This is a genomic window from Tetzosporium hominis (assembly GCF_002265435.1).
Lineage (GTDB): Bacteria > Bacillota > Bacilli > Bacillales_A > Planococcaceae > Chryseomicrobium > Chryseomicrobium hominis.
Map to the genome: position 1 here is coordinate 1 of NZ_NOKQ01000217.1, position 112677 is coordinate 112677.

132 protein-coding genes, 2 pseudogenes and 1 other annotated feature (1 of these 135 only partly in view) are annotated in these 112677 nt (G+C 43.4%); of the genes and pseudogenes, 89 read left to right on the forward strand and 45 right to left on the reverse strand.

The genetic code is table 11. The features are described 5' to 3' along the window. From CF394_RS08495 to CF394_RS15785, 4 genes and pseudogenes are all read right to left on the reverse strand, one after another. The coding region (locus CF394_RS08495; protein ID WP_133079815.1) for an IS110 family transposase at positions 1–450 on the reverse strand (450 nt) is incomplete at its 3' end. Between the two features lie 114 nt (positions 451–564). Further along, positions 565–735, reverse strand: a pseudogene (locus CF394_RS08500) (ABC transporter permease); the annotation flags it as partial. A 125-nt stretch (positions 736–860) separates the two neighbouring features. Further along, positions 861–2228, reverse strand: a complete 1368-nt coding sequence (locus CF394_RS08505) for a sensor histidine kinase (protein ID WP_094942958.1) — start codon at positions 2226–2228, stop codon at positions 861–863. Between the two features lie 15 nt (positions 2229–2243). Then, entirely contained in the window at positions 2244–2393 is a 150-nt protein-coding gene (locus CF394_RS15785) for a DUF2207 domain-containing protein (RefSeq protein WP_165767512.1), read from the reverse strand. Positions 2394–2614: 221 nt separating this feature from the next. On the opposite strand from CF394_RS15785, the gene CF394_RS08515 reads away from it, so the two are divergent. Further along, positions 2615–2989, forward strand: a complete 375-nt coding sequence (locus CF394_RS08515) for a hypothetical protein (RefSeq protein ID WP_133079816.1) — start codon at positions 2615–2617, stop codon at positions 2987–2989. A gap of 76 nt (positions 2990–3065) precedes the next feature. Continuing rightward, on the forward strand, positions 3066–3524 hold the full coding sequence (locus CF394_RS08520) for a hypothetical protein (RefSeq protein WP_094942962.1): 459 nt from the start codon (positions 3066–3068) through the stop codon (positions 3522–3524). Between the two features lie 81 nt (positions 3525–3605). On the opposite strand, the gene CF394_RS08525 is transcribed toward CF394_RS08520, so the two are convergent. Both CF394_RS08525 and CF394_RS08530 read right to left on the reverse strand, forming a co-directional pair. Then, positions 3606–4493: a helix-turn-helix domain-containing protein gene (locus CF394_RS08525; RefSeq protein WP_094942964.1), complete on the reverse strand. Its 888-nt coding sequence runs from the start codon at positions 4491–4493 to the stop codon at positions 3606–3608. Beyond that, positions 4478–5020, reverse strand: a complete 543-nt coding sequence (locus CF394_RS08530) for a sigma-70 family RNA polymerase sigma factor (protein WP_094942965.1) — start codon at positions 5018–5020, stop codon at positions 4478–4480. The genes CF394_RS08525 and CF394_RS08530 overlap by 16 nt, the downstream gene beginning before the upstream one ends. 180 nt (positions 5021–5200) lie before the next feature. On the opposite strand from CF394_RS08530, the gene CF394_RS08535 reads away from it, so the two are divergent. From CF394_RS08535 to CF394_RS08600, 14 genes and pseudogenes are all read left to right on the forward strand, one after another. After that, complete coding sequence (locus CF394_RS08535; RefSeq protein WP_094942967.1) at positions 5201–5656, forward strand: hypothetical protein; 456 nt, start codon at positions 5201–5203, stop codon at positions 5654–5656. 85 nt (positions 5657–5741) lie between these two features. After that, positions 5742–6218: a DMP19 family protein gene (locus CF394_RS08540; RefSeq protein ID WP_094942968.1), complete on the forward strand. Its 477-nt coding sequence runs from the start codon at positions 5742–5744 to the stop codon at positions 6216–6218. A 157-nt stretch (positions 6219–6375) separates the two neighbouring features. Further along, positions 6376–6699 (forward strand): YbjQ family protein, encoded by a 324-nt coding sequence (locus CF394_RS08545; RefSeq protein ID WP_094942970.1) that lies wholly within the window; start codon positions 6376–6378, stop codon positions 6697–6699. Next, positions 6699–6923: a hypothetical protein gene (locus CF394_RS08550; protein WP_094942971.1), complete on the forward strand. Its 225-nt coding sequence runs from the start codon at positions 6699–6701 to the stop codon at positions 6921–6923. Before CF394_RS08545 ends, CF394_RS08550 begins: the two co-directional genes overlap by 1 nt. A gap of 149 nt (positions 6924–7072) precedes the next feature. Then, the gene (locus CF394_RS16070; protein ID WP_094942973.1) at positions 7073–8299 is read left to right on the forward strand and encodes an HNH endonuclease; all 1227 of its coding nucleotides are present in this window, start codon (positions 7073–7075) and stop codon (positions 8297–8299) included. A gap of 78 nt (positions 8300–8377) precedes the next feature. Further along, positions 8378–9394 (forward strand): SIR2 family protein, encoded by a 1017-nt coding sequence (locus CF394_RS08560; protein ID WP_094942974.1) that lies wholly within the window; start codon positions 8378–8380, stop codon positions 9392–9394. 13 nt (positions 9395–9407) lie between these two features. Continuing rightward, on the forward strand, positions 9408–11162 hold the full coding sequence (locus CF394_RS08565; protein ID WP_094942976.1) for an ATP-binding protein: 1755 nt from the start codon (positions 9408–9410) through the stop codon (positions 11160–11162). A gap of 336 nt (positions 11163–11498) precedes the next feature. Continuing rightward, entirely contained in the window at positions 11499–13091 is a 1593-nt protein-coding gene (locus CF394_RS08570) for a type I restriction-modification system subunit M (RefSeq protein ID WP_094942977.1), read from the forward strand. Next, positions 13081–14268, forward strand: a complete 1188-nt coding sequence (locus CF394_RS16075; RefSeq protein ID WP_243370764.1) for a restriction endonuclease subunit S — start codon at positions 13081–13083, stop codon at positions 14266–14268. The genes CF394_RS08570 and CF394_RS16075 overlap by 11 nt, the downstream gene beginning before the upstream one ends. A 23-nt stretch (positions 14269–14291) precedes the next feature. Then, positions 14292–17468, forward strand: coding sequence for a type I restriction endonuclease subunit R (locus tag CF394_RS08580; RefSeq protein ID WP_094942979.1), 3177 nt, complete (start codon positions 14292–14294; stop codon positions 17466–17468). Positions 17469–17697: 229 nt separating this feature from the next. Further along, positions 17698–18006: a hypothetical protein gene (locus CF394_RS08585; RefSeq protein WP_094942980.1), complete on the forward strand. Its 309-nt coding sequence runs from the start codon at positions 17698–17700 to the stop codon at positions 18004–18006. Between the two features lie 174 nt (positions 18007–18180). Continuing rightward, positions 18181–18612 (forward strand): annotated as a pseudogene (locus CF394_RS16215) (SMI1/KNR4 family protein); the annotation flags it as partial. 532 nt (positions 18613–19144) lie between these two features. After that, complete coding sequence (locus CF394_RS08595) at positions 19145–19342, forward strand: hypothetical protein (RefSeq protein WP_094942983.1); 198 nt, start codon at positions 19145–19147, stop codon at positions 19340–19342. Continuing rightward, on the forward strand, positions 19343–19795 hold the full coding sequence (locus tag CF394_RS08600) for a hypothetical protein (RefSeq protein ID WP_094942985.1): 453 nt from the start codon (positions 19343–19345) through the stop codon (positions 19793–19795). It abuts the gene before it with no gap. A gap of 31 nt (positions 19796–19826) precedes the next feature. Here the strand turns inward: CF394_RS08600 and CF394_RS08605 are convergent, their stop codons facing one another. Beyond that, a complete protein-coding gene (locus CF394_RS08605; protein ID WP_094942986.1) occupies positions 19827–21071 on the reverse strand; it encodes a Fic family protein in 1245 nt (414 codons plus the stop codon). A 401-nt stretch (positions 21072–21472) separates the two neighbouring features. Next, positions 21473–21745, reverse strand: coding sequence for a ZinT/AdcA family metal-binding protein (locus tag CF394_RS16165; RefSeq protein ID WP_094942988.1), 273 nt, complete (start codon positions 21743–21745; stop codon positions 21473–21475). Positions 21746–21813: 68 nt separating this feature from the next. On the opposite strand from CF394_RS16165, the gene CF394_RS08615 reads away from it, so the two are divergent. Both CF394_RS08615 and CF394_RS08620 read left to right on the forward strand, forming a co-directional pair. Beyond that, positions 21814–22497, forward strand: a complete 684-nt coding sequence (locus CF394_RS08615; RefSeq protein ID WP_094942989.1) for a DsbA family protein — start codon at positions 21814–21816, stop codon at positions 22495–22497. 1 nt (position 22498) lies between these two features. Next, complete coding sequence (locus tag CF394_RS08620) at positions 22499–22936, forward strand: disulfide oxidoreductase (protein WP_094942991.1); 438 nt, start codon at positions 22499–22501, stop codon at positions 22934–22936. Between the two features lie 15 nt (positions 22937–22951). Here CF394_RS08620 and CF394_RS08625 read toward each other — a convergent pair whose 3' ends face one another. Next, positions 22952–23233 (reverse strand): hypothetical protein, encoded by a 282-nt coding sequence (locus tag CF394_RS08625; RefSeq protein ID WP_094942993.1) that lies wholly within the window; start codon positions 23231–23233, stop codon positions 22952–22954. 227 nt (positions 23234–23460) lie between these two features. Between CF394_RS08625 and CF394_RS08630 the strand changes: the two genes are divergently transcribed. Then, positions 23461–24108, forward strand: a complete 648-nt coding sequence (locus CF394_RS08630) for an NAD(P)H-binding protein (protein WP_094942994.1) — start codon at positions 23461–23463, stop codon at positions 24106–24108. On the opposite strand, the gene CF394_RS08635 is transcribed toward CF394_RS08630, so the two are convergent. Next, complete coding sequence (locus CF394_RS08635; protein ID WP_094942996.1) at positions 24105–24740, reverse strand: pentapeptide repeat-containing protein; 636 nt, start codon at positions 24738–24740, stop codon at positions 24105–24107. The genes CF394_RS08630 and CF394_RS08635 overlap by 4 nt on opposite strands. 458 nt (positions 24741–25198) lie before the next feature. Between CF394_RS08635 and CF394_RS08640 the strand changes: the two genes are divergently transcribed. Continuing rightward, a complete protein-coding gene (locus CF394_RS08640) occupies positions 25199–26134 on the forward strand; it encodes a ring-cleaving dioxygenase (RefSeq protein ID WP_094942997.1) in 936 nt (311 codons plus the stop codon). Positions 26135–26185: 51 nt separating this feature from the next. Here the strand turns inward: CF394_RS08640 and CF394_RS08645 are convergent, their stop codons facing one another. Next, positions 26186–26854 (reverse strand): GNAT family acetyltransferase, encoded by a 669-nt coding sequence (locus CF394_RS08645; protein WP_094942999.1) that lies wholly within the window; start codon positions 26852–26854, stop codon positions 26186–26188. Positions 26855–26878: 24 nt separating this feature from the next. Beyond that, a complete protein-coding gene (locus CF394_RS08650; protein ID WP_094943000.1) occupies positions 26879–27796 on the reverse strand; it encodes a carbon-nitrogen hydrolase family protein in 918 nt (305 codons plus the stop codon). A gap of 160 nt (positions 27797–27956) precedes the next feature. Here CF394_RS08650 and CF394_RS08655 point away from each other — a divergent pair, with 160 nt between their 5' ends. The 11 genes from CF394_RS08655 to CF394_RS08705 all read left to right on the forward strand — a co-directional run bounded on the left by CF394_RS08655 (position 27957) and on the right by CF394_RS08705 (position 33223). Next, positions 27957–28664: a DNA alkylation repair protein gene (locus CF394_RS08655; RefSeq protein ID WP_094943261.1), complete on the forward strand. Its 708-nt coding sequence runs from the start codon at positions 27957–27959 to the stop codon at positions 28662–28664. A gap of 10 nt (positions 28665–28674) precedes the next feature. After that, positions 28675–29637, forward strand: a complete 963-nt coding sequence (locus CF394_RS08660; protein ID WP_165767513.1) for a DUF1835 domain-containing protein — start codon at positions 28675–28677, stop codon at positions 29635–29637. An 86-nt stretch (positions 29638–29723) separates the two neighbouring features. Continuing rightward, entirely contained in the window at positions 29724–29927 is a 204-nt protein-coding gene (locus tag CF394_RS08665; RefSeq protein WP_094943004.1) for a zinc ribbon domain-containing protein, read from the forward strand. Positions 29928–29940: 13 nt separating this feature from the next. Next, positions 29941–30330, forward strand: a complete 390-nt coding sequence (locus CF394_RS08670) for a hypothetical protein (RefSeq protein WP_094943005.1) — start codon at positions 29941–29943, stop codon at positions 30328–30330. Further along, complete coding sequence (locus tag CF394_RS08675; protein ID WP_094943007.1) at positions 30327–30791, forward strand: hypothetical protein; 465 nt, start codon at positions 30327–30329, stop codon at positions 30789–30791. The genes CF394_RS08670 and CF394_RS08675 overlap by 4 nt, the downstream gene beginning before the upstream one ends. Then, positions 30791–31030, forward strand: a complete 240-nt coding sequence (locus CF394_RS08680; RefSeq protein WP_094943008.1) for a DUF3953 domain-containing protein — start codon at positions 30791–30793, stop codon at positions 31028–31030. Before CF394_RS08675 ends, CF394_RS08680 begins: the two co-directional genes overlap by 1 nt. 11 nt (positions 31031–31041) lie before the next feature. Beyond that, entirely contained in the window at positions 31042–31551 is a 510-nt protein-coding gene (locus CF394_RS08685; protein ID WP_094943010.1) for a GNAT family N-acetyltransferase, read from the forward strand. Between the two features lie 40 nt (positions 31552–31591). Continuing rightward, positions 31592–31885 (forward strand): DUF2087 domain-containing protein, encoded by a 294-nt coding sequence (locus tag CF394_RS08690; protein ID WP_094943011.1) that lies wholly within the window; start codon positions 31592–31594, stop codon positions 31883–31885. Positions 31886–32018: 133 nt separating this feature from the next. Then, positions 32019–32249 carry a hypothetical protein gene (locus tag CF394_RS08695; protein WP_094943013.1) on the forward strand — a complete coding sequence of 77 codons (231 nt, stop codon included), beginning with the start codon at positions 32019–32021 and terminating at the stop codon, positions 32247–32249. Positions 32250–32381: 132 nt separating this feature from the next. Then, positions 32382–32738 (forward strand): hypothetical protein, encoded by a 357-nt coding sequence (locus CF394_RS08700; RefSeq protein ID WP_094943014.1) that lies wholly within the window; start codon positions 32382–32384, stop codon positions 32736–32738. A gap of 146 nt (positions 32739–32884) precedes the next feature. Then, entirely contained in the window at positions 32885–33223 is a 339-nt protein-coding gene (locus CF394_RS08705) for a hypothetical protein (protein WP_094943016.1), read from the forward strand. Between the two features lie 13 nt (positions 33224–33236). On the opposite strand, the gene CF394_RS08710 is transcribed toward CF394_RS08705, so the two are convergent. Next, positions 33237–33599, reverse strand: a complete 363-nt coding sequence (locus CF394_RS08710) for a VOC family protein (protein WP_094943017.1) — start codon at positions 33597–33599, stop codon at positions 33237–33239. Between the two features lie 130 nt (positions 33600–33729). Between CF394_RS08710 and CF394_RS08715 the strand changes: the two genes are divergently transcribed. Genes CF394_RS08715 through CF394_RS08730 form a run of 4 tightly spaced genes read left to right on the forward strand, consistent with a single transcriptional unit; the run spans position 33730 to position 36531 of the window. Then, the gene (locus CF394_RS08715; protein ID WP_094943019.1) at positions 33730–34281 is read left to right on the forward strand and encodes a hypothetical protein; all 552 of its coding nucleotides are present in this window, start codon (positions 33730–33732) and stop codon (positions 34279–34281) included. Positions 34282–34303: 22 nt separating this feature from the next. Then, positions 34304–34714: a DUF4181 domain-containing protein gene (locus CF394_RS08720; RefSeq protein WP_165767514.1), complete on the forward strand. Its 411-nt coding sequence runs from the start codon at positions 34304–34306 to the stop codon at positions 34712–34714. 24 nt (positions 34715–34738) lie between these two features. Then, complete coding sequence (gene dsdA, locus CF394_RS08725) at positions 34739–36058, forward strand: D-serine ammonia-lyase (RefSeq protein WP_094943022.1); 1320 nt, start codon at positions 34739–34741, stop codon at positions 36056–36058. Further along, positions 36055–36531, forward strand: coding sequence for a VanZ family protein (locus tag CF394_RS08730; RefSeq protein ID WP_165767515.1), 477 nt, complete (start codon positions 36055–36057; stop codon positions 36529–36531). Before dsdA ends, CF394_RS08730 begins: the two co-directional genes overlap by 4 nt. Here the strand turns inward: CF394_RS08730 and CF394_RS15790 are convergent. Continuing rightward, the gene (locus tag CF394_RS15790; RefSeq protein WP_165767516.1) at positions 36513–36680 is read right to left on the reverse strand and encodes a hypothetical protein; all 168 of its coding nucleotides are present in this window, start codon (positions 36678–36680) and stop codon (positions 36513–36515) included. The two genes, CF394_RS08730 and CF394_RS15790, sit on opposite strands and share 19 nt — an antisense overlap. A 141-nt stretch (positions 36681–36821) precedes the next feature. On the opposite strand from CF394_RS15790, the gene CF394_RS08735 reads away from it, so the two are divergent. Further along, a complete protein-coding gene (locus CF394_RS08735; protein ID WP_094943025.1) occupies positions 36822–37205 on the forward strand; it encodes a DnaJ family domain-containing protein in 384 nt (127 codons plus the stop codon). Between the two features lie 41 nt (positions 37206–37246). Here CF394_RS08735 and CF394_RS08740 read toward each other — a convergent pair whose 3' ends face one another. Both CF394_RS08740 and CF394_RS08745 read right to left on the reverse strand, forming a co-directional pair. Further along, positions 37247–38548 carry a DUF4179 domain-containing protein gene (locus CF394_RS08740; RefSeq protein ID WP_094943026.1) on the reverse strand — a complete coding sequence of 434 codons (1302 nt, stop codon included), beginning with the start codon at positions 38546–38548 and terminating at the stop codon, positions 37247–37249. Continuing rightward, positions 38493–39053 carry a sigma-70 family RNA polymerase sigma factor gene (locus tag CF394_RS08745; protein ID WP_165767517.1) on the reverse strand — a complete coding sequence of 187 codons (561 nt, stop codon included), beginning with the start codon at positions 39051–39053 and terminating at the stop codon, positions 38493–38495. Before CF394_RS08745 ends, CF394_RS08740 begins: the two co-directional genes overlap by 56 nt. 124 nt (positions 39054–39177) lie before the next feature. On the opposite strand from CF394_RS08745, the gene CF394_RS08750 reads away from it, so the two are divergent. The 18 genes from CF394_RS08750 (at position 39178) to CF394_RS08835 (ending at position 49241) form a co-directional block, all read left to right on the forward strand. After that, positions 39178–39603 (forward strand): protein-tyrosine phosphatase family protein, encoded by a 426-nt coding sequence (locus CF394_RS08750; protein ID WP_094943029.1) that lies wholly within the window; start codon positions 39178–39180, stop codon positions 39601–39603. 364 nt (positions 39604–39967) lie between these two features. Beyond that, positions 39968–40411, forward strand: a complete 444-nt coding sequence (locus CF394_RS08755; protein ID WP_094943031.1) for a hypothetical protein — start codon at positions 39968–39970, stop codon at positions 40409–40411. Between the two features lie 31 nt (positions 40412–40442). Further along, positions 40443–41081: a FusB/FusC family EF-G-binding protein gene (locus tag CF394_RS08760; protein WP_165767518.1), complete on the forward strand. Its 639-nt coding sequence runs from the start codon at positions 40443–40445 to the stop codon at positions 41079–41081. A gap of 63 nt (positions 41082–41144) precedes the next feature. Beyond that, positions 41145–41357 (forward strand): hypothetical protein, encoded by a 213-nt coding sequence (locus CF394_RS08765; protein ID WP_094943034.1) that lies wholly within the window; start codon positions 41145–41147, stop codon positions 41355–41357. 14 nt (positions 41358–41371) lie between these two features. Continuing rightward, on the forward strand, positions 41372–41800 hold the full coding sequence (locus CF394_RS08770) for a hypothetical protein (RefSeq protein WP_094943035.1): 429 nt from the start codon (positions 41372–41374) through the stop codon (positions 41798–41800). A gap of 68 nt (positions 41801–41868) precedes the next feature. Beyond that, positions 41869–42657, forward strand: a complete 789-nt coding sequence (locus CF394_RS08775) for an HAD-IIA family hydrolase (RefSeq protein ID WP_094943037.1) — start codon at positions 41869–41871, stop codon at positions 42655–42657. Positions 42658–42664: 7 nt separating this feature from the next. Next, positions 42665–43066 (forward strand): thiol-disulfide oxidoreductase DCC family protein, encoded by a 402-nt coding sequence (locus CF394_RS08780; protein WP_094943038.1) that lies wholly within the window; start codon positions 42665–42667, stop codon positions 43064–43066. Between the two features lie 17 nt (positions 43067–43083). Beyond that, positions 43084–43485 carry an RDD family protein gene (locus CF394_RS08785; protein ID WP_094943040.1) on the forward strand — a complete coding sequence of 134 codons (402 nt, stop codon included), beginning with the start codon at positions 43084–43086 and terminating at the stop codon, positions 43483–43485. 106 nt (positions 43486–43591) lie between these two features. Further along, the gene (locus CF394_RS08790; RefSeq protein WP_094943041.1) at positions 43592–44164 is read left to right on the forward strand and encodes a sugar O-acetyltransferase; all 573 of its coding nucleotides are present in this window, start codon (positions 43592–43594) and stop codon (positions 44162–44164) included. Further along, the gene (locus tag CF394_RS08795; RefSeq protein WP_094943043.1) at positions 44157–44357 is read left to right on the forward strand and encodes a hypothetical protein; all 201 of its coding nucleotides are present in this window, start codon (positions 44157–44159) and stop codon (positions 44355–44357) included. Before CF394_RS08790 ends, CF394_RS08795 begins: the two co-directional genes overlap by 8 nt. Continuing rightward, positions 44354–44713, forward strand: a complete 360-nt coding sequence (locus CF394_RS08800; protein WP_094943044.1) for a hypothetical protein — start codon at positions 44354–44356, stop codon at positions 44711–44713. Before CF394_RS08795 ends, CF394_RS08800 begins: the two co-directional genes overlap by 4 nt. A 33-nt stretch (positions 44714–44746) precedes the next feature. Further along, the gene (locus CF394_RS08805) at positions 44747–45478 is read left to right on the forward strand and encodes an SDR family NAD(P)-dependent oxidoreductase (protein WP_094943046.1); all 732 of its coding nucleotides are present in this window, start codon (positions 44747–44749) and stop codon (positions 45476–45478) included. Positions 45479–45547: 69 nt separating this feature from the next. After that, positions 45548–46051 (forward strand): VanZ family protein, encoded by a 504-nt coding sequence (locus tag CF394_RS08810; protein WP_094943047.1) that lies wholly within the window; start codon positions 45548–45550, stop codon positions 46049–46051. Between the two features lie 65 nt (positions 46052–46116). After that, positions 46117–46320 (forward strand): hypothetical protein, encoded by a 204-nt coding sequence (locus tag CF394_RS08815; RefSeq protein ID WP_094943049.1) that lies wholly within the window; start codon positions 46117–46119, stop codon positions 46318–46320. Positions 46321–46357: 37 nt separating this feature from the next. Beyond that, complete coding sequence (locus tag CF394_RS08820) at positions 46358–47005, forward strand: SDR family oxidoreductase (RefSeq protein WP_094943050.1); 648 nt, start codon at positions 46358–46360, stop codon at positions 47003–47005. A gap of 86 nt (positions 47006–47091) precedes the next feature. Beyond that, positions 47092–47598 (forward strand): class I SAM-dependent methyltransferase, encoded by a 507-nt coding sequence (locus CF394_RS08825; RefSeq protein ID WP_094943052.1) that lies wholly within the window; start codon positions 47092–47094, stop codon positions 47596–47598. Further along, positions 47595–48950: a hypothetical protein gene (locus tag CF394_RS15950; RefSeq protein ID WP_207761700.1), complete on the forward strand. Its 1356-nt coding sequence runs from the start codon at positions 47595–47597 to the stop codon at positions 48948–48950. The genes CF394_RS08825 and CF394_RS15950 overlap by 4 nt, the downstream gene beginning before the upstream one ends. Positions 48951–49046: 96 nt before the next feature. Beyond that, complete coding sequence (locus tag CF394_RS08835) at positions 49047–49241, forward strand: hypothetical protein (protein WP_094943053.1); 195 nt, start codon at positions 49047–49049, stop codon at positions 49239–49241. Positions 49242–49283: 42 nt separating this feature from the next. Here CF394_RS08835 and nfsA read toward each other — a convergent pair whose 3' ends face one another. Further along, a complete protein-coding gene (gene nfsA / locus CF394_RS08840; RefSeq protein WP_094943055.1) occupies positions 49284–50015 on the reverse strand; it encodes an oxygen-insensitive NADPH nitroreductase in 732 nt (243 codons plus the stop codon). A gap of 91 nt (positions 50016–50106) precedes the next feature. After that, entirely contained in the window at positions 50107–51420 is a 1314-nt protein-coding gene (locus CF394_RS08845) for a short-chain fatty acid transporter (protein WP_094943056.1), read from the reverse strand. A gap of 161 nt (positions 51421–51581) precedes the next feature. Here CF394_RS08845 and CF394_RS08850 point away from each other — a divergent pair, with 161 nt between their 5' ends. From CF394_RS08850 to CF394_RS08870, 5 genes are all read left to right on the forward strand, one after another. Continuing rightward, the gene (locus tag CF394_RS08850) at positions 51582–52112 is read left to right on the forward strand and encodes an NfeD family membrane protein (RefSeq protein ID WP_094943058.1); all 531 of its coding nucleotides are present in this window, start codon (positions 51582–51584) and stop codon (positions 52110–52112) included. Between the two features lie 11 nt (positions 52113–52123). Then, the gene (gene floT, locus CF394_RS08855) at positions 52124–53692 is read left to right on the forward strand and encodes a flotillin lipid rafts scaffold protein FloT (protein WP_094943059.1); all 1569 of its coding nucleotides are present in this window, start codon (positions 52124–52126) and stop codon (positions 53690–53692) included. A gap of 384 nt (positions 53693–54076) precedes the next feature. Continuing rightward, positions 54077–54346, forward strand: a complete 270-nt coding sequence (locus CF394_RS08860) for a hypothetical protein (RefSeq protein ID WP_094943061.1) — start codon at positions 54077–54079, stop codon at positions 54344–54346. Positions 54347–54454: 108 nt separating this feature from the next. Then, positions 54455–55330, forward strand: a complete 876-nt coding sequence (locus tag CF394_RS08865; RefSeq protein ID WP_094943062.1) for a nuclease-related domain-containing protein — start codon at positions 54455–54457, stop codon at positions 55328–55330. A 394-nt stretch (positions 55331–55724) separates the two neighbouring features. Continuing rightward, entirely contained in the window at positions 55725–56183 is a 459-nt protein-coding gene (locus CF394_RS08870; RefSeq protein WP_094943064.1) for a hypothetical protein, read from the forward strand. 41 nt (positions 56184–56224) lie between these two features. On the opposite strand, the gene CF394_RS08875 is transcribed toward CF394_RS08870, so the two are convergent. After that, positions 56225–57757, reverse strand: coding sequence for an FAD-dependent oxidoreductase (locus tag CF394_RS08875; protein WP_094943065.1), 1533 nt, complete (start codon positions 57755–57757; stop codon positions 56225–56227). Positions 57758–57925: 168 nt separating this feature from the next. On the opposite strand from CF394_RS08875, the gene CF394_RS08880 reads away from it, so the two are divergent. From CF394_RS08880 to CF394_RS08895, 4 genes are all read left to right on the forward strand, one after another. After that, positions 57926–59377: a circularly permuted type 2 ATP-grasp protein gene (locus CF394_RS08880; RefSeq protein ID WP_094943067.1), complete on the forward strand. Its 1452-nt coding sequence runs from the start codon at positions 57926–57928 to the stop codon at positions 59375–59377. After that, a complete protein-coding gene (locus tag CF394_RS08885) occupies positions 59370–61259 on the forward strand; it encodes an alpha-E domain-containing protein (RefSeq protein ID WP_094943068.1) in 1890 nt (629 codons plus the stop codon). Before CF394_RS08880 ends, CF394_RS08885 begins: the two co-directional genes overlap by 8 nt. A gap of 230 nt (positions 61260–61489) precedes the next feature. Beyond that, positions 61490–62290: a 3D domain-containing protein gene (locus CF394_RS08890; protein ID WP_094943070.1), complete on the forward strand. Its 801-nt coding sequence runs from the start codon at positions 61490–61492 to the stop codon at positions 62288–62290. Positions 62291–62383: 93 nt separating this feature from the next. Then, a complete protein-coding gene (locus CF394_RS08895) occupies positions 62384–63802 on the forward strand; it encodes an MATE family efflux transporter (protein WP_094943071.1) in 1419 nt (472 codons plus the stop codon). Here the strand turns inward: CF394_RS08895 and CF394_RS08900 are convergent. Further along, positions 63796–64317: a hypothetical protein gene (locus CF394_RS08900; RefSeq protein ID WP_094943073.1), complete on the reverse strand. Its 522-nt coding sequence runs from the start codon at positions 64315–64317 to the stop codon at positions 63796–63798. The two genes, CF394_RS08895 and CF394_RS08900, sit on opposite strands and share 7 nt — an antisense overlap. Between CF394_RS08900 and CF394_RS08905 the strand changes: the two genes are divergently transcribed. Together CF394_RS08905 and CF394_RS08910 are read left to right on the forward strand one after the other, a co-directional pair. Next, positions 64304–64663, forward strand: a complete 360-nt coding sequence (locus tag CF394_RS08905; protein ID WP_094943074.1) for a hypothetical protein — start codon at positions 64304–64306, stop codon at positions 64661–64663. The genes CF394_RS08900 and CF394_RS08905 overlap by 14 nt on opposite strands. Positions 64664–64666: 3 nt before the next feature. After that, positions 64667–65317 carry a class F sortase gene (locus CF394_RS08910; RefSeq protein WP_094943076.1) on the forward strand — a complete coding sequence of 217 codons (651 nt, stop codon included), beginning with the start codon at positions 64667–64669 and terminating at the stop codon, positions 65315–65317. A 60-nt stretch (positions 65318–65377) separates the two neighbouring features. On the opposite strand, the gene trpA is transcribed toward CF394_RS08910, so the two are convergent. From trpA to trpE, 7 genes are read right to left on the reverse strand one after another with little or no spacing between them, the layout of a single operon-like run. Further along, on the reverse strand, positions 65378–66163 hold the full coding sequence (gene trpA / locus CF394_RS08915) for a tryptophan synthase subunit alpha (protein WP_094943077.1): 786 nt from the start codon (positions 66161–66163) through the stop codon (positions 65378–65380). Continuing rightward, positions 66163–67368, reverse strand: coding sequence for a tryptophan synthase subunit beta (gene trpB / locus CF394_RS08920; RefSeq protein WP_094943079.1), 1206 nt, complete (start codon positions 67366–67368; stop codon positions 66163–66165). Before trpB ends, trpA begins: the two co-directional genes overlap by 1 nt. Next, on the reverse strand, positions 67365–67976 hold the full coding sequence (locus CF394_RS08925) for a phosphoribosylanthranilate isomerase (RefSeq protein WP_094943080.1): 612 nt from the start codon (positions 67974–67976) through the stop codon (positions 67365–67367). Before CF394_RS08925 ends, trpB begins: the two co-directional genes overlap by 4 nt. Beyond that, positions 67963–68751, reverse strand: a complete 789-nt coding sequence (gene trpC / locus CF394_RS08930) for an indole-3-glycerol phosphate synthase TrpC (RefSeq protein ID WP_094943082.1) — start codon at positions 68749–68751, stop codon at positions 67963–67965. The genes CF394_RS08925 and trpC overlap by 14 nt, the downstream gene beginning before the upstream one ends. Further along, positions 68748–69761: an anthranilate phosphoribosyltransferase gene (trpD, locus tag CF394_RS08935; protein WP_094943083.1), complete on the reverse strand. Its 1014-nt coding sequence runs from the start codon at positions 69759–69761 to the stop codon at positions 68748–68750. The genes trpC and trpD overlap by 4 nt, the downstream gene beginning before the upstream one ends. Then, positions 69745–70320, reverse strand: a complete 576-nt coding sequence (locus CF394_RS08940) for an anthranilate synthase component II (RefSeq protein ID WP_094943085.1) — start codon at positions 70318–70320, stop codon at positions 69745–69747. Before CF394_RS08940 ends, trpD begins: the two co-directional genes overlap by 17 nt. After that, the gene (gene trpE, locus CF394_RS08945; RefSeq protein ID WP_094943086.1) at positions 70317–71672 is read right to left on the reverse strand and encodes an anthranilate synthase component I; all 1356 of its coding nucleotides are present in this window, start codon (positions 71670–71672) and stop codon (positions 70317–70319) included. Before trpE ends, CF394_RS08940 begins: the two co-directional genes overlap by 4 nt. A 61-nt stretch (positions 71673–71733) precedes the next feature. Then, positions 71734–71935: a binding site (T-box leader), on the reverse strand. A gap of 177 nt (positions 71936–72112) precedes the next feature. Here trpE and CF394_RS08955 point away from each other — a divergent pair. Continuing rightward, positions 72113–72535 (forward strand): ion channel, encoded by a 423-nt coding sequence (locus tag CF394_RS08955; protein ID WP_094943089.1) that lies wholly within the window; start codon positions 72113–72115, stop codon positions 72533–72535. Here the strand turns inward: CF394_RS08955 and CF394_RS08960 are convergent. Then, positions 72477–73277 carry an ABC transporter substrate-binding protein gene (locus tag CF394_RS08960; RefSeq protein ID WP_094943091.1) on the reverse strand — a complete coding sequence of 267 codons (801 nt, stop codon included), beginning with the start codon at positions 73275–73277 and terminating at the stop codon, positions 72477–72479. The two genes, CF394_RS08955 and CF394_RS08960, sit on opposite strands and share 59 nt — an antisense overlap. A gap of 150 nt (positions 73278–73427) precedes the next feature. Between CF394_RS08960 and CF394_RS08965 the strand changes: the two genes are divergently transcribed. Together CF394_RS08965 and CF394_RS08970 are read left to right on the forward strand one after the other, a co-directional pair. Beyond that, complete coding sequence (locus CF394_RS08965; protein ID WP_094943092.1) at positions 73428–73994, forward strand: GNAT family N-acetyltransferase; 567 nt, start codon at positions 73428–73430, stop codon at positions 73992–73994. Between the two features lie 112 nt (positions 73995–74106). After that, positions 74107–75090: a ring-cleaving dioxygenase gene (locus CF394_RS08970; RefSeq protein WP_094943094.1), complete on the forward strand. Its 984-nt coding sequence runs from the start codon at positions 74107–74109 to the stop codon at positions 75088–75090. Positions 75091–75287: 197 nt separating this feature from the next. On the opposite strand, the gene CF394_RS08975 is transcribed toward CF394_RS08970, so the two are convergent. The 6 genes from CF394_RS08975 to CF394_RS09000 all read right to left on the reverse strand — a co-directional run bounded on the left by CF394_RS08975 (position 75288) and on the right by CF394_RS09000 (position 80509). Then, entirely contained in the window at positions 75288–75743 is a 456-nt protein-coding gene (locus tag CF394_RS08975) for an antibiotic biosynthesis monooxygenase family protein (protein ID WP_094943095.1), read from the reverse strand. A gap of 15 nt (positions 75744–75758) precedes the next feature. Continuing rightward, positions 75759–76934 (reverse strand): aminotransferase class I/II-fold pyridoxal phosphate-dependent enzyme, encoded by a 1176-nt coding sequence (locus CF394_RS08980; protein WP_094943097.1) that lies wholly within the window; start codon positions 76932–76934, stop codon positions 75759–75761. Positions 76935–77012: 78 nt separating this feature from the next. After that, positions 77013–78314: a cryptochrome/photolyase family protein gene (locus CF394_RS08985; protein WP_165767520.1), complete on the reverse strand. Its 1302-nt coding sequence runs from the start codon at positions 78312–78314 to the stop codon at positions 77013–77015. Further along, positions 78307–79008, reverse strand: coding sequence for an ABC transporter ATP-binding protein (locus CF394_RS08990; protein WP_094943100.1), 702 nt, complete (start codon positions 79006–79008; stop codon positions 78307–78309). The genes CF394_RS08985 and CF394_RS08990 overlap by 8 nt, the downstream gene beginning before the upstream one ends. Before the next feature lie 4 nt (positions 79009–79012). After that, positions 79013–80077, reverse strand: a complete 1065-nt coding sequence (locus CF394_RS08995; RefSeq protein WP_094943101.1) for an ABC transporter permease — start codon at positions 80075–80077, stop codon at positions 79013–79015. Between the two features lie 3 nt (positions 80078–80080). Next, positions 80081–80509 (reverse strand): hypothetical protein, encoded by a 429-nt coding sequence (locus CF394_RS09000; RefSeq protein WP_094943103.1) that lies wholly within the window; start codon positions 80507–80509, stop codon positions 80081–80083. 102 nt (positions 80510–80611) lie between these two features. Here CF394_RS09000 and CF394_RS09005 point away from each other — a divergent pair, with 102 nt between their 5' ends. The 10 genes from CF394_RS09005 (at position 80612) to CF394_RS09050 (ending at position 93668) form a co-directional block, all read left to right on the forward strand. After that, entirely contained in the window at positions 80612–81508 is an 897-nt protein-coding gene (locus tag CF394_RS09005) for a MerR family transcriptional regulator (RefSeq protein WP_094943104.1), read from the forward strand. A 363-nt stretch (positions 81509–81871) separates the two neighbouring features. Next, positions 81872–82648 carry an enoyl-ACP reductase FabI gene (gene fabI, locus CF394_RS09010; protein WP_094943106.1) on the forward strand — a complete coding sequence of 259 codons (777 nt, stop codon included), beginning with the start codon at positions 81872–81874 and terminating at the stop codon, positions 82646–82648. A gap of 105 nt (positions 82649–82753) precedes the next feature. After that, entirely contained in the window at positions 82754–84787 is a 2034-nt protein-coding gene (locus tag CF394_RS09015; protein WP_094943107.1) for a catalase, read from the forward strand. Between the two features lie 322 nt (positions 84788–85109). Next, on the forward strand, positions 85110–86471 hold the full coding sequence (locus CF394_RS09020; protein WP_094943109.1) for an FAD-dependent oxidoreductase: 1362 nt from the start codon (positions 85110–85112) through the stop codon (positions 86469–86471). 80 nt (positions 86472–86551) lie between these two features. Then, a complete protein-coding gene (locus CF394_RS09025; RefSeq protein WP_094943110.1) occupies positions 86552–88243 on the forward strand; it encodes a glycoside hydrolase family 13 protein in 1692 nt (563 codons plus the stop codon). Next, positions 88240–89157, forward strand: a complete 918-nt coding sequence (locus CF394_RS09030) for an ROK family protein (RefSeq protein ID WP_094943112.1) — start codon at positions 88240–88242, stop codon at positions 89155–89157. Before CF394_RS09025 ends, CF394_RS09030 begins: the two co-directional genes overlap by 4 nt. Continuing rightward, the gene (locus CF394_RS09035) at positions 89154–90260 is read left to right on the forward strand and encodes an ABC transporter ATP-binding protein (protein WP_094943113.1); all 1107 of its coding nucleotides are present in this window, start codon (positions 89154–89156) and stop codon (positions 90258–90260) included. Before CF394_RS09030 ends, CF394_RS09035 begins: the two co-directional genes overlap by 4 nt. Positions 90261–90276: 16 nt before the next feature. Next, on the forward strand, positions 90277–91305 hold the full coding sequence (locus CF394_RS09040) for a LacI family DNA-binding transcriptional regulator (protein ID WP_094943115.1): 1029 nt from the start codon (positions 90277–90279) through the stop codon (positions 91303–91305). A gap of 18 nt (positions 91306–91323) precedes the next feature. After that, entirely contained in the window at positions 91324–92961 is a 1638-nt protein-coding gene (locus CF394_RS09045; protein WP_094943116.1) for a glycoside hydrolase family 13 protein, read from the forward strand. An 89-nt stretch (positions 92962–93050) separates the two neighbouring features. After that, a complete protein-coding gene (locus CF394_RS09050) occupies positions 93051–93668 on the forward strand; it encodes an NAD(P)-dependent oxidoreductase (protein ID WP_094943118.1) in 618 nt (205 codons plus the stop codon). A 37-nt stretch (positions 93669–93705) separates the two neighbouring features. Here CF394_RS09050 and CF394_RS09055 read toward each other — a convergent pair whose 3' ends face one another. Further along, the gene (locus CF394_RS09055) at positions 93706–94986 is read right to left on the reverse strand and encodes a glucose-6-phosphate isomerase (protein ID WP_094943119.1); all 1281 of its coding nucleotides are present in this window, start codon (positions 94984–94986) and stop codon (positions 93706–93708) included. A 107-nt stretch (positions 94987–95093) separates the two neighbouring features. Between CF394_RS09055 and CF394_RS09060 the strand changes: the two genes are divergently transcribed. Together CF394_RS09060 and CF394_RS09065 are read left to right on the forward strand one after the other, a co-directional pair. Beyond that, positions 95094–95813, forward strand: a complete 720-nt coding sequence (locus CF394_RS09060) for a YebC/PmpR family DNA-binding transcriptional regulator (RefSeq protein ID WP_094943121.1) — start codon at positions 95094–95096, stop codon at positions 95811–95813. Then, a complete protein-coding gene (locus tag CF394_RS09065) occupies positions 95810–96280 on the forward strand; it encodes a hypothetical protein (protein WP_094943122.1) in 471 nt (156 codons plus the stop codon). Before CF394_RS09060 ends, CF394_RS09065 begins: the two co-directional genes overlap by 4 nt. A gap of 164 nt (positions 96281–96444) precedes the next feature. Here CF394_RS09065 and CF394_RS09070 read toward each other — a convergent pair whose 3' ends face one another. Both CF394_RS09070 and CF394_RS09075 read right to left on the reverse strand, forming a co-directional pair. Continuing rightward, a complete protein-coding gene (locus tag CF394_RS09070; RefSeq protein ID WP_094943124.1) occupies positions 96445–96738 on the reverse strand; it encodes a hypothetical protein in 294 nt (97 codons plus the stop codon). A gap of 103 nt (positions 96739–96841) precedes the next feature. Further along, positions 96842–97258, reverse strand: a complete 417-nt coding sequence (locus CF394_RS09075; protein ID WP_094943125.1) for a DUF4395 domain-containing protein — start codon at positions 97256–97258, stop codon at positions 96842–96844. A gap of 152 nt (positions 97259–97410) precedes the next feature. Here CF394_RS09075 and dapD point away from each other — a divergent pair, with 152 nt between their 5' ends. Both dapD and CF394_RS09085 read left to right on the forward strand, forming a co-directional pair. After that, complete coding sequence (gene dapD, locus CF394_RS09080; protein WP_094943127.1) at positions 97411–98124, forward strand: 2,3,4,5-tetrahydropyridine-2,6-dicarboxylate N-acetyltransferase; 714 nt, start codon at positions 97411–97413, stop codon at positions 98122–98124. A 4-nt stretch (positions 98125–98128) separates the two neighbouring features. Then, positions 98129–99253, forward strand: a complete 1125-nt coding sequence (locus CF394_RS09085) for an N-acetyldiaminopimelate deacetylase (RefSeq protein WP_094943128.1) — start codon at positions 98129–98131, stop codon at positions 99251–99253. 123 nt (positions 99254–99376) lie between these two features. Here CF394_RS09085 and CF394_RS09090 read toward each other — a convergent pair whose 3' ends face one another. The 4 genes from CF394_RS09090 to aroD all read right to left on the reverse strand — a co-directional run bounded on the left by CF394_RS09090 (position 99377) and on the right by aroD (position 102601). Continuing rightward, on the reverse strand, positions 99377–99583 hold the full coding sequence (locus CF394_RS09090; RefSeq protein WP_094943130.1) for a hypothetical protein: 207 nt from the start codon (positions 99581–99583) through the stop codon (positions 99377–99379). Between the two features lie 66 nt (positions 99584–99649). Beyond that, positions 99650–100888: an ABC transporter permease gene (locus tag CF394_RS09095; protein ID WP_094943131.1), complete on the reverse strand. Its 1239-nt coding sequence runs from the start codon at positions 100886–100888 to the stop codon at positions 99650–99652. After that, a complete protein-coding gene (locus CF394_RS09100; RefSeq protein ID WP_094943133.1) occupies positions 100851–101780 on the reverse strand; it encodes an ABC transporter ATP-binding protein in 930 nt (309 codons plus the stop codon). Before CF394_RS09100 ends, CF394_RS09095 begins: the two co-directional genes overlap by 38 nt. Before the next feature lie 86 nt (positions 101781–101866). Then, positions 101867–102601, reverse strand: a complete 735-nt coding sequence (gene aroD / locus CF394_RS09105) for a type I 3-dehydroquinate dehydratase (RefSeq protein ID WP_165767521.1) — start codon at positions 102599–102601, stop codon at positions 101867–101869. Between the two features lie 186 nt (positions 102602–102787). Here aroD and CF394_RS09110 point away from each other — a divergent pair, with 186 nt between their 5' ends. Beyond that, positions 102788–103585, forward strand: a complete 798-nt coding sequence (locus CF394_RS09110) for an alpha/beta fold hydrolase (RefSeq protein ID WP_094943136.1) — start codon at positions 102788–102790, stop codon at positions 103583–103585. Positions 103586–103775: 190 nt separating this feature from the next. Beyond that, positions 103776–105122, forward strand: a complete 1347-nt coding sequence (brnQ, locus tag CF394_RS09115; protein ID WP_094943137.1) for a branched-chain amino acid transport system II carrier protein — start codon at positions 103776–103778, stop codon at positions 105120–105122. 29 nt (positions 105123–105151) lie between these two features. Here the strand turns inward: brnQ and CF394_RS09120 are convergent, their stop codons facing one another. Beyond that, positions 105152–105796 (reverse strand): GntR family transcriptional regulator, encoded by a 645-nt coding sequence (locus tag CF394_RS09120; protein WP_094943139.1) that lies wholly within the window; start codon positions 105794–105796, stop codon positions 105152–105154. 82 nt (positions 105797–105878) lie between these two features. Here CF394_RS09120 and CF394_RS09125 point away from each other — a divergent pair, with 82 nt between their 5' ends. The 5 genes from CF394_RS09125 (at position 105879) to CF394_RS09145 (ending at position 109997) form a co-directional block, all read left to right on the forward strand. Then, positions 105879–106607 carry an SDR family oxidoreductase gene (locus CF394_RS09125; protein ID WP_165767522.1) on the forward strand — a complete coding sequence of 243 codons (729 nt, stop codon included), beginning with the start codon at positions 105879–105881 and terminating at the stop codon, positions 106605–106607. A 65-nt stretch (positions 106608–106672) separates the two neighbouring features. After that, positions 106673–107125 (forward strand): TraR/DksA C4-type zinc finger protein, encoded by a 453-nt coding sequence (locus CF394_RS09130; protein ID WP_094943140.1) that lies wholly within the window; start codon positions 106673–106675, stop codon positions 107123–107125. Positions 107126–107457: 332 nt separating this feature from the next. Then, positions 107458–107841, forward strand: a complete 384-nt coding sequence (locus CF394_RS09135; RefSeq protein WP_094943142.1) for a DUF3221 domain-containing protein — start codon at positions 107458–107460, stop codon at positions 107839–107841. A gap of 87 nt (positions 107842–107928) precedes the next feature. Further along, positions 107929–109176, forward strand: coding sequence for an IS91 family transposase (locus CF394_RS09140; RefSeq protein ID WP_094943143.1), 1248 nt, complete (start codon positions 107929–107931; stop codon positions 109174–109176). A gap of 374 nt (positions 109177–109550) precedes the next feature. Next, positions 109551–109997 (forward strand): Hsp20/alpha crystallin family protein, encoded by a 447-nt coding sequence (locus tag CF394_RS09145; protein ID WP_094943145.1) that lies wholly within the window; start codon positions 109551–109553, stop codon positions 109995–109997. 404 nt (positions 109998–110401) lie between these two features. Here CF394_RS09145 and CF394_RS09150 read toward each other — a convergent pair whose 3' ends face one another. The 3 genes from CF394_RS09150 to CF394_RS09160 all read right to left on the reverse strand — a co-directional run. After that, entirely contained in the window at positions 110402–110704 is a 303-nt protein-coding gene (locus CF394_RS09150) for a rhodanese-like domain-containing protein (RefSeq protein ID WP_094943146.1), read from the reverse strand. A gap of 35 nt (positions 110705–110739) precedes the next feature. Then, positions 110740–111000, reverse strand: coding sequence for a metal-sensitive transcriptional regulator (locus CF394_RS09155; RefSeq protein ID WP_094943148.1), 261 nt, complete (start codon positions 110998–111000; stop codon positions 110740–110742). A 134-nt stretch (positions 111001–111134) separates the two neighbouring features. Continuing rightward, a protein-coding gene (locus CF394_RS09160; RefSeq protein ID WP_094943149.1) for an MMPL family transporter crosses the window boundary here: on the reverse strand, positions 111135–112677 show its 3' portion. 590 nt of this gene lie beyond the right edge of the window; only the last 1543 of its 2133 coding nucleotides appear in the window; its start codon lies beyond the right edge, outside the window; it ends in the stop codon at positions 111135–111137.

Consider the following 112677-nt stretch of genomic DNA (forward strand, 5'->3'; position numbering starts at 1 on the left):
TTCAGCCTNAATCCCTTCCAAGATCCGAGGATAGTTGAAGCGCCCGTCTCGCATCAGTCGCGCAATCACGACGGCATCCTTCTTGTCATTCTTCGTCTGTAGATTGTCATCCAGCTCTTTCGATCGGTTGACGTGCATCGGATTGACCATCACATAGGGGATGCCATGGTCGGTAAGAAAGGCCGCCAGGTTCATCCAATAGTGCCCGGTCGGTTCAAAACCGACAATGACATCTTGTTTCAGATGTTCTTCTTTGAGGGCGATGATGCGTGTGTAGAGCACCTCAAAGCCGTTCCGAGACTGGGTGAACGCAAAGGATTTCTGGAGCACACGTCCGCGGTCGTCGACTGCACAGGCGAAATGTGTCCGCTTGGCGATGTCGATGCCGATGCCGATGACCAATGTCTTTTCAGAGACTTGATTAATCTTTTCATTCGTTTTAGAATTCATTGTATAGTCCTCTCTTATGTGTATTGGGTCATTTTATCGGGTGACCACTCAATCATCATAAAAGAGGGCTTTTTTTAATTCAAGGCCTCGAAAATCCTTCTAACAGGAATGCTCCATATAGAAATACCCTTCCGGTAAGTTTTTGATTAAAGCTGCATTGTCTTGCGACAAGCCATTAGCCAGTCCAGAAATAATAAACGTTAAAAAACTGACTAAGAATACGATGGATCCCAAAATAGTAAATCTGACTTTATTTTTCTTTATTTCTTTCCATGCAAGGTTCATTTTCTTACCTCCTATTTATACGATACTTCTATCGTAAAGGAGTTAAGTGAACGGAAGATGAACACTACTTTACATTCCTATTTATATCTTGTTCCTAGGGTACTGAACCTAACATTAAATTTTATTTATAGAGGCAAGTGAATTCGTACACTTGTCCCAATCTCTGGAGTGCTGTCAATTTCTATGGAGCCTTTGTGTAGATCAATGATTTCTTTGACGATTGATAAGCCAAGTCCAGAGCCCTCAATTGAACGGTCTCTCGTCTTATCAGCTCTATAAAACCTCTCAAATGCCCGCGCCACTTCCTCTTCTGTCATTCCAATACCTTCGTCTTGTACAGTAACGATGACTTCTTGGTTAGTTACAAATAGAGTGATTTCAATTATTCCGCCTGGCTCACTATATTTGATAGAATTTATCAGCAGATTCTCCCATACGGTTTCTAAGAGTACCGCATTCCCCCTTACAGTAACTGATTCAAAATGCGCAGAGACACCCAATTCCTTCTTGTCAAAGGCATAACGTAAATGGGAGAGAATGTTTTCTAACTGTCTGCTTATATCCACCTCTTCAATCAATTCAATCGATTCTTTGTCAAAGGAGGCGAGTGTCAATAATTGGGTGGTCAACGAAGAAAGACGTGCGGTCTCACTTTGAATAATAGTCATGTATTTTCTTTTGTCATCTTCTCCAAGCTCAGGTTTTTGAAGAAGCGACAGATGGCTCTGGATTGTATGGAGAGGGGATTGAATATCGTGCGAAACATTGTGGACGAATTCTTTACGACGAATGATAGATTCTTCAATTCGATTTCGAGACCGTACAAAGTGATCTGCCAAACGCCCGATTTCATCGCTTCTGTGAATAGATAAAGGTACGTCGAAACGTTCCTCCCCCAATTTCTCTATAGCATCAGTTAACTTGGTTATGGGCTGGATCAAGAAACGCGCTACGACTAGCATACCTATAAAACTCAAAAAGATGATACCAAGCGCAAGTCCCCCGAATAGATAGTGGAGTTCTTGGAAAAGCAGGTTGATGTTTGGCCGTAAGAAGAGAGCATAATCTTTCTCATCAATCTCAATATTTACACCCACACTGTTTTTAAGTTCATTAGTGAAAAAACCCGTTACCAAAAATCCTCGGGGATAATCACGAATACCGTTGAATGTTTCCGCATCCAAAACCTTTTGGATCTCATGATCATCTAAATTCTCCTCTCGGAAGGTACCTCCGTAACGAAAAACTGTCTGTCCATCTGTAAGGTAGAGCTGGTACCCTACATCGCCAAGAAGATGAAAGGTATCCTCAGCGGAACTAAATGAGTTGCCATTGGTTGAAAGTGCAATACTGTTTGCTATGGCAAGATTTTTTGCATTATTCTCTGCCTTTAAGTACATATCATAATAAATGTTCATGGCGAAGAAAGAGATCAAACTACTCACAAACATTGTAAGAATGGTAAACCATACGAATTTTACGTAAAGAGTCAATTTGTCACCTCAATTCTATACCCTACTCCTCGAACCGTTACAATCTTCTTCGAACGCATACGTGAAGCGCTCTGTAATAGAAGCAGAACCGTCTTCATTCAGCTGTGCATCGATCCGCACCGTTTCAATTTCAAAGTCGATGGCTATCGCTTGCAAAGGAAACATGCTTATGAGCACCAATGTGACTATGAAAGATCTAATCCAGTTTTTTTTCATCCGAAATCACCTCTTAGTTCTTCTTTACGAATTAAGAAGCGAGAAGTTTCGGATAGATGAAATTGCTCCTTAGGAACTGAAATGTATGATTATACTTTTATTTACTTTTTAAGGGAATGAGATTACGATGGAAGAAATGAATCGGAGAGGTGTTGGTTTCGTTGAGGAGTTTGAAACTAGTTACACTCGTGGCACTTACAATGACAATGATTGGTCTGTTTTTCGAATGGGTTCAGATCGAATTTGTAAGTGGGAATGGGCTCAACCACTGGTCGGGTATTTATATGTTGCTAGTGACTCCAGTTGCTCTGTATATGGTCTCTAAAGAAATTAATCCGAAAGCGATCCTAGGCATCTTAGTTTCGCTGCCTCTATTCGCCATCATACAGTTCATCTTCTTCGCAGAGATCTTGAACGTCTCGAGCTGGGACATCAGTTTTAGCATGGAAACGGTACAAATCGGATTCTTTGTCTCGTTACTTGCAGGAGTAATCTCTTTAATAAGTTACAGTGCGTATTATTTCCGAACTAGAAAACTAGTATGAAACAACCCCTGGTGAATCATTTATTATGGACTTTTTTAGGTTGATCGATAATGTTGAAAAAATGAAGGGTGAAACTATGCAGGAAAAAGGGCAATTAGTAAGATGGATTCCTTTAGATGGGGAAGTATTTGATCGATTCATGAAGCCGATGTATTTGGAGAATCTCGAATTTGATGGAGAATTACGGCTGACTGTAGGTCCTGAAAATAACCGCTACCAATTCATTTACGAGCGAACGGAGAGGTTCTTTTTTCCAATCCGTGCACACCGCATTCATTTAGAAGTTGTTCGTCATGATTTAGAAGAGCGGATTGGAGATTTTATCGGAAATTTGAAAGAGTCAGGTCAACCACTCTCCAAATACAATCATACATTTTATAAAGTAGCCAACTCCTCATATTTAGAGGAGTACTTAAAGATAGACGACTCCATTCCAGATTTTGAAATCGCTGCACTCGAGCACCACCTGTATATCACAGATGATTACTTTATCGATGTGTTGGCGAATGTGCAGCCGACGATTAAGAAGCTGTAGACACACTAGTTCCCAGGGAAGGTTTCAATTTAGAAGATAATTTCTTCGTTGAGATGTTCCCTGGGAACTTTTTAGTCCAAGCTATTCAAGTGTATCATTCGAGTAATACTCACGCCCGTTTGCATCTTTTATAATGCGCTTTCCAACCTTTTCGAACTCCAGACTCTCTTCATCGTTCAAGTGAACGGTATACATTGATCCTTCCACTACGATCTGTGCTTTTGGAAATTCTAAGTAAATGGAGTCTGTACTGTTATAGCCTTTTTCAAGCAAAAACTCATCTAATACGGATAGATTTCCGTTTCGCATCCCCAAATTCCCCATATAAATAACAATACCGTTCACGTTATTCCCAAAAATCTGTCCACCATCAATGTTAAAACCTAAATCAAAATCTTCCACGCGAGCAGTGAGAGAGTCTGCTTCCTCAATATACTGATTGGTCACGTAGACGTTACCACTAGAATCTTCAAACATCCGAGGAGCTGTCTGAGTCAAGGTGAAAACCAAGTTTCCATCGCTGTACACGGAGAATAAGGAATCTTCACGCACTACAGTAATTTTTGAATACGTGGTTTCGTTAGCCTGTTCTGAAGACGCATCATCTGGGTCCGTCCAAGGTCGAACCGCGCTCATCATTGGATCAGTAAAGATAGTCAAGTTGCCATCAATAAACTGTAGCGAGTCTCCAGAATTCGTTTGCCCTTGAAAAATCATCCCCTCAAAAATGTGGGTCTCTGGGGGAGGTTCGGGAGCCGCTGACTGCTCGTTTTGTAGTACAGCGCTCATGCCAATCAGTACAACAAGGAAGAGCGCAGCTACCGCTACCAAGGGTGCAAGTGAAAAGGAGCGTCTCTTTTTCTTATATAGTGCTTTTCGAACGCCTTGTTTATTGCTGCTATCAAAATCGGCATCTTTGAATACAGTTGCATCCATAGCGGCCTTTAACGACTTCAATTCGTTCTCCATAACTCTTCTACTCCTTTCAACTTCTCTTGCAGCACGGGTTTCGCACGACGCAATCGGCTGTGTAATGTGGCTTCTTTTACTTTCAAAATCTCGCTGATCTCCGGAACCGTCAGCTCTTCGTAATAAAATAGAAAAATGACTTCGCGGTACTCTTGCTTTAATGCGAGAACCGCCTGGCTCAGCTGCTCATTGAATTGCTGTTGCTCCATATCCAGAGCTGCCGACTTAGTTGTCTTCTCGATTTGTAGAGATTCCAATCTAATCACACGGCGAAACCAAGAAGATTTCAAATAATCCTTTGATTGGTTGATGGTTAGTCGAATCAACCAAGCCTTCATAGAATAAAGTGCTTCGCGACGCTCGTACTGATGATAGACCTTTACAAAAACATCCTGCACCACGTCTTGTGCTGTCGGCCAGCTTTTCACATATGTATAAGCGAGCTTTGTCATTTCAAGTCCGTACTCGTCCATAAGGGCGTCGTGCCACTCGTGTTGGGACGGTACATCATTCCTCGATTCTTCCATGCATTCCACCTCTTTACATATATAACGATTGAAGACGGCAAATACTTTCACTTTTTTCGAAATAAATTGAAGTGGCTTTTCTCACCTAGGAATTTCATCATAAAAAAGGATTTGGGAACTATTTCAAGAACTAGTACGTAAAGAAGAGAACTATAAGATAGGACGAGAGGAGTGGAGGCAGTGAAATGGAATTATGCGATCGTTGTTTTACCGCTGCTAGTTATCGTGGGGATTATTGCTAACAATACATACGCAGCTTCAAAGTCTTATGAGTTGATTCATGGTGTCTCCAACGAAACTTGGAGTCTGGAATTCAGAGTTAACAAACAAAAGAACGACGACTGGGTATTAACTCAAGATCTATATGCGAAGGAGCCCATCACTTTAAAAGAAATTACTTTATCCACTGAATTTCAATCAGATTATCCTTACACAATAGGCAATTCAGAAATGAAGAGTCAAAAAGCTTATACTTACGAAAATCCCCTCATAATCAGTTCGGAATATGAAAGACTGCCTGATACGAAGCGACTCAGTGATGAAGAAATACTAGAAATCCTCTCGGATCTTGTAACGACTGTTACATGGAAAGACGGCAAAGGAAAAGTCCAGGAAGTGGAGATGGAATGGGAGTGAAACTGGTTCCCAGGGAAAATTTCAAAGTATGAAATGAGAGAAGAAGTGACAATAAAATTTATCAGAACTGAAAAGAGGGAACTCTATGTGGAAATCTATCGAAATTCATAAGAACCAATTGGCAACACACCAAGACCGATGGAACGCCTGTATCGAAGCAGTGACAGAGAATAGTGTACCGCCTGATCAGGGCACTCCTAAGACGGCTTGGTTCGCCTACTCTTATTTCTTTGAAATGGAATCTGGAGGACATGAAGCTTACTTCTATCATTTGGACCAAGTGATTAAAGAATATGGGGACGAAAGATTTTTACAAGATACAGAAAAGGCGCTTCAAACAATTGGAGCAGATCAACACGCTGCTATTGTGAGACAGTATGGTAAAAAAATATGGGACTTGTACCTTCAAGTGGAGGAACAATCCAAGCAGGAAGATTATTTTTATGAAAAGCTCGCAGCTGCAGATAAGTCATATTATTCCTGCGAGCCTTCACTACAAGAATATTTAGAAACGTTCTGTGAGGAAAATTACCAAAATCTGATGACGGTTCTAGATGGATGATAGAGGTGCGAGAAGAGCAGAGGCTGTGAAATGGAATTATGCAATTTTTAATTTTTACCTCTGCTAGTTATCGTGGAGATGGAATGGGAGTGATATAGAAAAATACTTCCTTCTGCATCAGCATAAATTTAAATACAACAAAAAAGGAGAGATTCACATGATTATTGTCACTACAGAAAAAATCGAAAACTACGAAGTGGTTGAGGTACTGGGTCCAGTATTTGGACTAACAGTTCGCGCACGAGGGCTGGGCAAGGACATCATGGCTTCGTTTAAGGGATTGCTGGGAGGAGAAATCAATCAGTATACAGAAATGCTAGAAGACGCTCGCAAGCAAGCGATGGACCGCATGGTGCAAAACGCTACATACATGGGAGCGAACGCCATCGTTATGATGCGCTTCGATTCAGGAGAAATCGGTCAAAACATGAGTGAAATCGTGGCTTACGGAACTGCTGTGAAAGTGAAGAAGAAATTTTAATGGAATGGATTTTAGGCTTTTATGGAGTGCAACTCCTCGTCATTATCGTAATTGCTGTAGCTTCTTGGCTCATTTGGGATAAGCGGTTTAAAAACAAACACGGCCAATCCGTTCCAAAAGGATTTGAACGCACGAATGAGGTCTCGATAGATCCGACCACTCAGAAGAAGTTAGTGGTCTACTTTAATCCGGGAACGGGGGAGCGGTTTTATAAGGAAGAATGAATGATTGTTCCCAGGGAAGATTTCATTTAGAAGCTAACTCTTATTAGTGAATTAACCCCTGGGGTTGGTTAATTAAAGGTTAACTTCATTAGTGAAATACTCCCTAGGAACTTTTTATTGCAACGAACAACTTAAGGAGGAATCATTAAATGAGTCAGCGCAAAGAAAAAGTGTTATCTGTCCCAGCTGGAGGAACTCTTGAATTAATTGAAACCTACTATATTCATGCCTTCCCAGAATCTAGATCTTACGCTTATCAAGATTCAAAATACATCACATTTAGACAAAAAAACGGTGGGAATATGACAACAGTCTACACTGTTAATAAAAAATTTCACATCTCTCCTACAGGTAGCCAGTTGATTGAGGTGCAAGAGAATCTTACACCATCCGAAGAGCAAAGAGTCAAAAACTACATAGAAGCTAGAAAAACCGGTTTTGGATTTGATGAAAATACAAATTACACTTTCATGATCCTGTCAGAAACAGAAAAAATCGAGTTGCTACATGCACCGCATCCAGAAACAAATAACACGGGGCCTCGCTATTATTGGCTAGAAGACTTACAGAGTGGGAATAGTGTCGTAAAAACTATCTCTAATCAGGAAACTTATACAAATTGGTTGATTTCGGCAAGTGAAAAAGTTTTTGATGTCACATCTGCCTTTGCAACAAGTGACTATGTGGACTGGCGCCAGAGTGGAAAGTTTCAGGTGGGCGACACGATTTATATTTATGTCTCGAGTCCAGTGCAGAAAGTGAAATTCAAAACGGTTGTTGAAAAAATCGATATTCCTTTTCTAGAAACGTATGACTCTAAAGAGTTTTGGACAAAGGAAGAGTTCCATATAGAATCGCAGTCGAAAAAATTTGCTCGTCTTAGATTAGTGACAAAATCAGATAGTGAGTTTCTTTCGCTAGAGCACTTACTTCAAAATGGCTTGAGCTCTTATCCGCAAGGTCCACGAAGAGTAAATGAGGAACTGAAAGCCTACTTAGACAACTATCTGGAAGAAGACAAGATGACACAATCATTCCCGGATCAAGTTAATGAACAATATCAAGAGGGACATGCTTATAAAATTCTTGTAAACAAATACGAACGAAATCTAGAGGCGCGACAAAAGTGTATTGAGATTTACGGCTATAACTGCCAAGTATGTGAAACAAACTTAGAAGAAGTTTATGGGGAAGTGGCGAAGGAATTTATTCATGTGCATCATTTAATTCCACTTTCTGAAATTAAAGAGGAATATCAAGTGGATCCAGCGAACGATTTACTTCCGGTTTGTCCGAACTGTCATGCGATGTTGCATCGGAAAATTAATGGTATGTATTTAAGTGTGGTGGAGTTACGCAATTTATTATTACTATAGGATTTATTAGATGAGAAATTCTCAATATTATAAAGTTCGTTTTCAAAATAATTTTGTGAGTAAGGAGTTAAAATCGTTATGAGCAGTTCTGTGAATGATCATATTGAAATAATTAGATTTATCCAAGATTGCATATCTAAAGTCCCGACTATTGTTATAGGTAGTGGTGCATCTATGGCATATGGTATGCCAGGTATGCCTCAACTTGCAGATTACTTATTGAAAAACATTCAGCCTTTAGAGGAAGAAATGGAAGCTTGGAAACAGTTTGAAGGCTATTTGAAAGAAGGAGTGGGTTTAGAAGCGGCATTACATGAAGTTCCGATAACTGAAAGGCTACATAGAGACATCATATTATTAACCAGAAATTTAATACTAGAAAAAGACTTAGAGATAAGAAGTCAAATCTTAAATAGAGAAATCAGCTTACCTTTAAGTGAATTACTGAGCTTTATGAATACAGCTGCTTCTCCTAATTCTAAAGTGATAACAACAAATTATGATAGATTGGTTGAATATGCAATAGATCATGCAAAGTTAGAGCAACATTTAGGGTTCGAAGGAAATTATATTAAATGGTTTAACCCACTAGGTAATATAAATACAACATTGAAAAATAAAGTTGAGGTACTAAAAGTACACGGTTCTCTGGATTGGTTTGTAACTCGACAGGATGAGATTATTTCCTTACCTGATGGTTCAGAAGGTTATTACAATGTCGAACCAGTCATGATCACTCCTGGAAAAGCAAAATATCAACATACTCATGATGAGCCATTTAGAACTCTAATAACGAAGGTTGATAAAATATTCGATGAGTCGAAAGCAATACTTATTATTGGATTTGGATTTAATGACAATCACATTCAACCCAAGCTGTTTGCTAGAATGAGAGACTCAAAAACACCTATCTTGATACTATCGAAAACATTAACCAAAGAAGCAAAATCATTTGTATATGGTAATGAAAAAGGAAAAGTAATAGGTATAGAAGAGAATGGTACAGGATCTAAAATAATCAAAGCTGATAGAAGTGAAATTGATGTAGCTGAAAGATTATGGAATTTAGAAGAGTTGTTAAAAATAATTATTTGAGAGAAGGAAGATAATGGGGATTTTTAATTACAATACAGCGGATTCATTAGGGAAGGTTATATCTGTAGATACTGCAAGCGTGATATTAAATGTCGAAAATGTAGAAAAATTAAGGAGTATGCAGGTAAATCGACTAGTAGCACTCCAAAGTAGTAAAGCAGGTCAACATTTAATTGGATTGATTAACAAAATTGTACGTAAAGTTGCAAATGAGGATAGATTAACGGAAGATCATGAAGACATTCAATACCCAGGAGAAAATAATTCAGTTAAGATTACGTTGATTGGAACATTGTTTGATAGGTATTTAACGGAATCAAATGTATTCAGAAGAACACTGGAAACAGTACCAGAAATAGATGCATGTTGTTATCCCATTGATGGAGAAACTCTTACTTCATTTATGAATGCTATTTCTAGTCAAGCAGGCGATATTGATAGTGCTTTAAGTTTAGGTAGCTATAGCTTGGATACAGATGCAGTAGCTTATTTGGATGCTAATAAATTTTTTCAAAGGCATGCTGTAATTGTTGGTAGCACAGGCTCAGGGAAATCTTGGACTACAGCAAGTCTACTAGAGCAAGTGGCAAAACTTGAAAATTCGAATGCAATTTTGTTTGATCTGCATGGAGAATATCAATCTTCAGTCGATGATGGAATTCAACATTTTAAAATTTCTGGACCAACTGAAATTGGTAGCGGAAAAGATATTGCTGATGGCGTTCTTTATTTTCCATATTGGTTATTAAGTTATGAAGATATGCTTGAAATGTTAGTAGATCGTTCGGACCAAAATGCTCCAAATCAATCGATGGTTCTCTCAAGAGCAGTTATGAGTGCAAAAGAAGCATACTTGAATAGCATTGGAAAAGCAGAGATGTTGGAAAGTATTACAATAGATAGCCCGATTCCTTATAGCCTTCAAGAAGTACTTCAAGAACTGATAACTTTGGACACAGAAATGATTGAAGGTAGTAGAGGTCTAAAACAAGGGGAATTTTATGGGAAATTGACGAGGTTCATTTCACGTTTGAAGAATAAAATTTCTGATAAAAGAGTAGCTTTCATGATGAACCCCTCTGCTACCGTTTTTGAATGGGAGTGGATGGATAATCTTTCGACTGTCTTAATGTCAGGAAGATCCAATTTAGAATCTAACAAGGGAGGAGTAAAGATAATCAACCTTTCAGAAGTTCCATCGGATATTTTACCCCTAGTTATTGGAAGAATATCAGCCCTTATTTTCTCGTTACAACAATGGACTAGGAAAGAAGAACGTCATCCAATTGCGTTATTATGTGATGAAGCACATTTATATATACCTGAGTCTACTAATGCAACAGCAAATAGTAATTCAGCGAAGAGAAGTTTTGAAAGAATTGCAAAAGAAGGAAGAAAATATGGAGTTGGTCTTGTGATTATTAGTCAAAGACCCTCTGAAGTGAACAAGACTATTTTAAGTCAATGTAACAATTTTGTTGCAATGAGATTATCCAATGCTGAAGATCAAAGTGTTATAAAAAGGCTATTGCCTGATAATTTAGGGAATTTCACAGAATTATTGCCAACACTCGACAGAGGAGAGGCATTGATAGTTGGGGATGCCAGCCTATTACCTAGTAAGGTGAAAATTAAAGAACCAATTAATAAACCTAATAGTGGGACGATTGATTTTTGGGATGAATGGAAAAATACAGATAAAAGGAATTCTGTTAAAGATGCTGTACACTCATGGAGAATACAAAGTTTATCGGTTGTTCAAGAATAGAAAGATAATCTGAAATTATTAAACTAATTAACCATAGTTTACTAACATTTAAGTTAAATTTGCTCCCAAAAATTATTTCATAATAGAAGTCATCTTCTAAATTGAAATCTCTTTTGGGAGCTATTTTTATTTTGTGAAGAGTATTTATACAGAAATGTACAGGCTTCTCTAACAAATCTCTCATGTTATTAACTTTAAGTTGATTTATAATATACATAGATTACCTTTTCTTATTCTTAAATAGAGCTCAGTAATTTCTATTTGAATTAAGAAGAGTAATTTGGCAATTCAATGAATTTACATAGTCAGTATCAATAAAAGAAACGAGGAAATAAAATGTCTACTTTGAACCAAAAACTATTTAGTGCTGCAGATAACCTGCGCAGCAAGATGGATGCGTCTGAATACAAGAACTACTTACTTGGATTAATCTTTTATAAATATCTTTCTGATAAACAACTGGAGAAAGTCGTGGTCATTGCGGATGAATCATTAGAACAATACGACACCCAACAGAAACAAACAGAACTGTTTGCTGGATTGATGGCCGACGAGGAAATCAAGGATGATTTAGTTGAGACTTTAGTAGATACATTAGGGTATGTCATCGCACCGGAATATCTATTCAATGTGTTGGCAGCGCAAGCCCAGCAAAACATATTCCAACTAAACGACCTTAACAAAGCTTTTGTTCAATTAGCATCTGAGTTTGACCAATTCAATGGTCTATTTGATGACGTCGATTTGAAATCGAAAAAATTAGGTTCAGATGACCAACAACGCAATATTACCATCACGGAAGTCTTAAAGAAATTGAACCATGTTGATTTGATGGGGCACGGTGGGGACGTTATCGGAGACGCCTATGAATTCTTGATCAGTCAGTTCGCATCTGAAGCTGGTAAGAAAGCGGGAGAGTTCTATACACCTCACGAAGTATCGGACATGATGGCACGTATTGCTGCAATGGGGCAAGAAGATAAGAAATTGTTTAGCGTGTTCGATCCAACAATGGGATCTGGTTCTTTGATGCTGAACGTTCGTAACTACATCAACTATCCCGATAGCGTGAAATACCATGGTCAGGAATTGAACACGACTACATTCAATTTAGCGAAGATGAACTTGATTCTTCATGGTGTGGATAAAGAAGACATGCGTTTGCGTAATGGGGATACGTTGAACAAGGACTGGCCAACAGACGAGCCTTATACTTTCGATTCTGTCCTAATGAATCCTCCGTATTCAGCAAAGTGGTCAGCAGACGATACGTTCTTAGATGATTCACGTTTCAACCGTTACGGGAAACTGGCACCAAAATCAAAGGCAGACTTTGCGTTCCTATTACATGGTTACTACCACTTGAAAGATTCCGGAACGATGGCAATCGTCTTACCGCATGGCGTCTTGTTCCGAGGAGCTGCAGAAGGTGTCATCCGGAAGAAGCTCTTGGAAGACGGAAGCATTGACGCAGTAATCGGTCTTCCAAGCAATCTGTTCTTCGGGACATCGATTCCAACGACTGTCATCATCTTGAAGAAGGATCGCGAGACACGTGACGTGCTATTCATCGACGCAAGTAATGACTTTATCAAAGGGAAGAATCAAAACAAACTCTCAAAAGAGAACATTGATAAGATCGTGGAGACGTATCGCAATCGTGAAAGCATTGAAAAGTATTCTCATGTCGCGAGCTTTGAAGAGATCAAAGAGAATGACTTCAATTTGAACATTCCAAGATATGTCGACACGTTTGAAGAGGAAGAAGAAGTCGACATGGCGACAATCGGTGCAAGTATCAAAGACATCCGTAAAGAAAAAGCTGAACTTGAATCGAGTCTCTATGAAATGATTTCCTCACTTCAATATGATGAAAAGAATGCGGAGTGGATTCAAGGAGCATTAGAGGTGTTTAAGCGTGGAGAATAAACAAAAGCCAGTGATAAGATTTGATGGTTTTTTAGAGGACTGGAAGTATTATAATTTTAAGGACAAAGTAAACATGTTCAATAATTTGAGAGTGCCTGTTACAGCCTCTGAAAGAAAAAAAGGTAAGGTACCCTATTATGGGGCAAACGGAATTCAGGATTTTGTTGAAGGATTTACTCATCAAGGAGAATTTGTCCTAATAGCTGAAGACGGAGCAAATAATATTTATAATTATCCAGTTCAATATGTTAATGGAGATATATGGGTTAATAATCATGCACATGTAGTAAGAGGAAAGATAAATGAGATAGATAATTTATTCTTAACATTTAGAATGAAATCAATGAATATATCTTCATTTTTAGTAGGTGGAGGCAGGGCAAAACTAAACGCTGAAGTTTTGAAAAAAATTAGATTGGTGATACCAAAACTTGATGAGCAAATTATAATAGGGATATTTTTCAATCAAATAGAAAAGGCTATCAATCTCCATCAGCAAGAACTCGACACCCTCAAACAAACGAAACAAGGTTTCTTGCAAAAAATGTTTCCAAAAAAAGGAGAGACTGTGCCCGAAGTTCGTTTTGCGGAGTTTCAAGGTGATTGGATAGGTCTAAGTCTAAATGAAATGAGTTCTAGTTTCGAATATGGTTTAAACGCTAGTGCTAAAAAATATGATGGTCAAAACAAATATATTAGGATAACTGATATAGATGAAAGTTCTCATAAGTTTTCCACAGATACTTTAACTTCTCCTAATACTGATCTCACTTTAGCAAATAATTATATTTTGAATGAAGGAGATATTCTTTTTGCTCGTACGGGAGCTAGTGTAGGGAAAACCTATATATACAACAATAAAGATGGAAGAGTGTACTATGCAGGATTTTTAATCAGGGCAAGAATTAAAGAAGAATTTGATGCTGAATTTATATTCCAGAACACTCTCACTACTAAATATAAAGAATTTATAAAAGTGACTTCCCAAAGGTCAGGACAGCCAGGTGTTAATGCACAGGAGTATTCAAAATTTACGCTATTAGTGCCTGATTTAGAGGAACAAAAGAAAATAGGTGAATTCTTCAAGAAACTAGACGAAACCATCGAACTCCACGAAAAAGAATTAGCATCGTTAAAAGAAACCAAAAAAGCATTCTTACAAAAAATGTTTGTGTAGATAGTTAGGGAGGAGGACATCCCATGACGAAGTTAGCTCACAATGACGAGCTGGAAGTAGAACGACGATTGATTGAAGTCTTAGGGGAGGGGCACAACCAGTGGAACTACCGGCCAGATTTGAAGACTGAACAAGACCTCTGGAACAACTTGCGCCATAAGATTACGCGCAACAATCTGTCTGAGATTGGGGAGCATCCCATTACAGATAAAGAGTTCGAGACAATCAAGACGGAACTTCTGACGAAAACAAAGACACCATTCGATGCAGCTAAATGGTTGAAAGGTGAGAACGGGATTGCACGGATTACCATCGAGCGAGAGGATATTTCACTCGGCTCGATGTCATTGATTCTGTATTCGAACCAAGACATTGGCGGAGGAATCTCAACATATGAAGTCGTCCATCAGATTGCAAAGAGCAAAGTAGATGAGGATGGACGAGACCGTCGTTTTGATGTGACGCTTTTGATCAATGGATTGCCCATCGTTCAGATTGAGTTGAAACAGGTTTATGCCAAAGATGGTGTGTTCCAAGCATTCAACCAGATCAAAAAGTATGCAGAAGAAGGGTTGTTCCGTAACAACATCTTCTCTACACTCCAACTATTCGTCATCTCGAATGAACAGACGACACGCTACTTTGCCAATGCGATGCCAAAAGATATGCATGAGAAATTTATCTTCAGCTGGCGCACAACAGACAATCGACGTGTGGAGAATTTGTATGAGTTTGTAAAACAAGTGTTGAACATTCCGGATGCCCACCGTCTCATTGCGAACTATACGATTGTCAGTGAAGACCAAGACAATAAAGTACTCATGGTATTACATCCGTATCAGATTCATGCGATTGAAGCGCTTTTCACAGCGGCCAATAAACATGAGTCTGGTTTTGTCTGGCACGCGACAGGTTCCGGGAAGACACTGACGAGTTTCGTGTCGACCAAGCTCCTTGCGAGAAAGAGTGGCATCGACCGGACCATCATGTTGATTGACCGTAAAGACCTCGATAGCCAGACAACGAGTGAGTTTACAAAGTTTGCGTCTGAGTTCAATACGGGCATTTCGTCAGGAACAGCCAAATCCAATAGCCTTATTGTTGGTACAGAGAGTTCACGAAAACTGAGTGAAACTCTACTCTCTGATGCCAACTCGAATACCGTGATCATCACAACGCGCCAGAAGCTTGAGGCCGCACTTCGCTATGCACAGCAACAAGAAGAAAAGAGTGGCACCAATCGTTTCAAGAAACTGATGGGGCAACATATTGTCTTCATCGTGGACGAATGCCACCGGGCACTGAGTTCGGAAGGGATGGAAGTCATCAAAGGATTCTTCCCAAAATCGACGTGGTTCGGCTTCACGGGTACTCCAATCTTCAATGAAAATAAGAAGCAAGCTAAAGGGCAGCTCGCACGTACGACACGAGACCAATACGGTGAACTCCTTCATAGCTACACGATCAAGAACGCGCTAGAAGATGGATCAGTTCTTGGCTTCCAAGTCGAACATGAAAGCACTATCGAACCAACGTCTTTATTCAATCATATCTTCACACAACTTCGTCAGCACGAATCGTTTGAGGATCTGACAGATGAACAGGTGAACAAGAAGATTGATGAGATGGATGATGTCGAGAAAGAATCGTACATAGCACCAACTGTCTATGAAAGTGATGACCATATCCAAAAAGTGATTCATAAGATTTTGCGTCCAGACAACGCCTATACAAAGTTCGATTTCTTGAACGGTCGCCCGCAAAAGTCCGCCATCTTGACGACGAGTTCTATTGATATGGCGAAACGCTATTATCATGCTATCAAAGCGATGACGAAGGACCCGAACTGGATGGAGAGCGAGTTTGCAGGACAACCGATTCGCAAAGGACGTACGATTGAAGATCCTGATTTCCCACGTATCGCCATCACCTACTCTCTTCAAGAAAATGAAGAGGATGCGAAAGATAAGCAGGACGAGATGCGCCAGATCATCAAGGACTACAATGACTATTATAAGACGGCATGGTCACTTGAAGATATCGAGCGTTATAACGGAGATATTAACAATCGACTGGCACGCAAACGAGCGGAGTTCAAGCAATTCGGGAAGCAAGTCGACCTTGTCATCGTTGTAGACCGCTTGCTGACAGGTTTCGATGCACCGACTGTCCAAACCTTATTTGTTGATCGCAACTTGAGTTACGCGAACTTGATCCAGGCTTTCTCTCGAACGAATCGAACGTATCCAGGAAAGACGAAGGGGCTCATTGTGACGTTCCGAAAACCGGCTACAATGGAGAAGAACGTGGAGGATGCGACAAGACTTTACTCGAATGAAAATACAGAGACTGGTCTAGTGTATCCGACTTATGAAGAGTCATTAAAGCGTTTCAAAAAGGCTCACAAAGCTTTTAAAGAGATAGCTGACAGAGTACCGGACATCAATGAACATTCGCCGATTGAAGATCGTATTGATTATGTCATTTCGTTTCAAGAGCTCAACAATTCGTTTGAAGCACTCGTCACGTACGATGACTACAATGATGACATCGCCTCGTCTAAAGCATTGCAAGAGCAGGTCCAAGTGATTGCAGAGACGGCTGGAGTCTATAACACAGTTAAGGGCTCACTGATTAATGAGAGTGATCCACCTGGTGAAAGTCCAGGAGAGGGAGAGACACCAGATTTCTCGGAAATTGAGTTCTTCTCTGGAAATGCCATCAAGCTCTACGATATCGATTCCACGTATATCGATAAATTATTAGGCGATTACTCAGCCAACAATCAGGACATCCGTTTAGAGATTGAAAAAGCACTTCAAAAGTTAAAGAAATCAGACGCGGTGAAAGCTGTTTACAACGAAATATTGAATGCCATCGATGCAAAAGAAGTAGATCCTTCTGAAGACATCTTTAGTCTAAAGCGTCGCTTCTTCACACAGGCTTATGACCAAGCCATTCGAGAGTTCCGAAATACTTGGTTTGTGAGTGAAAGCGAACTTCACGCCTCAGCTGTCCAATATCAAATTGGAGCCGATCCAATCCCAAATATCGGGGGCATCATCGATAGTAAGGACTTCGGTAAATATAAAGAAGTGCATCCTGGGGCTATTCCATTTAAATATGGACCGCAATTAAAACGCGAGTGGCGCAGCACATTAGATGAGGTACTTGTTTCGTTGGATGCGGAATTGAGATAGGTTTAGAGAATATTGAGTAGAGGAGCCATTATGGGCTCCTTTTTGCATGTAAATAGGATAAATTTGATAGAAGAGATTTGAGCCTGAGATGACTCCTTTATATATTTGTACACTAAATCAAAAATTTTAATGGATAAAAAATTCCATTTTTAGGAACTATGAAGAATGTAAATCGTCTACATTAGAATAGGAATTAATAGTTGAAATAAACAGAATGGAGGAAATGAAAATGTGGCTGCTATTTTCCGTATTGGCCATCTTAGCTACAACGGTCAATATCTATTCATTTTCTAGAGGAAAGGACTACCGGTTCGCAATGGCGGCAGGTTTATCCTTTACTGCACTTACACTTTGCGCAGAGATCAATTTATTAGCAGATTCGATAGCAAGAGAAGATTGGTCCGCTGCTAGCGAAGTCGTCAATTATCAATGGGCACTATGGTTTGGCACCCTGGTTTCGATTATCCTCAATACCTTGCCATTGTTTATTGAACAGAAAGGAAAGTCAGCGAGTCGTCAATCTAATCTAGCGGAATAGGAAAGTAATTTTGAAGCCTTTTGGGTAATAAAAAAACGACCCACCTTGGTGCGCATTGTTAAGAGGCGTGGTGGGTTCTGTTAGGATTACGATATATACAAATTTTAAATTTGTAAAGACTGATTGGTTCGTTTAAGAATAATGAAGTTGTCTTTTGGGAGGTGAAATATTCTTATGAAAATCTGGAGAGAAGATACTGAAGAGTATCAGTTAGCGCCGCTAACAAATAAAATGGTAAAAGAAGCGGAAGAAAACTTGAAAGTTAAGTTACCTAAGTCTTATATAAACCTTCTAAAAACACAGAATGGTGGATATATCAACTACGATTCCTTCCCCACTAAGGTCCCGACATCTTGGGCAGAGGATCATATCCATGTAGATTATCTCTTCGGTATAGCGGAAAACAAAGGAATCTTGCAAAGTGCCTATTTGATACAAGAGTGGGACTTGCCAAAAGATATCGTCTTAATCTCTGGGGACGGTCATTCATGGGTGGCGCTTGATTACAGAAAGACAAATGAAGAACCGCCGATTCTATACATAGATGCGGAAAGTAATCAGGTCATTGAAATAGCTAGAAGCTTTAAACCTTTTATAAAAGGACTCTACTTAGAAGAAAGAGAATTTGAAGAGATTGATTTTGAAGAGGAATGTCTCCATCTAACTCATGATGAACTTGAAGCAGCTTTATCAACAAATAATGATCAAGATGTTATCCAAGCGATGAATTATCTTTTTGAAAACACAATGGGCAACGAGCAATTTATTGAACAGAAGCTACTTGCTCTCCTTCAAAGGCCATCGTTAGAAATTAAACAATTAGCCGCAAACTTTGCTAATCACTTTAATGAGATGGGCATCATATCCTCTAGCGTTCTTAGTGACATGGTAACCATTATCCGGAATGACGAGGAGATCGAGTATTTTGCCGATATGTTCTTTGCTGATCAGTGAAAATTTAATATAAACGAAATTTAAGCTCCCAGGGATTTCTCGTTTCAAGTACTCTTGATATAGAAAAACTCCCTGGGAGCTTTTTTAACTACATTAGCTATTTCTACCAAAAATAAGTTATACATCCATTTGCTCTTCATTTATACTTGAGAGAAAGAAAAGGGAGTAGGATGGAGGAAGAGAAATGAAAACAGTTTCAAAAATTCTTATGATGGTTAGTTTGATAGCGTTTTTAGTGGCAATCCTTTATTTATTTGATCTGTTCATTGACCGTTCGACATTTTATATTCTGTTGCTCATTGGTGGATTGGCTTTAGTTTTTGCGGAGTGTTTTCAAGAAAAGCAAAGAAATTATTATAAATCTTACATAGGGGATGTCTAGATGCAGAATGATCGTAGGCAATCGGTAAAAAAAGTAGCGTTAGTTTTAGCAAGCGCATTGGTGATTCTATTAACTAGTTTATATTTTGCGAATCAGGATCAAACCCTAGAGGATGTTTTAAGAGAAGATGGCCTTTACTCGATTTCAAGAGCTAGCGTCACTTCTTCTGTGCACTTATCAGAAGAAAACTCCTTCACTTATCGTTTGAGTGAGGAAGAAAGCACACGACTTACCGAAATTTTAAAATCTCAACAGCTGAACCGACTGTTTTTTAATAAGTTTAAACCTGAAGAATATACCTATAGTCTCTTCTTAGAAGACGACCAACGGCAGGTGATTTTAGAAGTAGGACCAGATAAGCTGCATCTTGACGCCACCAATCTGTATTTTGAGAACAAGACGGATGATTTGAATTTGTTCATGTATGAACTATTTGAAACCCATGGAAACTAGCCTCCATGGGTTCTTTTTATATTCACTAAGCTTATTGTGTGGAGTCTAGTACCTGATTAAGAAAATCTTTGTTGACTTTATAAGATAACGGATTTCTTTTAACAATCTCTATTTTCTCTTCGTCCAGCATGTTTTCTAAGACAGGTTTCATCTTATGCTCACTCAAATTAAAGTACTCCAGTAATTCTTTTCGAGTCACTTCAAAATCTTCTTTGAAAAAGACGCTAAACGTCAACATATAATGTAATACACGATCTTTATTAGAACTATCTGGATGGGAAAGGTTTTTAAATTGATTATCGATATGTCTCTTTAAATAGAGATTGCGTTCTAAATCTTCGATTAAACTTTCCTGCCCAGTAATCAAAAGGTCTAGCATGTTTTCTAGATAAAATGTAGTCTCGCCAAAATTTAAGGGCTTAGAAACCTCTTCTAGAGACTCGTAGAACAAAGGTTTATTTTTATTCACTGTATATGAAAAAGTGATGGCTGAATATCTTTCTAAATATCTTGCAATGTAACTTCCTACGATCAATCTCCCTGTGCGCCCGTTTCCATCGTAAAAAGGATGGATGTACTCATAATAATAATGAGCAATAAGATACTTAAATAATTCGGGATGACGAGTGTCTTCAAGAAAGATAATTAACTGCTCTAGCATTTCTTTAATTTTAGATTCGGGAGTAATCCCGTAGTGAGTGACTTTGCTGCCAGAAGTTATGGATACTTCACCCTTGCGAAAAAGATCACCATCTACCTTGTGATGGTCATCAATTTCATCTGAAATCATGTCATCATACAACTCACGAAAATCTTTAAGTTCTTTAAATTCAGCTATCGAATCAATATGCTTGTAGGTTTTCACCATACCAAGAAACTTTTTATTTTTCGGATTCTTCTCCTGCAGCCTTGCTAATACTTCTTTTAATTCTTTTCTTGTACTTCTTACCCCTTCAATTTCATTGGTACTTTGCATTTCGTTGATTATTAATTTCTGAAAGTAAGGTTCAATGATATAGTTCGGGAGTTGGGTAACGAGTTTCGTGATTTTAGAACTGTTTAGTAGAACGGAGGTGTGCTTCTGGAAGATCTCCGGAGTCACTACATAAAAGAGCGGATAGGATGTTTTCTCTAATCCCTCTTTGTTAAAAGGATGAATAATTAAATTGGTTGTATATCCTGCAAGAGACTGTTTTCTAGATAATAAAGCTTCGCTAGCAGCATTAGATCCATACATATGAAAAATCTTTTGGAGTTTTAAATGTTGGTCGCTCATATACAGTCACATCCTTAAAAAAAGCGGTTTTTTTAAATATAGCGAATTTATTTAGCTGCAACAAGTTAAAAATCTTCGTTTTTTTACTTATATATCAAATTATTCACGTTTTCTCGTCGCGAAAGATAGCTAATTTGAGTAATACATTCAATAATTCATAATTTCTCTACGAAATAAGACGGCGAATTTTACTTATACATCAAATTAGATGATATAAGTCTAATGAATAAGCACCTTTTTTATTCTATAAATTAATTGAAGTTTGAGGAATGTAGTCGCACATACTAATTTTTCGTTCTATATACAACATAGCTTTTTGAATACAAAAACCCATGGAACCTAATCTCCATGGGTTTTTTTGAATGAAGACGAACTCAAAGATCGTCTTAAAAGAATGCCGCTTAATGGGCAATCATCTCTTCCGCAATCTCTTCACCAGTCAAATCCGAATGATAATAGGTCGGCCAGTTCTCAAGCTCTTCTAAAAGAGCAGCTCGGTCGTCACCAAAGTAAATGTGGTAGTGATGAGACACCTTGTCCGTAATGATGTGATCGCTGAACTGGATATACGCAGGGGCTTCTGAGTTCTCGTCTGTTTGTTTTGGGGGAGTAGAATGAAGAAATCGAACTTCAAGGGCTCTAAATTTCCCAACCCGCTCACCTGCTCCCGTCACACTTTTGTAACTGTATACCTCGTAACCCTATGATAGAATGAGAGTACCACCTGTAAGGAGGCACCATGATGAAAACCAATCAAAAGATTATTTTAGCCACGCTGGCAGTTTTTGCTGTCATCATTGGCGTTGTATTATTTATGAACCGTGACACAGAAACAGAGACTGCTGACGTTCCAGCAGATACGGAACGTGTCTATCCGCCAACCGAAGGCCAGCCGATGCTTGGTGATGCAGACGCACCAGTCGAGATCGTTGAGTTCGGTGACTACAAATGTCCGTCTTGTAAGCAGTGGACAGAGACTGTGTATCCAAAACTTGCTGAAGAGTTTATCGACACAGGAAAAGCCAACTTGAGCTATGTGAACGTATTGTTCCACGGAGAAGAGTCCGTAATTGGAGCGCTAGCATCAGAATCTGTTTACGAACAAGATCCAGAAAACTTCTGGGAATTCAGTAAAGCGGTCTATACTGCACAGCCGGCTACACAAGAGCATGACAAGCCTTGGGTGACAATCGACAAAATGGCAGAAATCGTAGCTGAAACAGCTCCTGGCGTAGACATTGAAAAGATGAAAGCAGATATGGCGGATGAAAACTCAGCTATCGTCCAAGAAGTCACTCGTGATAATGAACTAGTAGAAGAATTTAATGTTCCTTTCACACCAACGGTTTATGTAAACGGCGTGTTCTTAGAAGACCCGTTCGATTACGAGCAGATTGCGAAACTGATTGAGGAAGGACAGAAGTAACATGGAAAAAACTCGTTCTTCTTGGTTTGAAACGTATGCACTTTATATCGCGTGGGTCGTCTCATTGACCGCTACACTTGGAAGTTTGTACTTTAGCGAAATCAGAGAGTTCGTCCCGTGTGAATTGTGTTGGATTCAGCGAATCTTCATGTATCCGTTAACGATCTTACTAGGTATCGCAGCGTTCACGAACGATGTGCGGATGCGTCTCTATGTGTTGCCGCTGACACTCATCGGAGGCACCATTTCGCTTTATCATTATTTAGTTCAAAAAGTACCTGGTTTTGCAGATATCAAACCATGTGTTCAAGGCGTTCCCTGTAACATCCAATACATCAACTGGTTCGGGTTTGTGACGATTCCGTTTCTCGCACTCACTGCATTCACGTTGATGTCTATTGTGTTGATCGTTCTTCACATCAAACTGAAAAAAGCATAAAGAGAACCGCTGCTCTTAATTGGAGTCAGCGGTTCTTTCTGTATAACGACTATAAAGATAGAGTAAAAGAGCAATTAATGCGGCTAGTCCAAAGTACGTAGCTAACAAAAACCAGATGGAAATATGAACGACTCCTGCAAAGCCGAACTGGGTGGAGAGGAACCGGAACGTACTGAAGTTGTCGACTGCTGCCGGAATGTAACTGAACATTTCCCATAGACTGATGCCCATCATCCCTAAAAAATAGAGGACGTGTGCAACGAATGATAAAAGTAATGCATAACTAATGATGCGCATAGCAACCTCCCCAGTTGCCATTTGCAACTGTCTGTAAATGGAATCTTTAGTTAACAATATCCATTAGAGGCATTTGCGTCAAGATGATTTTGGTCCTAACCAATTAAAAGGTCTGAGAATTTCTTGATCACTCGGTCTACTTGGTAAAAGGTTTGACGTTTCAAAAATGTCATCGGGTGCAGGATGACGTATACTAATGAAAAAGTAGATGAATGGGGGATTCCGGCATGCATGCACTGGTCATCGGCGCTACGGGCGCTACCGGGAAAGATCTTGTAGAACAATTACTGAATGACGAGCAATTCGAGAAAGTCACTCTGTTTGTGCGAAGAAGTTTACCCTTGCAACACGAAAAGCTGCATACCCACACGATTGACTTCGACCGTCCGCAGCACTGGCACCGCTTAGTTGAAGGAGATGTCCTGTTTTCATGTCTTAGTACGACAATCAAAGCAGCTGGCACACAAGATGAACAATGGAAGGTCGACTTTGACTACCAGTATCAATTCGCTGATGCGGCAAGCGCTAATGGCGTCCCGAACTATGTGCTTGTTTCTTCGACTGGAGCGGATCCGAAGTCTCGAGTATTTTACTCTCGAATGAAAGGACAACTGGAGGAAGCGGTTAAAAAGTTGCCGTTCAAATCCATTACGATCTTGCAGCCACCTATCTTAGATCGACGGGACAGCGACCGAACAGGCGAAAAGGTAGGACTTCGTGTCATTCAAGTTTTCAACAAAGTAGGACTATTCAAATCCCAGCGTCCTTTATCTACACGCGAATTGGCCGCCACGATGATTCGGGCAGCCAAACAAAAACGCTCTGGCATTTCTGTGTGGACCGGTGATGAAGTCCGAACACCAACTCAAACTTAATCTTTAATCTTCAGACCCATCAGGCTTGCAAACAGCAGCGCTTGGTGGGTCGAAACCGTTGCTCCTCGCAAATCCTCAAGCTCCACTTTGATAATTTCAAAAGAATTACTACTCAAATCGATATCTTTTAATTTTGTTTCCTCGAATGTCACATCTTCCATTGAGCAATTCACAATAGTCACGTCATCGAACGTCGCTTTATAAAAATGAGCGAAGTCCAGTTTGATACTCTCTAATACAGAATTCTTGAGAGTTGTATTGCTGAACAATGCATAAGGCATCGCTCCAGTATCAAAGCGCACATCATACAGTCTCGATTCACTAAAGTCGATTCCGGTCATTCGGCAGTTAACGAATTCGACGCGATTAAAGGATCCTTTGGTCAGCGTCACATTGGAGAAATCGCAATTCTCGAAGCGACAGTCCGTCCAATCGGCTTGTATGAATTCACTGTCTGTGAAGCTACAGTTTTTGAACAGGCTGTTCTGGATTCGAAGTCTCGGGTACTTTTCTTCAATCAAGTTCTCATCTGAGAGTTCGACGTGGAGAATTTCAGGGTCTTCGTGTAAGGGAATAGCTGCAAGAGTCGTTTCTAAAAGAGTTCCAGCGAATCGTGGAGCTTGTGTGGCCATAATCTCATCTCATTTCATATCGTTTTTCTCAGAGTAGCATAGGTGGCGGGGGATTCGCGACAAGTTTTAGACGAATCGCGCCAAGTTTGGGACGGTTCACGACAACCTTTAGGCGAATCACGACAACCTTAATATCAATCACGACAACCTCTTCGGATCAAATCGACCCTTAACCTGATTCCGCTAATGATGGACGAATCGTATGATGAAAATATGGACTCGTGCCACGAGAAGAGAGAATTGTGCCAGCACAGGACGAATCGTGCCACGAAAGTATGGACTCGTGCCACGAGAAGAGTGAATCGTGCCAGCACCGGACGAATCGTGCCATGAAAATATGGACTCATGCCACGAGAAGAGTGAATCGTGCCAACAAAATTCCAATATAAGCAATTATCTTGAATTCGAGATAATTTAGGATTATACTTAACTCAACAGAACAGGAGAGGAAGAAAAGTATGAAAAAACAAACAGCGGGCATTCACCACATCACAGCAATCGTCGGGCATCCACAAGAGAATGTTGACTTCTACGCAGGCGTCTTAGGACTTCGTTTAGTGAAACAGACTGTAAACTTCGACGACCCCGGAACGTACCATCTCTACTTTGGAAATGATGGCGGCCGACCTGGATCCATCATCACGTTCTTTCCGTGGGTAGGGGCGTACCAAGGGCAGATTGGAGATGGGCAGGTCGGCGTGACAAGCTATGCGATTCCGGCAGGCAGCATGCCGTTCTGGGTAAATCGCTTGGCAACACAGGCGATTTCATTCAAAAAAGCGAATCGCTTTAACGAAACCGTCCTACAATTTGACGATCCGCACGGACTTCACATCGAACTAGTTGAGCGAGAAGAAGGGGAGCAAAACGACTGGACCTTTGGTTCTGTAACTCCGGAAGTCGCCATAAAAGGATTTGCTGGAGCTACACTCTACTCGACGAACCCAATCGCTACAGAGAGAACGCTGACAGAGGTCATGGGACTTGAAAAAATAGCAGAAGAAGGAGACTACATTCGCTTCCGTTCTTCCGCTTCCATCGGCAATACAGTCGATTTGAAAATGGTAACGGGTAAAGTGGGCAAGATGGGTGTCGGAACAGTTCACCATATCGCTTGGCGTGCAAAAGATGCAGAAGATCATCAAGACTGGCAGCGTTATGTCTATGACAAAGGCGAGCAAGTGACAGAAATCAAAGACCGTCAATACTTCGATGCAATCTACTTCAGAGAAGCAGGCGAGATCTTATTTGAGATTGCTACAGATCCACCAGGCTTTGCTCATGACGAATCTCAAGCGACAATGGGAGAACAATTGATGCTTCCTGCTCATTACGAGCAATACCGTACTCAAATCGAACAGCGCCTGATTCCAATTCGCATCCCACAGGCCTAATAAAAAACCTATCTTCCTGAGCAAGTACTCAATGGAAGATAGGTTTTGTTTTTATAGTGCGAGTAATTTCACTTTATCAGTAGCTTGTAATTCAGCAATCATCTCATGCCAAGCTTGTGGCTTCTCGCTTAGAATTCCGTAATACATTGTTAAAAAGTCTGCAATCGCTTCGCCGGAAAGAGCCTCTGTCTCAACAAGTGGTAAGAAACAGAAATCAAGTTCGGTTACGGCGTCGCCTTCATTTGTCCAAGAAGGATGGACATAAGAGAAATCGAGACGTTTGAAGCCGAGGTGAGCTAGAACTTCACGACGGACAAATGGATTCATGGCTTGCAGGCCGCCAAAGTCATGGCGAGCTGCACGGTACGGGTCATAGATTTCGGCGAATACACCTTGTAACTGAATCCCATGCTCTTTTGAAAGTTGTTGTAAATCTTCGTTACGCTTTTGAGCTAAGAATGGGCCAACCCCCATACCTTCCTTACCAATCAACGTGAAATCGGTCATCGAAAGTTTGCGGTCTGGATAGAAGCGGTATTCTGTAGCACCGACCACTTCATCTCCTTCAACAGCGACGAACATCCGAATGGTTGGGTCTTGTAGTGGACCTTCCCACAGAGAAAATTCTAGAACCTCTTCTGCAGGGAAGACGTCTTGCATTAATTTATGCATCTTAGGAAATAACGGATCGTTGATTCCAGTGATTTGTACATAGTTCATTCTACTTCACTCCTAGTCTCCAAATTAAACGCGCACGCTGCGATCGGCTTTTAACCATTCTGGTGTTGGCAATGTTTCTGTTTCGACTTTCCCGAGGTCCGGATACAAGTCAAAGCGACGGTCTCTCCATGTGGTCACAGAACCGTGTTCACGGACTTCATAAAGTAGAGAGAGGTCCAGGTCCGCTGTGATGACCATGTCATTGTTGATTTCGCCTTTGACTAGAATGCCGTCTTGAGGGAAGGGAACGTCGTTTGGTGTGATGACTGCAGCCTCACCAAAGTTGCCACGCATGAAATCTACGGTTGGAAGAGAGCCGACTGTTCCTGTTGTGACAACATAGATTTGATTTTCAATCGTCCGTGCATGACTTGTGTAGCGAACTCGGTTGAAGCCGTGACGGTCGTCTGTACACGAAGGAGAGAAGACAACGTCTGCTCCCATACCACGAGCCATGCGAACGACTTCAGGGAACTCGATATCGTAGCAAGTAATCATCGCAATCTTGCCTTTTGGCGTTTCAAAGATACGAAGAGACTCACCTGGTGTGATGCCCCATTCTTCAACTTCTGTTGGTGTTAGATGAAGTTTCGCTTGCTCGCCGATATGACCATCTGGCGAAAAGAGGTGCGCCACATTATAGAGCTTGTCGCCTTTTTGTGTCACATGTGTTCCGCCAATAATGTAGACCCCATGCTCGACTGCTAAGTTAGAGAACAGCTCGCGGTATGCGTCTGTATAAAGTGCCAGGTTTTGGATCGGTTGGCCTTGACCCGTCTCTGAAATCGACAACAACTGGGTCGTCACGAACTCAGGGAATAAGATGAACTCTGTATTGAATTCAGCCGCTGTTTTGACATAGTGCGTCACTTGGTCAGCAAACTGTTGAAAGTTTTGGATGGTGTGAAGATGATATTGAACAGCAGAAACCCGAAGTTTCATGATGAAAAACCCCCTTGTACAAGTGTTTCGCTCGGAAAGCGCAATGAGAAAAGAATACCATAATTGCATCATTTGTAAATCAAAAAAACTTGAAATTTCTAAGACATTTTTGGAAGCTTTCGGTATGCTTGAAGAAAAGAGTTTAGAGGAGGTTCAGCAAATGGAATTTCAACAAGTCATGAAAGAACTCGAGACACTTGGTACGGAACGAACGAAAAAGCTTTACTTAGGAAATGGAGCACAAGAACCACTTTTCGGAGTGGCTACAGGTGCGATGAAGCCGATGGCCAAAGCCATCAAACGCAATCAACCTCTAGCAGAAGAACTATACGCGACGGGTAACTACGATGCGATGTACTTTGCTGGAGTTATTGCCGACCCAGAAGCGATGACTGAAGAAGACTTTGACCGATGGATCGAGGCTGCTTATTTCTATATGCTATCGGATTATGTGGTGGCCGTCACATTATCCGAAGCTCCTATCGCACAGCAAGTGGCAGACCGCTGGATTGAAAGTGGTGAAGAGCTAAAGCGCTCGGCAGGGTGGAGCACCTATTGCTGGCTCCTCGGTAACCGCAAAGACGAAGAATTCGATTTAGCGAAGATCCATCGACTGCTCGATCTTGTGAAAATGACGATTCATTCGGCTCCCCCACGAGCGCAGTCTTCGATGAACAACTTTGTGTACACTGTTGCCATTTCGTTCTTGCCTCTTCATGAGAAAGCTATTGAGACCGCAAGAGAAATCGGCCAAATCGAGATGGAGCGACTTGGTAAAAAACCGGCTGTTCTAGATGCTACTGCTTCTATTGAAAAGTGGATGAGTCGTGGAAAGCTAGGATTTAAAAGGCGCTATGTGCGTTGTTAAGGAGGAACTCATGCGAGAATTACTAAATAAAATCAAACAATTGTCTGAAGAGCAAAGTCAGGAAGCTCTCCAGTATCTCTATCTAACAAGTTTAGGGGAACCGATTCAACTAAGGGACGCATTAGAAGAAGTATTGAGTATTTTTACAAAAAAACAACAGGAAAAAGTTACAGAGATTCATCTAGTATTCGGCCTAAGTGCTGGGGGAGGATTGACCATTGCTTTTCCAGAGGGAAAAGTGATTGCCCTAGGAGACAATTTGGCTATCGGGCCCCTTTCAGACATTCCAAGTCTTGAAGGTTTGAAAAGAAGAGAAGAATGGCTAGGAGGTATCCTCGATACGGAGGACTACCTGAGATTTTCTCTTCAATGGGAAAACGTTCTGCTTGCATTAGAAACTATACCAAGTACTTTTCCGATTTATATCTGGGCAGGAGAACACGCTGGAGAGCAGATAGCGAAACAGTTATTTGTGAAGTTACTAGCCGGAAAAGAAAACCCAATCTTCGTTATAGATTCAACGTGTGTCTATAGAAGGCTATTTGATACGGCTGATACCCAAACCCTCTCGATATATACGGGTGAAATGTCGATTGATCAACTCAAAGAAATCAAATCATCGGGATTGTTTAAAGAGCTAACTACAACGGAACGAAGAGATATCGAGAAGAATTGGGATCGATTTTCTCAGACGCAAAGCTACGTCCGCTTATTTGAGAATGGTGTGATTCAAGAATTTGATGAGACGGCTCTCGATTCCTTCATAGTTGAAGTTGTAAAAGAACAAAGTAAGTATGATAGTTTTGTTAAAGCAGCGCGTATTGTAGGAGAAGTATACGGACGTAAAGGATATCAATTGGGAGATTCATTTATTGAATCACGTTTGTTACATCTTGTTATGGAAGGCATTCTAGAACTTCAAGGCTCTCCAAAAGAGATGGGTCGCTATAGCGTTCGACTGAAACACGTATAGATTGACTGGATAAATTGGAAATTCCTGAAACTTCTCTACAAGTTTTTCGTATAATTAGAAAACACTTGTGGAGAGGATGGATTTCAATGAAACAACAGGGATGTATGAAATGTGGGAGTACGAATGCTGCACAGAAAGAGGTGGCGACTACAGGAACGGGATTGTCGAAGATGTTTGATATTCAACACAATCAATTTTTAGTCGTCTACTGCAAGAACTGTGGTTACTCGGAGTTCTACAACAAACAAGCAGCGCGAGGGTCGAACGTCCTCGATCTGTTTTTCGGATAAGGGGGATGAATTCGTGTTGAACAGAAAACTCGAAGCCGCTGTATTGACTGTCATTCTCGGATTCTTTGTGATGCCGCTTGTATTTACTACTTGGCAATCTGATTATTTCACAATCGGACTCGTGATTTCCATGTACGCTGCACCATTCGTTTTTTTAGGGGGAATACCGATTTCGTCCTTCATTCAAAAGAGAGCTTCTCGTCCCCTTGCAGCAGCGGTGGGGCACGGTGTAGCAGGACTAATCATGAGTGCAGTATTTGGCGTCGTGACACAAGCGTCGCTTGATGTGTGGACACTTGCTCTGGTTTCGGGTGTATCGTACAGTCTGTTGTTTTTCGGAGTGGACTGGGTGCTTACTAATACCCAATTCTATAAAAAAAGTGACTCGGCGGTATATAAATGAGACCTTCAATTATAGCGATTCTAGTTTATAGTGTCACGGCGATTTTACTTTTCTTCTTGAGTGAGTATTTTTATCATGCTTCAGCTCCGTTCTTATTTTTCGGAATGCTGAGTAACTACTATCTTAATCCATATATTCTCGCCTTTCTTCTACTTGGAGGCTTACTATGGGCTTGGTGGAAGAGAGATTCTCGTTTTATTTGGAGGCATTATGGAATCATCGTTTCTTTTGCTTTGCTGATGATTGTGCTATTACCAGTTCTTCAACCGGAGTACACATATAGTGAAGCTGAAGATTTAGTAGAAAAGCAAACAGGCATTCATGTGTTAGCTGACGAGACATACTTGTTATGGGATAAAGACGTAATGGAGCGTGCAGCTTACCGGGTAGCAACGAATAACCCGGAAATAACGTACTTGGTGGATCCTGAAACTGGTGAAATAGGGGAGATGGGGCCGTGATGGGAGTCATTCGAGTAGTTAGCGGAGCCATAGCGATTTTAGCAGTGATTCTATACTGGACTTTAGATAATTCAATTTACTATACTGTGTTTCTTGGAGCCATGGTCTTTGTCTGGGGATTCTCGGCATACGATGAGTGGAAAAATGAAAGGAAGTATTTAGCAGGCTTAATGATTATAGTGGCTGTAGCTGTCCTTATCATGTTTCTAGATTCAGATTTTGTAAATGCTATTTTATAAGTGAGGGACCAATGATTCGTTTAGCAGAAGTGAAAGATGCAGAAGCCATGCTGCACATTCAAAAAGAAGTTTTACAAGAAGACATCTATTTCGTCTCAACGTTTGGCGAATTCAAGCAGACAATTGAAGGACAACGCGAATGGATTCAGCAAAAACAAAACAATCCAAATGAACTTTTAATTGTGGCTGAAGAAGTGGGTGAAGTGGCCGGCTGGTTGGTCTTCCAGACCGATGGCCGTTTCAAGACAAGGCATACGGGGAAATTTGGCGTCATGCTCCGAGACGAGAGTCGAGGTAAGGGACTGGGCACTGAACTTGTTCAGTATCTATTACAATGGGCTCAGCAACATCCGGAAATTGAGAAGGTATCTCTTTTCACGTTTGCAACTAACACTCGAGCTATAGCTCTTTATGAAAAGTTAGGATTCGTCGAAGAAGGACGAAAGCTCAAAGAATACAAATTGGCGGACGGTACATATGTTGATGACGTCATCATGAGTAAATTCGTGAAAGAAATCTGAAAGCTTTATTCAACAAGGGATTTAGAAGGGGGCAACATAATTGGATCAAAGCCACATAATCACAGAGAGTGAAACAGAAAAGATTCTAGGAAATTATTTTAAGGATGGGCTTGATGGAAAAATCGAGACGATTCCCAGCAAAGAGAAGCGGAAGATTATTCTCTTGCAGCATATCGTGAAAAGATTCGATCAAACAAAAAGGTATACGGAAAAAGAAATCAATGAAGTGTTAAAAGGGGTCCATGCAGATTATGTATCCTTGCGTCGCTATTTGATTGAATATGGATTTTTTGACCGCAACAACGACGGTTCTGAATACTGGATGAAACACTAAAGCGTCAGGCACGAAGCCTGGTGCTTATTTATATTTAGGATAATTAATGAATAACCTTACCGGGCATATTAGTTACGAAACTTTTCTGTATTTCACACGTAAAAGATATATACATATCAAAGAGGTGGAAAACGTGCAAAAACTATCCATAGTTATTGGAGTGCTAGCTCTCCTTAGCATCATCGCCAACTTTATTACAGAAAACCCCTATATCGGGATTCTCTCGACCTTATTAATCATGGCCCTATTTGCGGTCAATGCGTACATGGCACAAAACGAGAAGCGAAAAGGCGCGTTCTTGTTTTATATGTTTATTGTCATCCTAGGAGTCTTCGTATTGGGAATGGAAATCTCAGCATTATAGGTACCAGCTTGGGCGCTTAGTTGCGCCTTTTTATTTTGTCTAATAGGAGGATTTAATTGTAAGAAAATTCTGTTCACATAATTCAAAAGTCATGATATACTCTACTTAATTTTAGTGGGGATGGGTGAACCTATGCGACTACAATTCATTGTGTTCGGAGTTCTTATTACCTTAGTGTCAACTGTGTTGTGGGTATTTAGCCAAAACGTTTCAAGCGGTTATGTTGTAAAGACCGATGATGGATATGTGAAAGTAGTGCAGCTGCCTTTAGACCCTCTTTTTCCATTGACAGAAGAGCAGAAAGAAGAAGCTTTAAAAAAAGCGGCTCGCTCTAGAGACGGGCAACACTTTGCACTTCCCATTGTGAACGAGAAATTGGGATCATCTTATAAGTTTGGAGAGCGTGTTCGTATTTATTGGCGAGGAGAGCCTATCTTGGATAAACGAAAGCAAGAATATGTAGAACAGACTTTGTTTATTATGCGGTGAAGTTCAAAGGCCAACTCGATGTTAGGGGGAAGGCCTTTTCTCTTTTACCAGGAAAATATCTTAAGACGAAAGTAAAATAGAAAATTTCCGTTGGTACCTGTGGAAAAAATACAATCAAAGTATACTGAAGAAAAGGGGGAGTCGTAATGCCTTTAGAAGAAGAGTTCTTACCATTGGCACAAGGAATTGTTTATGGAATTTCCGTTCTATTTGCTATTTGGATTGTTTTTAAATGGAGAAAGAAGGCGGTTAGCGGATTCTCAGCGAGTTTGTTTCTGAGTTATCTCCTATCTTCCGCATTAGGATTTTACTTTCTATTCAACACGTTATCAGGAGAATCGCCCGCACCGATGGCTTCTGAAGAGAACTCGTTACAGCTCGGCCTAGCTGGCGTCTTTTGGATTGTCAGTGTGATCAGCCTGTTCGTTTTGATACAGTACTCATTTCGAACTTCCCGACCATCAAAAGACCTCCTTCAAAAATAAAGGAGGTCTACTTTTATAGCTTCTGAATCATCTCCACGCGATTTCCAAAAGGATCTCGGAATTCAAAACGGTCATATCCTGGAATAGGAATACCTGTGAGAACCTCAATTGATTCCGCTTCTAATCGATCCTTCCAGTACTTGATATCTGTAACCAAATAAGCGAGATGACCTTTTGTAGAGTTGCGGTCAAACCCATCCTCTGTTCCCACATGAACTTCTTGAGTTCCAACCTCCAGCCAAAAACCACCTCGTCCTTGAAGAGTTTCCGGTTTGGGTAGTTCTTTCAGTTCCAGCACTTCACAGTAAAAGGTTTTCGCTTGTTGTTCCGTGCCAGATGGAATTGTGATTTGAGCATGGTGCAACCCTAAAATCATGAACAGTCCCCCTTTGTAGTTGTAGTATCTCATAACAAAATAAATTCAGGTATGAAAATACTTCCATTAATTGAAACTATTGAAGCTTTAAAACGTAAAATAATCATACATAAACTGGGAGGGGAAATCTATGCTTCATGAAAAGTCACCTCGTGCCATCTTCACTGTTTGGGCCATCATCGTTGGATTATTTGCTCCGATTGTCATCTTATTTGTCCCCATCACTATTACACAGAGTCTGTTTTACGATCCAAGTCAAATAGTAGTCCTTGCGCCTTCCAAAAATCATTTGTTATTGACGATTGGATTTATTTTAATTATTGGGACACTGCTGTTACTTGCTTTCAGACGTTCAAAACAGACCTACTTAGCAAGCGCGCTCCTTATAGCAGGAGCCATCGGATTTTTCGCTTTTTCAACGCTTAGCTATGTCATCATTCATCCTGAATACATTACAGTGAGAGACTATCTAGACAAACAACAGTACGCTATGGAAGATTTCGATGCAGTCATTTACGAATACGGTTTAGATGAACCAGGACAGTATCAATTCATTACGAAAGAGGGAGAAGCCGTCATTATTCAAGACAGCCCTCAATTGCATTTTGAAAAACGAAGTGCGATCTATAAAACAGCTTTGGCTCACGATTTAACTTTCGAGGAACGCCCGATGGAAGAATAGTGGAAAGAGAGGGGGAATGACAATGGACAATTACTGGTATCCCTTTTTGATGGGATTTCTAGCAATCGGAGCTATCTTTTTATTGCAATGGGGAGTGTATCGCTACTTTCAAGTTCCCATGAGACAGTCTAATAAATATTATACAAAATCCCATAGATATCTCCATTATGGATTGCTAGCTGCATTTGTTATCGGATCGATTAGTATTAACTTTGCGATTGCTAATCAAGATACGGAGCCTGCTCTAGGTCTATTCTTGTTCCCTCCTGTCTTTATTGGAATAGATGAACTTTTGAAGATAGGTATGCAATGGAAGTACGCTGAGCATCGAGGATTATATAAGGCGAACCTGATTCACTTATTGGGTGCAGTTGGTATACTTGCTCTAATGATTTTAGTTTTTATAAACTATTTTGAAGTTCCCTTTCTATAACTCCTAAGAAGGTAGGTAATTTTCATGACCACTCACGCACATTTAATAGAAAAGTTTCCCATCATCGAAAGCCTTGTAAACAAGCAGGAAGTCTTATGGATCAATGGAGAGAGAATGCCAGCAGAAGTCGCTTTGTCATCAGCATTATTAACAGCTGCTGATGTCGAAGACGCAGAAGCCAGATTACAGCGCTTTGCTCCGTATTTCGCAAGAGCGTTTCCGGAGACTAGAGAATCAAATGGGTTTATCGAATCTGAGATTGCATACATACCAAAGATGCAGCAAGCATTGAATGAGTATTACCAAGTCGAACTCCAAGGACAACTCGCCATGAAGTTTGATAGCCATCTTCCGATTTCAGGATCTATTAAAGCGCGAGGTGGCATCTATGAAGTGATCAAACATACAGAGACTCTTGCGCTTAATTCAGGATTACTTCAGCCAGATGAGAATTATGAAAAACTTGATTCTGAAGAATTTCGCAACTTCTTCTCGAACTATACGATTGCGGTAGGTTCAACTGGGAATCTCGGGCTGAGTATTGGCATCATCAGTGCCAAACTTGGGTTTCATGTGACCGTACATATGTCGGCGGATGCGAAGCAGTGGAAGAAAGAGTTGCTTCGTGAAAAAGGTGTTGAAGTTATCGAATATGCGTCAGATTACAGTCTGGCTGTTGAGAGAGGACGAGAGCAGGCGGCAGGAGACCCGAACTGTCACTTTATTGATGATGAAAACTCGACTGACTTGTTTCTTGGTTATGCGGTTGCTGGTGTTCGCCTGAAAGCGCAGCTGCAAGAGCAAGGGATTATTGTGGATGGAGAGCATCCCCTTCATGTGTATTTACCATGTGGAGTAGGTGGTGGTCCCGGCGGTGTAGCATTTGGGTTGAAGCTTGCGTTTGGAGATGCTGTGCACTGTTACTTTGCAGAACCTACCTCTTCGCCTTGTATGACGCTCGGACTGATTACGGACTTACATGATCAGATTGCCGTTGAAGATATTGGGTTAGACAATCGGACAGAAGCGGACGGCTTAGCTGTAGGACGAGCCTCTGGATTTGTTGGGAAGGTCATGAAACCGTTCATGAGTGGCTGTTTGACAGTTTCCGATGAGACGTTATTCCATATGATGCACATGTTCCATGAAGCGGAAGGCATTTTCCTGGAACCTTCTGCGTTTGCGGGAATGCCTGGAGCGTATCAGGTTGAAGAAGTGCACGGGAAGCACAGCCAAGCGACGCATCTCGTATGGGCTACAGGTGGGGGCATGGTGCCGGAACCTATGCGAGAGGAATATCTGCAAAAGGCAGCCTCTCTTTATTCAGACTGGAGAAAAAAATGAGGTATAACAAAGTGATTGGCTGGATCGGATTTAGTCTGTATCTGGTTGTTCTTCTGACGTTGATGTTTGTTGTTTCGCGGTTTGGAGGGATGGCGCAGGGCTATTCGTTCCAAGAGAAACTTCAGTATATGAGTAATTTTGTTCTGTTCGAAACAATTGGCTCTTATGTAGAGGCGTATCATAACGGCACGATGAACACCGATATCATTGTGCGGAATCTTGGAGGAAATATGATTGCTTTCACACCATTTGGCTTCTTTCTTCCGTTTCTGTTCAAACGTTTACGGAAGGTCGGACCGTTTCTTTTAGTATTCGTGAGTTGTCTGTTTGTACTTGAAGTCGCCCAGCTCCTCACTGCACGTGGGAGCTTTGATGTGGACGATTTCATCTTGAATGTACCGAGCGCTCTACTAGGATGGGGTATTTTTATGATAGGAGCTCGGCTGTTTAAGCGTTATGAACCGTGTGTATAGTGGTTGTCACCCATAGTGTAGTTACTGTCTTCACCGGGTTTGGCGTTTGAATTGATTGGGCTGTGGTGCGAGCGGTTAATTTTGTTTTTCTTATCCGTGACAAAGGCTAAACCTAGAGCAAATGCAGCAAATCCAAAGAATATCCACATAAGTTTCCACACCTCTCTTGTTTGATACATATACGGCTTGCAATGGAAAAAGTTTCAAAATGTTCAGATTTTCGCCACAAACCCTACAAGGAAGTTGAGCTGTTTTCTCGAAAAGTATAAAGAGAAAGGGAGGCGGACAAGATGAGTGAAGAAAAACCATTGTTTACGGATCTAATAGGAGAAATCTTGAAAGAATACTCGAAAACTGGTGGCATGGACAATCTTCCGGGAACGGGAAAACCTCTTTCTGAAGAGTACCTGTCAGGAGATGTTTTTCAAAACTTTCAACGCATTGCAAGAGAACAAGGTTACAAACCGTACTGGTTAGAGTTACAACATGAAATCCGAGATGGCCTCCAGAATCTTCACCGCGACATGGAAGCAGGAAAAAAGCGAGATGCAGAACTGCGTTTAAAACAAATCAATGACAAAGTCTATAAATACAATCAGCAATGCCCACCGCCCATGCAAAAGGGCTCGGTGCGGATGGACAATTTAGAGGCTGCCTGTGCTCGCTGGCAATGAGAAAGCAGTTCTCCTTATCATGAGGAGAACTGTTTTCATCATTATTTGATGATTTGGATTTCAGCAGACCCTTCTAAGTAGTGTGGGTATGCATTGAATTCGATTTTGGTATCTCCCACGAACGCATCAATTTCGTACTGAGCCTCTACATGATGGCGTCCATCATGAGTTGAGAACCCTTCGCTTGCAAGAAAGACTTTCTCTTGAGTTTCTGTATGAGCAGTCCAAAGAGTTCCATGGGAAAAAGAATCGTTTACTTGTTGCATATTAAGTGTTAATGAATTATCCCCTGTCACGGTTACTTTTAAATCTGCATAAGGAGGTGCATATAAGACCTTGCGTTCAATAAAATTGACTAATAAATAATCTTCTCCTTTAGGTAAAGCTTGAACTCGATCAATAAATAAAGTGAGCTGTTCAGGCTTATCAAAATAGCTACTTTGGTAATAGTAGGTTATTTCAGTGTTATCTTCATTGAACGTGCCCGTAACTCCATTCTGAATTGTGCCCCAGACTTCCCCTTTTTGATCTCTTAGTTCCATTTTCTCGATATTGTAAATTGTATCAGGATTCTCTGCATCGTAAGAAATAGTAATCCCGACATTACGAGGTGAAACGATGGCCTCTTTAAAATGCAGCGTATTGCCGTCAATTCTAATATCTTGATTAAGCGTATAGACTTTTGAAGGTTTCATAGGATTTGGTAATTCAAAGTCAATTGAGAACGTAGTTTCTTTGGCATCTTTTAATTGTACTTCGAAAGTATACTTAACCGTTGCAACATCGACGGGATCTTCATAGTGAAAATGAACAGTATCCTCAAAACGTCCTTGTTTCTGTGCATCTGGATTATTGTAGTTATAACTAGAAGGTATATTCATTTCATTCGCATAAATTTTATGACTCTCTCTCCCAAACTTCACATTGTCTGCAGATTCAATAGTGTAGAACACCACCATCCCTTGCTCGTCCGGTATCACGCCGTCTATTGTCAGGGTTTTATAATTCACTTCTTGTGAAAGACCTATTGGTTGGTAGTAATCGTTTTGAATAGCACTCATAAGTCCTCGATCGTCTGCTCCTTGAACATACGCAACAATTCGCTCCATTCCAGGTAACTGGCTCACTGCGGAAGCAAAGGCTGGAGAGACTCGTATAGATATGACAAAAAGAACAATTAGAGCGACCGAAACGAGCGTCGGCCACAAGACGTGACGAGTTGTGCGACGTTGTTTGGCTTTTCTAGCGCCTTGCCTCACAGCTTGATCCAAAGCCTCTTGTGGAATCTTAATCTTGTCTAGTTCGTGCTGAGCTTGTGTAGTCCAGTTGTCGTTCAAAGACATCGCGATCGCCTCCTTGATTGGTTAATTTGTTGCGGAGAAGCTCTAAGCTCTTATGAATACGAGATTTGACGGTACCTACAGGAATAGTTTCGATTGCAGCGATTTCTTCGATAGATGCTTGAATGTAGTAGCGATAATAGAGCAATCGCTGCCTATCTTTAGGCAATGTTTGTATTAATTCGAAAAAAGGAAATTCTGCAGCTCTGGTCTGTCCTCGTTCCACTGCATTAAATAGAGGGAGTACCTGACGCTTTCTTTTAAGTTGGTCATGGCAGTAATTGATCATAATGCGTATCATCCAAGTTTTCGCATATGCAGGTTGTCGAAGCTTTGGCAGTTGCTGGTAAACGCGCACGGTCACTTCTTGAACTGCCTCGAGTGCATCGTGTTCGTTCTGTAAAAATGCAAATGCTGTTCGATATAAATCGTTTTGAACGGTTTGAATCAATGTTAGAAATGCTATTTCATCACGAGACTTAGCTCGTTCAACCAGTTCTGTATCCACATCGACCACCTCCTTACTCATTAGACACAGCATACCAAGAAACGTTCACTTTATTTCAGATTTTTTTGATGCGTACGTAGAAGCAGAGCGGGTATAGTAATAGAAGAGAAATGGAGGGATAGGAATGGCAACTTATAACGAATTATTACCAGGGAAAGTCTATATAGGTGGAGCAGACGCTGCGCAGGAAGTAGCAAAAAATGAACAGGTCAATGTGATTTATGATTTGCGAGCAGAAGCCAAAGATCGCGGTGAACTATCGACGCCTGAAAGTGTGTCATTGCCTCTTATCGAAGATGGGGAAGGCCAAGCGAATACCGTCAAGCAAGTAGCAGAACAAATCGTTGCAGATGTAGACGCTGGAAAATCTGTTTATTTCCATTGCCAAGGCGGAAGCGGTCGAACAGGAACAGTAGCTGCAGCCGTCTTACTTGAAATGGGACGCGCATCGTCAGTTGAAGATGCGATTCAACAAGTTCAGAGTGTAAGAGACTCTGTAAAAGTTAGACCTGAATTCCAGCAAGCCCTACTCGACATTTATGAAAAGTAACTGACAATCCCCTTCTAGCAAGAGACTAGAAGGGGATGTTTTATTGCAGGTGACCTTCTCGCCATTTGTTGCGATGAAACAGGCAAAGCCCACATCTGGATAGTTAAAATGTATAAAATCCAGGTGAGAGGGTGATCATGGAAAAAGACAACTAAGATGATGGTGTGAGTAAGTAACGCAAGCAATCCATAACGGACGACTCCCAGTTCAGCAAAAGTGGCTTGAATGGTAGTGAAAACGATTAATAGAAATAGTGGTAACCAGAAAATCGTATCCCCTCACTTTTCTATAGTTTACATAATTTTCTTTTAATTAGATACTCTTTGTTTATAAAAATGGTAAAATAGAGGGAAAGGAGGGTGCTATGAAACGGTATATCGCATTATGTATGTTTATGTTAAGTGGCATCGTCGTCTATTTTGTAATGTCTAGTATTCCAATGTCTGCCTCTTTTGATGATTGGCAAGAAGAGCTCGGAGATTTCAGTGACTATGAAATCGTACATAGTGCCTCCTTGTCACGCAGACAACAAGTAAAAGTTCTGAAACTAACCGAGGCATCAGGTGAACGATGGATGATCCTAGTCGGACAAAATCGATTGACGCATTGGAAACTTATAGACAGCGTAGATTTAGGGGTTTATTCGATTGACTCACCAGGAAATCAAATTGAAAAACCATTTCTCTCTGCAGGATATCTGGCTAGTGGCGAATTACCTCCAGAGGACTGCACTCATATTGATATAAAAGAAGATTCTTATTCTCTTTGGTACCGACTGCATGAACCGGGAAATCACTTGGGAAATTAGGTACAATAGAGTGAGAAAGGGGGATTACCCTATGGAATTTCTCACGGTTGCGAATTACCGATTGCTTACAAAACAAACGACTAAACTTTTAAATGCTTTAACTACTTCGAAGGATAAAGATGTTATTGGTGCTGTTAAAGGTCTTATTGAGACCGAACTTCGTACGGCACTTCCCGAATCACAAGAGACTCAGTCGATTGTCGATCAAGTGAATGAAATCACGGACCGCACTCATGCAGACCTTTTCTTGCATGCAGTGAAAGCTTATGTCATTCCATTTCATGCACCAGAGGCAGAAGATTTAAAACGTCTCTTTAAAAAAGAAAAACGACTACAAATCCCGCCGTTAACATCTTATGACTGGAAAGAGGTCAGCTACTTTTCATGGAAAGATTCTGGCACTCACCGTCAGTATTTTGTTTTAGAACAAGATGGAAAGTGGCAGACGTTACAAGGCGTCACGAAGACGGATACAGTGAAAGGCGTTTGCCGTATTTGTCGTCAGCATACGTTAGTTAACTTGTTTACAGCTACTGTGAAGGGGAAGACCGAGGATGCTTTTACCTCCTATAGTCACTACATTTGTGAAGATCCAGCTGTATGCAATACAAATTTAGACAACTACGAGCAGATTACTACATTTGTTGAAGAAAACCGCAAACAAAAATAGAGGAATTGACCTAGTAGATGTAGAACTATAGCAGTAGATACTCTACGGAAGAGGTGTACGACTATGCTTTCTCTTATTCGCTTCGTTCTCTGGGTCATGTTTATTTTTATTTATTTCAAACTTGCTGAATGGGCTTGGACCTCTTTCGCTCCAGAGTTATCTGGTGGAGAAGTGCTGCTCGTCAGTATCGTCATGATGATGCTCTGCGTCGCAGTTGCGCAGTGGACTGTTTGGAAGATCAGTGAACTGTTTGTTCGTGAAAAATATTACGAATAAGGAAGTTATACAGCATGAAAATCATACATAGTTTGATCCTGTTCATACTGCTTGGAGCGCCACTTGTCTCGGCAGCCTATGAATTTGTCGTCCATGAAGGACGAGTATACGAAGTAAAGTCTTCAGAGCCTGTCACTTCAGATGAAATTGGAGTGGCCATTGGAGAAGTAACCGAAGAGACTTCTGAAATGACCTCTGGGGCATCCAATGCGTTTCCTATTGGAACATTCTTTTATGAGATTCGCGGAGTCGATCGATCGGAAGCCATTGCTGTAGAGACCAGTCCAGGTGTTTACGTGCAAGCAACCTATACGGAGTCTTCAGAAAGCGGCCCAACCATCTGGACGATTCTTTTAGGTATCGTCGGACTTCTTGTTGTCGTGGTGGGGACAATGTCCTTCCGCAATCAGCGTAGCCATATTAAACAATACCGTGATGAGTAACCGTCCTGTGAGCAGGGCGGTTTTTTTGAAACTCGTGGCGGGTATAGCGGTAAAAAGGAGTGGTATCTGTGGCAGGATTTTTATTTGATCTAGACGGTACGATTTATCGCGGAAACGAAATGATTGAAGGTGCACTTGATACATACAATTGGTTGATAGAGAAGGGGCATTCTGTAGTTTTCGTCACAAATAAACCGATTCAAAGTCAAGAAGAGTACCATGCGAAATTAACAAAAATGGGATTTCGTTTAGAAGTTAACCAAGTAGTTAACTCTTGCTACGCGACAGCCATCTATTTGCAGCGTTCAGGTAACGAAGGGGATCGTCACTATGTCATTGGGGAGCAGCCGCTAAAAGACGAACTGAGCCAAGCAGGACTTGTCATGACAGAAGACTGGCGAGAAGCACAGACCGTAGTGCTGAGTTGGGACCGGCAGTTCACCTATGATAAACTGAATAGACTATACCAAGCATGGAACAACGGGGCGCGCATAGTGGCGACGAATCCAGACGTCACGTGTCCAATTGATGGGGGAGAAGTGCCAGACTGTGGAACGCTCATTGCAGCTATAGAAGCAGCGACGAAAGAGCCTATCACAGAAATTGGTGGGAAGCCATCGAAGCTGATGGCTGACCTTGTATTGTCAGAACTCCTCAAGCTTCCTGCTGATCAGTGCTATATGATAGGAGATAGATTAGAGACCGACATCTTGATGGGGAACCGAGCAGGTATACCGACCGTCCTAGTCATGACTGGTGTGACGACGCCAGAGATGGCAGCGCAGTCAGATATAAAACCTTGGATCACGTTACCAAGTGTCAAAGAACTTCCCGCATTCCTCACAAACGAAAGGTGAGAACACCATGAAACCTGAACAAATCGTATTGTACGACGGGGTCTGTAATTTCTGTGATTCCAGTGTGCAATTTATTTGGAAACGAGATTCGAGGGGAATCATTCACTTCGCTTCCCTTCAAAGCGAGCAAGCCCAAACCATTTTGAGACAGCAACAGATTCCAGCCGATACCGATAGTTTTATTTTTATTGATAACGGCAAAGCCTATGTAGAATCGGATGCGGCTTTCCGAGTGGCCCGCTACTTAGACAAGCCTTGGAAGTATCTCGGTGTGGGACGCGTGGTCCCTCGATTTTTGAGAGATGCGGGATACCGACTGATTGCTCGCAACCGCTACAAGTGGTTCGGTAAGAAAGAAGCTTGTTCGATTCCCCCAGTAGCAGTACGTGCTCGATTCTTAGACGCCTAAACGAGAGGATGGATGACATGAAAGACTTATCAAAAAAGAGAACAAAAGCGGTATTGATTGATACCGCAGTCGCAACGGCGGTTTCTTTAACAGTAGAAGCTGCGCTAAAAGGTGTGACGAAAAAGAACCGTTCAGCAGAAGCTGTTTATGCTACGTTGTTGCCAACAGTCGTGATGTGGGGACTTGAAGCACTCCAATTTAAAAACAACGGTCAGACCCTTGGGTATAAACTGATGGGACTGAAACTTGAGACGCAGGATGGACGTGTGCCAACGTGCGAACAAGCCCTGAAACGCGCTGTGTATCGTGATACGCTCAGTACGTTTGATTACTTAAAAGACCGACGTGGTTTCGAGGGAGAAGACGGTGCGGAGTTTCCACATGATCGCAAATACGATTTAGTAGTTCGAGAAGTTTAATTGTACACTCAAGCAAAACTGTCAGAGGAAATTCCTCCGGCAGTTTTTTTGATTTTTGTATTTTGCAGTGTTTTTCGAGATAATGGCAGAAAGGGGAGTGGACGGAATGACAGAGAAAGAGAAGATGTTGGCAGGTGAGATTTACTTAGCCAACGATCCTCAGCTCGTGGCAGAGCGAATGCGTGCCCGCGAGCTTGTACATAGTTACAATCAGACACTTCCACAACAAACAGAAAGGCGAATGGAACTACTGGCAGCCTTGTTTGGAGAAACAGCAGAACCACCAGTCATCGAGCCTTCAATCCGTGTAGATTATGGCTATAACATTCATACGGGGACGGCGTTCTTTGCCAACTTTGATTGTGTGTTCCTTGATGTTTGTGAGATTCGTTTTGGAGACCGTTGTATGCTCGGTCCTGGTGTTCATATCTATACGGCCACCCATCCGCTCGATCCTATTGAACGTTCTTCGGGTAGAGAGTTTGCCAAGCCCGTTGTCATTGGAGACGATGTTTGGATTGGTGGAGGAGCTATGATCATGCCAGGAGTGACGATTGGAAGCCGTGTAGTGATTGCTTCAGGTTCGGTTGTCACAAAGGATATCCCAGATGACATGGTCGTCGGTGGGAACCCCGCTCGAACAATTCGAAAATGGAATGGAGAGTCCGTTCATGAATAAATCATCCGACCGCCGCTTAATGCTGATGTTTTTTCATTATCTCGTAAGTATTGCGGCATTGATTTTTATTTTTATTTACAAAGAACGCTTGCAGGAAGTTGGAACGCTTTGGATTTATATACTGGTGACTTTGCTGTTGCTCGCTCTTGCAATCTTTGAAACGTATAGGTACCGAAAGGGGAAATCCTCATGAAACGTTGGAAGTGGCTCGCGTTTGTTGTGTTACTAGTAGTTAATGCCATCGTCATCTTCTATGCATATCAAAACAGTCAGTACCAATCCGCGGAAGCGCACGCAGGCTTCCCTATCGCAAAAGAAGCAGAGCGCATTGAACAGTCAGAGGGTCTGACCATTTACGAATGGGACAAAGCCAAACGAAATGGAGATGTCCCTCTAAGTTACCGTTTGATCATCTGGCAACGCGGATGGGAAAAGACAGCGGAACAAGGTCCTACGACTTTTTATAAAAAGGGTGATTATCAAATCATGCTGACTGCGCTGGAGAACGAGATCAGTTTGCATGACGTTCCTGGAGGCGAAGGGGAATGATCATCCGCCAACTAACAGAAGGAGGGAATTGACATGGAACTAGCTGTAGTAACAGGTGCTTCAAAAGGTCTTGGAGAAGGATTAGTAGAAAGCTTTCTTGAAAAAGGCATTCCCGTAATTGGGATTGCACGAAGTGAGACTGCCAAGCGTGAAGGTCTCACGTCTCTGTTATACGATTTGTCAAAGTCAGGAGTGCCATTGACCGCTGCCGAGCATGTATGGCAAGAGGTCGTGAAGAGTGGAGCGACTAAAGTGACCCTAATTCACAATGCGTCCGTGATTGATCCAATCGAGCGTATCGGAAAACTAGATCCGGACCGCGTCGAGACGGCATTTCGCGTCAATGTCATGGCACCGATGCTGATGACAAATGTATGGCTTACGAAAGCGAAATCATGGGATGGTCAGTTGACCATTGTAAATGTTACGTCTGGAGCAGGGTCTCGCCCGATTTCAGGCTGGAGCGTATACAACAGCACGAAAGCTGCCATCAATATGCACACACAGGTGGCAGGCTTAGAGCTCGATCAGGAAAACAGTAAACACCGCGTTATTGCTTATAATCCGGGTGTTATGGATACGGGGATGCAAGAAACGATCCGCAGTTCTTCAGAAGAGGCGTTTGCCGACGTAGGGCGTTTTCAGGAATTAAAAGAAAAAGGAGATCTCCGCTCACCGCGGACAGTCGCCGATGCACTGGTTGAACTTTTAGATGCGCCACCTATCGAAAATGGCCGAATCTATAGTGTGAGCGAACTCTTGTAAAAGTCGTCTGTTCTCGAAATTTGTTGTAGAATGAAAGTCTATTCCATCAATTGAGGAGAACACGACACCATGCGAATTTTTACGAAAGGTGCGTTGTGGCTCACATTTCTAGCTTACTGTGCGCTCGTCGTACAATTCGTCGTGCTGAAAGAAATGGACGCCCAGAGCGCCGTCAACAACATCTTTGAACGCCAACGTCCGAGTGAATGGACGACGAATAACTTTACGCTTTTTGAAACTATTGGCTTGTACTGGAACGATTCTCGAATTCCTTGGACCGTGCGCATCTCCAATCTAGGAGGAAACGTGTTAGGTTTCGTCCCCTTTGGATTGCTGTTTCCTTTATTGTTTCGCTGGAAGCCTTATCTGATTGTCACGGTAGTTTTCGGATTCCTGTTTAGTCTGGCACTCGAACTGCTTCAATGGTTCATGGCAGTAGGTAGCTTTGATGTGGATGACTTGCTACTCAATACTGTTGGCGTGTTTGTCGGGTACTTGGCGTTCCGCTTGCTGCATCTAATCCTGCCGATTCGAAACTATCTAAATCCACAAAAAACAAACCGCTCTTCGTGATAAGACGTTCTATTTGTGATGGATAGAAGGTGTATGATAGGTTAAAGAACAAAGGTGGGAACAACATGAGATGTACAAAGAGCCTTCTTTACGGGGCAGCTATTTTTACAGGCCTCCTCGTGATGCTAGGCAGTCTCTGGGTTGCGATGAAAGCGAGTCTTCCTGTACTCGACCATCCCTTGATGGCTATTGTTATTGTAGTGATCTGCTATATGGCAATGGAAAAATCGGTGACCTATCTGGCAAAAAAGAGAAGCTGGAGCTGTTGATGTTGCTGTGAGATCGAACGAAAAGGAGAGATTTCACATGAAAGTATTCGTAGTAGGAGCAAATGGACAAGTCGGACAAGAATTGGTCAACACGCTACACAAAGACGAAGCACATGAAGTCACAGCCATGGTTCGTAAAGACGAGCAGCAAAAAGAGTTTGAACAAAAAGGGGTTCACTCAGTACTTGCTGACCTGGAAGGCTCCGTCGACGATTTAGCGAAAGCAATGAACGGCTATGATGCGGTCATCTTCGCAGCGGGTTCTGGTGGCAGCACAGGTGCTGACATGACATTACTCATTGATTTAGATGGTGCAGTCAAAACTGTGGAAGCTGCTGAGCAGGCTGGCGTCAAACGCTATGTCATGCTGAGTGCCTTCGGTGCAGGAGACCGCTCCACATGGAGTGACGAAATCAAACCGTATTATGTCGCCAAATATTACGCGGATCATCACGTAGAAGAATCCTCTCTAGATTGGACAATCCTGCGTCCAGGTGCTTTGACGAACGATGCGCCAACAGGCCGCTATGCAGCAGGCAAAGATGCAAAGCCGGGTGACATCACTCGAGACGATGTCGCTCATGCTCTAGCGCACGTTGTAGGAGACTCTTCAACTTATGGAAAGTCCATTGAACTCGTCAATGGAGACCATGAATTTGGGGACGCTCTGAAAAGTGGATTGTAAGAATCTTTAAATGCCGTAGCTGACAGGACTGTCAGCTACGGCTTTTTTCTAGCCAGTGCTATACTGAAGAAAAAGGAGGCGCCGCCATGCACAGTACCTACCAATGGATTGCGAAAGAGCTGAAACAGCAACGTGTACGGACGGTTGTCGATTTCGGAGCGGGAGAGGGAATGCTCACTCAGGAGCTCTTGAAAAATGCCCAAATTGAAACGCTTTGGGCTGTTGACTCTTCAGTAGACACTCTCGCGCGACTCCAGCGCTATGCCAAACCAGCAGCTCTCCACTTCGCTTGGGGTTCTTATTTCTATTACGACGACCAGTGGAAGGCAAAAGACTCCATCATCTTACATGATCTTTTCGAACGCGTGGAATCCCAGCGTCTTGAAGCGGTCCTTCACTTATTTTTACACGATTACTTCCCGAAACATCTCGTCCTCATACATTCAAAAAATCTGCACAATGTAGAGGAAGACAACTCGTTTCAAGAGTGGTGTCACACGATGAACTCGCATCAGATCTATACACTTCGATTTCAACAGACAGAGGACGCGACGGTCGTCATCTTCACTAGAAAGGAGTGGACACGACCATGAAGGAACCCAAATGGATTGAACTAGGGAACGGTCTCGATATTATAGGAGATATTCACGGTTGTATGGACGAATGGCTCTTACTTCTTGAGAAGCTCGGTTACAAGCAAAGTGCAGATGGCTTGTACCGACATCCTGAAGGGCGGAAAATCCTGTCGCTCGGAGATATCATGAGCCGTGGCCCTCGGTCACTCGACAGCCTCTTGTTTTTTGAAGCCCATATCCAAGCAGAGCTCGCTTATATGATTGATTCGAATCATGGCTGGAAGATAGCGCGCTGGTTGGACGGCCGCAAAGTCACTTTGGCGCACGGCGATGAACTGGTTGAGGAAGAATTTCTGGATTATGAAAAACAACACGGCTCTCTTGCCACAAACCGCTTGAAAGAACGAATCAAAAACATGTTACTAGATGCACCGTCTCATTACGTGATTCAAGATAAAGGGTCTTCTGTAGCAGTAGCGGTCCATGCGGGCATTCGGGATGACTATATCGGAAAACAATCTCCGAAAATTGCCGATTACTGCCGGTACGGGCCAGTGGTGGGAGTGCAGAGAAACGGAAAGCCGAAACGTGGTGACTGGACCATTCACCACCACTCACCTGAATTAATTATTTGGGGACACGATCCCAGACCGGTTGCCTTAGAAGTGCAACGTACCATCAATATTGACCAAGGAGCCGTCTTTGGAGGCGATTTGACAGCCCTTCGTCTTCCTTCTAAAGAAATCGTTCAAGTCGAATCCCAAGACTATGCGCAAGCAGCAATCAATCCTCTAGAAGAATGGTTTGAAAAGCGACGGAAAGCACCGGCATTCAAGAAATGGCTAAACGGATTTACAGTCCAGACAGAGACTGGGAGAGAGATCCAGGTAGAATCGACTGGTCTTTTGGAAGCCTTAGATCATTTTTCAAATCAAGCGTTGCCTCTGGAACAGTTGGTATTCTTGCCAACAGATGAGAAGCATGTCAGTATTCTCGCTTTTAAAGATCAACAAGCAGCTCATAAATGGACAGGCTTATCAGATCTTCTCGTAGTGGCGGATTCTCGAGGCTGTGCAGCGTTATCAGAAGATGGACGAGAGTTCCCTCATAAGCGTCTCTACGAGCAACTCGAACAGAGTCAAGATTTCACGAAGCTTGAAAGTGAGTGGCTGCTGTATGAAGGCGTGATGGCAGGCGACAACATTCAGTTGAAGAACTTGCTTGCTTCAGAACATGGGTTGGAACTTCACCTGAAAAGTGAAGAATCTATACAACAGGAACTTGCTGTTGAGGGCATCAAGCGGCTCATTCGATTAGAGTCTGTGGAGCGTATTCATGAATGTGTACTCGCCGCTTACTTATTAAAATGAAACTGTAACGAAATCAACTCTTAAACGTACTGAAATAGTACAGCAACATTTCTTCTATATACTAAAGGTAATAAAAGGAATGTAAGGAGGGGAAGGATGTACAGTTTGATTACCGATGTATGGAGTGTTCTCAAAGGCTTTATGGCACTCACCGTCTATATCACAATCGGATGTTTAGGGATTGTCGGAATTGTTTATATGCTGGCACATCACTTCACACCCACTTCTACCGTCACGACGTTTGATGATCAGATTCGCTTTGTTTGGGAAACCATTCGGTACCGACTATAAAAGCAGCTTCTCCGAAGAAATCGGAAAAGCTGCTTTTTTAGGTTACTTCATCTCGTATCCTTGTTTCTTCAAAAATTCCGTAATTTCTGCACGACGAGGAGCTTTCAAGAAATCCGCCATCTGTTTTGTCCACGTCGTCGACTTCTGATTGGAACTCCGACGCTTGTAATACGCTGCAATCGTCTCGTCATAAGCAGGAAGCAATGCTTGATACTTTTCCGCATCGTAATGATTTTCATGAAGAATTGCTTCAACTGGAAGGCGAGGCTTTACTTCATTGTGTTCATTTGGAACACCTACTGTTAGACCGTATACGGGAAATACACCTTTAGGAAGCCCCACGAGTTCACTAATTGCTTTCATGTTACTTCGGATTCCCCCGATATAGCAGATGCCGTACCCCTGAGATTCTGCAGCAAGCGCGAGATTCTGTGCAAGCAAGCCCACATCAGTTACAGCTACAAGTAATTGCTCGGCGTAATCGTAGACGATTGGTTCGCCGTGCATCTCGCTGGCATGTTGAAGTCTTCGATAATCCGCACACATCAAAAATACGGCGCCCGCTGTCTCCATTTGCTGTGGGTTGCTAGAAAGCTCCCCAATTTTAGACCGCTTTTCTTTATCTGTCACCCAGACAATACTATAGGCTTGGACGAAATGGGAAGTGGCGGCCATTTGAGCAGCCTCTACTAATTCAATAACTTGCTCACGACTAAGTGGCTGGTCTTTATAGTCTCGCACGGAAGCATGGGCTTTCATCAGTTCTAATACCATTAAAACGCATCCTTTCTCTATGTAAGTAAATTTATCTTAGCATTCCTACAAAAAAACATGCACTCGAACGAATCGAGTACATGTCTAGGAATTAAAAGAAGAACAATCCGAGACTGATGACAATCCCACTTAAAATCAGGACAAATACACAATAACCCATGATGTCTTTTGCTTTTAACCCAGCAATAGCAAGTGCCGGAAGAGCCCAGAATGGCTGAATCATGTTTGTCCAAGCGTCTCCCCAAGCGATGGCCATAGCTGTTTTTGAATAGCTGACGCCAAGTTCAGATGCCGCTTCTAACATAATCGGTGCTTGCACGGCCCATTGACCACCACCCGAAGGAACGAAGAAGTTGACAACTCCTGCCGCGTAAAACGTGAACAGGTGGAACGTGTGATCATTCGAAATGCTCACAATACCTGTCGAAATGACACCTGCAAGTCCGGATGTCACCATCATTCCCATAATTCCTGCATAGAACGGGAACTGGATGATAATCCCACCTGTCGTCTTTACAGCATTGTTAACAGCTGCTAAATAACTGCGAGGCGTTCCGTGGAAGGCGATACCAAGAATAACGAAAATCAAGTTGACGATGTTCAAGTTTAAGTCGAACCCTTTTGTGACAAAGTGCCAGCCTAGGTAAGTCAGACCTAATACAGCGATTAAAATGGTTAGGATGTAGCTGTCTTCCATTCGAGACGCTGGTGTGATCTGCTCAGGTCGTTCAAGGATCACTTCGTCTTCAAGTAGTTTCGGATCGACTGTTAGCGTATCTTCCGGTTTCGGCATCATCCAGCGATTCAACAAGGGAATCGTTACAAGAAGTGCCACTACAATTACTAAATTATATGTAGAAAAAATCGTTTCTGAAGTCGGAACGACCCCCATAATGCCTTGGAACGGATGGTCTGGTGTAGCAATCGATAATGGAATCGAACCGGCAAGACCGCCGTGCCAAATAACAAATCCTGAATACGCACTCGCAATCAGTAAACGGTAATCAACTGTAGTTACTTTCTTAGCAATCTCTTTTGCGAATAAGGCACCGATGACGAGGCCAAATCCCCAGTTGATCCAGCTTGCAACTAATGAAACGATAGTGACTAATAAAATGGCGCCACCTGGAGTTTTTACGGTACCGGCCATTTTGTTTAACACTCTTTTGATTGGGGGACTACTCGCAAGAACATGTCCAGCTAGGAGTACGACAACCATCTGCATCGTGAACATCAAGAGTCCCCAGAAGCCGTCTCCCCAGTATATAACCATGTCCAGCGGGCCTGACTCTGTAAGACCCACACCTAATGCGAAAACGATTAAAGTAAGTAGGGCAACAAAAATATACGGATTAGGTAAAAAACGCTCCATAATCCGGTTTGATAAACGTGTAAGGGTTTTCATAAATGCCTCCTCAAAAAATAGATTTTACAAATTGAAGTACAACTTAAATTCAGAACATTCACTAGAGTTGAATTTTTTTATCTATTTTTTGAAACCTTCTGGATGTCGACTCGTATAGTAGATGACCACTAAAAATGACGGATTTTGGCAGGTGATACATCATGGAACTTTTCGGATATTCAATGGAACAAGTCTACTTTTTCATACTCGTCTTGATGGCCGCTATTACATTTCTCTATCTGTTCTTCGGAGATGTGACGGAGGCGATTGGTGAAGGGATTCCTTTCCTACATCCAACACTGGTGCTTGCGTTCTTTACGCTCACTTCTGCAGTAGGGTTGGTACTTGAGTGGGTGACAGATTGGAATAGTTGGCTGATCCTGATTGCAGCTATGGTCGCTGCCGTCATACTCGATATCCTCATTTATTTCTTTGTCCTGATTCCACTCGCATCGGCTGAAGTATCACTCGCTTATACCGATGAATCACTTGCTGGGCAGGTCGGTCAAGTCATCGTGCCGATTCCAGCAGATGGATACGGGGAGATCTTGATTGAAACTAACAATGGAAATCTCGCGAAGCGAGCCACAGGCCTCGAGAATGAAGATATCGCTTATGGTAAGACCGTGCTGATCGTCGAAGTGGAAGAAGGGACGTTTTACGTCAAGGAGTACGAACCATTTAAATTATAGGGGGCATGAACATGGGATTGGATATGGGAATTTGGGTTGTTGCTGGTGTCGTTGGATTCATTTTATTGTCTATTATCGGGGTCTACGTTGCAAAGTATAAAACGGTAGGACCAGACGAAGCTTTAATCGTAACGGGAAGTTATTTAGGCTCTAAAACAGTACATACGGATGAATCGGGCAACAAGATTAAAATCATCCGTGGTGGAGGAACATTCGTATTACCGGTGTTTCAACAGTCTGAACCACTCAGCTTGCTTTCAAGCAAACTAGAAGTTACGACGCCAGAAGTCTATACGGAGCAAGGTGTTCCAGTTATGGCCGATGGGACAGCCATCATTAAAATTGGCGGAACGATCCCTCAAATCGCAACAGCAGCTGAGCAGTTCCTCGGTAAGACAAAAGAAGACCGGGAGAACGAAGCGAAAGAAGTTCTAGAAGGTCACTTACGTTCCATTTTAGGTTCGATGACAGTAGAAGAGATTTACAAGAACCGTGATAAGTTCTCTCAAGAAGTTCAGCGAGTGGCTTCACACGACCTAGCTAAGATGGGTCTTGTGATTGTATCGTTCACTATCAAAGATGTTCGAGACAAGAACGGCTACCTGGATTCACTAGGGAAACCACGTATCGCTCAAGTGAAACGTGATGCAGATATTGCAACTGCTGAAGCAGAAAAAGAGACGCGTATCAAACGCGCAGAAGCTTCTAAAGATGCACAGCGTGCAGAACTTGAACGCGCTACAGAGATTGCAGAAGCAGAAAAAGAAAATCAATTGAAAGTTGCAGAATACCGCCGTGAGCAAGATATCGCGAAAGCCCGCGCTGACCAAGCGTATGAACTGGAGTCGGCTCGTGCGAAACAAGAAGTAACTGAGCAAGAGATGCAAGTCCAGATCATCGAGCGTCAAAAGCAAATTGAACTAGAAGAAAAAGAGATTCTTCGTCGTGAGAAGCAGTACGATTCAGAAGTGAAGAAGAAAGCCGATGCGGACCGTTACGCAATCGAGCAAAATGCTGCTGCTGATAAAGCCCGCCAAATGGCTTCAGCCGATGCAGAGAAATATACAATTGAAGCGAAAGCAAAAGCAGACGCTGAAAAGATTCGTCTTGATGGTCTTGCGAAAGCGGATTCTGAGAGAGCACAAGGGGAAACGGAAGCAGAAATTATCCGCTTGAAAGGTCTTGCAGAAGCCGAAGCGAAACGCAAAATCGCTGAAGCCTTCGAACAGTATGGCCAAGCAGCTGTCCTCGACATGATCGTTCGCATGATGCCAGAATACGCGAAACAAATCGCTTCTCCACTGAGCAACATCGACAAGATCACAGTTGTAGACACGGGTGGTGGCGAAGGCGGCGGAGCAAACAAAGTCACGTCGTATGCAACCAACTTGATGTCCACACTTCAAGAAACTTTAAAAGCATCGTCTGGCATTGACGTAAAAGAAATGCTAGAAAACTACTCAGGCAAAGGAACGATTCGTCCAAGCCTCGACCGCATCTCCGATGGTTTGTTTGCGGAAAAGAAAGAAGACGCTGGTGAAGAACCGAAACAACTTCAACCAACTTCATCAGAAAGCTAATGATGTGCCCCCGACCGCTTTGCGATTGGGGGTTTTTGTTTTGTGGGGCGTGGAGAGGTGGGGTGGGCGGGTGAGCTGGTGAGCGAGCGTTCATCGACAAGCAAGCTGGTTTGTTGCGCATGAGGGTGAGTTTCATCTGCATGCCAGAGGGTTTTGTTCTGCATGAGAGGAGGTTCTTCTACATAGGAGTTGATTTCTTCCCCATTAAGCCTACTTTCTTCTTCATCGCTTCTAATTTCTTCTGCATAAGATTTTCTGAAAAAAAGTTGAAGTTCAGGATACTTAAAAGATTTTCTAGAAAGATCTACCCCACTTCAAAAATATCTTGCAATTCAAACAACTTAACCCTACAATGAGAAAAACTACCAAATAAGGAGGTTGCTTATGATCTTCCATTTACCTTTTGTGATTGCTATTGTCTTGTTTATCATGCAAAGCCATTTCGGACTAAAGCATTTCTTCCGAGAAACGTTTCTTCTGGCCGTGGTTTATACGATTATTCTCTTTTCTTATTTTAATCAACACGACTTAGTCGTCATCCTCTACATGTTCCTTCTTATGTTTTGGTCAATTACATTTTCGACTTATTGGCAACGCAATTCCTGGCGTGTTTATATGAAAAAAGGAGAGGTCGATTTGGATTATGAAAGTTAGGGAGGTCATTTTATAAAACTGTTTACTCCTCAGTCAGGACGCGAAACTCTAGCTTTACTAGGCGCTCGCTTACCCGTTCACCATATAAAATCAGAACTCCTCAAAAGTATGGTCACTATAAGGAAGGCGGGGGAACGTGGAGAAAATGAAGTTCTCCCATACTTGCAAGAATCCTACTACAAACAACCTGTTTCAATCCTTCACAATTACCACTCCAGAAAAGCTCACTCTTTCTCTATTCAAATAGATTATCTTATTCTCACCAATCGCTACATTCTGTTACTAGAAGTAAAAAATATTAAAGGTCATATTACTTTCAGGCAAAATCCGGCTCAGTTGATTCGGATGATAGATGGAGAAATGCAGGCATTAGATTGTCCCTTTACTCAAATGGACCGAAACCTGCTTCATTTTAAACAGCTACTAGGAAAGTCAAAACTCCCGATCTTTACAGCCATTGTATGGGCAAATCGATCTGCAGTAATAGAAGATGTTGCATTTCCAACTACTCATCCAGTCCTCTCATTAAAACAACTTCCTACATTCCTGCACGAACTATCCAAGCATCCAGTACAACAAGTCAATGTAAAATCTCTTCAGAAACGACTCCAAAGCTTGGCGACTCCGTTTTACTTATTCTCACTTTGCTCTAGATACGAAATAGTTCCGACTGAACTAATTAAAGGGATGCAATGTCCTACTTGCTTTGGACTATTGTTGCTTAATCAAAAGTCATGGAATTGCACGGAATGCAAGTTGACAACTACTAGCGCATTAGAAGCCAATATTTTAAATGTATTTGATCTGCTAGGAGACCAATTATCGATGCGCGATTTTCATCAAGTGCTTCCTGATCTGCAGGCCAGAAATCTAAAGAAACTAATAGCATCGGGCGCGATATCCATATTATTCGAAAAGAAAAATAGACTATACAAAATCAACCGAAATAGGGAAGTCAATTGGTTAGAGGTGGAGAAGTTGTAAGGGTATCCAAACATCTTTTCTAGAAAGAACTTATGACACAAAAGCCTTTCTAATAAGGGCCTTGATTTTGGGGAACGAATAGGCGAGAGGAATGGAAAGGATTTTGCTAGTGTGCAAGAAACTCTCTAGGGTGAAGAAGTCGCGGCTGATGTAGATGAAACGCTCTGACATGCAGAAGAAATCGCCGCTGATGTAGAAAAAACTCCTCTCATGCAGAAGAAACCAGCTTTGATGCAGAAGAAATTCCCTCGCATGCAGAAGAAAACACTGCTGATGCTGATGAACGCCGCTCACCCACACAACGCCGCCCGTACACCACGCCGCCCGTACACCACCACCCCAATCTATGCTATACTACATACTACCAACCACCCCCATAAGAAAGAGGTCCAACATGCTAACATTTGAACAAAAACAAGCCATCATCGAAACATTCCCGGAGCTTTCCAAGAAAGCCATCTCTCTAAAACGTCTAAACTACCACTTTGAAGACAGCCAGTACGACAAAACAATCGTCGTGCAGCAACTCCACCCAAATGGGAACGGTTATGTCTTTGTTGGAGACGGCGGTCCTTACGAGTCAGATGAGCGAGGTCTTGTGAATATTCGTGAAGCTTCTGAAGACGAAATCAAAGAAATGATCCGCTATTCGATCGCGTTGCTATCTACTAAAGAAGAACAAGCTGAAGATGCTACGGAACAAAATTGGAGTAACAAAGAAGGCGGCGAACTCAAGCTTGTGAATGAAGACGACCTGTGGAACATCTACCACGGTCAGAATCTTGAAGACAGCTTTGAATCGCAAGAAGCGGCTATCCTTTATTTAAAAGAAGAAGGCTTTAAACGCAACTAAAAAACGTGCAGTTCCCTAAAGACAAGGGACTGCACGTTTTTCTATTTTTTGATATCAACCTGCTCAAGAGGTTCAGTTGCAGGACCTTCCAGAACGTCCCCGCGGAAACTGAATCGAGAACCGTGACATGGGCAATCCCAAGAACGCTCGGCTTTGTTGAATGCGACGTCACAGCCCATATGCGTACAAGCAGGCTTTACGAATGTGACGTGGCCGTCTGAGTCTTTATAAGCAGCGAGCTTCTGTCCGTCGACTCGAACCAGCTTGCCATCATCAAAACCAAGTTCGTCTAGAGATGCTTCTGCACCGGTAACTTTGCCTTTGATGAGCTCTTTCGCTACACCTGCATTGTCTTTGATGAAGCTGCCGATTCCTTTAGGGCGAAGCTTCGTTCGAGTTGGAGAAAATAGTTCTTCATAAGGATTGGCTCGACCCATGACCAGGTCAGTCAACAAGTGGGCAGCGGCAATTCCGTTTGACATCCCCCATTTTGAAAAGCCGGTCGCTACATAGACGTGTGGCATTCCCGTGACCATCTTTCCGATATACGGCAAGTGATCAAGCGGCATCAAATCTTGGGAAGACCAGTTGTGAGTGACCTCTGAAGTTCCGAAATAGCTGGATGCAAATTGCTGAAGCGTCGCGTAATTGTTACGAGTACTTTCTTCATGACGACCGGACACATGGCCTTCACCGCCGACTTGCAACAGGCGTTCTCCTGAAGCGTCCAACACAGTACGAATTGAGCGCGTTGGGTTTTCCGCATTGATATACATGCCCATATCTTCCTTGAATGTACCGCGCAAAGTCATCGCATAGCTGCGCTCGACTCGCATGCGAGAGAAATACAGGCCTTCAAAATCATTGAACGGGAAGTGACTCGTTACGAGAACTTGCTGTGCATCGATTTTATGGCCGTTCACTAGCTCGACTTGACTAGGCGAATGAACTGTCTTGGCACGAGAGTTTTCATAGAACGTGACACCTGCCTGCTGTGCTTCTTTCATCAGTGCTGATAAAAAATAGACGGGATGAAATTGCAACTGGTCTTCAAGCTTCAAAGCAATCCGGACCGGGAACGGAAGGTCGGTCTCTTTAGTTAAAGAAGCTCCTGGGATCCCGATTTTTTCATAAGCTTGAAATTCTTTTTCAATTTTGTCCTCACCTTTGAAGGATTCTGCATATACATAAGCGGGACGGGTTTCTAATCCACATTCGATACCATTTTGTTCGACCAGATTTTTCGCCCAGTCCAGAGCTTGACGATTGGCTTCGTAATAGGCACGAGCATCTTCTTCTGAGAACGTGGAAATCAATTCGTCGTAGATGAGGCTGTGTTGAACCGTCAGTTTGGCAGTGGTGTAGCCAGTTGTCCCATGTAAGTACCGGCCTCCTTCGATGACGGTAACTTGTCGACCTGAATCTCGCAGTAAGTAAGCAGCGACGATGCCGACAATACCTCCGCCCACAATAACTACATCTGTTTTAATGGACTCGGTCACAGCAGGACATTCAGGGATTTGGGGTCCATCTAACCAGAATGAGGATGGTTCGTTAGTGAAATCGTTTGCCACAGCAATTCCTCCTTCATGAAAAATAGCATTATACTCTCTGTACCCTAGTTTTTAACATCTACACAAATTTCAAACAAAATCTAAAAACTTTTTTGGAGTGTAAAAAGTCGATTAAGGGTATGGTAAACTGTTAGAAATCAGAAAATTAAGACGACTGGGGGCGATACGATGTTTGAAAATTATAAGGTGGTCCCGTTTTATGATGAAATGTTTGATCCAAACTGCTCACCCAAACCGCATTACCAGAACTTTCATGACAAGCTTGTTGAAAGTGACTTGGAAACATTACGAGAAAAGCATGAATTGGCCCAACTCTCCTTTTTACGGCAAGGCATAACGTTTACTGTCTATCATCAAAATGTGGGAACGGAGCGGACGATGCCATTTGATTTTGTTCCTATTATTATTCCGGCAGATGACTGGAAGATGATTGAACAGGGAATGGCACAGCGTACCGAAGCATTGAACTGCTTTTTAAAAGATATCTATCATGATGCACGAATTGTAGAGGCAGGAGTTATTCCGAGAGACCTCGTTGAAAACAATGCCTACTATTATAAGCAGCAGGCGGGTGGAGTGAGAGTTCCTTTGGATAATCATATCTTCCTTGCTGGCATCGATTTGATTCGAGATACAGAGGGCAACTATATGGTGCTTGAAGACAATCTTCGCAATCCATCTGGAATGTCTTATGTGTATCAGAACCGTTATGTCATGCGTCAAGTCTATCCGGAATTTTTTGCGGATGAACCTGTACATACTTTAGAGCATCAATTGACTTACTTGCACGAGGCGATGCTCGATCATGCGCCTCCGGGTATCGACAATCCAACTGCCGTCTTGTTGACGCCAGGGATGTTCAACTCAGCTTATTACGACCACGTCTTTTTAGCCCAGCAGATGGGGATTCACCTCGTAGAAGGCCGCGATCTATTAGTAAAAGACGGGTATGTATTTATGAAGACAATTCGTGGTCTGCAGAGAATTGATATCATCTACCGCCGCATTGATGATGACTTCTTGGATCCACTCGCGTTTCGAGAAGATTCGATGTTAGGGGTTAATGGTCTTGTCGACGTCTACCAAAAAGGGAATGTCGCTATACTTAATGCCATCGGGAATGGTGTGGCAGATGATAAGGCGATGTATTCGTACGTCCCGGACATGATTCAATTTTATTTGAATGAAGAACCAATCATTGCGAACGTGAAGACGTACCGATTGGAGGAAGACGAAACCCGACAGTGGGTACTTGAACATATCCGGGAACTGGTTATCAAAAACGTGGGGGCTTCCGGAGGTTATGATATGTTGATCGGTCCTCACGCGGATGAAGAGTTAATTGAGATCTTCAAACAAAAAATTGAAGAGACTCCCCATCAATACATCGCACAGCCAACTATTCAGCTGTCTCGTGCTCCGGCTTATCAAGGAGAAGAGTTCTATCCGTGCCACGTCGACCTCCGTGTCTTCGTAATGCGAGGTAAAGAGACGCATGTGTTGCCTGGTGGCTTGTCACGTGTAGCTCTCAAGAAAGGATCACTCGTCGTCAATTCCTCTCAAGGCGGCGGTGCTAAAGATACGTGGATTTTGAAGAATGGAGGGGACGCACATGCTTAGTCGTGTAGCAGACGCGCTGTACTGGATGGCGCGAAACATTGAACGGTCTGAAAGTCATTCACGCATTATGCATGTGCATTTGACGCAGATGCTTGAGGCGGGTAATAAAGATATTTTTCAAGAAGAAGATTATCACATCCTCTTTGAAGTGTGTGCAACAGCAGAAGAGTTACAACAGCTACATGAGATGGGAAAGACTCGCGTAGAGGATTTGATTTGCTTCCTGACGTTCGGCGAGACCAATTTGAATTCTTCTTTAAACTGCATTCGGATTGCGCGAGATAATGCGCGTGTGACGCGTGATTATATACCGAATGACTTGTTTGAGGCTTGGAATCAATTTTATTTGTCGGCCAATCCATTGCAGGACCGTCCTTATTCCATCCATACTATGCGTGATTTCTTTAATGAAACGAAGCAAGCTTCATACATGGCGCAAGGCATTATCGAAGCAGCAATGTCTCGTGATGTGGCATACTATATGTTGAAGATTGGGAAGTGGCTCGAGCGGGCTGAGAAAACGGCTCGCATATTGAATGTCGTCAGTGAACAGACGAAACATCGTGAAAAGGAATATGAAGCAAGTGACTATTACTACTGGTCCAGCGCGTTACGCATGGTAAATGGATACGAGGCCTACTTAAAATCGAATCCTCCACGTATGGAACCGACGAAAATTTTATCGTTCTTGATTACCAATCAAGATTTCCCGCGGTCTATCCGGTACTGCATGGAACATGTGCGAGAAGCAGTGGATGCGTTAGAAAATGCAAAAGTCGCTCATTACTCTGTGGAGCTCTATGAGGCGATGGATTCCCTTCGGCGCGAGTTCAATCAAATGAAAATCCAGGACTTAGATACAGACGAGACGATTGATTTCTTGAACAAATTCCAAGATAAATGCAATCAAATCGGTCATATTTTCTCACGTACCTATTACTTAACAGAGCCCGTCAATTCACCTGATTTCTCACAGCATCAAGAGCAAGCCCTTCCACCTGAAATGAGGAGAAAGACAGCTATGAAATATAAAATTGAACACACGAATGTTTTTGATTACGACACTGTCGTAGATCAGAGTATGAATTCCATTCGCTTAAAGCCTCGTTCGGACGAGTGTCAACGTTTGCTTTCTTACCGAACAGATATCACACCTATGTCGTTGACTAAGGAACATACGGATATTTGGGGCAACAATGTCGAGACGTTCTTTATCGCGGAGCGTCACCAACATCTAGAAATCAAATCTACATCTGTAGTAAGTATTCAACGCAGTCCATTCATTCAGCAGATCGATTATTCACCTGAGATGAAAGATATCTTTCATTCGGATCTGTTCCAAGAACATTACGCGGGCTACTTGGCAAATACAGCTTACACGTACTTGAATGCGGAACAAATGGACCGAGTGGACAGTTCAATCGGCCTTATGACCAATCCCGTACAATACGCGATTGATGTGATGCGCTATGTGTATGATACGTTCAGCTATGATCCGCACGCTACTGATGTCACCACAAAAGCTACGGATTCATTTGAAATTCGAGGCGGTGTCTGTCAGGATATGGCGCATGTGATGCTCGGGATTCTACGAACGAAGCAGATTCCAGCACGCTATGTGAGCGGGTATCTGTATGTAGGCGAAGATTCTGCATTAGTTGGGGACGCAGCGAGCCATGCTTGGGTAGAAGTCATGATACCAGGAATCGGTTGGGTTGGACTTGATCCGACTAATAACGTGGAGGCCCTCGAGAATCACATCCGAATGTGTGTAGGGCGTGATTATAATGATGTGAGCCCAGTCCAAGGGGTTTACCGAGGTGGCGCAAGCACAATTGATGTAAAAGTATCAGTCAGTTTATTATCAAAATCAGATTCTTGATTGGAAAACTAAAGCCATTTGCAAGGGATAGACCTTGTAGATGGCTTTTTTCTGTACATTGTTAGAGGTCAGACATCGCTGTCATCTGATTGTCATTATTGTGTTCTCACTGTCATCTTTGTGATGACCGCGAGACTTAATTGATAGAGGTCTGGTACTGTGTTGACATCGTTTTGCAATGTGGAGGTGGTACGATAGGGGTCGTTAGTGAAAAGGAGGAAATTTTACTTATGAAAAAACAAATCGTTGCACTAACCGCTATTTCAGGATTATTTATCGGCGCAGCAGGTGCGTCTGCGGCTGAACAATTATATACAGTTAAAAGCGGGGACACATTGTGGTCCATTGCACAAGAAAATCAAGTATCTGTGGGAGACATTCAAGAATGGAACAATTTAGATTCTACATTGATCTTCCCAAAACAAGAGTTACAAGTTGGAGAATTTGAAACCTACACAGTGGTTAGCGGCGACACGCTCTACCAAATCGCACAGCAACACAATATCTCAGTAGCCGATCTTAAAGGATGGAACGGCTTAACATCTGATTTAATCTTCCCGGAACAAAAGTTGTTCGTTGAGGGAACTGACTATAAAGCACCGCAAGCACAAGCTGCTGCTTCTTCAGAGCAACAAGTTGCTGTATCAGCACCAGTAGAACAAGCTCAAGCTCCACAGGAGCAGGCAGAAGAACAAGCACCAGTAGAAAGCCAAGAGACTTCTCAAGCTCCAGCAGAGGCTACTCAAACATTGACAGTTGAAGCGACTGCTTATACGGCTTACTGTGAAGGCTGTTCAGGTACAACAGCAACAGGTATCGACCTTCGTGCTAATCCAGGCATGAAAGTGATTGCAGTTGATCCGAACGTCATCCCATTAGGCTCGAAAGTATGGGTTGAAGGTTATGGAGAAGCGATTGCTGGAGATACAGGCGGCGCTATCAAAGGTAACAAAATTGATATCTTCATGCCAGATCAACAAGACGCTCTAAATTGGGGACGTCAAACAATTACAGTGAAAATTTTAGACTAATTTAAGCAAGCCACGGACTTCGGTCTGTGGCTTTTTTATGTTATTTTTTCATGTAACCCTTTTCAACTCTTTCCTTTTCCGAAATTGTTAGCTATGCTAAGGGAATGTTTAGTTGAGGAAGAAGGGAATCGTGTGAAAAAACAGAAGTCGTCGACTGGCGATTTAAATTTATTTCATCTGACTTGGCCAATTTTTTTAGAAGTTTTTCTCTTTATGTTAATGGGAATTGTCGATACATTTATGCTCAGCTCCTTATCCGATGATGCTGTTTCGGGAGTAGGAGCTGCGAATCAATATATCCACATCGCAATTTTATTATTAGAAGTCGTCGCAGCAGGAGCTTCTATTGTAGTCGCTCAGTTCTTAGGTTCTAAGCTGATTAAAGAAGCGTCACGAGTAGCCGCTCTTTCTGTGACGCTCAATCTAATGATTGGTGTGATTTTGAGTATCGTCTACCTCATCTTTGCAAAAGCAATGATGGTCGCGATGAACTTACAAGGCGACGTGCTCGATTATGCACAGAGCTACCTATCGATTGTCGGTGGCGCTATCTTCTTACAAGCTATTATCAATTCACTTGCCGCAGTCATTCGCGTTCACGGTTGGACGAAACAAACGATGTATGTGTCGCTTGGTATGAATGTGATTCACGTGATTGGGAACTATGTGCTGATTTTCGGGAAGTTCGGATTTCCGGAGATGGGAGTCGAAGGGGCTGCCATTTCATCTATAGGAAGCCGCTTTCTTGCGATGCTCGTGTTTTTCTGGCTGTTCTATCAAGTGATGGAAGTCCGCGTGAAGTGGAAGGATTACTTTGCGTGGTCAAAAGAGTATGTAGGCAAAATTATGCGAATTGGATTGCCAGCTGCATTTGAACAGATTTTGTACCAAGCTGCACAAATTGTGTTCCTGTTCTATATTACGTATTTAGGGGCAGAGTCACTTGCAGCTAGACAGTACGCTCACAACATTTCCATGTTCACCTATCTGTTTGCCATTGCCATTGGGATGGGGACTGCCATCATTGTAGGACGTTACGTAGGAGCAGGGCGTTCGGAAGATGCTTATACCCAACTGTGGAAAAGTGTGCGCTATGCTATGACATTTACAGTGACTGCAGTCACTCTAGTTGTTCTTTTCCGAAAACCGATCGTCTCGATTTTTACGGACAATCCTGATGTCATTCAACTTGCTGCACAAGTTCTGGTTCTCGGTCTCGCGCTTGAAACGGGACGAACGCTGAATATTGTAATCATCAATTCGTTACGAGCAGCGGGAGATGCCCGTTTCCCAGTTCTTATGGGAGCCATCTCGATGATTGGAATCAGTTTGCCACTAGGCTACTTTTTCGTCTTCATCCTCGACTGGGGACTGGTGGGAGTATGGGCTGCTATTGCTATTGATGAATGGACACGAGGCCTTATTATGCTATTCCGCTGGAAGAGCAAGGCATGGAAACGCTATGCACTCGTCAAAGTTCCTGACAACACAAAACAAGCCGAGTCTCATTGAAATCCGGCTTGTTTTTTTGAGTTGATGAGGAGCACCAGCGGAGGTCCGGCAATGGGAATGAAAGCTAACTCTTTCATACGTGCCTCTGGATAGAACTGATAGACAGCATAAACAGACAGCCCCCATAATACGAACCAGTCAACTGTCATCACAGACACTAGTTGGGACGCATTGAACGTGTCCATATAGGAATCTATAGAAATGCCGTTTTGCAGCGTGATCAAATTTGCGACGGTAATCACAATCAAGAAAATCAACCACGTTTTTGAACGCAATAGGTGCAACAAGAACTTTGGCGTACGAATCGTACGTTCAGGTGGTCGATTGCCGAATGCAAAATACGGAAGCAATGCGAATGCACCAGCTGCAAAGGACACCAGTGAGAACGGCCATGCTGGCCAGCGCTTGTTATCATTTCGCAGTAAAAGGGTCAGAAAGACGAGCGGAAAGATACCGAGCGAGTTGAATACGGTAAGTACCAATGGGTCAATAGCAGCCCAGTTGCCGACGAACACTTCTGACAAGACCGGATCATTACTGTTTCCTTGTCCCGGTGCAAAACTAGCTGCATTTGACCTATATGTAGAAGGCGACTATGAAGGCGCTTATACAAACCTACGTGAAGCTTATGCTCACATGTTAATGCCTTCTGAAGGAATTGCAACAGCAATCGTGGATCAATTCCCTGAAAACTTCAAAGGTGGAGATATGCCAGAAGGAATGCCTAAAACAGGTATGGGTGGTATGGCTGAAGAACAAGACGGAATGGGCGCTGAAGGCTTCTTACTTGGAAGCTTGCTAGCTGCATCACTTGGTGCAACTGCATTCATGGCACGCCGTCGTAAAAACAACGAGGCATAATTTATGAAATTCCGTACCGGAGCTGCTTTTCTCCTCAGTATCGGGTTGCTGGCCGGTTGCCAGCAAGCTTCTGAGGAAGGAGCATCTGACGTTTCTGAAACAGCAGCAACACCACCCACTGAATCCACTGTTGTAAAATCGGAATCGACGATTGGCTTACCAGGCTCTGAACTCAAAGCTTCGAAAGTAATCAAAGACGAACGTGAGGGAATTGTGCCCGACCGTATCCGTATTCCGGCCATTGATGTAGATGCTACGATCCAGCGTACACCGCTTTTGGACAACGGGCAAATGGGGGTGCCTGATGTTGCAGAAAAACCAGGCTGGTACGAGCAAGGCTACTTACCCGGTGAGCCAGGAAATGCCGTGATCGCAGGTCATGTCGATTGGACGGATGGCCCCGCCGTCTTTTACGACCTGAACAAACTGAAACCAGGGGACGAAGTGGTTGTTGAATCGTCTGATGGAACAAGCTTAACATTCGTCGTCCAACGCATGGAGACGTATCCTATGGAAGATTCACCCGTTCGCTCCATCTTCGGTTTCAGCAATGGCAGCCATCTCAATCTCATCACCTGCACAGGCGATTGGAACAAGGAAGGGCGCTTCTATGAAGACCGGTTGGTGGTTTACACCACGCTGAAAAATGGCTGACACTAGTCAGCAAAGAAAGACCCGATTCTCCTAATGGAGGATCGGGTTTTTTGTGATGTATCACACGCGAGTCGTCACTGCTTTCGCTGCATCCAGCAAGGGCAAGATTGTCTCTTCATGGCCATTCGCAAACGCATCGACCACAAAGCTTCCAACAATTACACCATCTACAACTTCTCCAAGTTGCGTGACGTGCTCCGGCGTTGAGACGCCGAACCCCGCCATGACTGGTACAGGGCTCACCTGTTTCAGCTCTTTCAAATGATCAAACGTCACTTCTGGCAGCGACTGACGCGTTCCTGTAATTCCGTTAACTGTAACGGCATAAACAAAGCCTTCCGAAGCTTCCGCAATACGTCGCACTCGTTCTGCAGGACTTGTCAGACTGACGAGTTGGATCAAATCAATCGAAACAGGTTGCAACACGTCTCGAAGTAAATCGGATTCTTCAAGAGGCATGTCTGGAATGATCACACCTGCTACTTGCGCTTTAGAAGCCAACTTAGCAAACTCATCTAGGCCAAGCTGGAGTACTGGATTCAAATACGTCATGATGACGATGGGAATCGTCACGTCTTGTTGCAGTTGCTCCACCTCCTCTAAAACCTCGCGTAAAGTCGTTCCGTGCGAAAGGGAGCGAAGGCCTGCTTGTTGGATAACAGGTCCGTCAGCAACAGGGTCTGAAAAGGGAATCCCGAGTTCGACGGCTGTTGCACCGGCGTTCTGAAGGAACAAGAGTTGCTGCTTCAAAGCACTAAGTCCACCATCTCCCGCCATGATATACGGAATAAAAGCAGTTTCTCCGTTTTCAACGCGTGACGTAATCGCCGTTGTTAATCTACTCATTAGACATCCTCCTTCTGGCTCAGGGCTTCGCGGATCGTATGCACATCTTTGTCACCACGACCGGATAAACAGATGACCACGTGATCATCTGGTGTGGTCTCAGGTAATAAGGCCTCTAAGTGAGCTAGTGCATGCGCCGACTCCAGTGCTGGAACAATCCCTTCCGTCTGAGCTAAAAGCTGCAGGGCTGTAAGAGCTTCTTCGTCGGTCACAGATGTGTACTCAACACGACCTAAATCGTGTAGGTAGCTGTGTTCAGGTCCAATACCCGGGTAATCGAGCCCTGCTGAAATCGAATGCGCTTCTTGGATCTGACCCGCTTCGTCTTGGAGTAAGTGCATCATCGCACCGTGCAACACACCGACTTTTCCTCCAGTCAGGCTCGCTGCATGCTTTCCACTAGCGACACCATGGCCTGCTGCTTCTACACCAATTAATTTCACTGATTCATCTTGAATGAAGGGGTAGAACATTCCCATTGCATTACTGCCACCACCGATACAAGCAATCACATGCGTCGGTAACTGATCAAACTGAGTCAGACTCTGACGACGCGTCTCGTGGCCAATCACCGATTGGTAGTCCCGCACGATTTGAGGGAACGGGTGAGGCCCTAAGACAGACCCCATGATGTAATGGGTGTCTTCAACATGTGTCACCCAGTAGCGAAGCGCTTCGTTCACAGCGTCTTTCAGTGTGCCACTTCCTTGTGTGACTTCAACGACTTTGGCGCCTAAAAGCTCCATGCGAAAGACGTTCAGTTGCTGGCGACGAATATCTTCTTTCCCCATAAAGATCGTGCATTCGATACCGAAGAGCGCACTGACAGTTGCAGTCGCAACACCATGCTGTCCCGCTCCCGTTTCAGCGACGACTTTCTTTTTACCCATCCGTTTAGCGAGTAGGGCTTGCCCAACGGTATTGTTGATTTTGTGAGCTCCTGTATGATTCAGATCTTCTCGTTTGAGATAGATCTTCGCTTTTCCATAATGTTTTGTCAGACGTTCTGCAAAATAGAGCGGGTTCTCCCGGCCAACATAGTTCTCCAAATAATAGCGAACTTCTTCCTGAAAGCTCGGATCTTGCTGGGATTCTTTATAAGCGGCATCTAGTTCTGTGAGTGCGTGCATCAATGTTTCTGGGACGAACTGACCGCCGTAAGGGCCGTAACGGCCACGAGTATCTGGTGCTGAATAGGTTGTCATAAGGAAACCTCCTGTACGGCGCGGATAAACGCCTTGATTTTGTTCGAGTCTTTACGTCCGTCAGTTTCTACCCCGCTGGATACATCGACCATAACCGGTCTGACACGGGTAATGGCTTCTCCTACATTGTCTGGGTTTAAGCCACCTGCCAAAATAAAGGGTCGTTCTTCTGCGTGCTTCTCGACTAAGTCCCAATCAAATGTGTGACCGGAACCTCCGCGGAAATCGGTTCCAGGTGCGTCAATCAGAACGAGAGGAGCGGCATCACGAAAAGCTCGCTCTACGTCTTCTGCGTTTCGAATAGAGATGGCTCTGATGACAGGTACTTCAATCTGTTCATACAGTGCAGTACTTTCATCTCCGTGTAGCTGCACGTAATCTAGAGGAACTGTTCTGACAATCTCATTGATTTCTTCGGCACTTGAGTTGACGAACACGCCGATCTTTTTAACGGAAGCAGGGATACCTGCAGCCAGTTCTTGCGCTTTCTCGGGAGAGACTTGGCGTTTACTGGGTGCGAAGACAAAGCCGATGGCATCAGCACCAGCTTCTACAGCAGCCTGCACATGTTCGGCTTCTTTCAAGCCGCAAATTTTAATGCGTGTCATGAACTTTTCTCCTCACTTTCAAAGACTTTAGCGCATCTTCCACGGAACTGCTCCGGACGAGCGATTCACCGACTAGTAAACCTTTCGCTCCACATGAACTAAGCCGTTCGGCATCGTCAGCCGATTCAATCCCGCTTTCGCTAATCAAATGAACGTCCGGAAGACTTGAGACACGTTTTGCTAATCGTTCCGTTGTTTCTAAGGAAACTGTAAAGGTGCGAAGGTCTCGGTTGTTGACTCCAATTAATTCAGCACCGAGTTGAAGTGCGGTCTCCAGTTCCTCTTCATCATGGACTTCGACCAAGACTTCCAGTCCTTTTGCAGTTGCATAATGATAAAGATCTTGCAAATCTTGCTTATCTAGAGCAGCCACTATCAACAAGACAATAGAAGCTCCGTAGCTGTATGCTGCATCGATCTGAATCCGGTCAATCACAAAGTCTTTGCAGAGAACAGGGGGCGGGACAGCCTGTGCCACTTGCTCCAAATCCGTAAAAGAGCCTTGAAAATACTTGGAGTCCGTAAGTACTGAAATGGCAGCAGCTCCTCCGGCTACGTAGCGAGTAGCTTGCGCAACAGCATCTAAGTCTTTGTGAATGAGTCCTTTAGAAGGAGAAGCTCGTTTGATTTCTGCAATCACTTCTAACGTATCAGAAGCTCTGAGTGAATCTGCGAGACGCGGACGTTCACCAACAGTACGAAGGGGTAGGTTGGTCAACTGAAGCTCCCGTACCTCGTGTTGCTTCGTTTCTAAGATGGTATCGAGTATGGTCATGACGGCACCTCCGTGCGACTGGGATAAGTCGTTAATTGCTTTAATGCAGCACCTGATTCTATCGCTCGACGTGCTTTAACGATGCCATCTTGAAGTGAGTCGACTGCTTCAGCCGCTAACAGAGCAAGTCCAGCATTCACTAAAGTAGTGTCTAGATAAGCAGAAGACTCACCTATTAACACCTGATGCAGAATAGCCGCATTGTCAGTTGCTTCGCCTCCTGCAATCGAACTTCGAGGATGTGCAGGCAACGCAACGTCTTGAGCTGTAAACTGGTGCGTCGTGATTTCATTTTCATGTAGCATCGTATACGTCGTCGTTCCATCTAAAGATGCTTCATCAAGCTGTCCGTCTCCTGTGACAATGACGACTCGTCTGCGTCCTAAAAGCTTGGCAGCCTGTGCGAGCACTTCCTGATACTCCGCTTTGTAGACGCCGATCAGTTGATGGCGAAGTGTATATGGGTTCGCTAAGGGACCAATCAAATTGAATAGCGTCGGTCGTCCTAGTGCTTTGCGAATCGGTTGAATCTGTTTCATGGCAGGATGCACGTCAGGTGCGAACAAGAATGTCAGTCCGTTCGATTTCAGCTGCTCGGCACTTTTTTCGGGTGACAACGAAACCTCTAGACCCAGTGCAGCGAGCACATCAGCGCTTCCTGAACGACTGGAGATGCTGCGATTGCCGTGCTTGGCGACATGTACGCCACATGCTGCCACAACAAACGCTGCAGTGGTGCTGATGTTGAAGCTTCCCGACCGGTCACCGCCTGTCCCGCACATGTCTAGTAAATCCAATTCGACTTCAGGATAGCGAACCGCTCGTTCCATCAAGGCATCTACTGCGCCAGCTAATTCTTCGGCCGTCTCTTTTCGGTCATGGAGCGCGACAAGGATAGCAGCAATCACGTCAGGATCGGCAGTTGGTTCAAAAAACGCACTGACCAATTCTTTCATCTCACGTCGGTTCAAAGTATCTCCTTGCAAAATCCGATTATAAGTAGCTTTCACTTGGCATCACTCCTTGTAAAAATTGAGACAGTCGCTGTCTGCCATCTGGTGTTCCAATAGATTCCGGGTGGTACTGCATCCCGACGATTGGTAGTGACCGGTGACGCATTTCCATGAGCGCGCCGTCTTCTCGTGCATAACTTACAGCTTGCAAGTCATGGGGAAGGGTGGAAGCATCAACGGCTAACGAGTGATAGCGCATCACACGACCCAGTGCTTCTCTAGTGACCGCATGCTCAAGCATGGAACTTTTCCCATGGACGATAGTTGGAGCAGATACGACGGAAGCTCCAAAGCACAGCCCGATCAACTGATGCCCGAGACAGATTCCGAGAAACGGGATCTCTTTATAGAAGGTATTGAAAATTTGTTGCGTCACCACATAGTCTTTTGGATGACCTGGTCCAGGTGACAATACGATCGCTTTTGGCTGCATTTCTTGGATGCGTGCTACAGACAGAGTGTCATATCGTTCTACGAGAACGTCTTCGCCGAGTTCTTCTAAATACTGGGCAAGATTATAAGTAAACGAATCATAATGATCGATTAATAAAATCATTGGAATACCTCCAGTAAGGAGCGCGCTTTGTGAAGCGTCTCTTCATATTCTTTTTGCGGGTCCGAGTCGTAGACGATTCCTGCGCCAGCTTGAATGTCGATGAAACCTTCTGTGATGACAGCAGTCCGAATCGCCAGTGCTGCGTCTAGATTGCCTGCTGCACTCAAATAGCCGACAGCTCCTGCGTACACACCACGTTGCACAGTCTCGAGTTCATTGATCAGCTGCATCGCTCGGATTTTAGGAGCTCCAGAGACAGTACCTGCTGGCAGGCAAGAAATAAGAGCGTCGAGCGGATGAATAGCAGGCTTCAAACGACCTTCCACTTCAGACACAAGATGCATGACATGCTGATAGCGTTCAATTTCCTGATACTTTGTCACTTTTACCGTTCCAGCTTTGCTCAATCTCCCGACATCGTTACGGGCCAAGTCGACTAGCATGTCGTGTTCAGCACGTTCCTTTGTGTCCTGTAGTAAGTTACTAGCATGTTCTTTATCTTCTGCAGGAGTGGCACCACGAGGACGCGTTCCTGCAATCGGATTGGTCTGGACGATGCCATCTTGGACGCGAACAAAGCTTTCCGGAGACGCACCGAGTACTACGACGTCGTCAAAATCGATATAAAACATGTAGGGAGACGGGTTCACCCGACGAAGTTTTCTGTAATAAGCGAATGGTGTCTGTGCGATAGGTGCGGACAAACGCTGTGAAAGTACTAACTGAAAGATTTCGCCTTGTTGGATCCATTCTTTGGACTTCTCGACTCTCTGTAAAAAGACGTCCTGTGTTGTGTTTGACTGGAAAGTGAGCGGCAACGCTTCTTCAGGTAACTCGTCAGCAGGTGTCGTTTGAAGCTCGCTTGCTACACGTTCCACTTCGTGGGCGTCGCCTTCACTATTCAAAATGGTTACAGTATGAGTTTGGTGATCATAGACGACTACGGTTGGATACCATAAAAAGTAGATGTCTGGCAGTTGGCGCTCCTTTGGAAGCGGAATTCCTGTTGGCTCGTAATGACCAAGTACTTCGTATCCGATATAGCCGATGGCACCTGTAGAAAAAGGGAAAGGCCCGTCTGAAAGTGGTGCTGGCAACGCCTGCTTGAGTAGCGTCATCGCGTCACCGAAGACCGTTTCGCTAGTGCCGTTTGTAAAGTCTCGAATGCTTAGTGTGCCTTTATCTCCTCGGTATTCCTTAGAAGGCGTACATCCAATAAACGAATAACGACCACTTGCTTCGTGTTTCAACGAGCTCTCTAGCAAAAATTTCCGCTGGCCTTGAAGACGGTGGAAAATGGTGATGGGGGTAAGGGAGTCTCCGTTTAGAGACTTGTGAATGTAAGATGTCATGGTTTGAAACTCCTCTCGTCAAGGAGCAGAGCACAAAAAAGCCCCCCACAGGCAAAAGCCTGCAGAGGGCGAGTAATCGCGGTACCACCTCTGGTTTAGAGTCTGTTCGACTCTTTCTCCACATCCGCTAACGGGGATGATCCGTTCTTCCTTTTCAGAAGACTCTCCAAAGTCCATTCCAGTCGCGTCTATGTCCGACTTGCACCACCCGTCGGCTCTCTTAGCATACACTGCGCTGTACTCTTCTTTGTCGAGGATTTCTCGGCTCTGCTCACTCAGCTATCTTAACTCTGCTCACGGGCGATGTCAGCTCTCCGACATCTTCTACCCATTCCGAACAAAAAGTTTCGTTTATCTTATCGTGATTCCAAAGAGATGTCAATGAATACAAGTTCTAATTTTGGGGTACACAAGTAAATAAACAAAAATGAGGTGCAGACATGACAACGGCACTACTAGTGGTCGCGATTGGTTTTGTCTTAGCCAATCTGTATTATTTTTTTCGAAATAAAGCATTTAAGTATGGTCGAATGGACTTCATGCTTTTCGTCAATTTATTTTTAGTGATGGTTGGTATCTGGTTAGCTTTCGCCGGCATCTACTACGCTCTTTCCATGGACAAACCAGCAGTATTAGAGAATACGCAACCATTTGATCCAGTAGAGGTTACTTGGTCCAATATGATTTATTTCAGCGGAGTTACGTTGTTATCGATCGGATATGGAGATATGGTTCCCACTGGAATTGCCAAATTTTTCGCTTTACTAGAAGCCGGTCTCGGCCTTTTGTTACCAGCAGCCTTTTTTATTCAGTCCTTGCAACCTCGCGCAGTTGATCAACCAATAAAGCGTAATACGGACTAGCTTCAAGCATTTTCGAGCCGTACCAGAACATCTCGCCGTCAACTAACAGACTCGGTGTGTCAGGCAAGATGGTAGCGAGCTCTTTCTGATGTTTTTCTGAGAACGGAAAAGGTTCGGAACTCAATAGGATTGCATCTGGTGAAAGCTCTTTAAGCAATTCTGGTGTCAAAGCTGGATATCTGCCTTCTAAATGTTTTGCAGCATTGTCAAGTCCTAAATGTTCCAGAACAGACTGAATATATGTCGTGTTCCCGACTACCATGTAGGGCTTTCGCCAAATAAAATACAGAACGCGTGAGTTTTGAAGTTTTGGTAGACGTTCAAAGGCGAGTTTCGCGTCGCTTGCAATTGTTTTCGCTTGTTCGAGGTGGCCAGTCACTTCACCGAGATCCTGAATCAGGCGGTAGGAATGCTCAATGGTTTGAACTTCAAACACGAAGACTGGAGCGATTTCTGAAAGAGCTTCTACGGTCTCTCTAGTATTCTCTTCTTTCTCAGCAAAAATCAGATCTGGTTTAAGGTCACGTACCTTATCGATGCTGACATCTTTTGTGCCACCGACATGAGGGAGGCTTTCGACTTCGTCTTTTGGAAAGATACAAAATTTGGTGCGTCCCACTACCTGCTCAGCTGCTCCAATCGCGAATAGGGTTTCTGTAATGGCAGGGCAGATAGAGATGATCCGTTTTGGTGAATCGGGAATCTTTATTTCCCTATTCAAATGGTCAATAAACGTGTTCATCGAAAAAAACTCCTTTTTTATGTTTAAGTATACCGAAATCAGGGTAAACAAGTCTTGGTGAGGATTTTTATCTAGCCTGATTTTTCCTCAACTGCATCGGCAAAAAACAAAAATCTCCGGGCAATGAAAAATTCGAAGGAGCTACTAAACATGAACTGGTATACAAAGTTGAATCAATATTTCCCTGTAGAAGAAATGAAGTCACGTGAACATATGGAAACCTTACTCGAAGAAAAAGGGAAAGTGTACCGTAAAGATGAAGGTCCGAAACATGTCTTGATGTATGTAGAATTTGAAGACTTCATCTTCGTTGATTACCTATTTGTTTCGAAAGAAGCACGCGGTGAAGGACTAGGGAAGAAATTACTTGAAAAATTGAAAGCTAAGGGTAAAACTATCTTATTAGAAGTCGAGCCTGTGAGTTATGAAGATACAGATACAGAAAAGCGTCTACGATTTTATGCGCGTGAAGGCTTTGAACACGCGACACAAATCGGCTACAACCGCCGTTCATTAGCAACTGGTGAGAATACAGTACTTGAAATTCTTTACTGGACGCCAGAACCTCGTGATGAAAAAGAAGTCTACGAGGCTATGAAATGGACGTATGAAAATATTCATACGTATAAAGACGAAGAATTTTATGGTGAATCGTATGATCCGACGAACAAAGTCTTAACATTCTTAACTGAGAAAAAAGATTCTATTTTAGATTAAGAAGCCGAGCCTGCCCTAAAAAAGGGCAGGTTCCTTTTAAAACTAATATCTTGAATTCGAGATAAATATCCGGTATACTCGATTTATATAATAGAAGAGGAGGCACCAACCAATGAATGAATTAAAAGGAATCCACCACGTAACCGCAATTACCAGCAGTGCCGAAAAGAACTATGAATTTTTTACGTATGTGCTTGGCATGCGTCTTGTCAAAAAAACGGTGAACCAAGATGATATTCAGACGTACCATTTATTCTTCGCGGACGATCGCGGCAGTGCAGGTACGGATATGACCTTCTTTGATTTCCCTGGAATTCAAAAAGGCTCACACGGAACGAATGAAATTTACCGCACGTCTTTTCGAGTGCCGACAGACGCAGCGCTTGACTATTGGGTAAAACGCTTCGACCGTTTAGGTGTGAAAAACAGCGGTATTGAAACGACGTTTGGCAGACAAGTTGTGAAATTTGCCGACTTCGATGATCAGCGTTACCAGCTGATTTCAGATGAAAACAACGAAGGTGTAGCTTCTGGAACACCGTGGCAGAACGGCCCGATTCCACTTGAGTTTGCAATCACTGGACTTGGACCTATCGTGTTCCGCTACGACCGTGTGGACTTCTTAAAAGAGATGCTCGACAAAGTATTAGGATTCCGTGAAGTAGCTACAGAAGGCGATATTACATGGATGGAAGTAGGCGAGGGAGGAAATGGAGCAGCAGTGATCATTGAGAAGAACGTGATCTTGCCACCTGGACGACAAGGTTTTGGTACTGTCCACCACGTAGCATTCCGTGTGGAAGACAGAGACGCTTTGAACTTCTGGATTGACCGCTTGAATCAAATCGGCATTCCTTCTTCTGGCTACGTCGATCGTTTCTACTTTGAATCGTTGTATGCACGCATTGCACCACCATTACTGTTTGAGTTTGCAACAGACGGTCCTGGATTTATGGATGATGAGCCGTATGAGACATTAGGGGAAAAACTTGCATTGCCGCCGAAATTTGAAGGTCGTCGTGACCAGATCGAAAAGCTTGTGCGCCCAATAGATACAGTACGGAGCACGAAAGATATTCAAAAAGAATACGAATAATTGGCTAGCTTTCCCTTAAGGGAAAGCTAGTTTTTTCTTTAGTAGAAAGGAATTCGTAATTTGCGTAAAGGAACTCCAAATCTGCTTAATAGCTTCTCGAATTTGTCTAAAAGAACTCCAAATTTGTCGATGAACTTCCGCTCAGCCAACCACGGCGACTAAAAAACCACACTTCCGCAAAGAAGTGTGGTTAGAACTTAAGCTTTATAGGTAGTAACAAAACTCGGCCCATCAAAAATTGCTGGGCGTTTATCGATACCTTCGTCCGTACCTCGTTTTGCATGAGCTTTTGAATAGGCCTGAGAAGATTGCCAGTCTTTGAAATTCTTTTCATCTTCCCATTCTGTCAAAATGATATACGTATTGGAATCCATTGGACGCATCACGCGAATTGCGATGAAGCCCGGTTCGTCTTCAATAGCTCGAGCGCGATTCATGAAGCGTTGTTCGAATACAGGGCGTCCTGCTTCCGTGACAGGGATGTTGTTTAGTACGAAAAATCCTTTTTCCGAAAGCTCTCCAGATGAATCGATTACTTCGTAGCCGTGACCGTCTAGTTCTTGAAGGGTCTCATACTCGTTGATGTACCGATCCGTTTCTCCTTTTAAATGAAAGCCACTTACTTGTGGCGTGTCAGTCAAATAAACGTACATAACTAAACATCCTCCTTATCCAACTTCAATCGGTTGGAGTGTTTTTAATGCTTCCAGTGCTTGTTTCAACATTTCTACATCTTTTACCAAGGCAATTCGTGCAAACCCATCGCCTTCTGTACCAAAGATAGATCCTGGTACCATTACAACACCAGTTTCCCGCAAAACGTGGAATACAAACTCGGTGTCTTTCATCGGGTAAGGATAAGCTGCCCAGATGAACATGCCTCCGTTAGAAGGCGCAACTTTCCAACCAAGCTCTTCAAGTCCTTGTTTTAATACTTGATGACGCTCTGAGAACACACGGCGCAGATTGTCTGTGATTTCATCCGCGTGAGAAAGAGCCGTAATGGCTGCTTCTTGGATCGGTTCAAAAATACCGTAGTCGAGATGGGATTTCAAACTTTTGATTACGGCAATCAGATCAGCATTTCCTGCGATGTAGGCAATGCGTGCTCCAGCTAAACTAAAGGTTTTGGACAGGGAATTGATTTCGAGTCCCACTTCTTTGGCACCAGGAGTCGCCAAGAAACTTTTCGGACCGCTTCCATCAAAATAAAATTCAGCGTACGCGGCGTCGTGCACAACGATGATATTGTGTTTTTCAGCAAAAGCTACGACATCTTTGAAGAAGGTTTCGCTTGGAAGTGCCGGAACCGGATTGCCTGGTAAGTTTAAAATGAGTAGTTTTGCTTGATCCGCAATGTCATCCGGAATCGAAGCGATGTCTGGTAAGAATCCGTTCTCTTCATCCAGAGAGAGGTAGTAAGGCGTTGCACCAGCTACATGGATTCCTGCATCATAGGCAACGTAAGCCGGATTGGTTGTCAAAACGATGTCTCCTTCGTTGCAAAACGCAAGAGGGAGGTGGACGAGTCCTTCCTGTGAGCCCATCGTCTGAATGATTTCTGTTTCAGGGTCTAGAGTGACGCCCATACGATTCTTATAGTAAGTAGCGACTGCTTCGTAAAAACGGGACGTCCCGGTCAATGTATAGCCATAAGAAGTGGCAAGCGCACTTTTCTCTGAGAGAGTCTGTCGGACTGCTTCTGCTGGAGGAAGATCGGGGCTGCCTAAACTTAGGTCATAAACTGGTAAGTCGTTTGAAACTCGGACAGTCGCGGCTTTTTTCAGTTCTCCAAAAATTGATGTAGGGAAGCGTTCCATTCGTGTTGCGGGTTGAAAATTCACATGCGTCACTCCTTAACTGATTGGATAAAATACCTTCTCAGTATAGCACGGGTTGTATTGTGTAGACGTACATCTGTGTTATTTTATAGCCTTATTAGCTTTTAGTGCACGTTCGCGAGCTTCTTTGTGGTCGACAATCGGTTCTAGATCTTGATTGGCTTTCCAGTGATGAACATACTCTTCATGCTTATCAAACTTTTCAAGTTGCGTCGTGGGGTTAAAGATTCGGAAGTAGGGAGCAGCATCAATGCCTGTTCCAGCAACCCATTGCCAACCCATCCCGTTATTTGCCTCATCGTAATCAACGAGTGTCTCTTTGAACCACTCAGCGCCCCATTGCCATGGCAGGAGAAGATGCTTCGTCAAGAAGGAAGCGGCGACCATTCGAACACGGTTGTGCATCCAGCCTGTTTCCCAGAGTTGTTTCATCCCTGCGTCGACAAGAGGGTAGCCAGTCTCGCCACGCTTCCACTTTTCGAAATCGGCTTGACTATCTCGCCAAGAAAACTTTTCAAACTCCGAACGCAGTGCCTTCGTCTCAAGCGTGGGGTGTTGCATCAACTGACGCTTAGCAAACTCCCGCCACACCAGTTGCCTTAAGTAGGGTTCAGCATTCTTTTCACGTTTTGCAGCGTAATAGACCGCTCGTACGCTGAGATTGCCCCATGTTAAGTATGGAGAAATCTCAGAGGTTGCCTGTGCGTCAGGGAAGTCTCGCATCTTTTTATAAGCCTCGATATCGGATTTCGCGAACTGTTGAAACTTTGCAATTCCTGCTTTTTCTCCAGGGGACCAGTGGCTTGCAAACTTCTTTGTCCATGGATGATCGGGGAGGAGCTCTAATTCCTCGATTGTTAGTAAAGCTTCAGTGCGAATCCCTTGCCACTCTTCAGGCATCGCAATAGGGCGTTTCACCGTCTCTTGCTGCGACCGTTTGTAGAATGGCGTAAAGATGGAATACGGGTCTCCGTTTTCTTTAGTCAGTTCATGGTGCGGAAACAACAGGTCTCCGTCCAGTGCTTGATAGGAGATGGACTTTGTATCTAGAGATTTCTTCACAGCAAGTTCTACTTTCCGTTCATCCGTTGCATAACTGTCATTCCAGAGCACTTGGTCGCAGCTGTAATCCTCAACAAGTTTTGGTATACAGGTTGTTGGGTCTACATCCGTTACTAGTAGTGTAATGCCTTTATCATGAAGCGTACTTTTTAGTTCCCTCAGGGATTCTTCAAGCCACCAGCAGGATGCCTCGAGTTTCCGCATCTCAGGAGACACAGTGAAAAGAGCCAGCACACGGCCATCATGACCGGCTTGTGCTAGCGCTGGGTGATCGTGAAGACGAAGGTCACGACGAAACCAGACGAGGGAGCGTTTACTCATGAGCAGCGCCTTCTTTAGGTGTATGGTCTTCTTCACGTAACGTGCCATCCGTCATTTTAAAGACGCGGTCGCAGTAATCAATCAACCGAGTGTCATGTGTGACAACAAGAGTCATCGTCTTTTTCGACTTCGTCTCTTTTTGGAGCAACTCCATCACTTCATATGCACGCTCTGAATCAAGAGAAGCCGTCGGTTCATCGGCAAGAACTATTGAAGGGTTTGTGTACAGGGCTTTTGCGATAGCCACTCGTTGACGTTCCCCTCCTGATAAATCCGACGGGTATTTGTTGCGCAGTTCTTCGATACCGAGATCTTTATAGAGCTCTTCAAGTTCTTGGTCATTTAACGTATCTTTTTTGACTTTCTTCAGTAGCATCATTTGATTGTGCACGGTCAAAAACGGCACTAGATTAGAAGCTTGCAAAATAAAGCCAATTTCATTCAATCGGACTTTAGAGAGCTTCTTTTCATTGAGTTTCGCAAGGGACGTCCCGTTGATCAGAACATCTCCTTCGCTTGGCGTCTGCAAGCCTCCAGCAATCGTTAAGAACGTACTTTTCCCTGAACCCGAAGGACCGATGATTGCAATCATCTCACCCGCTTGGGCTTGAAAGTTCGTTTCTTTTAAGGCTTCTACTTTTTTATGGCCAGAGCCGAATGTCTTTCTCGCTTGTTTGAGTTCTAGAACTGTCATATCATCACGCTCCTATTGCTTTGAGTGGGTCGATTTTTACAATGGTAAGTACAGAGAAGATGGCGCCTAAAATCGCAACAGCAATCAAGACGACGCCGTAAATTGCCATTGCGACGCCATCAAACTGGACAGGCACCGCGTTTGGAAGGAACAAACCAGTAACGAGAGTCAACACGTAACCCGTTACGACACCAACGGCTGCCAGGATGAATGTTTGAGCAACGACAGAGCGTGCTAAATAGCCATTTGAAATCCCTTGTGCTTTCATGACACCAAACATATTGATTTTCTGAACGGTCAGGACGTATAAGAAAATTGCAACAATGGTCGCCGAAATGATGAACAAGAAGTAGATCATAAAGTCGAGTGTCAATTTTTGTTCCGTGTAACCAGGTAAGTTCTCGATGAAGGTTTGCGTATCGACGATTGCTAGATCTTCAGGCGCATCGAGTGCTGATAAATCATCTGCACGGATGACGATGCCGTTGACTTGATCCGCGTTCTGCTCAGCCGCTTCTCCAAAACGCACGGTTTGGAACGTCTCGAGTGAGGCATAGAGGACCGGTGCTGCATTAAAACGAGCATCTTCTGTGAATCCGACAATGGTCAATTCTTCATCAGAAGAAGAGAGAGTCAACGTATCACCGATTTCAAATCCTTCTTCCTGTAAGAAATCTGCTGCTACAACTTCATTTTCACCGGAGAACAGCTCTCCTTCAGAAACCTCAGGTGTGATAAATTCCTCTTCATCGATTCCAAAAATGGCAACACCTTGTTTTAAATCACCGCTAGTCACAATGGTGTTTAACTGTCCAAGTACGGCTGTTTCTGCGTCTATAGAATCCGCGTCTTCAATCGTTAGAAACGACTGCGGCAAACTTTGATCAGAGTCTTCTGTCAACATGATGCCGTCACCAGCCCACTTATCAACAGCTTCTCGGTTTAAATTGGCAAGACCATTTGCCAGTCCCGTCAAGAAAAAGACGAGGTACGATACGAGAAAGAGTACCCCGATCACAAGCGCAAAGCGCAATTTGTTCTTTTTGATTTCATTCCATGCTAAAAACATAAGTTATCCTCCTGTCTTGTTGTAAAGTCTTTGAAGCATCCAAGCGACTACCCACCCATAAAGCAAATGGCCTGTTTGCCACCAAAATAGTGCGCTTAGATCTGTGACTTCTGGTGTTCGGTCTGAGAAGCCTGTCGTTGGATAGATAACCATTCCAATCACTAAAGCTGTCAATACGGTGTAAAGAAATGGCTTTTTCCAGCGATTCCAAAGCCACGCATAAATAAAAGCCAATACAAAAGAAACAATCATGTGGAAGCTGATCTCAATCCATTCTGGGAATGTGTAGTTCTTCAAAACGGGAATATAATCAACGTTCAACAACAGTGTATAAACTTTGTCCCCAGTCAACCATTCAATGAGCTTGAAATAGTAATTTAAAACGAGCCCTGAAATGAGTCCGACTAGCAAGATACGGCCTACTTTATCCATACATTCAACACATCCTTTACAACAATTATACAGAAAGATTGTTTTTCTCGTCAAATAGTTGTACAATGTTAACAAATCAACAAATTGAAAGGAGGCCGACCAATGAAAGGGAATTACAACATCCAACAGGTCTCTGATGTTACCGGCTTGTCGAAACAAGTCATTCGGAAATGGGAAGAACGGTACCAATTGATTGAACCCGAACGTATGGACAACGGCTACCGCTTGTATCAGGATCAAGATATTGCGACACTCCTCCGGGTGAAGCGTCTTTCAGATGAAGGCTATACAATTAAGCAAGCAGCGTTACTAATTGAAAAAGAGCGAGAAGCAGAGCAATCTGGGAACTCGTTAACACCCGTTCCAGTTGTTGAGGAATGGAACGATTATGTATTTAAACTTCTGGAATATGGTGCCAACTGTGAGGAACTTGAACTAAACCGTACCTTGCATCGAGCACACCAGGATTTAGGCCTCGACCTTTTCCTTAGCTCCGTCGTCTTACCTTTTTTAAGAGAAGTCGGGACACGCTGGGAGAAAAAACAGTGGGATGAGTATCAAGAAGCCGTCTCGAGTATGGTTGTGCGTGACTTTCTAGTTCAGATTCGCAGAAATTATCCTTACCGTGAAGACGCACCGCTAGTTCTTGGTGCTTGCATTCCCGGAGAATATCATGAAGTGCCTCTTCACATTCTCCTTCTTCAATTTATGGTCCGTGGTTGGAAGTCGTTTATGATCGGTGCTTCTCCTGCATCTGGATGTATTGAATCTCTAGTAGAGCGACTGCGTCCTAAGTTTGTATTATTATCAGCTTCTACAACTGTTCCCTTAAAACAACATCCGGAAACGATGGAAAAGCTGAATGAGTTCGCGAAGAACTATCCGAAAATCAAATTCTTCGCTGGTGGAAAAGGAATGGAAAGTTATTTGCAGACGCATCATCTGGATGCTATCAAATTTGCACCGGACCTAAATGCCATCTTAGAAGAAGCGCTATGAAATAAATTATGTATTATCCCCAACTGAAAATAGAGAGTTAGACTTTTGAAAGGGTGTAGGGGTGACTCCAGCGGGATTATAAGCGGAAGCTGAGACCTTTTCTAAGATGTGAAGAACGCTACTCTAGAAATTTCATCAAAACCAGGCGCACCAAGTGAGGCGCTCTTTGCCTCGGTTGGGGTGAATGGTTTTGATGTGGATTTCTGGCGTTCGCAACTCGATTTGGCTCAGCCCGCGCCCGCGGAACGCTTCCCCTACACGCGATAGAAAACACTGTAGCCTGTCGACATCGACAGGCTTTTTATTTTATGCTACACTCAATTTAGTAGTAGGTACTAATAACAGTTAACAATGGAGGTTGCTATGCGAGATATTATCAATCTGTCTGGAAAAAATGTAGTCGTGATGGGTGTGGCCAACGAGCGCAGTATCGCGTGGGGGGTTGCCAAGTCTTTATTTGATGTAGGAGCAAATGTTATTTTCACATACCGTAAAGAACGATCTCTTGGGAAAATCCAAAAGGTTCTAGAAAAAGAAGGGCGAGAAGCGGCCGTTATCCAGTGTGATGTCAATGATGACGCAAGTATCCGTCAAGCTTTCTCTGAAATCGGAGAAAAATTTGGCGTCATCCACGGCGTCGTGCATTCAATTGCCTTTGCTCATGCAGAAGATCTTCACAACAATTTCCTGCAGACGTCTCGCGATGGCTTTGCCTTTGCACAAGATACAAGCGCCTATTCGCTCATTGCTACGGCACGCGAAGCGAAACCGTTCATGACAGAAGGTGGCTCGATTATCACGATGAGTTATTTAGGAGCGGAACGCGTTCTAGATGGTTACAACGTAATGGGTGTAGCGAAAGCTTCTCTTGAAGCTTCTGTTCGTTACTTGGCTAACGATATCGGAAAAGACGGGATTCGTGTCAATGCAATTTCAGCTGGAGCTATTCGTACGCTAGCTGCAAAAGGCGTTCCGGCTTTCAATGAAATTCTTCATCAAATCGAAGCAAAAGCACCACTAAAGCGAAATGTAACGCAACAAGAAGTAGGAGACATGTCAGTCGCTCTTCTAGGGGATACAGGGCGTGGTGTAACAGGAGAAGTTATCTACGTTGATAGCGGCTACCACATCATGGCTTAAATTGATACAACAACCTAATCCAATTTCCTGGATTAGGTTTTTTTTAATGGGATTAGGGAAGAGTGTAATGGAAAAAGAAAGTCCATTAAAAGGAGGAAGCCCACTTTGACTAATCAAGAAAAGAACAGCAAGCAACAGCAGCTCGACCAGTTCCGTGTGAATGATCAAGACCAGGCCCTCACGACCAATCAAGGCCTCAAGATGGCGGAAGATGAATTCTCATTAAAAGCCGGAGAACGAGGTCCCACATTAATTGAAGACTTTCACTTCAGAGAAAAAATGACCCACTTCGACCATGAGCGTATTCCAGAGCGAATTGTCCATGCTCGAGGAGAAGGTGCGCATGGCGAATTCGAACTTTATGAATCGCTCGAGGCCTACACAAAAGCCGAGTTCCTCAATGACACTTCCAAAAAAACACCTGTATTTGTTCGCTTTTCAACGGTTGCCGGTTCACGTGGTTCAGGAGACTTAGCTCGTGACGCACGTGGGTTCGCTACAAAATTCTATACAGAACAAGGAAACTACGACCTTGTCGGTAACAACATTCCGGTATTCTTCATTCAAGACGCCATCAAATTCCCAGACTTAGTACATTCCGTAAAACCAGAACCACATAATGAAATCCCGCAAGCAGCGTCTGCACATGATACATTCTGGGACTTTGTCGCAAACAACCAAGAGTCCGCTCATATGGTCATGTGGACGATGTCTGACCGTGCCATTCCTCGCAGCCTACGTATGATGGAAGGCTTCGGTGTGCATACATTCCGCTTGATTAATAAAGAAGGAAAATCCCATTTTGTGAAGTTCCACTGGAAACCTGTACTCGGAACACATGCAGTCGTTTGGGACGAAGCACAAAAGATTAACGGGAAAAATCCAGATTTTCACCGAGAAGACCTATGGCAATCCATCGAAAATGGAGACTTCCCTGAATGGGAACTCGGTCTTCAAATCATCGCGCAAGAAGATGAATTCAAATTCGATTTTGATATTCTAGATCCTACTAAGTTATGGCCAGAAGAAGATGTGCCGGTGAAACTAGTCGGCAAGATGACGTTGAACCGCAATCCGGACAACTTCTTCGCAGAGACCGAGCAAGTTGCGTTCCACCCAGGTCACTTAGTCCCAGGAATCGATTTTACAAACGATCCGTTACTGCAAGGACGCTTGTTCTCGTACACGGATACTCAGTTGATTCGTCTAGGAGGTCCTAACTTCCATGAGTTGCCGATCAACCGACCGGTCTGTCCGTTCTTCAACAACCAGCGAGACGGATACGGGCGTCAGACAATCAATGTTGGCCGAGTGAGCTACCATAAAAACTCTTTAGCCAACAATACACCGCATACGACACCAGAAGAAGAAGGTGGCTTCAGCCATTACGAAGAAAAAATCGATGCCCGCAAAGTACGCGCGCGCAGCGAGAGCTTCAAAGACCACTTCTCACAAGCAACGATGTTCTTCAACAGTATGTCAGAGGTCGAGAAGAAGCACTTGATCGATGCGATGAGCTTTGAGCTAGGGAAATGTAAAGAGCCAAGCATTCGCGAACAAGTCGTCGAGATGTTTAGTCACGTCCATATCGACCTTGCAAAACCGGTAGCAGAGAGTCTTGGCCTTCCTGTACCATCTGAGAAAGGCCCTTACTCAGACAAAAAATCTCCAGCACTCAGCATGTTGAACACAAAAATGAAGCCAGATACTCGCAAAGTAGCGGTACTGACTTCAATCCATGCCTCTGGTGATGTCCAAGCTGTCGTGGATTCTTTGAAGTCAGCTGGTCTACAAGTCGAAGTGGTGGCAGAACGCCAAGGAAAGCTTGATAATGGTTTAGAAATTGACCAGAAATTCCTAACTGCAGATTCTGTACTCTACGATGCAGTTGTAGCAGTAGCTGGCCCAAATGCTTCAAACGTCTATAAAAAAGAAGCTTCTACTTTCTTACAAGAAGCCTTTGACCATGTGAAACCAATCGGTTCCGCGGGCGACGGCAAGCAATTACTAGAACACCTCGGATTCACAGGCCAGCCTGGTGTTGTAGAAGACGTGCTGTCTGCTTCATTCGTTGATGAAGTAGCCAAACACCGCTTCTGGGAACGTGAACTTGGCGGAGAGTCCAACAACAAACAATAACTCACTCAACCCGTCCGACTAAATTTGTCGGATGGGTTTTTATTCAAAGAGAAGTTAAGGGTGGTTTTTGGGAGACAGAATAGCCCTCATGTAGAAGAAAATTCGTCTCATGCAAAAGAAACCTTAAAGCATGCAGAAGAAAACTCATAGTATGAAGAAGAAACCCCACAGTATGCAGAATAAACCACGCCCCATGCTGATGAACGCTTGCTCACCTCACCACGCTCCAGCCTAACACCATCAATTTCCCTAAATTCCCCACGATTTAGAAAGGAACAGAAGGGGTAGAACTAGAATACAGATAGAAAAGGAGCGTGGACATATGAAATACGTCATCATCGGAGGCGACGCAGCCGGCATGAGTGCCGCGATGGAAATCGTTCGGAACGAAGATAATCCACAAATCACCGTACTGGAAGCAGGTCATATCTACAGCTACGGGCAATGCGGACTGCCGTACGTGATCAGCGGAGAAATCGAAAAGTCTTCTGACGTCATCGCAAGAAGCGTCGAGGAATTCCGATCAAAATATGGTATCGATGCCCGAACAGGACATGAAGTGCGAGAAGTGGACACAGACAATAAAGTAGTCCGAGGACGGATCTTACATTCACTCGAAGACTTCGAAGTCAGCTACGACAAACTGCTTATTGCAACAGGAGCGGCACCCGTATGGCCAGAGTGGGAAGGCATTTCGCTAAAAGGGATTTACCCGCTTAAAACCATTCCAGACACAGAAAAAATCTTAACGGCGCTTAAGAAAGACGTGAAGCGCGTTGCCATCATTGGTGGAGGATACATAGGCCTTGAACTAGCCGAATCGTTCCGTGTACTCGATAAAGAAGTACGACTATTCCAACGAGGACCACAACTAGCCACCATCTTTGATCCCGAAATGGCAGAACTAATCTTACGAGAAGCCGAGCGGAAAAATGTGCAAGTTCATTTGGAAGAAGAAGTGACCCACTTTACAGGAGATGACTCGGTTCAAAAAGTACACACTTCAAAAGGTGAGTATGAAGCAGACCTTGTTATTGTAGCCATTGGTGTCAGACCGTCCACGCAGTTTATCGAAAAAGCAGACAAACTGAAAAACGGTGCTCTCGTCGTCAATGAACGCATGGAAACTTCAGTACCAGATGTTTACGCTGCAGGAGATTGTGCGAGTCATTACCATATTCTCAAAGAGCAACCTGATTACGTGCCTCTTGGTACTACAGCCAACAAACAAGGGCGTATCGCGGGTCTTTCTATGATGGGGTTCAACAATACGTTTAAAGGAATTCTCGGAACTTCCATTCTTAAATTCTTCGATTTAGCTCTTGGAAAGACCGGACTTAGTGAAAAAGAAGTCAAGGAACTTGGCATCGACTACGAGACAAATACACGTATTGGTCATGACGTCGCCGGGTATTATCCTGGCAAAGAGACTCTCTATACAAAGTTGATCTGGGAGAAAGAGACCCAATGTCTCCTTGGTGCCCAAATTATCGGAGGGGCGGGTGTGGACAAACGGATTGATGTGTTAGCAGTAGCCTTGACCCAAAAGATGTGTCTCGGAGAGCTACTAGATCTAGATCTTAGTTATGCACCACCTTACAACGGAGTCTGGGATCCAATTCAACAGATTGCCAAACGCAACTGGAAGTTAGTGAAACGCGAAGGAGAACACGAGTCCAACTAGGATTCGTGTTTTTTTCTATTTAGAATTTTGTGCAAGCGCTTGCATAATACTTTTGAAAGCAGTAGAATGAGAGAAAGAAAATGGGGGGAGTGAGTGTCGTGCAGCAACAGCCGTGGTGGAAAACAAGTGTGGTCTATCAGATTTATCCACGCAGTTTTATGGACAGCAATGGAGATGGCATTGGCGATATCCCAGGAATCTTAATGAAACTTGATTACTTAGAAAAACTCGGCATTGATGTCATTTGGTTGAGTCCGGTTTATGACTCACCGAATGATGACAATGGCTATGATATTCGAGACTACAGAACCATCCATGAGGAATTCGGGACGATGGAAGACCTGGAAACCTTGATCGAAGAGGCAAAAAAACGCGGTATTCGAATCGTTATGGACCTCGTTGTCAATCATACATCAGATGAGCACGTTTGGTTCACAGAGTCAAAATCACCAGAGTCCCCGTATCGCAACTATTACATATGGAAACAAGGCAACCCACCAAACAACTGGGGCTCTGTATTTTCAGGCTCAGCCTGGGAACGCACAGAAGAAGACTGGCACTACTTGCATCTGTTCTCACGTAAACAACCGGACTTGAACTGGCGCCACGAACCGCTCAGACAAGACATCTACGACATGATGACTTACTGGCTGAATAAAGGAATTGGCGGTTTCCGCATGGACGTCATCAACTTTATCTCGAAGCATCCCGAACTACCGGATGGCATCGTCCACGAAGGATCTTCCTTTGGAGACGGCAGTCCGTATTTCATGAATGGACCTGAAATCCACACGTACCTTCAAGAGATGCATGAACAAGTTCTAAGTCACTATGACATCTTGACGGTCGGTGAGATGCCAGGTGCTACAACAGAAGATGCACTTCTCTATACGAAGCCCGAGAGAAACGAACTCAATATGGTCTTTACATTTGAACATATGGATCTCGATTCAGGACCAGGAGGCAAGTGGAACTTTACACAGCTTCACTTACCAGATTTAAAACGAAATCTAGAGAAGTGGCAACTTGCTCTTGCGCACGAGGGATGGAACTCGTTGTACTGGAACAATCACGATCAACCACGTATCGTCTCGCGCTTTGGAAATGACAAAGAATACCGAGAGCATTCTGCAAAAATGCTGGCACTTGTCCTTCATGGTTTAAAAGGTACGCCTTACATCTATCAAGGCGAAGAGCTCGGCATGACGAATATCCAGTTGCCAGACATCTCGCATTATAAAGATATTGAAACAATCAATATGTATAACGAACGACTTGCAGCAGGAGAAGAACCGGAAAGCATTTTGAAACGGATCTACGTAAAAGGGCGAGACAATGCCAGAACCCCGATGCAGTGGACTTCAGATGGAGGCTTCACAACAGGCACCCCTTGGCTTGCGCAAAACCCGAATACAGCAACAATCAACGCAGACCAGGCAATAAATGATCCGGATTCTATCTTCGCCTTCTATCAGCAGCTAATTCGGTTGCGAAAACAACTTCCGATGTTTACAGAAGGCAGTTTTGAACTGTTATTACCAGATGATGAGGCATTGTTCATTTATAAACGAACTCTTGGTTCGACAGTGTGGTACATCGTGGCAAACTTCACCGAAGAAACACATCACATCAAGCGCACAAGCATCTCCATGCCAGGTTCAGGGTACGAGATCATTCTTGCAAATACACAACCGACAGAGACATCAGATGGCTTTGAGCTGAAGCCGTATGACGCGTTCATCTTGTCATTTGAAAAAGGAGAAGGCCAATGACACAAGTTCTTGGAGTAGATATCGGCGGTACCAAAATTCGCTTTGGAGTTGTCACAACTACGGGTGAAGTCTTAGCAGATTGGACCATTGCTACACAGATTCCTCTTTATCCATACTTAGAACAACATGTAAAACATGCACTTTCCGACCATCCTGGCATCCAAGCAATTGGGATTGGGACGCGCGGCATGGTAGAACCAGGCACAGGAAAAATCGTCTTTGAAATGCAGCTCGAGGGCTGGGAAGGAACTCCAGTTAAAGAGTGGCTTGAAGGCGCAACTGGTCTTCCTGTAGCTGTTAACAACGATGCCAATGTAGCTGCTTTGGCAGAAGCCATTTTAGGTGCAGGTCAAGGCGAACGCAACGTCGTAGCAGTCACAGTAGGAACTGGACTTGGCGGAGGCTTGATCCTTGACGGCAAAATCATGGACGGCAAGCACGGCGGTGGTGGAGAAATCGGCCATATGCTGCTTTATCCACATGGTATTCCTTGCGGCTGTGGTAGACGTGGCTGTGCAGAACAGTACGTCTCCGGTTCAGCGATTCATCGCTTGATCCAAGAATACCAAGTTGTACACGAGGACGGTTCATTCGTTACCCCTCGTGAAGTGTTCCCACTAGCCTTACAAGGGCATAAACAAGCACAGCAAGTACGCTCGCGTTTTGTACAGGATCTTGCACTCACTATTTCCTCTCTACAGGCCATCCTCGATATGGATGTGGTTGTAGTCGGTGGAGGCGTGATTGATTCAGCGGAAGCTTGGTGGAATCAATTACTTGAAGAACTAGAGCCATTGTTACTAAAGCCATTGAATTTAAAACGAGCACAATTTGGAAATGAAGCAGGCATGCTCGGTGCAGCAATGCTTGTACGCGACGTTGCGGCGGTACGCGAGAAAGGAAGAATGGCATGACAACTCTTACACTAAAAAACGTTACAAAACGTTATGACAATAAAGTACAGGCAGTTACGGATTTCAATCTTGAAGTAGAGGACCGCGAGTTCATCGTCTTCGTAGGACCATCTGGGTGTGGGAAGTCCACAACACTTCGCATGATTGCAGGGCTTGAAGACATTTCAGAAGGCGATTTCTTAATTGACAACAAACGCATGAACGATGTCGCTTCAAAAGATCGTGACATCGCAATGGTATTCCAAAACTACGCTTTGTACCCACATATGAGTGTGTATGACAACATGGCGTACGGGCTGAAAATCCGTAAAGTGCCAAAAGATGAGATCAAGCGTCGTGTAGACGACGCTGCGAAGATCTTAGGACTCGAAAAATATCTAGACCGCAAACCAAAAGCTCTTTCAGGTGGTCAGCGTCAACGTGTAGCACTAGGTCGTGCCATCGTACGAGATGCATCTGTTTTCTTAATGGATGAGCCTCTTTCCAACTTAGATTCGAAGCTTCGCGTACAGATGCGCTCAGAAATCATCAAACTTCACAACCGTTTAAATACAACAACAATCTATGTAACGCATGATCAAACGGAAGCGATGACAATGGCTAGCCGTATCGTCATCATGAAAGACGGCGTGATTCAACAGGTCGGAACACCTAAAGATGTCTATGACAATCCAGACAACATGTTCGTAGGAGGCTTCATTGGCTCTCCATCCATGAACTTCTTGAACGGAACCGTTGTTAACGGACAATTCAAAATCGGTAACGTTTTAGTGACTCTAACGGATGACCAGCAAGCTCGTTTGAAAGCGTATGAAGGAAAAGAAGTCGTGCTTGGTATCCGTCCAGAGCATGTAACAGACGACAATGGCGCATACGATGTAACGCATGCCCACCGTGTACCGGCATTCATTGAAGTGGCGGAACTTACAGGTGCAGAGCAGATCTTATATGCCAACCTAGAAGGGCAAGACTTCATTGGACGTGTCGATGCGCAAAACGCTATTGAACGCGGCCAAACTGTGGATCTCGTGTTCCATATGGAGCGTGCTCACTTCTTCGATAAAGAAACAGAACTTCGCATCGGCGCAGTTGACACTATTTAAGAAAGAAGGGGTTCGCATGGCTGTTACGATCATTGACGTAGCACGAGAGGCCAATGTCTCTCCTTCCACCGTTTCACGGGTTATCGCGGATCACCCTCGCATCAGCGAGAAAACGAAAAAGAAAGTTCGGGAAGTCATGGAACGTATGCATTACTATCCAAACTTTCAAGCCCGCAACTTGGCTGCTCGCACGACCCAGACCATTGGTGTCGTGATGGCCAATTCAGCGACACTCGCGTTCCAAAATCCGTTCTTTCCAGAAGTCATTCGTGGCATCTCAACAACAGCACATGCCTGTCAGCTAGGTCTGTACTTGTCTACAGGAGGAACGGAAGAAGAAATCTTCCAAGAAGTTGTCGCGATGGTCCAGGGACGAAAAGTAGATGGTGTGATCTTGTTGTACTCACGCGTTGACGATAAGACTCTAAACTACTTACGAGAAATGAAGTTCCCGTTTACCATCGTGGGACGTCCTTATGATTTTGAAAATCAAATCGATTTTGTGGATAACGACAATAAGCAGATTGCTAAAGATGTCGTGAACTACTTGATGGATCTTGGGCACCGCGAAATCGCCTTCATCGGGGGAGATGTTCGCTTCGTAGTATCGGCAGACCGTCTAGAGGGGTACCGAGCTGCACTAGAAGATCACCAGTTGAAGTATCAAGAGAAATACTTCATCCACGACTTCGCATTCGAACAAGATGGAAAAGAAGCTATTCGCCAGTTGATGGAGGAAGAACAGCCACCGACTGCACTGGTTGCCCACGATGACTCCGTAGCTTATGAAATCATTCGTTACTTAGAGCAACTAGAGATTCGGGTTCCTGAAGATGTCTCGATTATCAGTTTCAACAACCACGCCTTGTCAGAGCATGTAAAACCGCCTTTGACATCTGTGGATATCAATATTTTTGAACTCGGTATTCAAGCGACCGAATTGTTACTAAAACGCATTAAACAACCTGAGAGTGAGGCAAGCCATCAGTTTGTGGACACGACATTGATTGTCCGAGACTCATGCCAATCTCTTAATCCAAGGTAGAAGTAAGTGAGGCAGGCTATGAAAAAGACATGGTGGAAAGAAGCTGTCGCGTACCAAGTGTACCCACGCAGTTTCCAAGATTCAAACGGAGACGGAATTGGTGATCTACAAGGTTTGATTTCCCGTCTAGACTACATTCAAGAGATGGGGATCGATATCATTTGGATCTGTCCGATGTATAAATCTCCAAATGACGACAACGGCTATGATATCAGCGATTATCAAGATATCATGGACGAGTTCGGAACAATGGCGGACTTTGATGCGCTGCTTGCAGAAGTGCATAAGCGCGGTATGAAGCTGATTATTGACCTGGTTATCAACCATTCTTCAGATGAGCACCAGTGGTTCATCGAGTCTCGCGCGTCAAAAGATAGCGACAAGCGCGACTGGTATATCTGGAAAGATGGCAAAGACGGTAAAGAACCGAACAACTGGGGAAGCATCTTCGGCGGTTCTGCATGGGAATGGGATGAAGAGACTGAGCAGTATTTCTTACACTTGTTCTCTCGTAAACAGCCAGATTTGAACTGGGAAAACGAAGACGTCCGCACAGCGCTTTACGATATGGTCAACTGGTGGCTCGATAAAGGAATCGATGGATTCCGTGTAGACGCAATCAGCCATATCAAAAAAGACCTGACGTTCTCCGATATGCCAGCTGAAGAAGGTAAAGACTACATCCAAGCCTGGTCTAAATACATGAACGTTGAAGGAATCATGCCATTCCTTGGAGAGCTTAAAGACAAGACGTTTGCGAACTACGACATCATGACGGTCGGAGAAGCAAACGGGGTCAGCAGCGAGCAGATTCTGGAGTGGGTCAATGAGCAAGACGGCAAGTTCGATATGATCTTCCAGTTCGAGCACCTCGGCCTGTGGGATGGAAATGAACTGAACGTCTTAGAGCTCAAGAAAGTGTTAACTCGTTGGCAACATGCACTTGCTGAAGATGGTTGGAATGCTTTGTTTATCGAGAACCATGACAAAGCGCGAATCGTCTCCACTTGGGGCAATGATCAAGAGTACTGGGCACAGAGCGCCAAGTCACTTGCGACAATGTATTTCTTCATGAAAGGAACGCCGTTTATCTATCAAGGCCAAGAGATTGGGATGACAAACGTGCAGTTCGAGACTATTGAAGAATACAATGACGTGTCTGCAAAGAATATGTACCGCGAGCGTATGGCAAACGGGGACACTCATGAAGCAATCATGCAAGATCTATGGCAGACGAGCCGTGATAACTCGCGTACGCCAATGCAATGGTCTGAGGAAGCGAATGCCGGATTTACGACAGCGACTCCTTGGATCGGGATGAATCCGAACTACACAGAAATCAACGTGGACCGTCAACTAGCAGACGAAGCGTCTATCTTGAACTACTACAAAGCGATGATTCGCCTTCGAAAGGAAAACGAAGCGCTGATCTACGGTGCTTACGAGCTGCTTCTTGAAGAAGACAAACAAGTGTATGCCTATACACGTACTTTAGAAGGTACTACATTTGTTATTGTCTCCAATCTGACAGCTGAAGCTGCTTCGATTGAAGCGTTGGAATCAACGATTCAAGATGCGGAAATCGTACTAAGCAATTCGGATTCTGAAGGGCTAGAACTAGCGCCTTTTGAAGCACGAGTTTATAAATTAGTTTAATGATAAACCCTTGTTCCTATAGCTGAACAAGGGTTTTCTTTTCGTTTTCTCTGAGGAGTTCGGTAAACTAAAATTAGGAGGCGAATGCTATGAAAATTGCAGTATTTGGTGCAACAGGGCGAGTGGGCCGTCACTTTGTAGAATTGGCTCTTGGACAGGGGCATGAGCTTCAGTTACTTGTCCGTAACAAACAGGATTGGATGGATCATGATAAACTCACTATTCATATAGGAGACGCTCGAGAGTATTCCGATGTTGAAAAGACACTTGCAGGAGCAGAAGCTGTGTTTAGCGCTCTTGGAACCGATAAGACCACTACTTTAACTGACTTTGTTAATGCTCTAGTGCCTAACATGGAGAAGCATGGCATAAATAGAGTCGTGTCGATTGGAACTGCAGGTATTCTTCAAAGCCGCACGCAACCGGAGCTATACCGCTTTCAATCCGGGGAGTCGAATCGCAAGCTAACATTCGCAGCGGAACAACATGCTGCTGTTTATGAGACATTCCGAGATAGCTCGCTCGACTGGACTATCGTGTGCCCAACCTATTTGCCAGATGGGCCTCTAACGCAGGAGTACCGGACAGAAGAGGACATGTTGCCAGTAGAAGGCAAGCAGATCTCTACTGCCGATACGGCACACTGTGCGTATACCGTTCTAACCGAGTCCCAATCACTCCGCAAACGCTTAGGTGTAGCGTATTAAAAAAGGCCGATGAACAGAAGTTCATCGAGCCTTTTTCTTAATATCCAGGTTTGTTAAGTAGACGGAACATATTTACTTTGTATTCTTCCACCCCAGGCTGATCAAACGGATTGATTTCTAACAGGTAGGCGCTGTATGCACAGCTAATCATATAGAAATACAATAAGTAACCAAGAGTCTCTTCTGAGAAGTCAGGAATTGATAGTGTTACTAGAGGAACGCCACCAGAAAGATGCGCTTCCGCTGTAGCTTGTTGAACAGCATCATTTACTTCATGCAGCGTCTTGCCTGCTAAATAATTCAGTTCATCGCTGTCATTTTCAGCATGCTGCATCGTAATGTCGTCTTCTACACTCTCGACTTTTAAGAATGTCTCAAACAACATGCGCTTTCCATCTTGTACATACTGACCTAACGAGTGAAGATCCGTTGAATACACGACAGACGCTGGGAAAATTCCTTTCCCTTCTTTTCCTTCACTTTCCCCGAACAATTGCTTCCACCATTCTTGCACATATTTCAAGCGTTCTTCGAATACCGCAGAGATTTCAACAGGGTAACCTGCATGGTAGAGATGATCACGAATCAAAGCGTACTGAATGGCTGAGTTCTTCTCAGCATCTACAGACCCAAGCTCTTGTTCTGCTCGTTTCGCACCCGCAAGTAACTGCTCGATTGAATATCCGGCAGCAGCTACCGGAAGTAGGCCGACTGAGGTGAAGACGGAATAACGTCCACCAATATCATCTGGCACGACAAAACGTGCATAGCCTTTATCTTTAGCGACATCTAGAAGAGCACCTTTTTCGGCATCCGTTGTCACATAGATACGTTCTGCAGCTTCTGCACCGTAGCGTGTTTCCATGTAGTCTTGTAGGAAGCGGAATGCAATAGCCGGCTCCGTCGTCTTACCAGATTTCGAGATGACATTGACTGCCACTTCTTTGGAGTCCAAGTAAGTCATTAAGTTTTTGAGGTAGGCACCGCTTACCATATGTCCTGCGAAAATGATTTCAACGCCTTCATTTGTTAGGAATGGTTGGTGAAGTGCTTCAAGAACGGCTTTTGCTCCTAAGTAAGATCCGCCAATACCAATGACCACAAGCACATCTGCTTGTTTTTGAATGGCTTGTGCAGTTTCTTGAATGCGAGTCACTAGGGAAGCGTCCATTTCAGACGGCCAGTTTTTCCAGCCTAAAAAGTCAGCTCCTGCTGAAGTGCGAGCATCCATTGCTTGTTTGATCGATGTGATTTTAGCTGTTGCTTCTGGTGTCACCAGGCTTTTAAAATCGCCTGAGAAAGATACGTGAACTGTCATTCGAAAACTCCTTTAGGATGTAGTGGTTATGGTCTCATTATAGCATACAAACAGGGGGTCAATCGTGTATAATGGGAGGCGACACAAACGAAAGAGAGTGACAAGTTATGGGACGTAAATGGAATAACATTAAAGAAAAGAAAGCATCAAAAGATGCCAATACTAGCCGAATCTATGCGAAGTTCGGTCGTGAGATCTACGTTGCTGCACGTCAAGGTGAGCCAGATCCAGTTTCTAACCAAGCATTAAAAGTGGTGCTTGAGCGCGCAAAAACTTACAGTGTGCCAAAACACATCATTGATAAAGCGATTGAAAAAGCAAAAGGCGGCGGGGAAGAGAGCTATGACGAGTTGCGCTATGAAGGCTTCGGCCCAGGCGGCTCGATGGTAATCGTCGACGCGTTAACAAACAACGTCAACCGCACAGCTTCTGATGTGCGTGCAGCATTCGGGAAAAACGGTGGAAACATGGGAGTCAGTGGTTCTGTATCGTACATGTTCGACGCAACTGCGGTTATCGGGGTAGAAGGCAAGTCGGAAGACGACGTGCTTGAGCTTTTAATGGAAGCAGATGTAGACGCTCGTGATATTTTGGCTGAAGACGATACTGTAGTCGTTTACGCAGAGCCAGATCAATTCCACGCTGTGCAGGAAGCGTTCCGTACAAGTGGCGTAACTGAGTTTTCTGTAGCAGAGTTAACAATGCTTGCTCAAAACGATATTCAACTGAGTGCAGAAGACCAAGCACAATTTGAAAAGATGATTGATGCCATCGAGGATCTTGAAGATGTTCGACAAGTCTATCACAATGTGGACTTAGGCGAATGAAACAAGTACTAGCATGGCTCGTGTTGCTGAGCTGGGTAGTCGTGCCGGCACAAGCTTTTGCGAACTACGCAAGCTTTTTTGTAGTCTACGAAGACCACGTTTATGAGCTATCCAGTGAGACGGTGGAAGAAGTCGGAGAGAAACTGGGCGAGGTCACGGAATATGCAGACCGCGCCGAGTTTTATAGCGGCAACTTTTCAAATGCCTACGAAGTGGGGACCGCCTACTATGAAATTCCAGGAGTCGACCCAAGCGAGAAGATTGCAGTGGAAGAATCTCCAGGCGTCTATATTGTAGGAAAACGAAGTGTTGAGTTTAGCGCACAGGGAGTGCAGGAAAGTCAGCTTTCTACGCAGTCTATCGGCTCGATATTCTCTTTTATCGTTTTGGGCCTCATTGGTCTGTTCTTGTTCAGACGAATCAGTTTCCGAAAGAACAATAAAAAAGAAGAAGATTTAGAAGCATAAAGTGGAAATCCCGGCTCACCTTTTGGGGAAGCCGGGATTTTTGTTGGGGAAAAGGGCTTAGGGCACAAACCAGCGTCCAAAGGGCACAAACGCGCCCGCTCAAGTCACAAAAGAAAAATGTAGGGCACAAACAAAGCCTCTAAGGTCACAAAACACCCCAACGATCATTGCACATACTCAATCCCATTCTCTGTGTAAGATTCCATGTAGACCTGACCTTTCTGTGAGTAGTAATAATAAGTGCGCGCGTCATCCTTTAATTTAATTGCGACCATCCAATTTCTTGCTCCCGGCAAGTTCGCAATAAACGAATCACTTACTAGAATCGACTCTTCCGGTATTGATTCTTGCTCGATCAAATACTCTGTAACGCGCATTTCTACATAGGCAAGCCGCCCAGTAACTCCAGCAGCGATAAGTACGGCTACTAATACAAGTCCGATTAAAATTTGTTTCATAGCAATTCTCCGATACATTTGTTTTTAACCTATACGCATCTTTCTACCAAAAAGTTCCCATAAAAAAACTGCTGACCAGTTTCGGTCAACAGAATTTAAAAAATTATGAGGAAACGCTACGGCGATATTTCCATTGCTGGTACTGGAAGCGAATGAAGCATCCTACACAGAAGCCAGCAAGAGCGATGGACGCAGCAAGTCCGACCATGATGCTAGCGGCTACGAATAAAACAGTGCTACCAATCAATCCTCCAACAATGGCAGCTGCAAGAAATCCAACAGCCATCATTTGATTGAAGCGAAGTTGTCCCACATCTTCTTGAACATAAGAAGAAAGGGGCTGTTTTAATAATTTTTTAGCTGGAGCTAAGATAGGGTGGAAGCCCGTTACTAGACTGATGCCATTTGCTAGGAATGGAATTAACAGTGGCCAAATAGACTCTATACTGAGTGCTGCTACAACAGCGAGCACAATGATCCATTGATTGAGAGTGACAAGCGGTTTTGGAATAGTTTTCATTTAAAACCCACCATTCTTGTATGAATTATAGTATTTAAACTATACAAATTTTTTTGATGAAAGTAAATGACTTTGCTCAAATGTATAAAAATACGTGATTAATTAACTTTATTCTTGTACAATAGGCATTATAACTTTAGGGAGGTAGTGCAATGAAGCAACTAGACGCGTATGAAATCATTTCGTACATTCAACACGCAAAAAAATCAACTCAAGTGAAGGTCTATGTAAACGGGGATAACCTAGCAGATCTTTCATTTGGTGAGCATACAAAAGTGTTCGGAGACGGCAATTCTCGTATTCTTTTCGGTGAGTGGGCAGAAATTGAACCCGCTTTAGAAGCTGCAAAAGATCATCTTACAGATGTAGTGATTGAAAATGAAAGCCGCAACTCAGCCATTCCTCTACTTGATTTAAAATCCATCAACTCTCGAATTGAGCCAGGTGCCTTCATTCGTGACCAAGTACATATCGGCAACAACTGCATCATCATGATGGGAGCTGTCATTAATATTGGCGCATCTATCGATGACGGTACGATGATTGATATGGGAGCTATCCTAGGCGGCCGTGCTACTGTCGGAAAGAACTGTCACATTGGGGCAGGCGCAGTATTAGCAGGTGTCATCGAGCCACCATCTGCAACACCTGTTATCGTGGAAGACGACGTGTTGATTGGTGCAAACGCCGTCGTATTAGAAGGTGTGAAAATTGGTAAAGGATCTGTTGTAGCAGCAGGTGCTGTTGTTACGAAGGATGTACCAGAGTACACAGTAGTAGGCGGGACACCAGCGCGCGTCATCAAAGAAATCGATGACAAGACGCGTTCAAAAACAGAAATCATGCAAGAGCTTCGCCAACTGTAGGACGATGCAAAATCTACTAGAAATTCGTCGTCGGCTGCATCAGATTCCAGAGCGTGGTTTTGAAGAATGGAAGACCAAGAAACTCATAGAGGAGACGTTGGCTTCTTTTCCTCAACAGCATCTAGAAGTGTTTTCTTGGCGCACAGGTTTCATTGTGAAAATCAAAGGGACCCATCCTACGAAGACGATTGCTTGGAGAACCGATATCGACGGCTTGCCGATAGAGGAGCAGACGGGACTTTCCTATGCGAGTCAGCACGCAGGATTTATGCATGCATGTGGACATGATGTTCATATGACTGTGGCGTTGCATTTGGTCGAGGCTCTAGCTGAGCGTCCTGCGAAGGATGACGTACTCGTGTATTTCCAACCTGCCGAAGAATCACCGGGTGGGGCACTACCGATGCTTTCGTGGGTAAAAGAGCAGCATCCAGAACTGGTTCCAGACGAGTTTTACGCTCTTCATGTGGCACCTGAACTACCTGTAGGAGTGATCTCGACCAAACCAGGCATCTTATTTGCCAATACTTCAGAATTGTATATTGATCTTCATGGAAAAGAAGGGCATGCTGCGTTTCCACACCGCACGACGGATATGTCCGTTGCAGCAGCCCATCTACTTATTCAACTACAGTCCATCGTCAGCCGGTCGGTAGATCCGCTTCAACCGAGTGTAGTCACGATTGGCAAGATGACTTCAGGGACTGTGCAGAATATTATTTCGGGTCATGCTCGGCTTGAAGGAACAATTCGCACGTTCGACGCAGCTGTCATGACACAGATTAAAGAACGAATCGAAGCCATCTGCCGGGGAGTCGAAGCAGCCTTTGACTGTCGAGTCGCGATTGATTATGGTTCTTCGTATCATCAAGTGTACAACCATCACGAACTGGCTGAGGTATTCAGAGACTTTGCGGTTCAAGACCCAGATGTGACGTATAGCGAGGCGAAAGAAGCGATGACCGGAGAAGACTTTGGCTACTTCTTAGCTGGGATTCCTGGCGTGCTGTTCTGGGCAGGAGCGCAGACAGAGTATGGTCTGCATCATGCCAAGATGGCACCTGACGAAGCGATGCTACCTGTTACAGCTCAATTTGTAGAACGCTGGATCCGTTCGCGGGCCGAGTAAGTAGAAAACCCGACCATTCGTGGTCGGGTTTTTGTTGCTTATGGTGGGTGAGCGGTCGTTCTGGAGCAAGTGACGTGTTTTCTAGGACATCAAAGCAGGTTTCTAGAACATCTAGCTTCATTTCTAAAAATGGTAGCTGCCCCAACTAAACGGTTGGACGCCGCCACTCGGATCTACAACTATGAGGCGCTTATGACCAAACGAACAATGCGTATCGTTCCAGTACCCAGTCGCATCGGGACCTCGTGCGTGAAGTGTCTCCGTCATGTTTTGAATCAGTTGCGGATCAATGGGGTTGCTGTAGTGGATAATCCCCGCAATACCACACATGAAATTCCTCCTCATCCGTAGTGTATGGGGGCTCACAAAAAAAAGAACAAGCGAAGCTTCGCCTGTTCACGTCGTGTGTTTAAATACCGCTTTAAATTTCGAGAAAATACCGCCTGTCGTGTACGTCAAAACACTGCGTTTATAGAAATGCATAGTGAAGAAGAACAGACCGACGACCGTTGCCGTGAGAACGAGGAAGGACAGTCCAGCTTCCCATAACGGCATATCCGTCGCACCGATACGTAATGGCATCACCATTCCAGATGAAAAAGGTAAGTACGAGAAAACTTTGATGAGCATCGTATCCGGGTTGAAGGATCCTGTAATCAATACGTAAAAACCACTTAGCGCCATCATCATCGCGGGTACTAATGCTTGACTCGCTTCTTCAACTTTCGAGACAAGGGAGCCGAGGAGAGCACCAAAGATGAGATAGAACAACAGCGTCATCATAAGGAAGGCACCCGTATACAGAGCATAAGCCGCAGATAAATCCTCTAAAAGCGTCTGAAGTACTTCTAACTGAGCACCGCCATCAGCCACCGTAAGTAAGAGAATAGCCACGACTGCTACTGCCGCAAGTTGCGTGAGTGCGACGAGTAAAGTCCCGACCACTTTAGCAAGAAAATGTGTCGTCGGTTTGATTGTAGCAAGTAAAACTTCTAGCACTCGTGAGCCTTTTTCAGAAGCCACATCAGATGTGATCATCGACAAGAACGTCATCACGAAGAAATAAATGAGAAACCCTACAAAGTAAGAGACGCCAATACCTGCCGCTTTTTCACTTTCGGATTTACCGTTAGTCGCTTGTTCACTCACCACTTCGTAGGAAATAAAAGCTTGAGCTCCTAACACTTGTTCAGCTTGCTCTGCAGTGAGATTCATCTGCTGAACGGCATAAAGCTTTCCTGCATAATCCAACTGAGAAGATAAGGTGGATTGTGTGGTGAAAGAGAGTGGTTCGTATGTATAAATCGTCGCTGCAAGTTGTCCTGCGTTGTCTTCGAGATGAATCGCAACATCCAGTTCTTCCGAATCTACTTGTTCAGTAGCTTCATCTAAAGAGCCGTCAAATTCGGTTATTTCTAAATCGTCACTTTCTACAATAAGTGTTCCTGCATCCGATGCCGTTTCATCAACAATCGCCACTTGCATAGGTTCGTCGCTGAAGAGGATTTCACTGATATTATTCCAAAATACGACACCTGCTATGATGACCGTATAAAGAGCTATAGTTAGTAGGAAGGACTTGGCTTTCACTTTTTGCTTATAAAGTTGCTTCACGAGTAGAAGAAATTTGCTCATCCGGTTCACCTACTTTCAATTTAAAGATTTCATCCAGGGATAAGTAATCAAGGCTGAAACGCTCAACAAAAGAGCCGTTTGAGATATAGCGAAACAGTGGTTCTCCGTATGACTCGTCTTCAAGTGTCAACACTACATGATCTTTCTTTTGTAAGACAGATACGACACCTGGCTGCTGTGCAAGTTCTTCTGCTGAGTGCGGTGACCGAACCGAAAGCTTGACCTTTCCGTATGTTTTCTTCAAATCAAGCAAGCTTCCCGAAAATAGTGATTTTCCTCGCTTCAATAAACAAAGATGATCACAGAGTTCTTCTACATGATCCATTTGATGACTCGAGAATAAAATCGTTGTTCCTTGTTGTTTTAAGTGTAAGATGGCGTCTTTGAGTAAGTCTTTATTGACTGGGTCCAGACCGCTGAAAGGTTCATCTAAAATCAAAAACTCCGGTCGGTGAATAAAACTCGCAATCAGTTGGACTTTCTGCTGATTTCCTTTAGACAGTTTTTCAGCCTTTTCTTTCCGTTTTTCATCGAGTTCAAAGCGCTGGATCCAGTATTCAACTTCGGGTTTCAAGTCTTTTCGCTTTTTACCGCGAAGTTCTCCAAAAAAGTACAACTGCTCTTCTACAGGCATAGTAGGAAAGATGCCGCGCTCTTCTGGAAGATAACCAAGTAAGTCGCGGTTGATGGCGTTCATCGGTTTTCCGTCCCAGCTAATCGTTCCATGAGTGGTCTCCTGCAAATCTAAAATCATCCGAAAGGTCGTCGTCTTACCTGCTCCGTTTTGTCCGATCAATCCAAAAGATTCGCCTTTTGGGATGGTGAAACTTAGCTGGTCCACAGCCTTAAAATTTTGATAGGTTTTCGTTACATTTTCAATTACCAATGTCATCGTAGTCACTCCTCTCTGTTTAATGTACGGAAGACGAAATAAAAAGTTTCATAAAAAAAAAACCAGCGAACTGGTTTCTCTAAAGGTTATAGTAACAATTGTTTCATTAAATCTACTGGTAATTGGCCTGGCGCCGATGGAGAGGAGCCTGCAGCAAATGTAGCGCAAGAACCAAAGTGATGGCCACCGAGTCTTGTGATGGCTCCGAGGTCTCCCATTGCCATGACTAGGAATGGACGGTCTGCATAGAGGGTCTTCATCTGGTCGGCAGCATCAAGGAGGCTCAATACGTCATGAGCGCGCTTCGGCATGACAGCTAGTTTGCCAATGTCCCCATTGATAAACTGCATCTCTCGAAGTCTCCAAATTAATTCTTCTTTTGGAGGTGTCTTTTCAAAATCATGATTGGAGACAATAACCTTACATCCTGCCTGGTGGATGGCATGTATCAAGTCTTTTGCGTCTTCCGAAAACAATTCCACATCTATGAAGTCACACAACTGGGTGCTTGCGATTTGGAGTAAAAGTTCCTTATAAGCATCTGAGCGGAGCCTTCCGTGGCCGCCTTCTTGTACCGTTCTGTATGTAACAATTAGGGGAGAAGGGAACGTCAATTCCCGGATTAATGACAAGGTCTCGAAGATGTCACTTTGATCATGCACATCCACAAAATCCAATCGCCATTCCCAAATGTCGGGTTGCTTTTGAAGTAAATGTTGTATTTCTTGTTGTAGTTTTTGTCGCGTAGCACTGATTAAGGAGACAATGATTTTGGGTTTTCCTTGGCCAATCTGAACATCGCGTACTTCAACAGTCTTCACCTTTTTCACCCACTATTCGTTTTCTTTCATCCTAGCACAGAGTGTCGTTTGAAACTAGGCATTTAGAAGGAGAATAGTCAGAAAATTTAATGTGTGAGAAGGTTTAGAGAAGGGAATAACAAAACTATATAAATAGTTTAGGTGTGAAAGACGTTCGCAACTCGATAGAAACAAGGAGGTAATAGAATGAATCATCATGAGCTCTCTTCTTCCGGAATCGCATACACGGTAAAAGGGGAAGGGGAACCAGTCGTTTTCTTGCATGGATTTTGTGGAAGTCGCCACTATTTTAAATCAGTAGCAGCTAGTTTAGAGCCACATTATAATGCTTATTACATAGATCTTCCAGGGCACGGGGATTCTAAACCGATGCAGTACCACACGCTTGAAGATTATGTAGAGCAGCTTCACAAATGGAAATTAGAGCTTGGACTCGGGAAAATTACTTTGATAGGTCATTCACTCGGAGGCTATTTGACACTTGCTTATGCAGAGCGCTATCCAGAGCACGTTTTAGGATTTGGATTGATTCACTCTACTGCTTTTCCAGATTCTGATGAAGGAAAAGAAGGGCGTGAAAAAGCCATACGAACTATTCAAAAAGAAGGAATCGAACCATTTGTTGAAAGCTTAGTTCCTAAATTATTCGACAAAGAATTTGCGAAAACACATCCAAAAATTGTGAAGCGGGCTCTTGATATTGCTTATAAAACAGATGCCAAACAAGCCATACGCTTTTTAAGAGCAATGCGAGACCGTAAGGATCGCCGTCGTATTGTAACGGAAACCACTTTTCCGCAACTGCTTGTTGCAGGGGAAACGGATGAGGTGGTTCCTTCTTATAAGATGTTTATTGGAGAGTCAAAACAAGCTACTGAAAAAGTGATTGAGGATGCAGCACACATGAGTATGTACGAACAACCTGATAAATTAAGTGACATTTTAAAAGAATGGTTAAACAGCCTCTATGTTATACAAAGGTAGGTTTTCTTTCCATATTAAAAAGGAACTGGAATGACTCTGGTTCCTTTTCATTATGTAAAAAATTGCAAGGCTATGGTGAAAAGTATGAAAAAACTGATAATGGTTGCTTTTTTATGTTTTGTCTAGTATTATCGAAACTTGAGCAAATATGCAATATATCAATTAGAAAATAGAAAGTTGAGGGTTTTAGATGAACGAACGATTATCCTTTTCGAATCAGTTAGTCATCGGAATCATGTTGTTTGCACTATTCTTTGGTGCTGGAAACTTGATCTTCCCAGCTAGTCTTGGTCAAAATGCTGGGACAGCGTTATTTTTTGCAGTAGTAGGATTTTTAATCACGGGTATTGGATTACCTTTCTTGGGAACACTCGCAATGGGCTTCTCAGGGAGCCGCAGTCTACAAGACTTAGCAGGGCGTGTACACCCATTTTATGGGATTGCGTTCACGGTAGCACTTTATTTAACTATCGGTCCTTTCTTCGCGTTACCACGTACAGGGGCTGTAGCTTATGAAATTGGAATTCAGCCATTTGTTAGCGAATCTTTTGCACAAACAGGCTTATTGCTTTTCACAATTGTCTTTTTCGGAATCACTCTTTGGTTGTCATTAAATCCAACGAAGATTGTGGACCGTGTGGGAAAATACTTAGCTCCAATCATCATTATCGGACTAGCTATTTTGATTCTCGCGGCTTTGTTTAACCCAGTGGGATCATTTACTGGACCGACAGAAGCGTATCAAACGAACGCTTTTATGACAGGCTTTACAGAAGGTTATAACACTATGGATGCTTTGGCATCGCTAGTATTCGGGATTATTGTAATCGAATCTATTCGTCGTCTAGGTGTTACGTCGACGAAAGGAATTTTAAAAGTAACTGCGAAATCAGGTGGAATCGCTGTATTGTTCCTAGGATTGATTTACGCGGGAGTAGCTTATCTTGGTGCTACAACTACTGAAGCCTTTGGAATTTTTGACAACGGGGGACCAGTTTTAAGCACAGCGGCAGATTATTACTTTGGAGCAATGGGTCTTGCTGTTCTGGGAGTTGTCATTATTGCAGCATGTTTAACAACAGCGATAGGTTTGACGACAGCTACAGCAGAATACTTTAATACGTTGTTCCCGTCTATCAGCTATAAAGCATTTGTAGTGTTCTTCATAGTAATCACCACTATATTTGCAAACTTTGGTCTGTCTTCGATTATCACGTATTCGATTCCAGTCCTATTGCTTCTTTATCCATTAGCGATTACGTTGATCTTGTTGACGTTTGCAGCTCCTTTATTCGGTCATCAACGATGGGTTTTTGTAGCGGTTACTTTTGTTACCTTCCTAATTAGTATCGTGGATGGTTTGAAAGGATTCTTCGGAGATGCAGCCCCAAGTTGGTTGGCGTCAATCGTTTCTGTGTACGATTCTATCCTGCCGTTCTATGGTCTTGGACTAGGATGGTTAATTCCTTTCTTGATTATTGTCGTAATTGGTATTGTTACAGCTCGAATGACTTCAACGCCTACGACAGCAAACTAAAAGCTATGCCGCAATTGCGGCATAGCTTTTTATAGTTCTTCTAAAGTGTAGAGCCAGTTATCTGTCATCAATGCTGCCAGTTCCTGAGTCTGCTTTTCTTTATACAATTGAATTAATTTTGCATGCGTCTCGATAGAAGACTCACGTAAAATGATTTTCTCTGAATAGAATAAGCGGCGTACATGAGCCTGTAGCATCTCTACGATTTGTGAGATATACGGGTTGTTTGCCGTATCAATGATGATTTGGTGGAACTGCTCATCGATTCGGAGTGCTTCTGTAAAATTCTTAGCTTTTAATGACTCTGCAAACTGACGGTTCTTCTCTTCTAACTCCTCGATGATCTCTTCTGTCATATGAGGTGCTGCAAGTTCTGTTGCTAACGCTTGTAGCGATGCAAGAGGAGGTAACAGGTGGTTGATATCATCTTTTTGAACCGGAGTCACTTGAGTGGCACGTCCTGGTTGCATAGTGACAAATCCTTGAGACTCTAGTAGTTGTAACGATTCACGAATCGGAGTACGGCTGACCCCGAGTGCTTGTGCCAGTTCAATGTCGTTGAGTTTTTCTTCTGGCTGAAGCGTACCATCAATAATCCAGTTCAAGAGCTGGTGATAGGCGTGAAGCTTTGCTGTTTTACGTATTGGTTTACTCATATCTGATGGAATGGGCATATCGGTACAATCCTTCCTCTATGTTCACACTATAGTTCTATTATACAATATATTCTGTAAAGATGTGGAGGAAACGAGAGGAGTGTTTAAAGTGAAGACGATTATCGTGACAGGTGCAGCAAATGGGATTGGGAAAGCGATTGCCCAGCTTTTGGATGCAGAAGGATATGCGACCGTTCTATTAGACCGAGATGAAAAGCAAGGACAAGCTTTAGTGGGGGAATTAGAGAACAGTGTGTATTATCCACTGGATTTGATGGACGCCAAACAAATAGACGCTACGTTTGCGAAAGTCTTCAAAGAACACGGCACTCCGTATGGGTTAATCAACAATGCGGGCATCAGTAAGTTCTCAGACTTTTTCAGTTTGACACTTGAGGATTGGCAAGAGGTGATTCAGACTAATCTCACAAGCATGTTCCAGTGCAGTCAACTCGTCGCCAAAGAGATGAAAGATTCAGGCGGAGTTATTGTGAATATGGCCTCGACTCGAGCTTTTATGTCTGAACCGGATACAGAAGCCTATGCCGCTTCAAAAGGAGGCATTGTTGCATTGACACATGCACTTGCTCGAACTCTTGGGCCTTATCATATCCGAGTCAACAGTATCGCGCCTGGTTGGATTGAAACAAGTGACTATGAGAATTTGCGAGCAATCGATCATGAGCAGCACTTGTCTGGTCGCGTAGGAAAACCTTCAGATATCGCGCGAGTCTGTTCGTTCTTACTTGATGAACGGAATGATTTCATCACCGCTGAAAATTTTGTGGTTGATGGTGGCATGACTCGGAAGATGCTCTATGAACACTGAGTTGTTTTAGATAGAACGAGACCGGGTATTCTCTGTAGTAATTGAGTACAGAGAGGAAGAGGGCTATGAATTACGAACCACTTAAAAAGCAATTAGAAGAACGACGCGCAGAGATTTTAGAACACCATGATTCTCAAGAAGAGTTTGAGACAACAGAACTTTCTAATTACGATAATCATCCAGCAGATAATGCAACGGATTTAACAGATCAACATACACAAATGGCATTAGAGCGACATGAGGAAGAAGAACTTGAATCAATTGATGAAGCACTTCAAGCAATGAAAGAGGGTGCATACGGTACTTGTCAGGTTTGTGGAAAGACTATTCCGTATGAGCGTCTTGAAATTGTACCAACCGCTTTAACTTGTGTAGATCATGCCGATCAATCACCTGATGATCACCGTCCCATCGAAGAAAAGATTCTAGATGCGGCTGCTGAACGAGAAGATATGGACAACAGCTTTGAAGACGTTGAAGATTTCGGAAGTTCAGATTCGCCATCAGATAAAGAATAACTAGAATAAGCTATAACATGTATAAAAAGAGTGTAGGGGTGACTCCAGCGGGATTAAAAGCGGAAGCTGAGACCGAGGCTCAGCCCGCGCCCGCGGAACGCTTCCCCTACACTCCAGATGACCTATAAAAAGGGAGCTTCTCTTAATTGAGAACCTCCCTTTTCTGTGTTTTAGCCCATTCCCTTTTCGTTAGGCGTAAATTCACCTATACTAGAAGGAAGAAAGGATGATGGATATGCCTACATGGTTTATTGCCTTAGTCATTGCTGTTGTCATCACGTTTGTCATTATTACAGAATGGATTACTCGAAGAGATTAAGGAGCGACCGGAAATGAGTGGGAAAAAGTTAGCAATTGCCTTAGTGATTGGTGTGATAGTGGTCGTGGGCTTGATCATGGCAGCCGTCTTCGCCTTCTTCGCTACTAATCCGACCCAACAAGGAACAGAAGGGTCAAACGAATTTACAGGGTATGTTTTGGCTATCCAAGATAATCGGATGTTAGTCGTATCGGGAACTGCAGAAGAAGTTGACGGATTGACTCCTGAAACTATTTTGGATTCAGGTCTTCCTGCTATTTGGTTCAGTGTGACGTTGGATCAAAAAAACAAGGTACAGGTGGGGGATGAAGTTCGAGTCACTCATGAAGCAGTTGCAGAATCCTATCCCGGACAAAGTACAGCAGTCTCAGTAGAACCAACTACTGGATTGGATTAAAAAAGACCCCGAGGGGTCTTTTTTAAAAGATAAGAAAGTATATAATTTTTACTGCCATGAACCCAGTGTTCATGGTATTTTCTATTTATGGAGACAAATATTCTGAAACTAATTTTCTTTGATTGCAATCGTCACTGGGAGAAGTTTTTGAACAAGAACGGAAGACGAATCAGACCGGTGGTCTTAAAAGAGATAAAGAAGTTCCAAGGATGCGGAAAGATAGTCAACGGATTCAAACTGTTTGTCTGTGAAGGCTGTAATAATACGAAGAAGGTTGCTTATCGCTGCAAAGGAAGATTTTGCACGACATGCTCAGTTGGTGAGAGTGAGGAATGGAGCCGAATCTTAGCGAATGAAGTGATACAGGTGAACCATCGCCATGTGATCTTCACAATCGATGAAGGCCTGCGCGATGTGTTCCTATTACACCGGCATCTGCTCAAAGAGATGATGGATGAGGCTGCCCGACTCCTCAAAGAATCCTTCTGGAAGAAGGCGAAGCTAGAGCCAGGAATCATTTCGGGGCTCCATACATTTGGTTCTCGGGTCAACTTCAACCCTCATGTCCATATGCTCGTCACGATGGGTGGCATCAATTCTAAGGGAGAATATGTGAACTATGATTTCCTGCCTTTTGCGATGTTGAGAAAACAGTGGCAGACAGTGGTATTAAAATTGATTCGTAAGAATCTGAGTCCGAAAGAAAAAAAGCAAGTCCAATCCAGATTACAGGCCGCCTACAACAACAATGGAGACGGTTTCTATGTCCATGCCCCAAAGCAGAAGGGGAAGATTCAAGAACAGTTGCGCTATATTGGCCGTTATATGCGACGACCAGCGATCGGTCTCAATCGTGTTGTGGCATATGATGGTGAGATGGTCACTTTCACATATAAGGACAAGACCGACGGTCTTGAGAAGACGGAAATCGTGACATCCGAAGAGTTTATCACAAGATTGATCAGACATATCCCGGATGAGCAGTTTAAGACAATCCGACATTACGGCATGTATTCAAGAAGACGGAAGGCGAAAGTTAAAGCACTGCTTACAAAATGGCAGAAACAGGTCAAACAATGGTTTGTGAAGACGGGAGCGAAGCTCCGTAGACGAAACTGGCGTGAGAAGTTCTTGGTCAACAATCAGTCAGATCCTTTGGTGTGCCCAAAATGCGAGAACCATTTCGTGTTCAAGGGAGAGGTCTGTCTACAGGATGGTCTACTGACGATTCGGATTGCCCTATGCGATAATACAAGGAACTACTTAGAGAGGGTGATCAGCTATCTCACCAGTCAGCAAGGTCAGAAAGAAAAAGAAAAAAGCCAGTTCGCCTAAGGCGAGACCAGCTAAAGTGAAATATATCTGTCTACTCTGTGAGACGACCGAACTTATACCCTACGATATGGTCCGAGAGATGGACCGCATGGATCAAGGTGGTGACCAGAGCGTCGCCTCTATGTTTGAATGTGAGCATTGTGGTGCCAGTATGTATCCGGAATCGTACATCGGTATATCTGGGGTACACTATAAATTCTCGTATATGAAGTAAATCAAAAAGGTCCGGCCAGGTTTATCGGCCGGATTTTCTTATAAAAAAACAAAAAAATATTGACAGGTTTTGAAAAGTGTTGTATATAATAATTAGAGTTAGCACTCAACGACAGAGAGTGCTAATAATGAGAATAAAAATAAGTAAAGGAGTGTTTATTATGGCAGGATTAATTCCATTCAACAGAAAGCGAAATGATGTAATGAATACTGGTTTTGAAGATTTTTCCAACATGATTGATGACTTTTTTACAGGTAGCTGGCCATTGCAAAGAAGTTTAGCGGCAGATACATTTAAGATTGACATTCAGGACAATGATACAGAGTACACAATTGAAGCAGAGCTTCCGGGAGTAAAAAAAGAGGATGTAGAGATTACGCTTAACGAAGGAAGACTCAACATTTCAGTGGAAAAAGAAGAAGTTTCAGAGAATAAAAGCAAAAAATATATTCACCGTGAAAGAAAATATGCTCAGATGTCACGAAGCATATTGCTTGCAGATGCAAATGAAGAAAGTGTTCAGGCAAAACTAGAAGAAGGTGTGTTGACAATTAAGGTACCTAAAAAGGAACAGGTCGACACCTCTAAACGCATCATGATCGAGTAATGAAAGACAGTACATTAGCACACTGGCACAACAACATGCCGGTGTGCTAATGCTTTTTAATTGAGAAACAGTAGCGTAAGTTCATAGGTATAAACATCTGAATTAATATAGAATAAAATATAGGTGGAAATCAATGGTATTAAAGACGTAAGTGGTTACTTGAAGAAACAGTTTATGAATCAAATCAAAGCATTGCTTGAAGGTGAACGTGATCTTTAACGTAGGCATATAAAGTATGATAACAAAAACACAAAGGAAACTAACTTTTTTTATGACCTTTATATTTACTTTTATAAGTTCGTAAAAGCCTACTTTTACGAACTTTAAAAACATTTACTATATAGAAATTGATTCTTTTATATTTATAATTCAGTTAAAATATGCTCTATTTTTTTAGTAGGAATTTAACCTTGTTTTGTTTCGCCTTCCCACTCTAGCATACCGCCAGACATGTTCGTCACGTTGTAACCTTGGCTATCTAAGAACATGGTAGCTTGACCACTGCGGCCACCTGAACGGCAGACCATGATGTATTCTTTGTTCTTGTCTAGCTCGTTCATACGGAACTCAAGAACGCCTAGTGGAATATGTGTGATGCCGTCGATGTGTCCAGAAGCTACTTCATCCGCTTCACGAACATCGATTAAGTTTAATTGTTTGCCTTCTTTTAATTGTTGTTCAACTTCTTGTGGTGTGATTGTTTTCATCTACACTCGCTCCCTTTTGTCTAATTGTAGTTGGATTAGCGGCTACGAACTAAAAGTTGCACCGCTTCTTTTACATAGGCATCGGATGACTCGCCGTCTTCTTCCGCTTTGCGGACACAGGACACAAGATTTTCACTGACGATGACGCCAATCGTACGATCGATTGCAGAACGAGAGGCAGAAAGTTGGGTAATTATGTCCTTACATTCCTGCTCTTCTTCCATCATCCGGAGAATTCCGCGCAACTGGCCTTCAATGCGTTTGATACGGTTTTTTGTCTTTGCATCGTATTTCATGATCTACCCTCCCGAAGTGCTTCATTGCAGAAAAGTATAGCACAAAAGATTTAGGATGCCTTGTACAAACTATATTATACCTATAGGGGTATATAGTCAAGTGGAAAGAACCGCTCATTTCTGAGCGGTTAGTTTTAGTGGAGACCTCCAGCTTTATAAGGACCTTTTCGGAATGGTAGCCACCAGTTCCACTTGCCGAAAAGTTTCATCAAGCTTGGTACTAATAATAACCGAATGATAGTGGCGTCGATGGCGATTGCGATAGCAATTCCAATCCCGATCTGCTTCACCGGCATCACATCTGTGAATGCGAAGGCTCCGGTGATGACAATCATAATTAAAGCTGCTGAAGTGATGATTTTACTTGTAGATACAAGTCCGGTAATAGTAGACGCTGTATTGTTTTGCGTCTTCACATACTCTTCTTGAATGCGTGAAATCAAGAACACTTCATAGTCCATACTCAGTCCAAAAACTAAGCTAAAGACAATGACAGGGATGATCAGTGCAATCTCCGTTTCCGGAAGTCCGAAATGGCCATACTGGAAGATGTACACAAGGATTCCGAATGTTGCTCCGAGTCCGATGATGTTCATCAGAATTGCTTTCAACGGAATCAAGAGAGAACGGAACGCAATCATTAAAATGATGAACGTCGACCCTAAAATAATTGCGAGTAACAAACCAATTTTGCTCGAAATCTCATCAAAAATTTCTTGATTGAATTTCGGTTGACCGCCTATAAAAACGTCATAGTCGAAAGTACGGTCACCAAAATCTCGCACCCATTGTTGGGCCTCACTAGAAGCACCTTCATAATCAAGGGTCACAGGAACAAAGAGCAGGTCATCTTGAATGAATCCTTCAAAAGCGGGCTCCAGTGCAGCGGCAGCTTCCGGAACTTGTAATTGTTGTTCAAGTGCCTCCGGAGAAGGAATCTCTGTAGCCGTGTAGATAGTTGCTACATCTTCTACAGCATTGTCTTCCATAAGAAGTTCTTGTAAGTCATAAATGTCTGCTCGCGCTTCTTCGGAATCCCAGCCGTCTTGACGTTCCGCTAATAAGTAAACCGTAGATTGTTCTCCAAACCCAAAGGTGTCATCCAGTAAATCATAGGACTGACGAGACTCATACTGTTCCGGCAACGAGTCGACTTGAGGTATAGAAAGCGACATATTTTTTACAGGAATGATGGCAATGCCAAGTAATACAAGAGCCACTACGATTAATGCCACGGGACGCTTCATGACAAAGGCAGCAAACTGTTGCCAACGAGAGCTTCCACCAGGACGTACACGAAGGATAGTCCATTTATTGATACGATCTCCAATCAACATGAGTAGAGAAGGAAGCAGCGTGAGAGACGATAGCACAGCAAGCGTCACGACAAGCGTTCCACCAAGAGCGATATTCATGAAGATGTCTACTTCCATGACTAGCATGGCCCCGAGACCGATAAATACACAGATGGCTGAGAAGATGATAGAACGACCTGAGGTCCGCACAGCGGTCTGGACCGCATCTCCAATTGAGTGATGGAGGCGTTCTTCTTTATACCGATTGATGAACAGTAGAGCAAAGTCAATACTGAGAGCTAACCCGAGCATTGGGATGATATTCAAAATAAAGATGGATAAATCCAATGAACCACCAAGTACTCCTAAAATTCCGAGCGAG

What these genes read in the sequence shown, in the direction of transcription:
- CF394_RS08780 (WP_094943038.1), top strand. Translation starts at nt 42,665, where the DNA reads ATGAAACCTGAACAAATCGTATTGTACGACGGGGTCTGTAATTTCTGT.
- CF394_RS08660 (WP_165767513.1), top strand. Translation starts at nt 28,675, where the DNA reads ATGCGAGAATTACTAAATAAAATCAAACAATTGTCTGAAGAGCAAAGT.
- CF394_RS09050 (WP_094943118.1), top strand. Translation starts at nt 93,051, where the DNA reads ATGAAAATTGCAGTATTTGGTGCAACAGGGCGAGTGGGCCGTCACTTT.
- CF394_RS08750 (WP_094943029.1), top strand. Translation starts at nt 39,178, where the DNA reads ATGGCAACTTATAACGAATTATTACCAGGGAAAGTCTATATAGGTGGA.
- CF394_RS08720 (WP_165767514.1), top strand. Translation starts at nt 34,304, where the DNA reads ATGGACAATTACTGGTATCCCTTTTTGATGGGATTTCTAGCAATCGGA.
- CF394_RS09090 (WP_094943130.1), bottom strand. Translation starts at nt 99,583, where the DNA reads ATGTGTGGTATTGCGGGGATTATCCACTACAGCAACCCCATTGATCCG.
- CF394_RS08580 (WP_094942979.1), top strand. Translation starts at nt 14,292, where the DNA reads ATGACGAAGTTAGCTCACAATGACGAGCTGGAAGTAGAACGACGATTG.
- CF394_RS09055 (WP_094943119.1), bottom strand. Translation starts at nt 94,986, where the DNA reads ATGACAGTTCACGTATCTTTCTCAGGCGATTTTAAAAGCCTGGTGACA.
- CF394_RS08680 (WP_094943008.1), top strand. Translation starts at nt 30,791, where the DNA reads ATGGGAGTCATTCGAGTAGTTAGCGGAGCCATAGCGATTTTAGCAGTG.
- CF394_RS08970 (WP_094943094.1), top strand. Translation starts at nt 74,107, where the DNA reads ATGAATGAATTAAAAGGAATCCACCACGTAACCGCAATTACCAGCAGT.
- CF394_RS15790 (WP_165767516.1), bottom strand. Translation starts at nt 36,680, where the DNA reads ATGTGGATATTCTTTGGATTTGCTGCATTTGCTCTAGGTTTAGCCTTT.
- CF394_RS08895 (WP_094943071.1), top strand. Translation starts at nt 62,384, where the DNA reads ATGCTAAGGGAATGTTTAGTTGAGGAAGAAGGGAATCGTGTGAAAAAA.
- CF394_RS08550 (WP_094942971.1), top strand. Translation starts at nt 6,699, where the DNA reads ATGGAATGGATTTTAGGCTTTTATGGAGTGCAACTCCTCGTCATTATC.
- dsdA (WP_094943022.1), top strand. Translation starts at nt 34,739, where the DNA reads ATGACCACTCACGCACATTTAATAGAAAAGTTTCCCATCATCGAAAGC.
- brnQ (WP_094943137.1), top strand. Translation starts at nt 103,776, where the DNA reads ATGAACGAACGATTATCCTTTTCGAATCAGTTAGTCATCGGAATCATG.
- CF394_RS09120 (WP_094943139.1), bottom strand. Translation starts at nt 105,796, where the DNA reads ATGCCCATTCCATCAGATATGAGTAAACCAATACGTAAAACAGCAAAG.
- CF394_RS08715 (WP_094943019.1), top strand. Translation starts at nt 33,730, where the DNA reads ATGCTTCATGAAAAGTCACCTCGTGCCATCTTCACTGTTTGGGCCATC.
- CF394_RS08960 (WP_094943091.1), bottom strand. Translation starts at nt 73,277, where the DNA reads ATGAACACGTTTATTGACCATTTGAATAGGGAAATAAAGATTCCCGAT.
- CF394_RS08625 (WP_094942993.1), bottom strand. Translation starts at nt 23,233, where the DNA reads ATGCGCATCATTAGTTATGCATTACTTTTATCATTCGTTGCACACGTC.
- CF394_RS08850 (WP_094943058.1), top strand. Translation starts at nt 51,582, where the DNA reads ATGGAACTTTTCGGATATTCAATGGAACAAGTCTACTTTTTCATACTC.
- CF394_RS08530 (WP_094942965.1), bottom strand. Translation starts at nt 5,020, where the DNA reads ATGGAAGAATCGAGGAATGATGTACCGTCCCAACACGAGTGGCACGAC.
- CF394_RS09070 (WP_094943124.1), bottom strand. Translation starts at nt 96,738, where the DNA reads ATGAAACAAATTTTAATCGGACTTGTATTAGTAGCCGTACTTATCGCT.
- CF394_RS08570 (WP_094942977.1), top strand. Translation starts at nt 11,499, where the DNA reads ATGTCTACTTTGAACCAAAAACTATTTAGTGCTGCAGATAACCTGCGC.
- CF394_RS08940 (WP_094943085.1), bottom strand. Translation starts at nt 70,320, where the DNA reads ATGATTTTATTAATCGATCATTATGATTCGTTTACTTATAATCTTGCC.
- CF394_RS09155 (WP_094943148.1), bottom strand. Translation starts at nt 111,000, where the DNA reads ATGAAATACGATGCAAAGACAAAAAACCGTATCAAACGCATTGAAGGC.
- CF394_RS08705 (WP_094943016.1), top strand. Translation starts at nt 32,885, where the DNA reads ATGCCTTTAGAAGAAGAGTTCTTACCATTGGCACAAGGAATTGTTTAT.
- CF394_RS08730 (WP_165767515.1), top strand. Translation starts at nt 36,055, where the DNA reads ATGAGGTATAACAAAGTGATTGGCTGGATCGGATTTAGTCTGTATCTG.
- CF394_RS08665 (WP_094943004.1), top strand. Translation starts at nt 29,724, where the DNA reads ATGAAACAACAGGGATGTATGAAATGTGGGAGTACGAATGCTGCACAG.
- CF394_RS08815 (WP_094943049.1), top strand. Translation starts at nt 46,117, where the DNA reads ATGAGATGTACAAAGAGCCTTCTTTACGGGGCAGCTATTTTTACAGGC.
- CF394_RS08790 (WP_094943041.1), top strand. Translation starts at nt 43,592, where the DNA reads ATGACAGAGAAAGAGAAGATGTTGGCAGGTGAGATTTACTTAGCCAAC.
- CF394_RS08860 (WP_094943061.1), top strand. Translation starts at nt 54,077, where the DNA reads ATGATCTTCCATTTACCTTTTGTGATTGCTATTGTCTTGTTTATCATG.
- CF394_RS09025 (WP_094943110.1), top strand. Translation starts at nt 86,552, where the DNA reads ATGGGGGGAGTGAGTGTCGTGCAGCAACAGCCGTGGTGGAAAACAAGT.
- CF394_RS08985 (WP_165767520.1), bottom strand. Translation starts at nt 78,314, where the DNA reads ATGAGTAAACGCTCCCTCGTCTGGTTTCGTCGTGACCTTCGTCTTCAC.
- CF394_RS08990 (WP_094943100.1), bottom strand. Translation starts at nt 79,008, where the DNA reads ATGACAGTTCTAGAACTCAAACAAGCGAGAAAGACATTCGGCTCTGGC.
- CF394_RS09110 (WP_094943136.1), top strand. Translation starts at nt 102,788, where the DNA reads ATGAATCATCATGAGCTCTCTTCTTCCGGAATCGCATACACGGTAAAA.
- CF394_RS08865 (WP_094943062.1), top strand. Translation starts at nt 54,455, where the DNA reads ATGGTCACTATAAGGAAGGCGGGGGAACGTGGAGAAAATGAAGTTCTC.
- CF394_RS09005 (WP_094943104.1), top strand. Translation starts at nt 80,612, where the DNA reads ATGAAAGGGAATTACAACATCCAACAGGTCTCTGATGTTACCGGCTTG.
- CF394_RS08540 (WP_094942968.1), top strand. Translation starts at nt 5,742, where the DNA reads ATGTGGAAATCTATCGAAATTCATAAGAACCAATTGGCAACACACCAA.
- CF394_RS08965 (WP_094943092.1), top strand. Translation starts at nt 73,428, where the DNA reads ATGAACTGGTATACAAAGTTGAATCAATATTTCCCTGTAGAAGAAATG.
- CF394_RS08685 (WP_094943010.1), top strand. Translation starts at nt 31,042, where the DNA reads ATGATTCGTTTAGCAGAAGTGAAAGATGCAGAAGCCATGCTGCACATT.
- CF394_RS08615 (WP_094942989.1), top strand. Translation starts at nt 21,814, where the DNA reads ATGAAAACCAATCAAAAGATTATTTTAGCCACGCTGGCAGTTTTTGCT.
- trpB (WP_094943079.1), bottom strand. Translation starts at nt 67,368, where the DNA reads ATGACAACCTATTCAGCACCAGATACTCGTGGCCGTTACGGCCCTTAC.
- CF394_RS09020 (WP_094943109.1), top strand. Translation starts at nt 85,110, where the DNA reads ATGAAATACGTCATCATCGGAGGCGACGCAGCCGGCATGAGTGCCGCG.
- CF394_RS08640 (WP_094942997.1), top strand. Translation starts at nt 25,199, where the DNA reads ATGAAAAAACAAACAGCGGGCATTCACCACATCACAGCAATCGTCGGG.
- trpA (WP_094943077.1), bottom strand. Translation starts at nt 66,163, where the DNA reads ATGAGTAGATTAACAACGGCGATTACGTCACGCGTTGAAAACGGAGAA.
- CF394_RS09075 (WP_094943125.1), bottom strand. Translation starts at nt 97,258, where the DNA reads ATGAAAACTATTCCAAAACCGCTTGTCACTCTCAATCAATGGATCATT.
- CF394_RS16070 (WP_094942973.1), top strand. Translation starts at nt 7,073, where the DNA reads ATGAGTCAGCGCAAAGAAAAAGTGTTATCTGTCCCAGCTGGAGGAACT.
- CF394_RS08545 (WP_094942970.1), top strand. Translation starts at nt 6,376, where the DNA reads ATGATTATTGTCACTACAGAAAAAATCGAAAACTACGAAGTGGTTGAG.
- CF394_RS08795 (WP_094943043.1), top strand. Translation starts at nt 44,157, where the DNA reads ATGAATAAATCATCCGACCGCCGCTTAATGCTGATGTTTTTTCATTAT.
- CF394_RS08835 (WP_094943053.1), top strand. Translation starts at nt 49,047, where the DNA reads ATGTACAGTTTGATTACCGATGTATGGAGTGTTCTCAAAGGCTTTATG.
- CF394_RS09135 (WP_094943142.1), top strand. Translation starts at nt 107,458, where the DNA reads ATGAGTGGGAAAAAGTTAGCAATTGCCTTAGTGATTGGTGTGATAGTG.
- CF394_RS08785 (WP_094943040.1), top strand. Translation starts at nt 43,084, where the DNA reads ATGAAAGACTTATCAAAAAAGAGAACAAAAGCGGTATTGATTGATACC.
- CF394_RS09065 (WP_094943122.1), top strand. Translation starts at nt 95,810, where the DNA reads ATGAAACAAGTACTAGCATGGCTCGTGTTGCTGAGCTGGGTAGTCGTG.
- dapD (WP_094943127.1), top strand. Translation starts at nt 97,411, where the DNA reads ATGAAGCAACTAGACGCGTATGAAATCATTTCGTACATTCAACACGCA.
- CF394_RS08525 (WP_094942964.1), bottom strand. Translation starts at nt 4,493, where the DNA reads ATGGAGAACGAATTGAAGTCGTTAAAGGCCGCTATGGATGCAACTGTA.
- CF394_RS08880 (WP_094943067.1), top strand. Translation starts at nt 57,926, where the DNA reads ATGTTTGAAAATTATAAGGTGGTCCCGTTTTATGATGAAATGTTTGAT.
- CF394_RS08885 (WP_094943068.1), top strand. Translation starts at nt 59,370, where the DNA reads ATGCTTAGTCGTGTAGCAGACGCGCTGTACTGGATGGCGCGAAACATT.
- CF394_RS08925 (WP_094943080.1), bottom strand. Translation starts at nt 67,976, where the DNA reads ATGACACGCATTAAAATTTGCGGCTTGAAAGAAGCCGAACATGTGCAG.
- CF394_RS08565 (WP_094942976.1), top strand. Translation starts at nt 9,408, where the DNA reads ATGGGGATTTTTAATTACAATACAGCGGATTCATTAGGGAAGGTTATA.
- CF394_RS08770 (WP_094943035.1), top strand. Translation starts at nt 41,372, where the DNA reads ATGAAAATCATACATAGTTTGATCCTGTTCATACTGCTTGGAGCGCCA.
- CF394_RS08655 (WP_094943261.1), top strand. Translation starts at nt 27,957, where the DNA reads ATGGAATTTCAACAAGTCATGAAAGAACTCGAGACACTTGGTACGGAA.
- CF394_RS08645 (WP_094942999.1), bottom strand. Translation starts at nt 26,854, where the DNA reads ATGAACTATGTACAAATCACTGGAATCAACGATCCGTTATTTCCTAAG.
- CF394_RS08800 (WP_094943044.1), top strand. Translation starts at nt 44,354, where the DNA reads ATGAAACGTTGGAAGTGGCTCGCGTTTGTTGTGTTACTAGTAGTTAAT.
- CF394_RS08910 (WP_094943076.1), top strand. Translation starts at nt 64,667, where the DNA reads ATGAAATTCCGTACCGGAGCTGCTTTTCTCCTCAGTATCGGGTTGCTG.
- CF394_RS08630 (WP_094942994.1), top strand. Translation starts at nt 23,461, where the DNA reads ATGCATGCACTGGTCATCGGCGCTACGGGCGCTACCGGGAAAGATCTT.
- CF394_RS08760 (WP_165767518.1), top strand. Translation starts at nt 40,443, where the DNA reads ATGGAATTTCTCACGGTTGCGAATTACCGATTGCTTACAAAACAAACG.
- CF394_RS08600 (WP_094942985.1), top strand. Translation starts at nt 19,343, where the DNA reads ATGCAGAATGATCGTAGGCAATCGGTAAAAAAAGTAGCGTTAGTTTTA.
- CF394_RS09100 (WP_094943133.1), bottom strand. Translation starts at nt 101,780, where the DNA reads ATGACATTGGTAATTGAAAATGTAACGAAAACCTATCAAAATTTTAAG.
- CF394_RS09060 (WP_094943121.1), top strand. Translation starts at nt 95,094, where the DNA reads ATGGGACGTAAATGGAATAACATTAAAGAAAAGAAAGCATCAAAAGAT.
- CF394_RS08675 (WP_094943007.1), top strand. Translation starts at nt 30,327, where the DNA reads ATGAGACCTTCAATTATAGCGATTCTAGTTTATAGTGTCACGGCGATT.
- CF394_RS09045 (WP_094943116.1), top strand. Translation starts at nt 91,324, where the DNA reads ATGAAAAAGACATGGTGGAAAGAAGCTGTCGCGTACCAAGTGTACCCA.
- CF394_RS08975 (WP_094943095.1), bottom strand. Translation starts at nt 75,743, where the DNA reads ATGTACGTTTATTTGACTGACACGCCACAAGTAAGTGGCTTTCATTTA.
- CF394_RS08825 (WP_094943052.1), top strand. Translation starts at nt 47,092, where the DNA reads ATGCACAGTACCTACCAATGGATTGCGAAAGAGCTGAAACAGCAACGT.
- nfsA (WP_094943055.1), bottom strand. Translation starts at nt 50,015, where the DNA reads ATGGTATTAGAACTGATGAAAGCCCATGCTTCCGTGCGAGACTATAAA.
- CF394_RS09030 (WP_094943112.1), top strand. Translation starts at nt 88,240, where the DNA reads ATGACACAAGTTCTTGGAGTAGATATCGGCGGTACCAAAATTCGCTTT.
- CF394_RS09035 (WP_094943113.1), top strand. Translation starts at nt 89,154, where the DNA reads ATGACAACTCTTACACTAAAAAACGTTACAAAACGTTATGACAATAAA.
- CF394_RS15950 (WP_207761700.1), top strand. Translation starts at nt 47,595, where the DNA reads ATGAAGGAACCCAAATGGATTGAACTAGGGAACGGTCTCGATATTATA.
- CF394_RS08995 (WP_094943101.1), bottom strand. Translation starts at nt 80,077, where the DNA reads ATGTTTTTAGCATGGAATGAAATCAAAAAGAACAAATTGCGCTTTGCG.
- CF394_RS08635 (WP_094942996.1), bottom strand. Translation starts at nt 24,740, where the DNA reads ATGGCCACACAAGCTCCACGATTCGCTGGAACTCTTTTAGAAACGACT.
- floT (WP_094943059.1), top strand. Translation starts at nt 52,124, where the DNA reads ATGGGATTGGATATGGGAATTTGGGTTGTTGCTGGTGTCGTTGGATTC.
- CF394_RS08620 (WP_094942991.1), top strand. Translation starts at nt 22,499, where the DNA reads ATGGAAAAAACTCGTTCTTCTTGGTTTGAAACGTATGCACTTTATATC.
- CF394_RS09140 (WP_094943143.1), top strand. Translation starts at nt 107,929, where the DNA reads ATGGAGACAAATATTCTGAAACTAATTTTCTTTGATTGCAATCGTCAC.
- CF394_RS09085 (WP_094943128.1), top strand. Translation starts at nt 98,129, where the DNA reads ATGCAAAATCTACTAGAAATTCGTCGTCGGCTGCATCAGATTCCAGAG.
- CF394_RS08955 (WP_094943089.1), top strand. Translation starts at nt 72,113, where the DNA reads ATGACAACGGCACTACTAGTGGTCGCGATTGGTTTTGTCTTAGCCAAT.
- CF394_RS08650 (WP_094943000.1), bottom strand. Translation starts at nt 27,796, where the DNA reads ATGAAACTTCGGGTTTCTGCTGTTCAATATCATCTTCACACCATCCAA.
- CF394_RS08520 (WP_094942962.1), top strand. Translation starts at nt 3,066, where the DNA reads ATGCAGGAAAAAGGGCAATTAGTAAGATGGATTCCTTTAGATGGGGAA.
- CF394_RS15785 (WP_165767512.1), bottom strand. Translation starts at nt 2,393, where the DNA reads ATGTTTCCTTTGCAAGCGATAGCCATCGACTTTGAAATTGAAACGGTG.
- CF394_RS08765 (WP_094943034.1), top strand. Translation starts at nt 41,145, where the DNA reads ATGCTTTCTCTTATTCGCTTCGTTCTCTGGGTCATGTTTATTTTTATT.
- CF394_RS08755 (WP_094943031.1), top strand. Translation starts at nt 39,968, where the DNA reads ATGAAACGGTATATCGCATTATGTATGTTTATGTTAAGTGGCATCGTC.
- CF394_RS08710 (WP_094943017.1), bottom strand. Translation starts at nt 33,599, where the DNA reads ATGATTTTAGGGTTGCACCATGCTCAAATCACAATTCCATCTGGCACG.
- CF394_RS08735 (WP_094943025.1), top strand. Translation starts at nt 36,822, where the DNA reads ATGAGTGAAGAAAAACCATTGTTTACGGATCTAATAGGAGAAATCTTG.
- CF394_RS08820 (WP_094943050.1), top strand. Translation starts at nt 46,358, where the DNA reads ATGAAAGTATTCGTAGTAGGAGCAAATGGACAAGTCGGACAAGAATTG.
- CF394_RS08595 (WP_094942983.1), top strand. Translation starts at nt 19,145, where the DNA reads ATGAAAACAGTTTCAAAAATTCTTATGATGGTTAGTTTGATAGCGTTT.
- CF394_RS08560 (WP_094942974.1), top strand. Translation starts at nt 8,378, where the DNA reads ATGAGCAGTTCTGTGAATGATCATATTGAAATAATTAGATTTATCCAA.
- fabI (WP_094943106.1), top strand. Translation starts at nt 81,872, where the DNA reads ATGCGAGATATTATCAATCTGTCTGGAAAAAATGTAGTCGTGATGGGT.
- CF394_RS08845 (WP_094943056.1), bottom strand. Translation starts at nt 51,420, where the DNA reads ATGAAAACCCTTACACGTTTATCAAACCGGATTATGGAGCGTTTTTTA.
- CF394_RS08890 (WP_094943070.1), top strand. Translation starts at nt 61,490, where the DNA reads ATGAAAAAACAAATCGTTGCACTAACCGCTATTTCAGGATTATTTATC.
- CF394_RS08585 (WP_094942980.1), top strand. Translation starts at nt 17,698, where the DNA reads ATGTGGCTGCTATTTTCCGTATTGGCCATCTTAGCTACAACGGTCAAT.
- CF394_RS08870 (WP_094943064.1), top strand. Translation starts at nt 55,725, where the DNA reads ATGCTAACATTTGAACAAAAACAAGCCATCATCGAAACATTCCCGGAG.
- CF394_RS09095 (WP_094943131.1), bottom strand. Translation starts at nt 100,888, where the DNA reads ATGAGCAAATTTCTTCTACTCGTGAAGCAACTTTATAAGCAAAAAGTG.
- CF394_RS09130 (WP_094943140.1), top strand. Translation starts at nt 106,673, where the DNA reads ATGAATTACGAACCACTTAAAAAGCAATTAGAAGAACGACGCGCAGAG.
- trpE (WP_094943086.1), bottom strand. Translation starts at nt 71,672, where the DNA reads ATGACATCTTACATTCACAAGTCTCTAAACGGAGACTCCCTTACCCCC.
- CF394_RS09145 (WP_094943145.1), top strand. Translation starts at nt 109,551, where the DNA reads ATGGCAGGATTAATTCCATTCAACAGAAAGCGAAATGATGTAATGAAT.
- CF394_RS09040 (WP_094943115.1), top strand. Translation starts at nt 90,277, where the DNA reads ATGGCTGTTACGATCATTGACGTAGCACGAGAGGCCAATGTCTCTCCT.
- CF394_RS08810 (WP_094943047.1), top strand. Translation starts at nt 45,548, where the DNA reads ATGCGAATTTTTACGAAAGGTGCGTTGTGGCTCACATTTCTAGCTTAC.
- CF394_RS08700 (WP_094943014.1), top strand. Translation starts at nt 32,382, where the DNA reads ATGCGACTACAATTCATTGTGTTCGGAGTTCTTATTACCTTAGTGTCA.
- CF394_RS08605 (WP_094942986.1), bottom strand. Translation starts at nt 21,071, where the DNA reads ATGAGCGACCAACATTTAAAACTCCAAAAGATTTTTCATATGTATGGA.
- CF394_RS08805 (WP_094943046.1), top strand. Translation starts at nt 44,747, where the DNA reads ATGGAACTAGCTGTAGTAACAGGTGCTTCAAAAGGTCTTGGAGAAGGA.
- trpC (WP_094943082.1), bottom strand. Translation starts at nt 68,751, where the DNA reads ATGACCATACTCGATACCATCTTAGAAACGAAGCAACACGAGGTACGG.
- CF394_RS09000 (WP_094943103.1), bottom strand. Translation starts at nt 80,509, where the DNA reads ATGGATAAAGTAGGCCGTATCTTGCTAGTCGGACTCATTTCAGGGCTC.
- CF394_RS09150 (WP_094943146.1), bottom strand. Translation starts at nt 110,704, where the DNA reads ATGAAAACAATCACACCACAAGAAGTTGAACAACAATTAAAAGAAGGC.
- CF394_RS08740 (WP_094943026.1), bottom strand. Translation starts at nt 38,548, where the DNA reads ATGTCTTTGAACGACAACTGGACTACACAAGCTCAGCACGAACTAGAC.